This window comes from Marinobacter sp. EVN1, assembly GCF_000475375.1.
Lineage (GTDB): Bacteria > Pseudomonadota > Gammaproteobacteria > Pseudomonadales > Oleiphilaceae > Marinobacter > Marinobacter nauticus.
On the sequence record NZ_AXCB01000013.1, the window covers coordinates 1 to 115,343 of the forward strand.

The following is a 115,343-nucleotide window of genomic DNA, read 5'->3' on the forward strand; positions in this document are numbered from 1 at the left end:
CTGCTTCCACGGAATCAGCTTGTCCATCCGTTCCAGAAAGATCTCGCGGCGGGTTTTGCGCTTTTTGGTCTGGTACTCGGCTTCGGAGAAGGTGATCTGATCCATGGTGGCAACGATCCTATGCGGTTGACGACGGCCGTATTATCGCTGATTTTGGGGACTTATTCAGAGTCTCCCTAAGTGACCCAAATCATTTCTTTCATCATATGTTCGAGAATTCCCAAACTTGAGGCCTACGCCAGCAGATATTTTTCACCGATCAAAAGGTTGCTGAATGCAGCCAGCAAACGTTATTTAAAAACCTCTAACCGTTTAGTTGAGTAATAGATTGCCATCAGCACTGGTACGTCCTTGCTATAAAAAACTGTTTCATTAGCGCCATACCTTTGATTCAATTGGTCAAGTGTCCTGATATCAATACCGGATGTCAGAACCCGCCTCCCATTTACATCTCCAACAAGCCTGAATCTCACTCTGTTTGATTTACAGACTGCCTGCAGTTTGAACTCTGAGTAGCCCGTTCTTGGATGCCACTTTCCAACGGCTTCAACAGTGACACTTCCAAGAGAAGAGGCCGAAAACATTAAGTGCTTGGTGTGATTTAACCAAGATTCAGTGATATACACCTCAACCCATAGCGGTCGCGCAAAGTCACAATCTTTTATTGTTAAGAGGATCAAGTTCATATTTATTGGCTCACTCCGGTGACTGGCTGCTTCGGTTGCCACGCAACATATTGCCTTCAACTCTGGAGCCTTCCGTTCACCAAAGATTTCAGTTCAGTATCCGGATCCTCTATTAGTTCCGGGTTGATCGTTCTGCGTTGTTGAACGAGTGTCTTGCCTACCAAAAAAGCAAGGGGCAGGTTGACCGCGTCAACAGCAATAACACAGCCTTCGCGGAGATAGAACACGGCAAATCCTTTATCCTCGGGGGTGCCTCGAACCACTCGCTGATCATGATTTTGCGACAATCCTACCATCTGCAGACGAACATCGTACTGGTTTGACCAGAACCATGGAACGCTATCATAGGGTTTCTCCTCACCCATCAGGGTTGCCGCGGCTGTACGAGCCTGATCGACAGCATTGGCGACAGACTCGAGTCGTTGCATCTTTTCGAAGAAAAGATTCCGGTGCCGGGTGCAGTCACCGATCGCCAAGATGGCGGGGTCCTCGGTACGGGTAAATTCGTCAACAATAATACCGTTATCACAGGGCAGGCCGGCGTCCTTAGCCAGAGCGGTTTCCGGGATAATGCCGATCGACACAAGGACGATGTCGGCCGGTACGGTGCTTCCGTCCGCCAACGTCACGCCAGCCACATGCCCCTGATCGCCCGCTTCGAAGCCGGTTACCGCTGTGTTCAGACGTACGTCCACGCCGGCGCCACGGTGTTTGTCGTAAAGGAACGCTGATATTTCCGGGCCCGTAACGCGCTGCATAAGACGTTCGGCGGCTTCTAGCACCGTGACATTAACACCTTTTTTGTTGGCACTGGCCGCCACCTCAAGGCCGATGTAACCACCACCCACGACGACCAGGCGCTTTCCAGCAACTAACTGTTCACGCAGTACCTCTGAATCAGCTATGTCGTGCAGGTAATGAATGCCATTTAAGTCAGCCCCGGGCGCGTTCAGGTGTCGAAGGTGTGACCCGGTGGCCAGGACCAGTCGATCGTATTGCAGCCTGCTCTGATCCGACAAGCTGATGGTGCTACTGTCCCGATCAATTTGTTCGACGCGCACACCGAGCCGCAACTGATGGCCTGCGTTCTCGTATACCGAGCGCGGTTTCAGGTACAGCGACTCCTGATCAACGTCTCCTGTCAGGTAATTCTTGGACAGCGGCGGTCGATGGTAGGGCGGATGAGGTTCATTCCCCACCAGAACGACCTCATGTTGATATTTTTTTTGGAGTAAGGCTGTCAGGAGGGCACCTGCTGCGTGCCCACCGCCAACAATGACCGTCCTCTCTTTACGTTTGCTTACCATAGGCTATCTCTTTCGCTGTGCCCTGGGATTGGACTCTCCACACGTTCGGATGCCATCCTGGTCAATCGGTTAATTAACTGTTCGGTGTCAGTTTGACCATCAACCTGGAATAGCCCCGCACGAAGTTGGACTGCACCCGCTCGGGCTCTTCGACGACTTCGATGTTGTCAAAACGCTTGAGTATTTCTTCCCAGAGGATGCGCAGTTGCAGTTCAGCCAGACGGTTGCCCATGCAACGGTGAACCCCATAGCCGAACGACATGTGGTTTCGTGCGTCCTTGCGATCAATGATGAACTGATCGGGGTTGTCAAATTTGCGCTCGTCCCGGTTACCCGACGCGTACCACATGACAACTCGATCACCCTTCTTGATGGTCTGGCCGCCCAGTTCGACATCCTGCTTGGCGATTCGGCGCATATAGGCCAGCGGCGTTTGCCAGCGGATGATTTCCGACACCATGTTCGGAATCAACTCCGGTTTTGCCTTCAATTTTTCAAATTCCCTGGGGAATTCGTTCATGGCCACCAGGCCACCACTCATCGAGTTGCGCGTCGTATCGTTGCCGCCGACTATGAGCAGCGTCAAATTACCGATAAACTCCATCGGCCGATTGATCAGGTCTTTCGTTTCTTTGTTGCTCTGCAACAGGCTGATCAAATCGAAACCGGGCTCCTCGCCTGCTGCGCGGCGCGCCTCCTTGTCCCGCCAAAGCCTGGAGAAAGACCGGGCCATGTCTGCCGCGTCGTCAAACATGGCATTTTCATCGGCAAACTCCCCGCCGGTGGCCGATGCTGCACCTGCCATTCTGTCCGACCACTCAACCAGCTTGTGGCGTTCCTCGTAAGGAAAATCCAGAAGCGTCGCCAGCATGCGGCCTGTGAGTTCCTTGGAAACAGCAGGTACCCAGTTAAAGGGTTTGTCTGTAGGCAGGCTGTCAAGCACATCGCCGGTGCGTGATCGGATCAGCCCCTCCATCTCCTTCAGGTTTTTCGGTGCCACTACTCCCTGCACCGAGCTGCGCTGCACATCGTGTTTCGGCGGATCCATCGCTATGAACATTTCCACCGACAGCCCCTCCGGAGGGTCACCGAGAATGATTTGCGGCTCGGCGGAAAACAGGTCGTGACTCTTATCCACGAACAGGATGTCTTCAAACCGAGTTACCGACCAGAAGGGGCCGAAAGGGCTGTTCTTCTGGTAATGGACCGGCGCCTCATCACGCAACCGTTTGAAATAGGCGCGCCACTGACCCTGCCGGTATAAAAACGGATTGCTGACATCGATGTCCTCAAGGGCCAGCGTGTTAACGTCCGGGATGGGTGTTTCAACGAATTCGGGCATCGGTCGGCGTGGGCCGAAGGTCTTCCTCTTGGCGCTCATTAAGAATTTCAGTCCCTGAATTTGCCTCTGCATCGGCACCACCCTGGAGGTGGCGTTAATCAGTCGGGACTGAATGTCGTCAAATGTTCTGGGCAGTGTTGGCATGCGTCCTCCTGTGTTCACATCTGGAACTCGGGTAAATGCACGGTCATGCCGTCCATTTCATCAGTCAGTACCACCTGGCAGCCCAGGCGCGAAGTGCTCGCCCGCTCCGGTGTCATTGACAGCATTTGTTCTTCCTCATTGCCAGGCGTGCCTGTCTTGCTGAACCATTCGTTCGTGACGATAACGTGGCAGGTACCGCAGGCGCACTCCCCCCCACAATCCCCGTCGATACCGGGAATGGCGCTATCAACAGCGATTTGCATTACCGAGGAACCAGCTTTGAATTCTGCGACATGTTCAGTTTGATCATGTTCGATAAACGTAACTTTGCCCAATGTTGTTCTCCTACCAGCATTGATGATTGACAGATATTGCCTGTCTGCCAGCATATTTTTCAGGTCATTTCTTGACAAGCAGGGGTCATTTGAAGACAAAATGGCGAAACTTTAGGAAGGGGGGTATCAATGATGGCGGCGCGGAAGAAAATGGAGGAGTTGCAAAGTCCCGGTCCGGATATTCCATCGAATTACTCACGGCTAGTTGCACGTGAGCTGAATCTGACAGCCAGACAACTTCCGCGTCTGCTGCGGGGCACTGGACTTGGGGTGACGCAATTTTTGAGCGAGGACGGACTGCTTACTGTGGCTCAGCAGATACAGATCCTGCGTAATGCAATGGATCTGTCCGGCCAGCCAGAATTTGGGTTAAGGCTGGGTAAACGAATGACTCCGGCAACCCACGGAGCAATGGGGTTCGTGGCTTACAGCAGCCCCGACCTCCTCACTGCTCTACACGCGATTCGGACATTCCTGCCCACGCGCGCGAGCTTCATCCAGTTGCACTTGCAGCAAGTCGGTGAGCGTTTGGAATGTATTCTGCAGTACCTGGGGCCATTAGACGATGACATACAGCGTTGCCTGTCGGATGCGATGGTCAAGGCACTTTTCGAATTCGGCGAGTTCATGGTTGGCCGCCCTTTGCGCGAGGCTGAAGTATGCTTTGCCCATCCGAAACCCGAGTATCACGCAACGTATTCGGACTTTTTGTCCGGGCAGATTCACTTTGATTGCAGCCAATTAAAACTCAGCTTGCCGATGGCCTTGTGTCGGGAACCAAACGCCTCTGCCAATCATGAAAACTATCATCTGGCCATGCGACAGTGTGAAGCCATGCTTGCGCAACTTCAGTCCGATAAGCCAAGCTACCAGACCCGGCTGAAGAAGATGATGTTGTCCCGGCCGCCGGGAACGCTCAGTGAAGAGGAAGCGGCTGCTTCTCTGTTCATCAGCAAACGCACCCTGGCGCGTAAACTCAACCATGAAGGCAGCAGTTTTCGAAAAATCCGTGACGAGATTCTGTCTCAGCAGGCAGCGCTATACCTGCGTGACAGCGAACTGTCAATCGAGGCCATTGCCGCGTTGATGAATTATCACGACAGTGCCAATTTCAGACGCGCCTTCAAACGCTGGTTTGGCCAGCCACCTGAGCAATTCAGGCTAAACGTCAGATCACACACCATCTATACACGTGATTAACAAACATAAACCGGCGCTAATTACGCTTGGGGAGCCAGTGCCTATGTTCGTACACTTTTCCTGATTACACCATCCATGATGACGTTCCAGACAAAATCACCAATGCCGTCGAGTGTATAGACACCTTTCGGATCAAACCAGGTTGCGACCCAGTTGAGCGCCCCGAGGCCGATTAGGCGAAGCAGGCGAGCATTGACATCCTTCCGAATCACGCCTTGCTCAATCATCGTTTCGATGATCTCGGCCCAAAGGGATTCATACTGGTCACGCAAAGCGATGATGTCCCCGCGGGCCTCCGCGCTCAGTGAACGCCACTCAAACAAAAGTACGTAAACCGTATCCGAATCAACCAGCAGGGCGTGCAAATGTGCGTTGATACAAAGACGCAATCGTTCCACGGGATCGTCCGAGCTGGCGTACGCGGTTTCAACCTCTGTTGTAACCAGGTCTACTCCCCGACGCATCAGCTCAACGAGCAGCGCTTCCTTGCTGCTGTAACGATAATACAGACTTCCGGGCAGCATATTGCAGGCTTCGGCAATCTCCTTTAGAGACGTCCTTTCAAAACCTTTCTCTCGAAAGAGCCGGGCGGCGTTAGACAAAACGTTACCCTGATCGCCTAATTTGCTTGCAGGGGTAATCTGTCTGTCAACCATGGCTTAAACATCTCCTGAGCAATCCCGTTTATTAATCATCAGAGCAGCCATCATTCGATTCGTTTCACTGATCGCACGCCATTACACCGGTGCCGTGCCATTTGGATTAACAAAGTGTTGACTTTTGGTTGGTTGACCAACCAAACTTTGGAAACAATGCTACTCACAAGAGAACGCCATGGCAATGACCTATGACAATCCACTGGTCCTCTACACTTCCGCCCCTGCGCGAAATGCATGTCAGACTGGGCGGATCTGATGAACGATCTGAACAAACTTCAGCACAGTGACGCTGTGACGACGGCGTGGCAGTTCACCGAACAGGTTCCTCACGGCAGGGATCTGGGCATGCAAGTTGTCTCGGTAGACCAGGGCCAGGTCTGTATGCGGCTAACCCCGCAGTCATGGATGTTCGCCCATAAGGATACAAAAGAAATCTGCACCAGCGTACTTTACTCGCTGGCAGACTCCGCCGGAGGCTTGGCGGTATTCGCGGGTGCCCTGGAGTTGATGCCCATTGCCACTCTGGATCTGCGCATGGATTATTTGCGGCCTGCCATCGGCGACCGGGCCCTGTCAGCGGTGGCCACCTGTCGTCATTTATCGGACGATGTCGCGTTTATTCATTGTGACATCCTTAGCGAGGGAAATCGCGAGTTACTAGCGACGGCAAACGCCACCTTCATGCGTAACACCCAGGGACAGCAATTGCATGCAGGTGGACCAGGAAAGGAGAGCGCATGAGCACGACTGGCGATTCGGCCCCACAAATCTCAGGCACTGCGGAAAGTGCGAAAGAATGTGCTGACTGGCAGGCTCTTCTGGAGCGCATTCCCTATGCACAGCACCTCGGGCTTGAGGTTCAGCGCGGTGATGTAGGCGTATTGGTTCATTTGCCGTGTCGTGAAGCGCTGATTGGCAACTTCATGCTACCAGCCCTCCATGGCGGCGTGCTTGGAGCCCTGATCGAACTCACCGCGCGGGTGGCTGCGCAAAGCCAGGATGCAGAGACACGTTGCCCGCGCATTCTCGACAGCCACATCAATTACCTCCGCTCCGCGAAGGCCCGATCGACGTTCGCCAGGGCCGACATTATTCGGCAAGGCAGGCGCACCAGCCTGGTCCAGGTGACCTGCTGGCAAGGCGATGATAAAAAACCGATCGCCACTGGTCAGGTTCAGTTATTGCTCCCGACAATGGCCGCCCAACAAGAAGACCGTCATGGACATTAAGCACAACACACCTGAACGCGACGAATTCCGGGCGACGGATGGCGCCGATATCGCACTGTGGCGCTGGCCGCAATCCAAAGCGCGACCCACACTGCACTGGGCCCATGCCACGGGTTTCCATGGCCGCCTGTACCATCCACTGCTTGACGAGCTCGCCACGGACGTCAATGTCCTGGCCTGGGACATGCGAGGACACGGGGCCAGCGTTGGTGCAGCCAACCTGTCGACATTCCGGGGCTGGGAAACCTATTATCGCGACCTGATCGCTCTGCTGGAATGCCTGGACGAACCGGTCTGGCTTGCCGGCCATTCCATCGGTGCCACCACCAGCATCATGGCCGCTGCCCGGCGGCCTGACAAAGTGCTGGGTCTGATTCTGGCGGAACCGGTGATCATGGATCCGGTGCAGGGCCTGAAGTTGGGGCTGGCCAAGCTGCTGCGTCAGTCACATCGGTTGTCGCTGGCCGCCGGAGCGGCACGTCGGCGCAGGGTATTTGATTCGCACGCTGCTGCGCTGGACAACTATCGTGGCCGCGGTGGCTTCAAGACCTGGCCCGAAGCATGGCTGAACGCCTACGTCCAACACGCCTTCGTGCCGCAGGGTGACCAAGTTCAATTGGCGTGTGCGCCCGAATGGGAGAGCACCACCTTTGCCCATACCGAACACAACCCCTGGCCCGGTATTCGTCAGTTGCGGTGCCCGGTTATAGCACTGGCCGCGGAACGCGGGTCAACCTTCTCACCAAAGGCACAAAAACGCCTGAAGGCCCTGCTGCCTTCGGCTGACGTCAGGGTTCTTGAGGGCACGACCCATTTTCTGCCTATGGAGCAGAAGGACATCGTTCGCGATGCTATCCTGCAACTAGCTTTATCTGGATGCCGCGAGAACTGATATCCACACCTTAATCTTGCCGATCGAGACATCTGCCATGCGCTTTCTGCTGACCCTGTTTATCTCGCTGCTCATTCTGTCAGGTTGTCAGCAGTCCGCGGAAACGCCTCCAGAGGCCCGCCCCCCTGTTCCCTGGGTAAAAACAGTGGAATTGAAGGAGGCAGGTCCAACATCTCAGAGGTTTTCAGGAACCCTGCGAGGCCGCCACGAAGTTCCCCAGGCCTTTCAGATCGCCGGCCGGATTCAACAACGTTTCATCGATCCCGGTCAGCGCGTGGAAAAAGGCGACTTACTGTTCAAACTCGATTCACGAGACCTTATCGCAACCGCGGAGGGGGCCGCCGCAGATCTGAGGCGTGCAGAAGCGGCCCTGGCCATTGCCACTAATGAGCTCCAGCGACAGCAGGAACTGGTAGGACGTCAGTTTGTCAGCGAACAAACCCTGCAACGCCTTGAACTGGCGGAGCGTGAAGCACGCAGCCAGGTGGAAACGGCTTCTGCACGAAATCAGCAGGCTCAGAATGCTCTGGGATATGCGGAACTAAAAGCCGCCAATGCAGGCGTGATCACCGAGGTCATCGTTGAGCCCGGCCAGGTTGTGGGTGTCGGTCAAACCCTTGCCGTTCTGGCTGAAGATCAATCCCTGGAAGTCGAGGTCTTTTTACCTCAGGGCAGCAACCCGCCCCGGCAAGGTTATGTTCCTTTACCCAATGGCGAACAGCTTGCGGTGAATCTGAGAGAGATTGCCGGGGCTGCCGACGCCAGAAGCCGGAGCTGGCGTGCCCGATACAGCCTGGAGGGGCCCTACCCTTCGTCTTTAACGCTTGGTTCAGTGGTGAGTGTCCGGCTGATGCAGAAACAAACCACGGCCAGCCATCGTGTACCGCTGGGTGCCCTTGATGAGAGAGGAGAAACGCCGCAGGTCTGGTTGGTCTCCGACGGCATGGTGACCCCCCTTGCGGTCGAGGTTATCGATTTGGGTGAGGAGTATGCGCAGATCCGGGCCAACATCAACGCGACTACGCCGATCGTCGCATTAGGGACACACCTGCTCACGCCTGGCATGGCGGTGCGGGAGCTGGCTCAATGAGCCTGCCTAATCTTTCCGCACTGGCAGTGCGCGAGCGTTCGGTCACCCTCTTTTTTCTTTTGATGTCCGTTGTTGCGGGCTTCTACGCGTTCTCATCCCTTGGTCGGGCGGAAGACCCTGCGTTCACTGTCCGGGCAATGGTGGTTTCTGTGGTTTGGCCAGGAGCAACCCCTGAGGTGCTACGGAATCAGGTGGTGGACCGCCTGGAAAAACGAATACAGGAAGTGGCGTATTTCGACACTGTTGAAACCACCATTCGGCCCGGACAGGCCACCATGCTTATCCGGTTCCAGGATTATACGCCTAGTGAAAAAATGCCCGATCTCTTCTATCAAGTTCGCAAGCGCATGTCCGATGAAAGCCCCAATCTCCCCCGTGGTGTCATCGGCCCCATCGTTAACGATGATTTCTCAGACGTGTATTTCTCCCTGATGGCCCTCACAGCACCGGGAATGCCAATGCGTGAACTGACCCGCGAGGCAGAAGCGATACGAGATCGCCTGCAACGGCTACCCGGCTTGCAAAAGGCACAGATCCTGGCCGAGCGTCCTGAGCGGGTGTATCTCGAGTTTGATCAGGACCGGCTCAACAATCTCGGCTTGTCGGCAGAAGAAGTGTTGCAGGCGATAGAGGCCAACAATCGCCTTGAGCCTCTGGGCTTTGTTGATCTTGCCGGCCCGCGGGTTTATGTCCGCAGCAACATTGACCTGTCTGACCTTGAGCGCCTCGCCTCAGTACCTCTGCGTATCGGAGACCAAGTTATCACCGTGTCTGATCTGGCCGAGGTGCGTTTGGGCTATGAAGATCCGTTGAACTACATCGTCCGTTCCAGCGGTGAGGATGCGATCCTCCTGGGCGTCGTCATGGAGGCGGGCGAAAATGGCCTGGAGTTTGGTGAACGGCTCAGTAAGTTTGTCAGCACTGAACAGGCCAGGCTGCCCCTGGGGATGTCAATACAGACCCTGACCAACCAGGCTGAGGCCATCACTCAGGCCGTTGATCTTTTTCAGGTCAAGTTTCTGGTGGCATTGGTCGTCGTAATGGGCGTCAGTATTCTGGCGATCGGCCTGCGTGCGGGTTTAGTGGTGGGCATTGCGATTCCCGTTACTCTCGGGCTGACCTTTTTATTGATGAAAATAGCGGGCATTAACCTGGACCGCATCACCCTGGGCGCGTTGATTATCGCACTGGGCCTGTTAGTGGACGATGCGATCATCGCCATTGAAATGATGATTGTGAAGATGGAGAGTGGCTGGGACCGGGTACGGGCAGCCAGTCATGCCTGGAGCGTCACAGCCGCGCCCATGCTGTCTGGAACGCTAGTAACAGTGGCCGGTTTTGTCCCCATCGGCTTTGCTCAGTCGGGTGTCGGGGAATACACCGGTAACATCTTCTGGGTGCTGGCTTTTGCGTTGCTGATTTCCTGGGGGGTGGCGGTCACCTTTACGCCTTATCTGGGCGTCAAGCTATTGCCCGATTACATCGGGCATACTGGCCAGGACCTTTATCAAAGCGCTTTTTATCAGCGGTTGCGTGGGGTGATTGCAGCGTGTGTAAGGTACCGGAAAACCGTCGTTTTTCTCACAGTGGGTTTACTGGCTCTCAGTGCTTTCGGTATGGCAGCCCAGGTACAGAAGCAGTTTTTTCCCAGTTCTGATCGCCCCGAGGTTCTGATCAGTGTCTATGCTCCGCAGGGGAGCGCTATTGCCACCACGGATCAAAGCGTCAGACGCCTCGAAGCGATATTGATGGACATGCCGGAGGTTAAAAGCCTGTCCGCTTACATCGGTGCCGGTGCACCCAGATTCTTCGTATCGGCAAACCCCGAGCAGCCGGACCCGGCGTTTGCCAAGTTGATTGCCATCGGGCAGGACGTTGAAGGGCGCGATCACATCATCTCGACGCTGGAGGCCAAAATCGCGGCGGGTGAGTTTCCTGAGGCGAGAGTGCGTGTAACGCGTTTGCTGTACGGCCCGCCGGTGGCCTGGCCGGTCAGTTTTCGAGTGTTGGGTCCGGAACCCGATCAACTCAGAGAGATCGCGCACCAGATTCGGACTCTCATGACCGGGCATCCGAACATCGTCATGCCGCACCTCGAATGGGATGAGCGTGTGCCCACGCTCTATCTTGAGTTGGACCCGGAAAACCTGGGCTGGATGGGCCTGACCCCGGCAGAGGTTGCACGGCAACTCCAGTTCCAGCTTCGCGGCGTGGCCGTTACCGAGTTACGCCAGGGCATAAGGAGCGTTCAACTGGTGGCGCGTAATGCCCGCGGTGAAATCATGATGCCCGAAGATCTTGAAATCAAAACCCGCGACGGCCGCAAACTCTCCGTAAAACAACTGGGGCAGTGGCAGGTTCGTTATGAGGAACCGGTTATAAAGCGTTACAACCGCGCCCCCTTCCTGGCCGTTCAGGCGGATGTGGAAGGCGCCCAGCCACCGGATGTCACCAAAGAGATCTGGAGTACGATGGCAGGCCTGCGTGAACGGTTACCGGACGGTTATCGTATTGAAATTGGCGGTACGGTGGAGCAATCCGCCAAAGCCAACGCCTCCATTCAGACTTTACAACCGGTGATGTTGGCGTTGATGCTGATTTTCATCATGCTTCAGATGCGTTCATTTATCGGCACCTTGACCGTTCTGGCCACCGCGCCATTGGGACTCATTGGCGCTGTGCTGGCTTTGCTGTTGTTTAATCAACCTTTTGGCTTTACCGCGTTGTTGGGGCTCATTGGCCTGGGCGGTATCCTGATGCGAAACACCATGATTCTGACGCAGCAGGTGCAGGACAACTTCACAACTGGGATGGCTGCTCGGGAAGCCGTGGTCGAGGCAGCCGTCCAACGCGCTCGCCCCGTGGTACTCACTGCCCTGGCGGCCGTTCTGGCGTTTGTACCTCTGACCTTTGACCTGTTCTGGGGGCCGCTCGCTTATGTACTTATAGGGGGCGTAGCAGTCGGCACTCTGATCACCCTACTGTTTGTTCCGGCGCTTTACGCACTCTGGTTTCGGTTAAAGGAAAAGTGAGCCAGGTGTTTGAGCTCCGAAGTAATCCTTACATAGCCGACGAAGCCAGAACCGGGAGATTCAGGGGTTACTTGCCCATTCCCGTAACAAGAATTGCCCCGGTCCCCGGAGACATTCAGAATCGGTAACTCATAAAAACACCGGTGTAGGCTTGGGTAGCCTCCCCGATATCACTGACAATCGGGCTATCCTCTGCATCGCCGGTTAATTGTGACACCCCGGCGGTCGCGGTGACCGACCATTGCGCAGACAACGAATAGGTCAAACTGCCTGTCAGGCCATACCGGGCATAGCCATCAGGGCTATAAGAGGCCAAGCCGGAGCGGGCACTTTCCGTATCGGAAATACCAAACCTATCGTCTGTCCAGTCATCACTGCTGTAGGTCAGGTTCGGCCCCAGGGAGGCAAACCATTGATCGCTGAACTGGTTCCGCCATCGTGCCTTAAGCACCACCTGATAGCCATCGACATCGCCGGTGAAGGGAGATTGGACGGCTGCGCTGTACAACCATGCGTCGTGATTGTAAGCAACGCGCAAGCCGGCGATCGCGCCGCCATCAATCTTGTCCAGGCGTTCAAGATCCTCATCATTGTCGCGCCCCGGAATGTAACCAATAAAGGGTGACAGCTTCCAGTTGCCGTGGCGAATCAGGTTCCAGCCAAGACCATCGCGAATGTTAAAGTAGAAACGGTCACCATAGCTCACATTGATCGTCGGCCAGACCCTGGTTTCATAATCGTCGCTGCCAAGGTAGTCCGGAGCATAGAGTACACCCGCACCCAGGCTGGCGTCCCACGCGGGCTTTGCCAGGCAGGCGGTTGAAGCAATCGACAACGTAGCTGATGTGGCCATGAGCCACAGACGTTTACCTTTTGAAAGCATAGACGGCTTTTCCCATTGACTGGCTGCGCCGCCGAGGCGCAGCGAAGAGTGTTAAGTGGGTCACTATCGGATTCAGGACTCGGAAGGATTTCGGTACCCGGCCATCATTGCCATCATCCAGCCCGGGTACTCCTCCGGGATACGACTCACCTCGTCCAGAGCTTTACGCTCGTCATCAGACAATCGGATCTGTGCGGCCCGGATATTGGCTTTCAACTGATCTGGTCGCTTGGCACCAACAATAACACTGGATACAGGTTCCTGGTGCAGTAGCCACGCAAGAGCGATCTGGGCCACGGTGACGGGTTCGCCGTCAATCTGCTTTCCGTCAGCCACCTCACGCATGACCTTGATAACCTCTTTGCCCCGCTCGCGGTTAACCGGAGGGAAGTCGAACTTAGTGCGCCGGTTCTCCTCGGATGCGTCCGGACCCTCGTATTTGCCGGACAGGTAACCGCCGGCCAGCGGGCTCCACACCATCAACCCGACCTTTTCCGACGCCAGCATGGGGATCACCTCCCGTTCCAGGTCGCGCCCCACCAGGGTGTAGTACGCCTGCAGAGACGTGACCGGGCACAGGTTGCGGGCCCGGGTGATACCGATGGCCTTCATGACCTGCCAGGCGGCCCAGTTAGACAAGCCCACATAACGCACATGGCCCTGTTGCACCAGGGTATTCAGTGCCTCCAGGGTTTCTTCGATCGGGGTGGCCGGATCAAAGCCATGGATCTGGTACAGATCAATGTAGTCGGTCTGCAATCGCGCCAGGCTCGCCTTGCATTCGCTCATGATGTGGCCACGGGATGCACCACGGGCATTGGGGCCCTCGCCCATGGGGCCGAGCACCTTGGTGGCCAACACGACATCTTCCCGGCGGACACCGAGGTTTTTCAGGGATTGGCCAACGATGCGCTCGCTGGCCCCGAAGCCATAGATGTTGGCGGTATCGATAAAGTTGATTCCCGCCTCCAGAGCGATCTTCACCAGTTCGTCGGCCTGTTCCTGCTGCAACTGGCCGATCAGGCCCCAGATGTCTTCATCACCGCCGAAGGTCATGGTTCCCAGGCAGAGTTCGGAGACGAACAAGCCCGAGTTGCCCAGCGACTTATAACCTGGACGATTGTCATCATTGAACCGCGGTAAACTCTCAGTTGCCATGTTGCACCTCCTCATGCTTTTCGGTTGGTGTTCCAGAATTCACTGTAAATAATGCCGGTTTCGGTTTTTTTGCACTCGCTTGTGTTACTCGGCGAAGATGGCCTTATAGAAACGCATAGCGCCCTCCCAGGAGCGGGCGGCAGCCGCTTCGTCATAACCCACCGGCATGCCGAACTCCTCGGCGATCTTGTCAGCACCCGGGTTAGTAAATGAGTGCAGTACTCCGGGGAAGCTCACCAGTGTCAGATCGACTTCGGCATCCTGCATCTCTTTGACCAGGCTCGCCACCTGATCCGAGGGGACCAGCTTGTCGGCACCGCCTGTGTAAACCTGGATCCTGGCTTTTACGGACCCGGGCTCAGCCTGGAGGGGGCTGCCGAGCGCACCGTGGAAGCTGACAACGCCGTCCAGATCAACACCCATGCGCGCCATGTTGAGAACAACGGCACCGCCAAAGCAGTAACCTTGTGCTGCAATTCGGGACGTATCAACACTTTCGTGGTTCTTCAGGATGTCCATCGCCTTCATGAAGCGTGCCTTAACCTGGTCCATGTCCCTGGTGGCTTCCTGCATGAATTTCTGGGCAGTATCAGGGTGGTCGGCTTGTTTACCCGAGCCATACATATCCAGCGCAAAGGCTGTATAGCCGGCTGAAGCAAGCCGTTCTGCCTGATTTCGCGCAAATTCATTGTGCCCCCACCATTCATGGACAACCAGAACCCCCGGGCGCTTCTGCCCGAATTCATCATCCCAGGCCATGTAGCCGGTGAAGGTCTCGTCGCCGACTTGATACTCAATGGTTCTGGTTTGCGTTTCTGCCAGTACCTGCGTACTTGCAACAGTGAGTGACAGCGTGGCTGCTGCCAGTGCTGTTTTCAGGGTGCTCATCATCTGTTTGCTCCTTTTCGCTCGTTATGAGTCAATTTGCGTAGCGATTATGTACGGGTAGACATCGACCAAAGCTCACAGGAAATGTCGCCGGGTGAGCGAACACGAATTTAATCGCTCGCTCAAAGCGCGATTCCTGTCCTGTCGTTACCGACAGCGGGCGCGCAGCAGTCGCGTTGCGGCATCAAACACGGCGAGGTCTTCTTCGGTGCGCGCGGCGAGGTGAGCGCCTTCCAGCATCGCCAGGGTCGCCTGCGCTTCATCGGCGGGATCCAGGATGGCCGAGACGGTCCCATCCCTGTGTCCCAGCTCAAAGATTGCCATAATCCACTGCAGAACCATTGCACGAACGGCGCCGACTCTGGCAATGACGGTGTCGGACAGGCTTTCGCGGCAGGTCGAAAAGGCAACACACAGACACACGGTCTTGCCATCATGCAACGCTCCGCGGTACAGGGCAATGAGTGCCTTGAGGCGCGCAGCGGCGCTGGCATGAGCTGCCTCGATCTCGGCCAGACCCTGCTGCAGACTGGTCTGGTAGCGTTCGATCAAGGCTTCGGAGAGCTTCGCCTTGGTGGGGAAATGGTAATGGATCGAGGCCTTTCGAATGCCGATGGCCTCAGCCAGATCCGCATAGCTGAACCCGTCAAAGCCCCGTGACCGAACGGTGTGCTCGGCAAGGTCCATCAGGGCTGTTCTGGTATCACGGTTCATGGTTATCCACCTGTCTGCCTTTGCAATCCCGCTATTGCCGGGCTTATACCCTCGGCGCCCCGGCAAATCGCAGGTGCCCCGTTTTCATCCAGATCTTGGCGCCGTCGTCCCCGGCCGTCAGGGACAACCGGTGTCCTTCAGGGAGGCGCAGCCAGTCATGCCTGGCCAGCACCTCGCCATTGCCGGTCACCGAGCCTTCGATTACCAGCAGCTCGATTCCGCCGGGCGCCTCAGATGTCAGTGTCGCTCCTGCTTCGAGCCGGCTGTAGGTCACGATCTCACGATCGTCCTCATGCAGCTTTGCGGTGGAAACGCCGCCGACCGGGGCGCCCAGCTCGGCCTCCATATTCTTGCTGAACTGAGTGCGGTCGGCCAGGTCGAACTGCCACAGTTTCACAAATATCGTGCAGCCCGTTTCAGAGCCCGGACTATGTGACGTGGTTGGGGGGTTGCGCACATAGCTACCCGCGGGGAAGTCGCCGTGCTCATCCTGGAACACACCATCGAGTACGATGAATTCTTCTCCACCGGTATGGGTATGCGCCGAGAAATGGCTCCCCGGCGCATAACGCACGATGGTGGTGGCGCGGGCAACCTCCTCCCCGATCCGGTCCAGCATGCGCCGCTCCACCCCTTTCATGGGCGAGGGCTGCCATTCAATCTGGTCGGAATGCATAACCACCGGTTCGGAGAAATCTGCATTAATCTCCATGTTATTCCTCCCTTTTGTGCGCTTCATGGTTTCAGCGCTTGCATTAAACCCGAAGGTTTCGGGTCATCCGGCGATTGAAGGACGGGCTGCGACTCTTGCGCGCCAGGCCTGTAGATGGGTCAGGGACTCGGGAATGTCAACCTTCGCGAAATCCGCAAACCCCAGGCCGGCAAAGGCGGTGATGTCTGCGACCGAGAAGCTGTCGCCTGCAAGAAACTCGTTGTCCGCCAGAACACTGTCAAGGTAGGCCATGGTTGCGCTGGCCACTTCTTTCTGTTTATTGCCCCACTCAGCGCATTGCCAGGTTTCCAGATCCGGACCGAGCCCCGGGGTCGCGTGGTGAAAATAGGCACCCACGGCGTTCATCAGCCCGTTTTCTGCCCGCAGATTCATCATCGCGATAAGGGCGCGCTCCTTCGGGGTTGTGCCCGTAAGGGACGGACCATCGAAGACGCCGTCGATATATTCGGTAATGGCGTTGCACTGGGCGATGCAGGTGCCATCGTCAAGTTCCAGCATGGGCACGGTGGCATCGGGGTTTTTCGTCTTGAACGCGTCGGAACGGTGTTCGCCGCTCATCACATCTACCGGAACGAATTCCACCTTATTCGTTGCGCCTTTTTCTGCCAGGGCGATGCGAACGCGGAGCGGGTTGGGAAAGCCTTCAGTGTCGTAAATTTTCATTGGTTACCTCTGTTGGTCATTAAGCATACGACGTTTAATTTACCTATCAGTAGATAGGTGCGCAAGAGGCAATTTAATTAGTCTGCTTTGCTTTGAGCCGCTGACCAGACATTCCAGATGGCAAAAACCATTCAGGCCTCCTCGCAGTAACACCAGCCAGGGTTGCTCTGACATAGCCCGCGTTTCCTTCAGGCCCGGATTAAATCCAAGGTTAAACCTTTGATGTTATTATTTTTTATGTCCATGGATTTGAGATTTCAGCTGCTTTAGAAGGTCTTTGGAGCTCTCATAATACAGGGTGTAGAACTGATCCAGATCAGCCAGCTTGGCAAGCGTTTGTTCATTGGTAATGGTTGCCTTGGCTTCGGCGATCACCTCCTTTCTGGCCTCGAGCCGTTTTATCTGCCCTTCCACCAAGGCAGCGTAGGGATGGGGACGAATCGCGAAGAAGTCCTGGCGCTCACCCGGCATTGTTCGACGCTCAACAATGCCGAGTCTTTCAAGAAAGCACGTATTCGTACTGACGCTCGCCTTACTGACACGCAACGTATCCACAAGCTGCGATGAGCTGACGGGACCATCCGACACGATCAGTGTCGCCCAAAGTTGCCCAGCGATGCGGGAAAAGCCTTCAGATTGAGCCTGAAGACCGAGGCGCTCAATAAAACGCCTGTCTGATTCAGTCAGTGTTTTCATAATCAGAAGATTGCAATGAATTCTGCCAACCCCCGCCCAGCGCGCGATACAAATTAACCGTCGACTGCAAGTGATCGCGCCGCGTTTCCACGAGATCAAGTTCGGTTGTAAACAGGCTTCGTTCAGCGTCCAGCACCTCCAGGTAACTGGACGCGCCACCCTCAAAGCGCAATCGCGCAAGTTTAGCCGTGCTTCGCAGTGCTGCTACCTGCCGGGCCTGCGCTTCCAGGCGATCTTCGGTACCACGCACCCCGGCCATCGCGTCGAGCACCTCCCGAAACGCCACCTGAATGGCCTGACGATACGCAATCAGGGCCTGGCGTTGACGCGCCTCCGCCTGATTGACTAGTGCCTCGGAACGCCCGAAGTCCAGCAACGGGCCGACTAACGAGCCGCCCAACTGCCACGTGGATGCCGAACCCTGGAACAAGTCGCCACCGGACGCACTTCGCAGGCCCAGCAGCCCCTCGAATGAAATCCTGGGCAGAAACGCCGCCCGGGCAACACCGATTTCGGCGTTGGCCGCGATCAATTCCTGTTCGGCTGCGGCAATGTCGGGTCGCCGAACCATCAGATCTGCTGGTCGGCCTGCAGGGATACTGGCCGGAACATCCATCTCACCAATGGTATTCGCTACGGAAATATCACTACGTACAATCCGTTGTGGATCTCGCCCCAGAAGCACTGCCAAGGCGTTTCGCTGAAGGGAGCGCTGTTGGCGAAGCCTCGGAAGTTCGGATTCAGCGGCCGCAAGCTCGGATTCTGCCTGCCGCAGGGCCAATTCATTAATCTCGCCTCCTTCAAACCGGGCCCGTTGCAGGGCGACCGATTCGCGGCGGGACGACACGGTGCGTTCCGCGATGTCGATCTGACGATCAAGCGCACGCAAATTGAAGTAACCATTGGCCACCTCACCAATCACGGCCAGTCGCACGGCCTCGCGATTCGCTGCACTGGCCAGAAGCCGTGCCCGGGCTGCTTCGCTGGCATTGGCAAGCCGCCCCCAGAGATCCAGCTCGTACGATAGAACACCGCCAACCTGGATATCATTGAAGGGTTGACCACCAGTACTGTTGACGGACTCCTCACTCGGGCCCTGGCGCACCGCGGAGCCCTCCACCTCCAGAAGTGGGTATCGTTCTGCCTGCTGTCCGGTAAGGAGCGCCCTTGCTTCGGCAACCCGGGCAGCGGCGAGCTGCAGATCGTTGTTGGCATCAAGTGCCTCCTCAACAAGCGTGACAAGTGCCGGATCGCCATAGCCACGCCACCAGTCCAGAGGGAGTTTCTCGTCCGCCGAAAGTCGTGCGGACGTCCAGTTTTCCGGCATCGACGGCTCGGGCTTCTTAACAGTCGGCGCGAGTGAGCAGCCACCAAGTGACAACACCATCAAAGTGGTCAGCAATACCTTAACGGTCATCAGCCACACCTCCATTTGCCCGTCCGGGAGCGGCCGCAGCCGAGTCATCCTGGTCTCTGGAGCCACTCAGAAAATCCGTGATACGGCGGACGACCACATAGAACAGTGGAATAAAGAACGTCGCCAGTATCGTTGCCGAAATCATGCCGCCAAGAACCGCCGTTCCTATCGCAATACGGGTGGTTGCACCGGCACCACTGGCGAAAGCAAGCGGCAACACACCCATGCCGAAAGCAACCGATGTCATCAGAATCGGCCTCAAGCGCACTCGCGCCGCTTCCTTGGTTGCCTCGATCAATTTCATTCCCTGATCCTCTAACGAGCGGGCGAACTCCACCAGAAGTATAGCGTTGCGCGCAGTCACACCAACGGTGGTCAGAATGCCAACCTGGAAGAAGACGTCGTTAGGAAGCCCGCGAACCATCGCTGCAAGTACCGCCCCGAGTACGCCCAAGGGCACCGCCAGCATCACGGAAATGGGTATGGTCCAACTTTCGTAGAGCGCGGCGAGCGCCAGAAACACCACCAGTGCCGACAGCGCGTAAAGCAGGGATGCCTGGGCACCGGCCTGGCGCTCCTGATAGGACAGGCCGCTCCAGGCGCCGGCCACACCGTCCGGGAGTTGAGCGATCAAACGTTCGACCTCCGCCATGGCCTCACCGGTACTGTAGCCCGGTGCCGGCTCACCCTGAATCTGACGGGACGGAACACCGTTGAAACGCTCAAGGCGCGGTGAGCCATACTCCCAGCGTCCGTTCGTCACTTCGCTCAACGGGGTCATCTCTCCGTTAGCGGCTCGCAGATACCACGCCTCAAAATCCTCAGGCAGCATCCGGAAAGGGGCATCACCCTGAACATAGACTCGCTTGACCCGCCCCTCATGGAGAAAATCGTTAACGTATTGCGAGCCCCAGGTCACCGACAGAAGTCGACTGATCTCGGACGGCTCTATGCCAAGGGCCTGCGCCTTTTCGTAATCAATGTCCACTTTGTAGCGGGGATTGTCCGCCAAACCGTTGGGGCGCACACTCGTCAGCACGGGGCTTTCGGCCGCCAACTGCAGCAATTGACCTTGCGCTGCCATGAGCGCTTCGTGCCCGATGGCACCCCGATCCTGTAAACGCAATTCAAAGCCCAGGGCCTGCCCCAATTCCGGTATCGGTGGCAAATTGAAAGCAAAAGCCCGCCCATCACGCACCAGCCCGGCAAGCGCCCGGTTCGCCCGCTGAATGATCGCGTCGGCGCTTTGCGTCTCGGGATCGCGCTCACTCCATGGCTTGAGATTGACGAACGCCAGTCCCGCGTTCTGCGCCCGGCCAGCGAAGCTGAAACCAGCGATTGTGAAGAGGCCCTGCACCTCATCCTGGTCCATAAAGTAATCTTCGATAACCTCAATGGTATCGATTGTGCGCTGCTGCGTTGCACCGGGAGGCAGCTGGTACTGAACCACAACAAAGCCCTGGTCCTCCGCCGGCAGGAACCCTCCGGGCAACCGCAAAAAGAGAACCGCGACCAGTCCGACGATCCCGAAGAACGCAAAGGTGTAAATCCATGCGTGGCGCGCCGTATGGCCAACCAGCCGGACATACCCCCGGGTTAATCGCGCCAGGCCGGTTTCAAACCAGCCGAACAGTTTTTGCAACAGGGTTCTTTCATGCGTGGGCTTGAGTATCCGACCGCACAGCATGGGGCTGAGAATCAGCGCCACGAGCACCGAAAGGACCATGGCACCAGCAATACTCAGGGAAAACTGCCGATAGATTGCACCGGTGGAGCCCGGGAAGAACGCCATCGGTATAAACACAGCAGACAGCACCACACCGATACCAATCAGAGCGCTGGCTATCTGCCCCATGGACTTGCGCGTCGCCTCCATCGGGCCCAGGCCGTCCTCATGCATCACACGCTCGACGTTCTCAACCACCACGATGGCGTCATCCACCAGAAGGCCGATCGCCAATACGAGACCGAAGAGAGTGAGCATGTTGATGGAAAAACCGAAAGCCGCCATGATCGCAAAGGTGCCGAGCAGCACCACCGGGATCGCGATCGCCGGCACCAGGGTGGCTCGCCAGCTCTGCAGAAACAGCAGCATCACCAGCACCACCAGTGCGACTGCCTCGATGATGGTCTGCACCACTGCATCAATGGAGGCCTCCACAAAGGGGGCCGTCTGGTAGGGATACCGAATCTCCACCCCTTCCGGAAAATACGGCTCGAGCTCCTGGAGCCGCGCTTTAACAGCCTCTGTGACCGCAAGCGAGTTGGCACCCGGCGCCAGATTGATGCCAAGGCCGGCTGCCGGCTCGCCATCGTAGAAAGTGTCAATCTGGACTGCACCGCCGCCCAGCTCAACGCGGGCAACATCCCCCAGGCGCACCCGGGACCCGTCGGGCATACTCTTGAGCAGGATGTTGCGGAACTCTTCGGTTGAGGTGAGCAAGGTCTGGGCGGTGACCGTGGCATTGAGCTGCTGACCCTCGACCGCGGGCAGCCCGCCGAGCTGGCCGGCGGTGACCTGGGCGTTTTGCGCCTCGATGGCGGCGCTCACGTCGGCGACGGTCAGGCCGTAATTGGTCAACGCCGAAGGGTCCAGCCAAATCCGCATCGCATATTCAGAGCCGAAAACCTGCACGCTGCCGATACCAGTTACCCGTCCAATGGGTTCGGCTAACTCGGAGCTGATAAAATCGGCGATATCCAGCTTGCTGAGGCGACCGTCGGTAGAGACGAATGCCATTACCATCAGAAAACTGGTGCTGGATTTCTCGACGCTGATCCCCTGCTGGCGCACCACCTCCGGGAGCCGCGGTTCCGCCAGTTTGAGCTTGTTCTGCACCTGGACCTGGGCAATGTCCGGATCGGTGCCCGCCGCAAAGGTGAGAGTAACCGTAGCGTGGCCTGAGGAATCCGCTGTTGACCCCATATAGAGCAAATTGTCGAGGCCGGTCATCTCTTGTTCAATGACCTGAACCACCGTATTGGACACGGTGTCCGCCGAGGCGCCAGGATAATCGGCCTGAATCTCCACCGCCGGCGGCGCCACCGACGGGTATCGCTGGACCGGCAAAACGAAGATCGCCATGATGCCCGCCAACATGGCGACAATGGCCAGAACCCAGGAAAAAACGGGCCTGGAAATGAAGAAATTAATCATTGTGCGGGGCCCTCGTCGTCGGAGGCGCTTTTCTGTGAACTATCCTTGCCACTGGCTTGCTGGTTTTGGGTGGGATGTAATGGAACATCTGCCTCAACCGGCTTCACCTTGGCCCCTGGCCGAACCTTTTGCAGACCGGAGACGATAAGGCGATCCCCCGGCTCTAACCCGTTCTCCACCAGCCAGAAAGCGCCAATGGCCCGCTCTGCCTCTAACTGGCGGGCAACAACTTCTCCCTGCGGGTTGACCAGCAACGCCGTGGCCTCGCCTTGCGGATTACGGCTCACGCCCTGCTGCGGCGCCAGAAGGGCGTTCTCCCGCACCCCCTCGCTCAGGCGAACGCGCACGTACATTCCAGGCAGAAGGTCTTCGTCAGGATTGGGGAAAACCGCCCGCACAGTGACCGAACTGGTGCTTTGGTTGACGGTAACATCCGCAACGTCAACGCGTCCCTTATGCGGATAGAGAGTACCGTCATCGCGCAACAAAACAGTCTCGGCTTCATTTAGGCCGGGCTTAGAAGCCGCGCCCTCATTCAGAGACGACCGAATTCGAGCCAGTTTTTCGACCGGTAGCTGAATATCGACATACATGGGATCAAGCTGAACCACGCGCGCCAGGACCTGGGGCTGATTGGCGGTTACCAGTGCACCCTCCGTGTACAGTGTCGGGCCAATGCGCCCGGCGATGGGAGCCTTGACCTCGGTATACGCCAGCTCGATACCCGCCGTTTCGACCATCGCCTCGGATCGGGAGACATCCGCCCGGGCTGCCTCCAAGGCCGATAGCGCTTCATCACGCTGACGCTTGCTGACCGCATTCTTCTCAAACAAGTCTGACGTACGTGCCCACTCCCGCTGAGCCTGTCGCAATTCGGCCTGTGCGCGCTCCAGTTCTGCCTGGGCCCGTTGATGGGCAGCACGGTATCGGTTGGGGTCGATCTGGTAGAGGACCTCACCTGCTTTGACCTGGGCGCCTTGTTCAAACAAGCGCTCCTGCAAAATGCCCGTGACTTGCGGCCTCACTTCCGAGATACGGTAAGCGGCGGTCCTGCCCGGCAGTTCCATTGAAAGGTTCACACGCTGCGGCTGCATTTCAACAACCCCGACTTCCGGAGGCGGCGGCGCTGACCGTTCAGCCTTTGCCTGACCGGAGGAATTGTCACAACCAGCCAGCAAAAGAACCGCCAACCACATTGGCAACATGCGGACCCCAAATAGCCGCACCATCAAACTCTTCTCTGTCTGCATATAACTAACCTCTGAATGGGCAAAAGACTCAAAAACCGTTCAATTCATGCCTTCACTTATAACCAGGTAGACAGAACGATCGATCCAAACTGATCGACGCCGTCCTTTTCCTCGAATTCTTCGCTGCGCCACAGGTAGGTGTAGGCGATCTGCCAGCGATCCCAGGTCAATGCCGCACCCACCTGAGCATCGCCAACCCACTCACGACTGTCAACGGAGTGGCTGTCCTCGAAACTGTTGCCGTCGAGCAGCAGGTTGTGTGCTGTATAGCGCCCTTCTACGGCAGCGAAGACGTACCAGCTAAAGCCCCGATCCCGCCGAAAAGAAGATTGCCCGCCTTGTGCGGGGGCGACTGACGGAATGCCGAAACTACGATCAAGCCCCTCTCCCAAACGAAACCCAAGGCCGCTGGAAGCGTAGGTATACAGGTTGCCGAGCGCAAACCCGGCAGACGGTCCATATTCCAGGCTTAGCTCAGCGACATCCTGTTGTTTAAGCCAGGCCCGTTCATAACCAAAATTAATCACTGGCTCGTTCTCAAGCTGGTTGTCCCAACCCCTCGGCTTGTCTGCCGCAATAAGATCGTGGAAATTTCGTTGGACTACCTCAGCACCGGAAGCCGGTCCTACGATGCCCACGTCGATATGCAGGCTGTCTGCCAAACGCAAGCCACCGTGCTCCCTTTCGCTCAGTAGCGAAATTCCACCAAACAAAAGGCCGGCATAGGGGCGGTCATCTTTAATAAGCGTTTCGACCTCTATATCTTCGGGCGTATAGATCTGTTGCCCGAGCCGGTACGTTACGCCCGCAAGAGTACTGCCAGACCAGCCCGGAATGACGTCCGCAAGACGGCGGGTCCAATGTCGATCCGGGGGCTCAAAGGCCCAGATCACCTCTACGCCGTTGGTGTATTGACCATCGCCACCGGCGGAAAAGGCATCGTTTTCCACTTTCAGGGACAGCAGGCCGTCGGCGGAAGCTGACGTCACAAGGAAGCCCAGCAACAAACCTGAGCACCAACTCCAATAACACTTTTTGCCACGTCGAGATTTCAATAAAGCGCCCTCTGTCAAGGCGGGTTGAACCGGTTGCAAAAGACCATACTCCCGGATGCTGCCCCACTTTCCCGTGCCAGTTGATTCGGTGTTCCGCCAACAATGATAGGAAGGCTGCTGCAAAACTTGTTCATTTCGTTCAGCATGGACTGAACGTAACACACATAACGACGGACCGCCAGCCGTGATGGAACCGTCCTGTGCCGGCGAAATTTGCGGAACGCTCCAATCCTAATCTTGTCGCTCGCGTCTGAAAAATGTCTCGGGTTCAGTAATATTTGGGGTTGGCGGAATTTTCCATAACCCGTTCAAACACACGCAGAGCGACTTCCAGATCCTGGTCTTCAATGCCTTTCAGCATCTCCTCTCGCAAGAGATTCGCCCGCTCATTCAGTTCGCTCGAAAAGCGCTCACCGGTATTGGTAAGGTACAGCAACCTGACGCGCCGATCATGCTTACAGGGCCGTCGTTCAATCAGCCCCTGCTCTTCAAGGCTGTCAAGCAGACGGACCAATGTCGGATTCTCGATCGTCATCAAATGGGCTAACTCCCGCTGGGTCAATCCTTCACCACCACGCTGCAGGCAGACCATGGTGAACCAACGAGCTTGGGTAACCCCCAGGTCTTTCAGGCGCTCATCCAGTAACTTGCGCCAGCGCCTTGCCACTCGGGCATTGGCGAAGGGAAACTGATCTCGAGGGATTTGCGGGTCCATATCACTGTCCTGATATTGCTGACTCAGTAACAGTAAATCGTAAGCTAATCATTGAGGCAAGTCTGCGTTACGCACTAACCAGGTTTGCGCCAATTCGACCTGCAATTCAAGCAGGTTCTCAGGCCAGCTACTAAGGAACTTCTCCGAAGGGCTCCGTCAATAGCCCGCCAGCGCGTTCGTTTATAGTCAACGAGACACCAGCACAGGGATTGACGCTTGACAGAGTACAGTTCGAGTAGCGCTACCCAGCACCAGTCGGGTGAGCCGCGTATGGCCATAGGCGCCCATCACCAGCATGTCGGCATGGAACGCCCGCGCCTGCTCGAGTAGCACCGGGCCGACCTTACCACCGTCGACTTGTTCCAGTGTTACCTGTACGCCATAACGCGCGAGGTGGCGACACAGGTCCGCGCCGAAATCTTCTCTACACTCCAGCTCGCCATCCGGTTCATCGCAGACACAAACCACCTTCACTGCTTCTGCCTGGGCCAGGAAGGGTAACGCATCGCCGACAGCTCGTGTTGCCTCCCTGCTAGCGTTCCAGCCAACAACGATACGTCGTCCAATCCGTCCGGCCGGCCACTCGTCAGGAATGAGTATAGTCGGGCGTCCAGACCCGAAGATAACATGCTCGGCCATCCTGACCGTCATGGAAGGTTCAGGGGAGCTTTCGAAGGGAGGGACCAACGCCAGCCCTGCATAGCGCGCGTGTAGCATTAATTCCTCCGCCACCTCGCTCTCGGACAAGCGCCACTCTGCGCTAATACCTCTTGCGCGAGCCATTGCCTCAAACCGCTCCCTGACCTGAGTCTCTGCGTCCCGAACACGCACGCGATGCTGTTCGAGCAAGGCGCGCATGGCGGGGCCGGCCACAGCGTACGCATGAGGCATCGCTCTCAGTGGCGTTGCCACAAACACCGCTATCAGGCAGGCATCCCAGCACGCAGCGATGTCAGCGGCGATCGCCAGTCGCCGGTCATAGGGCCGAGCCTCTTCAAGAAAGACAACGATATCCTTAGGTAGCATGCTTCACCTCCTGGTCACGCGCTTTCCATAACCTACTCAAAAACACGCAGGCGGACCAATGTCGGATTCTCGATGACCATCAGGTGGGCTATCTCCCGCTATGTCAGCCCTCCACCATCACGCTGCAGGCAGACCATGGTGAACCAGCGAGCCTGGGTAGCCCCCAGGTCTTTCAGGCGCTCATCCAGCAACTTGCGCCAGCGCCTTGCTAACCGGACACTGGTGAAAGGAAACTGATCCCGAGGGATTTGCGGGTCCATGTCACTGTCCTGATACTTATTAAGCCCTCTCCCCAGTCTAGCGGTTGACCGCTAAGCTGGAAGGCGACCAAACACCACAAGGGAGAAGACTCAATAAACTTTATCGTAGCACCTACCATCATTATTGTGGAATCAATCTGCTGCATGCCTGTACGTCTGTATCATCAACCAGCAGGGGGAGGTGTTGCTACACAAGGAAATCAAAGGACGGCAACTTCCCGCTGGCCTACACCTATCCCAACGAGATGCGGGCCACCCGCGACCTACTGCGACGACGCTTCCGCATCGTCCAGCACGGGGCCATGCTCAAAACCCACGTGGTGAACACCACCAGCCAATACAATCCGCCACCCAATAAGGTAAACCTTAAGAATGTGGGAGTCCGGGAACAGGTTCAGGCGGCCTTTGCCGGACAGAATGTCCAGCACAACATCAATCTCGACCTGGCCATCATCGAGTGCTATCACCGTGAGCTGAGCAAGCTTGAAGAACACCTGGAGCGGCAAGCCAAACAACATAATCCCACTTCTCTGAGTGTGCTGAGGACCATTCCCGGTGTAGGGCGCATCCTAGCGCTGACCATTCTCTACGAAATCGGTGATATCCAGCGCTTTGAGTCAGTTCAGAAGTTCGCTTCCTATGCCAGACTCATCAACTGCAAAGCCGAGTCTGCCGGCAAGGTGGATCCTGGCCACCGCAAGCGACGGGGCCTCGGGCTGTTTGTTCTGTCGGTCAGGATGACACCACTTCGCCAGCATCGCCAGACAGCCGCCAGAACCAGCCGGATCTCATCTTGCCTTTTTGGGGGCCTGACCGGCCCTGGTGGCCGGCCTTGATGAGCGTTTCGTCGATGGCCAGTACCGGCTGCGCGGCACGTTGTCGGTCTGCGCATCCACAATGGGGCGCAGCAGGTCGATGGCTCGCTTGACCAGCTTGGTCAGGGTACTGCGGCTGATGGTGATGCCGGATTGCTGGATGCGCTGGTGCTGACGATACAACGGCAGGGGGACTGAAACTTGTCCACCAGCAGGCTGACATCGGCCAGGCTGTTGTGCAGCACGTTAAATAGAGCCGGTGTTGTCGCAGGCTTCTCGGTGCCCTTTGCGCCGGAACACCGGGCGTTCCACCTTCAGCACCACGTAACTGGAGGCCCGCTGGGCCAGCCGGTAGGAGGTTTTGGTGCCGAGGATGTCGTACTGGTCGGCGTCCGGCCCGATCTGCTCCGATGGCATGTGTTCAATGACTTCCACCGGCACATCGGCACTAAAGCGCAGACCAGTATCGTTCAGGCAGTCGTCATCCCGCTGTTTCTTGCATGAATAGAAACTTTTTCTCTATTGGCCCGGTCGGTTACTACCCATGCTTATAAACTGGGATAAGTGGGAAACTGGGAATTTCTGATCCTTTTCCGATTTACCAACACCTCGCCTCAACCGAAAAAAACCTACTGGCAAGTCTAGCAAGAGCGGCACTCCCGATGCACCACTGCGGATACACCGAAGTTTGTACTGACAGCGCAACACATTGATTTTATTAAATATTATTTTGATTTTCCTCTTGCATATTTGAAACTTCGTGCGAATATTTTAGAAAACGCAGGAGTTCAAAATGACCAAGTTGAAGACCATTTGTTTTGCTGTAACTACAGCCGCGCTCGCGGGTTGCGCTGTCATGCCTCGACACTATGACGACGAATCATCCCGCGCACTGAATCTGGCCCGTGCCGGCGGCGTCTACGATCAGGACCTGCGGGATTCACCAGACGGGACGCGCTCGCATCGAAAGGGTTTGCTGGTAAGCGCCCTCGACCTGGCCAGATTGGCCACCTCATTAGATGCGCCGCTTCGTCATCTTACCGGCACCCAGACGCTGTTCTTCAACGCCACTGACATCATGATGACGCCGGACAACCCTTCGGCGCGACCCAGCCTGATGGGCTGGATGCCGGAATCACTGGCGGCGAACGAGGATGACGCCTATGACCACTATGTTGCCGTTGTAGATGAGGCCATCACCCAGGCCGCCGAGTCGATGGCGATAAATGTAACGAAGCTCACAGACGTGAAGACGCCGGAGATTGATGGGAACCCGCTCATGCTGTGGTCGGTAACAGTCGAGCGATATGGCTGTGCCGATAGCAACTGCATCATCGCCTATAACATCCAACAACCGAATCACTGGAAGACACCAAGCTATGTCATCGGCCGTGAAGCAGCCAGTTACAACATCGCTGCCAACCATCCCGAGAAATATTCCCGACTGGTATTTCGGCAGTCCGGCCATGAACGTACCTTTCCTGTAGATGAATTCTATGGCGCTGTCAGCGCCGGCATGCCTCCCTGGATAGTGATGTACTTTCCACCGAACACCGTGATCCAGGACGGCGAGCCGCTCCCCTATCCGGTGTTGTATGAACAGGGCCAACAGCTGATGTTCAGGGAGCCCGACCATGAGTGACTGGCACGATGAACTTGAGTTGGCACTGCTGCCGCTGGAGGACCTGAGAGTCGATAGCGTCTACATGACTTTTGTGATCAGCAATGCCCTGAGCGAGCGAGGCATTTTCCATCAATGCCGGATCGGATACGCGGAGGACCGACTGAGCCGAATGACCACCGCTCCCCATTGCTGGGTCGAGCTCGAGCAGGACTTGAGGGCGATGACGAACGATGCCTACAGCAAGGTGAAACCGCCGTGGCTGGCCGGGCAAGCCGCAGCGGCCTGACGCCGGGAAAAACTTGCATTTTCTCAGGTTCTGGTAGCTTCGAAGTAAAGCACTATCGGGGACTGAGGCCATGGTAAGAGTGGCAAAAATCGTAACAGTGGGGCTCGCCGGGATCGGCGTTGTGGAGCTCGCCTTTAGGGGTACCGATGCAGCGCTTTACGCATGGTATTTATTGTTCGTGCTCTGGGTGGTCGCACTGTTCATTCGCTTCGCACTGGCCGTAGTCGATGCCTACAAGACGGTTTTCGCCAAGGGACCCGATGGGGAAATGACGTTTCCTGAATTCGAACAAAAGATGGCGTCGTTCAGTCGAGGCAGTGATGAGGAGGCAACCGGCGCGGGCAACAAGGCAACTTCCGGCAATGGGAGCAATGGCGGTACAGAGGGTTTCTTCGATGACGACAGAATCAACCAGATTTATCGAGCGGACGATCCGTTCGGGGAGTTTCTCGACTCTTGAGATGGTTCCTTATGGGCACAGATCAGGAGAACCAGAGGTTCGAACCCGGTAACGGCCACCAGAACCACCTAATCCAGACCAGCCAGAGAGAACCACTTATAACAGACTGAGGAACCGACGATGTTTATTCGAGCCTACCTTCGGGCATCCACGCAGGAACAGAATGCGGAGCGAGCCCGGGACTCACTGGTACAGTTCGCAGCCAACCACGGTCAGCGCATTGCGGCTTTCTATGTGGAGAACGTATCCGGAGCCACCTTGCACCGCCCCGAGCTAATGAAGCTGATTGCGGATTCGGGCGACGGTGACATTGTGCTGGTCGAACAGATCGACCGGCTAGCCCGCCTCAAACAGAGTGACTGGGACTCTCTCAAGCAAAAGCTGGCCGCCAAACGACTGGCCATTGTTTCCCCGGAATTGCCGACCAGTTGGCTCGCCCTGGAGAAGAAAGACAACACCGGCTTCACGGACTCTATTCTTCAGGCAGTCAACGCCATGATGCTCGACATGCTGGCTGCGGTGGCCCGAAAAGACTACGAAGATCGCCGGCGCCGCCAGTTCCAAGGCATCAACAAAGCCAAAACGGAGGGTAAGTATCAAGGGCGGCAGCGAGACCTGAAGCGCAGGCAACACATCGCCAGCCTTCTCAAGAGCGGCCACAGCTACAGCGAAATCCAGGAGATTCTGAGCTGCTCCCGGCACTTGATTGCGTCTGTCGCCAAAGAACAAAGACAGGCCGATGCTGCGGCCTGAAACCAACAAAGTGACCTCAAAGGGCCATCAACCATTGGAGACCTGAATATGCTGAACCTATCTGCCACATTGATTGCATTCCTGAGCTTTGTCGCGGTTGTGCTTTTTATCTGCGTTATCGCCTACCGCAACGCCGAGCGACTGGAAGCGTTTGTGGAGCGAAAGTTTCCAAAAAGCGCTTCCCGACCTAACCGTAGCCACGAATAAATATTGGGCAAACTGTTGTTCGCTGCCGTTTCCATTATCCGCAGTCTTCGCGCTTTGACTCAACCGGACAGGTTCATTCCGGCTGCCAGGAGCAATCTACCCAGTGCTCTTTATAGCGTTTCACAAAGTTTTTCATCTCGCGAATGTTAGCGGCAGGTTCTCGGCAGGCACGGGCACAGGTAGAAACGACATCCTGGTAGAACTTCGGAGCGACAGCCCTAACTCCGTCATAATTCATAAGCAACTCCGGAAGGCGCTCCGTGATTTTGGCTCCACGGGGCGCCATCACGAGGCTTGGGGGCTCTCCATAGGTGTTGATCAACACGTATCGCCAGCTGGGGTCTGCGGCACCTTGGCGTGGGACTATCTCACAGGGGCGTGCATCTCCGCCGCCGGATATGCCTTCATAGACTTCCTTAAGGGCCAGTGGTTTGTGGGCTATCAGGACATAAGGCCCAGCCTCTACATATCTGCCCATTCGTTCGTCGTACTCGATGCCGAGCAATGCTTCCAGGTCAAAACGCGCATGCGGGTCAAGGGACGACTTTCCCGAGGTGAACCATTGAAGTTCCCGCAGGGTGATCCCGGCACGCCTGGCAATCTCTGCAGGTGGATTGGGCCAGCACGCCACGAGGTTCTTGGCAATCTCGGCCGCGTTGTCATAGTCACTGTCGGCCCAGAAATCATCATCCTCGACGATATCCTCCGGTGCCGCCTCACCTGAAAGCAGCCAGGTACTGCCATCAAACCCATCCAGAGCCAAATATCGGGGCTTACAGGGCGGTAGCGAGGTCTCCCAGGATGACAGCCATGGACCGGGTTTCCAGTCGAGCCCACCGGTCGCTGTAGGCACCGGCAATTGCACCGGTAACGCCAGCCACTGCTGGATTCTGTCTTCAACCTCACGGTTATTCACACCTCTGTGACCACCCCTGACACGAAAGTCGTGCTCATCCTGAGCGTACCGGCAAAGAGCCTGGATGGATCCGGCAGGAGACCGGTCTTTTCCGTTGTGCTTCCTCAGCAGCCACCGGCTGGAGTCCTGGGCTGAACGCAGAGACGCTGGGAGGGATTTCTCCTTGGCGTCGGCGACCTCAACCTGGACTCCGATTTTTGCCATGTCCTCTACCAGCCTATGGCTGGCCGTCGCGATGTGGCGGTTGACCCGAAGGGTGTCGGGGCAACCACGCAAGCCTTCCGCGTTACGCCATGCATCCAGGAGAACATCCTGGAAAGCTCTGGGTTGATCGACTGGAGTGAACGTCATCCAGCGAATGGGCAACCCGCTAACAGTAATGCCATAGAGTATGAGGGGGCTGAGCCCGTACCGATTCGCGTCCTTGATCTTGATCGGGTCCCGCACTGACACAATGCCATGCTCCGGATGGTGGAAAAGGAACTTGGCAATCGCTACGTAGAAATGATGTTCTCGTGGTGAAAGCATCGCCTGTCGATTCATTTTCAAGTTAACCTGCCTCTACGGCCCGCTCTGTAGCGCTCAACCCGCCGCATCCCGGCCCCGATATCTGGCTTCTCCCGCCAGTTTGAGGTGTAACCTGGATCTGCGTGCTGATACGCTCCTTCAAGGCAGGCACGTGTGAAATAACGCCGATCAGCTTGCCGTCCTGCTGCAGACCCGAGAGAGTTTCCAAGGCAGTATCAAGGGCTTCATCGTCCAGCGTGCCAAAGCCTTCATCCAGGAACAGCGAGTCCACACGGACATTCTTGCTGGCCATATGGGACAGACCCAGAGCCAGGGAGAGACTGACGATAAAGCTTTCACCACCGGAAAGATTCTTCGTGGGCCGAATCTCCCCAGCCTGGTAGTTGTCAACCACGTTGAGCTCCAGGGGCTGAGCATCATGACGGACCAGCAAGTAGCGGTCGGTCATTTTTTGCAGTTGTCTGTTGGCGTGGCCAATCATCATTTCGAAGGTCAACCCCTGGGCAAAGTTTCTATACTTTTTACCGTCTGCGGATCCGATCAATTCGTGCAGGTTTTCCCACCTGCGACACTCTTTGCCCTGGGCCTCAATAGCCGCTTGTTTCTCTTTTATCCTCTCTTTGGCGGCCGTATTTTCGCTCAGCTTGTGCTTAAGACCGGCAATGATGTCCCGCAACTCCCTCAGAGACTCCTCGTACTCCTTGAATTGGGGTTCGAGCTCTTCAAGAGATTTGTCGGTCACTTTTCGAGCCATCTCTGTGGCCAAGCGCGTCTCCCGATCCTTTTGCCTGGCTTTCAGATCTGTTTGACGCTCATCCAGTTCATTGGCCTTAACCGCCAGCTCACCTCTCCGCTCAGAGGTCAATCTGGCTCCCAGAAACTGTTCTTCATCTGAAAAACCAACTGGCGTAAGTGCTTCGGAGAAATCAGTTTCCATCCTTCCCAGTTCCGGCTCTCGCTGGTCGATCCGCTTTCTCAGGGATTCGACATGGGCCTTTGCGGTATGCCACCTTTGCTGTAGTTGATTATGCTGATCTCTGGCCTGCCTCTCGGCAACTTCGGCGTCAAATACCGCCTTATTCAAACCGCGCTCTTCTTCGTCGGGATTCCTGTCGTCGTAAAGTGCTTTGCGCTCATCATTTCCTGCGGCAAATTCCGTTTTCAGTGTTTCCAGGCGCTCCCGTTTTTCGGCAAGGGAAGTGCTTTGGGTTTCGATAACCGCATCCAGTCTCTTGATCTCACTGTCGAGGTCGGCAACCTGTTTCTCGATGTCTGCCTTCTTCTTGACTTGGGCCTGCCATTCCTTCAGCCGTGCTTTGAGGGTCTCGAGCAGCGATGAAATGTCCGTTTCAGGGATGTTCTCAATACCAAGCGGCAGGAGCCTGGAGGAAACGGCGTGCCTGCGTTCGGCAAAGTCTGCACGGAGCTTTTCCAAGCTGCCCTTTACCTCGGCAAGTGTTCTTTCGGCTGCCTTTTTGTCATTAGCCGCCGCTGACTCCAGCTTTTCAGCCTCCGTCAGGTTTTTACGGGCCAAGCTTTCAGCTACTTCGAGCTTCTTGATGGCGGCTTCCTGATCCTCGGCTTTGTTGATCAGTTTGGTCAGCGCTTCAATCTTCTGTTCGGTTTCATCAGAGGCAGGCACATTCCCTTCCGCGAAGGGATGCTCGGTGGCCCCACAAAGTGGGCAGGGCTTGCCGTCTTCCAGTTTCGCCCGGTGATCTTCAAGCTCCGCTATTTTCGTCAGGAAGGCCATTTCACGCAGCAGAGTTTCCTTCTCCGTGCGATATTCGCGCAGCAAGCGGCCCCCCAGTAGCTGGCTCAAAACATCTTTGCCTTGCTGAAGCTGCTTTGATGCGTCCTCCAGCTCCTGCTTCCGAATGCCGGATTGCTTCTGACAGTCGTCGAGTGACGTTGTCGCCTGTTTCAAAGCGTTCTCGGCCGTTTCTTGATCGCTCTCTTTTTGAAGGGCTTCGCTTTGCCTAAAGAGCAGGCCTCTCAACTGCTCTTCAACACCAGCCAGGCCGCCGATCAGCCATTCATCCCGGGCATGCTCCTTGAGATACCCTTCAACAAGCTCCAATGCCTGTTGGGCCTTAATACGCTTCTCCTGTTCCTTGAGCCGGGTTTGTGTATCTGCGTCAATCTTTGCCGAATCCTTCTTGCAGGCCTCATCACCCGCCGTAACTGCCTTTTCCTGATCGGCAAGCTTCTGATCGAGGGAGCGAACCTTTTGCAATATCGGTGCGGCCGCTTTCAGCTCTTCTTTGGCCCGAGCGGTTTGTTGCTCAGCCGCGCTCATCGTCTCGGCTTGCTCCTTGGCGGAGGATTCCAATCCAGGGAGCGCCTCCTCCTCAGTTTTCAATGCCTCTCTGTCATCTGCCTGCTGTTTGCGGGTGGCCATAAGCGTTGCATATACGCCATCAAGCGAGGAGGCACTCAAAGCCCGGTTGAGCCTTTCACGATCGGGCTTGAACGCCCTAATATCAACATGCAGCTTGCTATCCTCATCGGCAAGATTGACGATTTCCTTCTTTAATCCATCGATGATGGAGAGCCAGGCAATGGCCTTTCCGGCCTCGGCGGACTTGGCGGCGAGGTCTGTTTCCTCCTTCTGCCTTGTCTCGAGTGTCTGCGCAATCTCTTGTTCCTGCTCCGGCTCGAGAATCGCGATGCCTGCTGTTTCAGCCTGCAGTAGGCTCAGCTTTTCTCGCTCTTCTCGCTGTCGCTCATGGACGCGAACGGATATCTGGCTGTAGATCTCTGTGCCCGTGATCTGCTCCAGGATCGGAGCCCGATCATCCGGTGCCGCCTGAAGGAACGCGGCGAAGCCGCCCTGGGCAAGCAACATGGAACGGGTAAAACGATCAAAGTCCATACCGGTAGCCGACTCGATCTGGTCGGCTACACCTCTCATCTTGGATTCGAAGATCTCGCCGGAATCAGCATTGGCAATTTCATGTTTCGGAGCCTGGAGCTCGCCATCCGGCTTCTTGCGTGCCCGATGTTGGCTCCAATGACAGCGGTAACGCCCACTCTGGGTTTCGAAGGTCACCTCGGCAAAACATTCGCCGGTCTGCCGGGACATGATTTCGTTTCCGCTCTTGGTAACCTTGTTCAGGCGAGGCGTCCGCCCATAGAGGGCAAGACAGATAGCATCGAGGATCGTAGTCTTACCCGCGCCGGTCGGGCCGGTAATGGCGAAGATGCCGTCAGACGCGAAGGCTGGGTGCATCAGGTCGATTTCCCACTCGCCTACCAGGGAGTTCAGGTTTTTGAAGCGTACCTGCAGTATTCTCATCGACAGCCCCTCTATCCCGCTTTCACGTCGTCTTCATAGAGAGACGAAACAGTTTCCTGGTAGGCCCGTAGCAGTTCAGGCCGCTGGTCTTCAGGCACTTCATGAACGGCTAGGCAGCGCTCGAACACGTCGTTCACATCCAGGTCGTCGAGTGTCTCCTCTTCATGGATTTGTCCCAGCACGTGGTCGATGATGCGGTTGTTTTTGATCCGGAGGATCTCCACTCCAGTGCCAGAGACGGCGGTCTCCAGACGTTCGCGCAGGTCGCCAATGACCTCCTCACCTTCGTAGATGACTTCGACCCAGCCTTGAAAGTCTGTTGCCGACAGCTCGAGCATACGGCTTGAGATGCTCTCCCAGTCTCCCTTAACGCGCTCCAGCTTTTGAAACACTGGCACGTCGATCAGTTGCACGGATGGCGGCTTGCCCTGGCCCTCTTCATGATTAAAAACAACCAGGCAAACGCTCTTTTGCTGTTTTGCCTCCCCGAACCCCATGGGCAGAGGGGAGCCACTGTACCTGATGGTCTCTAGGCCATTCACCTTCTGAGGGACGTGGAGGTGTCCAAGCGCCAGATAGTCAAAGCTCGCTGGAAAAATCCCGGCCGTCACATGAGCCAGGGAGCCAACGTAGAGTTCGCGTACACCATCACCATCGATGGTTTGTCCGCCGGCAGTAAACAGGTGCCCCATGGCCACAATGGGAATATCCACTCCGAGTTCCTCACGTTTCTGCTCAGCGAAGGCGGCGACTTCGGCGTAATGAGACCGGATCCCCGCAAGTAGTTTCCGCTCCTTGTCCTCGACACTCTCACCCGCCTCCGCCACCCGGATATCCCTGTCCCGGAGGTAGGGCACGGCGCAAACAATCAGCTCCGGAGCGTTCAGCTCACTGCGGAGCACCAGCACTTCGTCTTCCAGGGACTCAGAGCTACTGCCGACCACGTGGACATTCAGCGCTTTGAGCAGCTCCCTGGGGGCATTGAGGAAGGAAGGCGAATCGTGGTTGCCCGCGATGACGACAACATGCCGGCAGGATGAGGCAGCCACCCGGCACAGGAACCGATAATAGAGCTCCTGGGCACGATTGCTCGGAGCGCTGGTGTCAAAGACATCACCTGCCACGAGCAGTGCATCGATTTCGTTTTTCTGAATCGACTCAGCCAGCCAGGTAAGAAAATTCTCGAACTCCTCATACCGCTTTCTGCCGTAAAGGGTGCGGCCGATGTGCCAGTCGGATGTGTGGAGGATTTTCATTGAGCCTCCACCGCTGTCTGTGGTTCCTCAATAGGCTCTTCAGTCACGCCGATACTTTGAAGTAACGCGGCATACTGATCAGGGTCCTTTTCCTTAATCTTCCGCAAGATGAAATTTGCTGTGGTCTTCATCTCAGGAACATCGATAGGTAAAACACTTCGTTCAAATACACCCGCCAAATGGGAAAACTCATTATTGATACGATCCGTAAGTGATGCGGCCAAGGCATCATCTCCAAAAAACCGCGTTAACTTGTCATCTTTCTCTACGGCATTTGGATATTTGTAGTACAAGAATGCCTCAAGAAACTTACGGGCATTGTTCCCAAAGTTGTAGTAGCAATCATGATTTTCATCACTCTCGATCTGTGCGTGGGCACATTTATAAATTTGATGAAACAAGAAATTGAACTCAGTAACATAGTCCTTAAGGTATCGAGGCATCAACGTGATGTTGCTGGTCTGATTCGTTCGCGTAATGATGAGAAATTGAGATTTATTTTTGTTCATCGCACCAGGAAGCCGCTTAAGATACTTCAGAAAATCCAGGTTGTGAGTCGATATAAATAACTGCTTAAAGCGGTCGCGTTCTTTTTCCTCCTCGCCATCTTCATATTTCTCCGGGGTTACAATCTCTGCATTAATAAGGCTGTAGACAAAAAATATATGGTTTGCATCAAGACTGGATATGGGATCATCAATCCAGATGATAGGCTGATTACCTTTAGTCTCGATATCATCAAGCTTTGCCATGAAGTAACAAAAAGCTATCAGGCTACATTCACCCTCACTTAGGTGGAATGCCTGCTTGCCGTTGCGTGTTACTTCAAACCGGTATCCCGATGAAGTATCTCCGGGATTTTCTTCAATGGCTCTGAGTGAAAGGGACTGGTGGCCGAAGAAGTTATTCAAATAGTCGTTAACCCGGTCAGCACCCTTGCTTTCATCTTTCAGTTGGGCCTTCAGTTCACTGATCTTTGCTCGTTTTGTATCAAGCTTTTCCTTTACAGAGTTCTTAGCTTCCTCCGCTTTTTCCATTGCCTTATTCAGCACGTCAATGGCTGTGCATTCTTCTTCATATTTTATGTCGTTAACGAATGTATGAACTTCATGAAGGCGGAGTGAAGCGCGCGCTTCCGATTGATCCTCGCTCAGCGAAGCAGTGAACTCATTTGATTTTTTCCTGAGCTGTTCAAATGAATCTCTAACCGAATTCAAAGAATCCTCAACGGACTCAGGTTCATCAAATGTTAGAGGAGTGAAGATTTCATTTTTCCGTTTTTCGGCCTGTTCTTTAATAGAATCCAAGCTTTCACAATAAGCAGCGGATTTAGCTGACAACTGTTCTGAAAGCGAATCCAAATCCATGGTGAAGTTAGAATAGAAATCCGAATTCTTGATTTTCAGTAGACTGGGAAGTCGTGACCTCTCACGTTCAATCGATCCAAGCAGGTTATCCAGCGCTTGCCGAAGCTCTTCAGACTCCTGATTGAAATGCTTGTCCAGTTTTTCCCATAAATCTTTCGGTAGGTCGCTACCACAAAATGCGCACTTGTCTCTTTTCCCTTGATGATGCTCGCGACCAGTCCTCACCCATGTCGCCAATGCAGCATCGTTTAGTAATTCCTGAATCGGGTCAGATGCCTGAATCTTTTTTTCAATTAAATCTTTAGCCTTTGATACTATCGCGGAATATTGAAGGTTAAAGGATGATGATTCTGGGATTTCCGGCTTGGGTTCTTCTCTGAGAAGGTCATGAAATTGGTCTACCTGTTCATCAGTAAGCGGGGAATAAGTATCTCTGGTAACAGTAGCGATATCTGCTTTAATTTTGGGAACATTGTAGTTGGCATCGCCAAACGATTTGTTGTGCTTAATTCCCGAGCCTGCCTTATTGGCTTTATCCCGTAACTTTGTCTCCAATTCTGTCGACTTATCGCCATGGGATTTTTTGGCTTTTTTGAACTCATCCTCAGCACCAAGGAGGTCACCAAGCAGACCTGATTTATCCTCTTCGCTTCCGAGTTCAGCTTCATGCTTTTCTATCTCTTCCTCAAGCTTGGCATTATCTTCTCCCAATATGGCGAACGAGTTTATGGCCTGCTCGTCATCAACGATGAAATGCAGATTATCTCTGACAAAATCTTCATTAAAAACCCGAACCACTTGGCCATGGCTATTCAATGAGTTTTGCGTGGCATTGGTGCCGCCATTGAAAGATAGCTGAAATTCAGGCGAGCTATATTTTTCGGAGACTGAACCGGTTTCGAGAGCCCTAAAAATCCGTGATAAAGTTGTTTTTCCGGAGTAGTTTCGGCCATATAAAATGTTGATCTTTCTAAATTCAGCAACATTATTGCCTTCATCCCTTACAGATGAAGCCCATCGAAAGTCCTGAAAGACCGCCATGTCTTTGATCGATTCTATTCTCTTTACCTCGCCGCTCATCTCGTCCCCCCTAATTTTTTTGTTCTTGCCTGATAAACGTCACCTCAAAGGCCTTGCTAGACCGAAACTGCTGCAACCGGTTGGCAAACGCGAAGACTTCATTCATCTCATAGTGCTGAAAGATGTCCAGCCCTCGATCCAGTGAAATCTTCCAGCCGTGATCTGTAACGATATGACGGGCGTGAATGGTGCCGCTTTCATCAAACTCCCAGGTGAAGTCGATGCCCACGGTGCGAGCGGATTCCTGGATCTTTTCAAAACTCTCGTCTTGTAGGTCACCCTTGAACTCGTCCCGGACGGTGACGAGGTGAACCGCCACTTCATCTTCCTCGGCCTTGTTCTTCACGATGGCTTCGAGAAACTCCATGAAATTTCGGACCTGGTAGAAAAGCCGGATGTAGGGGTCTGTGACGGTGATCTTGCTGGCGCCTTTCAGGTATGCGCCAAACAAGCCGTCGAATGAGATGCCTTTTTGGTTCTCCTGGAAGGTCAGGTGTTTTTCCTCCAGCGCAGGCTCAGGGGCGCGGGGCTCTTTGGGCTCGCCACCTTTAACGTCTGCTGCTGGCTCGGGCTCTAATCCCCCGTCATCAGGAGTAGACACTGTCTGATGGTAGTAACCCGGGTACTCTTCTTCCTCAAGTGTCGTGACCAGTATTTCCTGGCCTTCCTGGTCCTGATAGGAAAATCGGACTTCGCCGTAAGTAGTATCAATCCGCTGTAACTGGTCCTTGACCCGCTTGCGCCCCTCGATGGCAAAACGCAGCACTTCTTCAACCTCATCCCTGGTTGCTCCGCCCTGGGGAAACAGGATCTTCATCAAGCCGGAAAAGGTCTTGTTGATACCGTCCCGGTCACGGGTCGAGATATCAGAAGAAAGGGTAAAGTGCTCCCGGTACTGATCGGAATAATCGTAGTTCCGCATCGAGCGCAGGATTTCTGCAAGGTAGTCCACCACGAAGCCATAGCCGTCGGAGAACATCTCGCCCCGGATGATATCGACCTCCCACCCGGGGATGTAGAAGTGGATTCGGTCCAGAAAGGCAGAATCGTAGAACTTGTCCGGCAGCTCATCGAACAGGTCCGAATGCTTCAGCATGTAAGGCACGGTATGCCGGGTGTTCCCCACGAACACCATGGACGCCTCGGCGCCCAGGGTTTCCACGCCACGGGAGAAGGACTTGTTGGCCATGTAGTTCTTCATGATGTCGACGAGGGCCTTGTCGACTCTTTTCTGCTTGCCGGCGAACTCGTCGAAGGCCACGCAATCCCAGTAGCCCACCAGGCCGATCTTGCCGCTGGAGTTATTCACAAACAGCTTGGGTACGGTGACTTCACCACCGGACACCAGAATCCCGTGGGGCGAGAATTCGGAGTAAACGTGGGATTTACCCGTCCCCTTGGGGCCAAGTTCGATTAGGTTGTAGTTCCGCTCGCAAAACGGAATCAAGCGGAGCAGCTGGGTTAGCTTGCTGCGCCGACCGAACATCTCCGGGTTAAAGCCGATACTCTGGATCAGCAGGTCAATCCACTCATCGGTGCTGAACTGCTGCCGCGCGGCAACGTAGGCGTCGTAGTCGAAGTGAGATAGCTGAATCGGCTTGAGGGTGGACAGAATCCAGGGGCTGACGTTCTGGTCTTCAGAAAATACGTATTCGATGTCCGCAATGCACCAGACGCCGCTTACCAGCAGTTTGGGGTGGGCCTTCACGGTCCCAGAATCCACCAATACCTTCTTGATTCCCAGGTTGGAAAACTGCGCCTCGTAGGCATCCGTCTTCTCATTCAGGGCCACGCTGATCTTGTCGATGACCTTGTAGCGCCCCTTTTCCTTGATATTCGAGCGCACCAGTCCGGCCTCGTTCCGGTGGACATAGTGCTTGGCCAGAATCTCCTTGACCGTCTCGATACCTGTCTGAATCGTAGCCTCGTCGTTAGTGGCGCAGTATTGGCCGAGCAGATACTCCAGCACGTATGAGGGAACGATGGCGTTGCCCTTGACCGTTTTCACCAGGTCTTTGCGCACCACCAGCCCTGGGAAGTGTTCGTTGATCTTTTGGTCAAGCGTGCTCATTAGCTATAACCCTCAGAAATCAAAATCGCTGGTAAAGGACCGCCGCATCAAATACCTGAGCGACTTGTATTCCTTGTAGTGGGAGGTGCCGGCGTGCTGTTCTTCCAGCTTCAAGAAGACCTCCTGGCCGTTGGCCTCATCCGCCTTGCGGCTGAGCACAAAGCGCACCTGAAGCTCCCGCTCGCGGGGGTTCTCCGAGGTCAGGTCGAACGACAACTCGTGATTGTCCGAAATCAACTCCCCTGACTGGGTGTAAATTCCGGCCCGCAGGTGGCGAGGCTGTACTTTCTCGGTAACCGGTCCGGACTGATACAAGGTGACGGCCAGTTGGCCGGAAGTGATCACCGAGCTGGCCCCACGCAGGATGTCCACCTCAACGGCGCTGACATCACTCTGGCGCTTCTTGTTAACCTTCAGGACTGGAATCACAACCTCCTGAAGGGATGCGCCGCCATGCACAAAGCGGCTGCCAGAGCCTTTAAGACGCAGCCGGTTGATGGACTTGGGAATCTGCACTTCCATATCGCCATCCAGCCCAAGCTGCTCAGACGAGAAGTGATGGAAGGCCGGAGAGGCGGACAGCCCCTTACCCAGCACGAACCGACGGTCCCGGTAGCGAATATCATCGCCAGAAACGGCATCGCCCAGGAAATCACTCTCATCCAGCTCACGGTTCTGGTAAATAAAGCCATGGTCAGCGGTGATCAGCAGGTTATTGGCGTTGGCCGCCGTGAGCTTCTTGATCAGTCGAATCAGGTCATCCAGGGTTTGTTCTGCGGCTTCAAAGGCCTGCCCCTCTGAATGCATCTTGTCGCCGGTGTGATCGATGCGGTTGTGGTAGATGTACAGCACATCATTACCCTTGAGCAGCTCACGGCTGTCTTCCCGGTTGAGCTGCATAAAATCCTCCGCCTTGACGGCCTGGCCCCGACCATCCAAGGCGGCCTGCAGGATTTTGGTACGGTTGACCGTGCCCTGTGAGCTTTGGCCATCCACCAGTACCGTACCGGTATCGTTGTCGGCGATTGCCAGGGACTTGTTGGGCAGTAGCGCCGCCATACCGAGCTGGGTATAGCTGGGAAGGGTCGAGAGTGCCGGTTCAAGCTCCGCGCTGTAGCGATCTTCCTGCCGGATAAGGCCCAGCAGCTCATCACCAATCTCATAGCGCATGGCGTCGGAAATGATCACGCAGATCCGTTTGTCCTTGCACAGGTACGGGCGAACCCAGTGCTCGAAAAAGGCTGTTTGCTGAACGACCGGATAGGCCTCCCAGCGCGGCGCGGCATCCACGTGAACCTGGAAGCCGTCGCCCAGCTTGAGCAGGTAGTTGTTGGAATACAAATTCTCCACCTGCTCACTGAGATCGCCCATTAACGATGCCTGGCCGGACATGCGCACATGGTAGGTAAATTTGCGGTAGAGCTGATCCAACTGGAACCAGGAACGGCTGTATCGCTGAACGCCGTCGGAGAGGCTGTCCATGGTGAGACGAGCCTCACCGAGCATCTGGACAAAACGGGCCGCAAACTCAATGGCTTCATACAGGTGGCGGAACTCCCCGTACCAGTGGCCCTGGCGCCGCTGCCGTACCCACAATGCCACATCGCCACTAGTGACCGTGCGGCCTACCACCGCCCGCACCAGGTCACTGATAATCTTCTGGTCGATTAGCCGGAAGTAATCCAGCTCAACCAGGTCCCGGAAGTCCCGCTTACCCAGATCCTGCTCAATGCCCAGCACCTCGGCACACTCGGCAGACAGGGTTTCAAACCCCTGCTCGAACTGCCGGCTGTCTTTCCAGCGCTTGAGGAACACCAGGGCGTCGCCGGTCAGTTTGACATCGCCATCGGTACCCATGGCGTAGCAGGACTTGAACAGCTCGATCACGAAATCGCGCAGGCTGGGTTCACTGGCCTCGTAGCCGTAGAAACGGGTCAGTTGCTCCCACAGGAAGCTGCCCAGACCACAGCGCTCAATCAGCCGGATGCCATCATCACGGTCTTCAGCCAGTTGCTGCAGCAGGGTTTCCACCACCGAGTCCATACGGGGCTCGCTACCGGCACACACGGCCAGCATCTTCAGGCGCAGCTGGCCGGCGGTATCGTCCGGCTTCAGCAACTTCTTCAGTGCCTCCTTGCGCTTGATCGCCTGAAAGAACTCCGTATGGGCCTGAGCTATCTCGGCGAACTCCAGGCCCAACTCCAACTCGGACAGCCAGATGGCCACCTGGTCGGTCCGGAACTCGCCGTGGGCCAGCTGTACGTCCAGCAACCAGTTGTCCAGATCCTCCGGTTGTGGCCCTTCTTTGTACAGCAAGAATTTCTGTTCCGGTGCCTCCCGCAGGATGCGATGTTTCAGGCCGTACTCGTTGTTGGCGATCTCCAGCTTCTCCACGTCCGGAATGGAAACCGCCTCGAAGTCACTGCGCAGCTCTTGCTTGGTGTCGTACCAGAACACAACCCGGTGCTTATCGAAAAGCCTGCCCAGCGCATAATTGATTTGCTGGCTCATTCTTTGCCCCCGAGCTTCTCCAAGCGCGACACCCACTCATCAAAGTGTTTGCATGAGGCCCGCAGAGCACCGAGGCCGATGTGAGCCGCAACCGATACCCCTGATGTCACCTTGTCGTACTCCGGTATCTCTTTGAGAATTCGTTTTGATGGCGCTGTTTCTCGACCGTCATTGATGAGCTCCGGATTTTGGGAGCCGACCATCTTCACTAGATTTCCAATTGGCTGGTCGTGCTCCAGGTACTCCCAATCCAGCTTGGCCGGGTCAGCCAGAATCAGGCTTTCAAATTCATGCAACTGGATATAGGGAATAAAGTTTGGCTTGTTCATTTCATTGCCAAAAGCAGCTTCGAGCCGTTCGATCCTTTGATAAGGCTCCAGCCGTTCCGCCTCGTCAAATCCTGGGAAATCGTCTGGCAAGGCATATAAATCGAACATGCTGGTAAACCAGCATTCCTGGTTGGCGTCTTCCTTCATCCAGGTTTCGATGTCTGCTTTTGCCTTCTGGTAACTGATCAAGCCACCCCGGTATTCTTTGGCTGCCCGTTTGTCCTTGCTCGTTAACACACAGCGCGCGTCGGTGTAGACATCAAAGTGCGCCAGATGGGGTGTCAAAACCTGGTCGACGAAGGCTTTCTCGGTCTGGCCCTCTGCGGTTATGTGCAGTCGAATCACGGCTGCCCTCCCAACACATTTTTCTCCCAAAGCTCCGAGAGGCTGTACCGTTGCAACCATTCACCCAGCGCCTCCGCTTCCAGACGGTGGAACGAGCTGGCGCCGGTCTTTGAATCGCGCTCCACAATCACAATCTGCTCCGGCAGGAATTCATCCACCAGCCGTGTGGACTGGGTGGCCAGGACCACCTGCGTTTTCTGGGATGCACGTTTGATCATACCGGCAAGCTCAAGCGTGGCAGCCGGATGCAGACCCAACTCCGGCTCATCCAGAACGATCACTTTTGGAAGCAACGCCGGTGGCTGCAACAGTAGTGTGGTCAGCGCCATGAAGCGAAGAGACCCGTCGGAAATCTGATCCGGACCAAAAAGATAATCCTGGCGGTAGGTATCAGACCAGTTCAGTCGCACGAAACGGTCATTGCCAGGAAGGGTATCCAGTACGAAGTCGTTGAACTGCGGCATAATCTTGCGAATATGCCGGACAATTCGTTCGTAGTAAGGACGATAGCTGTCCGACTCCTTCAACATCTTGAGGAAGGCCGCGAGGTTGCCCCCATCGCTGCGCAGGTAGGACACATCATCAACGTACACCCGGTCCTTGATTCGGGCGGTGTCGGATGTGTCGTGAAACTGGAAGGTTTGTATGCCTCTGAGCAGACCGGTAAGCACTTTACTGGTGGGCCGATCATCCTGCCCCAGATCCGCTTCGGGGCCACCACTGGACAGAAAGTATTCCTGCGGTCTGGGGTGACCGGCCTTGTGATAGCTTACCTGTTCACCGCTGACGAACAGCCGGTCCGGCAACCCATACGATAGCTTTACATCGTAGGAGTCCGTGGTGCTGTCATCTTCCAGTTTCACGCTGAAACTCAGCGATTCGGTCACCTTTGGGCCATAAAACAGAAGCTGGCTGACGCCCTGCCTGCCAACGTACTGCTGCAGAGCACCAGTGGTCATAAATCCCAACAGCCGGAACAGTGAAATCAGGTTACTTTTCCCGGAGCCATTCGCCCCCAACAGCACCGTGACATCGTTAAAGGCAATACGCTCGTAGTCGTGATTGCTGATGGATTTAAAGCCTTTAACGGCAATTTCTTTCAATTTCATAGGTAGCCCTCCTTCATGAGCGACCTGGGATATTCATGAGAGGCCTGGGAAATTCGATTACTCATGCGGCGGCATAGTCCCCAAACAGGTATTTGATGGTGGTCCAGAACTCACCGAAACGGCCGTCTGCTCCCATGGTTAAGTAGCCCGACACGAACTGACCCAGCTCATCATGGCTCAAGCTATCATCCAGGAAAGGCTCAATTGCTCCAGCTCTCAACTCATTCAACTTGGGCAGGTCGAGGCCCAGTCGGGTAATGGTTTCACAGGCCGCCCGGTCGTTATTGTCAGCAGGTTTAATCCAACCATCACCTTCAAAACCAAACCGGGGCTCACAATTCGCATCCAGCGGAGATATCAACAGCTCGGGGTCAAACCAGTCGCCTTTCAGGTTACCGCAGTGACGGGGCTCACCCTTTCTGATCTGATTCTGGCAGGAGCACAAAAGATTGCCGTAATCCAGCGGATCCACAGTCGGGTCACTCTGAGGCTGAAAGTGTTCTATGTGGGAATCGCCCTCGGTTAACCGGCGTTCACAATAGCAGCAGATGTAACCCTGCTCCCGCATCAATGATCTCTTTACCGAGGCTTTGGGCTCACCCCTCAGGTCGCCATAGGTAGGCTGCCAGTCTTCATTGACATTGGCCAGAGCCTTCCATTGCGTAAAAACTTCAGGTTCGTGGCGCTTCTCCACATACTTCATCGGCCAATCAGCTCCTTGCGTTTGATCAGCACCTTGGCTTTTACCAGTTCCGGATCTTCGCCAATGTCTCGTTCCAATTCAGCAATGCCTTTTCTGGCAGTATCAAGCTCGCCATCATTGATTTGCCCGTAAATAGCTCGAAGAGCATCTTCCACTTGGTCAGGGCGTGTGGTCTCAAGGCCCATCAGATCTTCAAGTACCCTGTCCACCGTCTTCCCGTAGGACTCATTCGGGCGAACAATCTCCAATTCCCCGGCATCTGTCATGTTCATAAGGAACAGATTCTCCGGTTTCACATGGGTAATTACATGCGGTGAATGAGTGGAGATAAAAAACTGACAGTTCGGGAAAACCGCCCTCAAACTGGGCACCACCAGGCGCTGCCATTTCGGATGCAGGTGCAGATCAATTTCATCGATCATCACAATGCCATCTCCCAGCAGCGGATCTTCTCGCTCCGGGTTGGCTATGGCCATGCGCCTGGCAAGGTCACCAACCATCGCCATCAAACACTTTTCGCCATCAGAAAGCTGGTTTACCGTCAGCCGCTGGCCTTTCTTCGTTACCTCCATCCGCAGCGGTTGCCGCCTTACGGTCAGGTTTTGGAAATCCGGCATGAAAATCTCAAGGGCCCGCCGAACCGCCGTTAGCTGAGGATCCGGGAACTGGAAATCGTCCGGCTTAATCAAATCGTCTTTGTACTTGCGGTTCTCGTTCTCAAGATCTTCACGCTCCCGGAACCATTCAAAGAAAGTACGGAAGTTGGCCCCACTGGTTAGCGACTCCTCATAAGCAGAAAGAAGCCCAAACTGATGCTTTTCCCGGATACGCAGTGGAATATCCAACACAGCGCGATTCACCGGGTAGTAAGCAAACAAGGGGATGTTTACCTTCCCATTGTGCTCGGTGATGCCCGCTTGAATACCCTTGGCCGTTTCGGATGCAGAAATCAGAACAGAGGCCAGGTCCTTTTTGCTGTACCCCTTACGCACCTTCGCCAAGTTCCAGCCGAAGTAAGTACCCTCATCACATAGCTGAATGGCCAGATTGGCAGAAGATTCACCATTTCTGATATCGGATTCTGCAATCGGACGCCCAGATGCACCCGCATGCTTAATCCGGTTCGCCAGCCAGGACAGCATGATGGCCGAAGCATCCAGAATGCTGGATTTGCCCGCGCCATTCATACCGACAAACACATTGAGCTTGTCGTCCAGATCCAGCGGTAGATCTTGAGCGCCACGAAAGCGCTGCAAGGTTAGTTTGCTGATATGCATGCCTGTGCTCCTAGCCAGAGAGGCCGGTAATCTTCTTCAAGGCGCTGCCAAACTTCGGGTAGTTGGCTTTTACCCCGTCATCGAGATCGATTTCTACCTGTTCGGTAGCCAGAGGGTAGAGCACATCCCGCTCGTAGTCATCCAGCTCGGCGAGGGTTTTGTTGATCTTCTCGATCTCTTTCAGGGCCTTGGTCTTCTCACCCTGGGAGGCCCCGGCGCTGATACTCAGGGCCTCCAGATGGTTTTTCCGGGCTTTTAGCTTCTCGTCTTTGAAATCCCGAAGATACTCCAGCACCGTGCCCACGGTGTGAGGCTGGTAGCGGTGCATGTAGATCAACGCATTGAATGAGCCCTTGGGTGAGGAGAACAACCAGTAGATGGGCCGCTTCTTGTAACGGCGCACGTGGTCGTTATAGAAGTCCTTCAGGAAGTACTTGCGAATATCTTTGCCCAGTGCCTGCTCGACAAAGCGGAGGTTTTTCTCATAGTGCTCTTCGCCAAAGGCGATGCGCAGGAATTCACGGAAGCGTTCGGTGATGTCGTCGGTGAACCAGTCGCCATCGAGCATGGGGATGACATTATCCTCATCCGCCGGGAAGCTCGGCTCTGGGATCTGCTGAAGGTAGTCCTCGATGGTCTCTCCCTGGTTGGCCAGGATCAGCCCCGGTTTGTCCAGCGCGTAGCGGCCGAACACGCAACCCACTGCGTAGGAGATAAGTTCAGCCATAGTGTCCGCGAGCAGGCGGGTTTCGCGTTCTTCCTCAGACCCTTTCACCCCATAGCGATAGGCCGGGTTGCAGGTGAGTGTAATCTCTTCAATCGGAACCTCGGGGGACAGCTCATCTTGCAGACCATAGGCTTCGATGAAGATGCGGTTGTTCTCTTGTTCAAGTCGCTGCATCTCATTCGTCATACCCTGCCAATGGGCGCGGACAGCGGCATAGGTGGCCTCCAGAGTCTCGGCCCGTTGATCAGGTGAGAGCAGCGGGAGCGCGGTGAAATCCCACGAGGTTTCGTAAGCGTCCCAGTCGGATTTCGCAATTTGGATAATCTGTCCGACGGAAGACTTTATTGCGCGATGTGATGCCTCGGGGAGCTTTAGCGGCAGCCTCCCCAACCCAGTAAGGCGAAAGTCGATTGTCTGACTGAGCATTCCGAGTAGAAAACGTGAAATGGGGCCGTTTAGGAAAGCTTCAGCAACAAGTAATTCATCTGAACTTCCAAAAATGGAAGGAGCCGTCGAGTCAAACGTCTCGCCTGGGGGCGAGTGTCGGATAGCAAAGTCCCCTGAGCTTACACGTGTCCACGATGCGGCTTCTTTTAGAAAGAACTGCTTCCCACGCATTGGGGCGCCCCGATACTCAAGTGGAAGGCCGTGATAAGAGTGTATTTCTTGACCTACCTCACCCCAGTTAAGCGCATACTCACCGTTTCCATACCATTTTCTGAAAGGGCCACCTTTACGATGTTTTTTCCATTTTAAGGCAGTCGGCTTTTCTGATACGTTCCTATCAAATGAGGCATCGCCGACTTCATGCCAAAGCCTTAAAAATCTTTCGTTATCGCCAGTATTAATGCCTTCTCTCAGGTTTAACTTCTGACCAAGATAAGCACTCTCATCGTCGAAGAGATCAACGATATTGTCTGTTGCCCAATAAGCAATCGGATTACCCGGGATCTTTCGGAGTTGATTCTGAGGAATTGAATACTTCCCGAGCTCTTGATTCAAGAAGAGGTTTTCGATCTGTTCGGGAGAGCGAACCTGAACATGACGATCGAAAAGACGTCTGTAAGTTCCGGTCGTTCTGACGTCAGGTTTCTTGTTATGTATTACGAAGCTGACAGTCCCAAAGTCGGAGCCGAAGATACCACGTCCGAGATGGACCAGAGACTGAATAGTATAATTTTCAAGAAGCTTAATTCGCAGCTTTTCAAACGACGATATGAACATCCATGAGGGGAGGTTTATCATTCCCCAAAGTCCATTTGGCCGGGCGAGGTGGCCCGCTCTCTCCATGAAGCAGGTCATAAGGTCAGCTTTACTATCTGGGTAATTCGCCTTTACAAATCTGACAAGTTTGGGGTTCAGGCCTGTTGCGTTCGCATAGGGAGGGTTAGCCACTACCACGTGGTATGTTGGGCTCAGATATTTAGCCTGTCTCAGTGCCTGCAACACCTTCTGGTGTGTCTGACTCAGGAACAACTGTCCCGCCACGTCCTTGGCTGCCAGTATGGCCAACATGTCTTCCACATCCGTCAGGCCAGGGCGAATGAGGGAGCCGAAGTTATCGGACTCTTCAAACTGACGAAGGGTAGTTTGCAGCGGCGCGGTAAAGAGGTCGCACCCGACAAACTCCATGTATTCCTTCAGCTCGCCTTCGTCGAAACGTATATTTTCCAGCACACAAATATTGGGCTGAACTGGCTTACGAAAGAACCGACGCTGCTTGGCACGTGCCTTCATGGTTAGAGCAAAAGCGGCCAACTCACCGGCACGCTCATCGATTTCAATGCCATACAGGTTATGAGTCAGGATCTTGGCCGAAATATCGGCAGGTTCGTAGCCTTCCTCCTCGTAAATGGCATAAAGAAGATCGAATGCATACGTCAGCATATGGCCCGAGCCGCAGGCTGGATCGCAGATCTGGATTTCCTCCGGGCTGCTGATGCGTAGGAAATCCGTCTCGGGCTCTTCCGGCTTGATGTAGTAATCCATCTGCTCGATCAAGCCAGAATCAGGGCGGTTGAGCATCCAGAGGCGCCCCAGAGAGTTCTCCACCAGATACCGAACAATCCAGTGCGGCGTGAACAGCTGAGTCGCCGCCGGGATATTCTCGGGAGTAACCTTCTTGTTCTTCTTGAGATCAGCAAATACCTGGTCTTTCTTCTCGGAGATATAGAACTGATACAGCCAACCGATTACCTCAACATCTTTACAGACATCCGGCGTCATGGCTTCGCGGGTATAGGCCAGAATCGAGTTACCCGATAGAAGATCATCCGGCATCAAAAGCTCGGTGTAATCGTCAATGCGCTCGAACAGGAAGGGCATGGCGCTGTACCAATAGTTACAGGCGGCTACGACCAGCAGGCGATAGGCTTCCCCCTGCGGATCCTGACTGGGTGTTTTGCCATCCAGCAGGGCGAAGATCTTTTGACGGGTTGGCTCCGACACGATCTCTTCATCGATATGGCCCATCTTGGCATCCGCCAGGATCTCGGGCTGAAACTGCCCCTCGGCGGGCGAGACCACGCCGATGCGGTTATATCGGTTCACGTCCATAAACCGCAGGGCTACGAGCCGGTTGAACCAGATATACGCCACCCGCTCGACAACCTGCTCTTTACCCTGCTCGGCTATCGCCTCTTCCAGCTTTTTGATGGCCAATGGGCTTTCCCGCCGGGCGGGGCTTTCTTCGGCCAAAACCAGTTTTAGCTTGGCGCCGACCTGTTCAATCAGGCTGCGGCGGGCGAACTGGGCGAATTTTCTGAGTTTTGCGGTTTCCATCGATTCATGCCTTGGTTTTGATCGTGACCGAGCGATATACGCTGACGCATAAATGAGCGTATATATTTACGCTGAGCGCATAAATTAACGCACGCGCTTGTAAATAGCCCCTTTACGCTCGCCTATTTGCTCGATTTCTCCCCTTTTCTTCAATCTGGCCAACAACTTGTAGGCTTGATCCGGGCTGATATGGCACAGCTCAACCACGTCAGCACGTTTGATGCTGCCGTGCATATCAATAAAGCTCATGACCATCTGCTCTTGCTGGATAGGATCAAACCCTGCCTGGCGCACATAGGCGGCCTTTTGCCCCGCCCCTTGATATACCTTGGCGCTCAAGGTGTAGGTGCGGCCCTTGCCGGTTCCGTGGGCTTCCACCATGCCGGCTTCTGCTAGTTTTTCCAGGGAGCCCCGGACCACGGTTTCGGGCTTTTGCACGGATCTAGCCAGGTCTGCAGTTCTTAAGCGCCGTTCATTGCGCAGCCGGGACAGAATGATCAGGCTATCGATGGGCATTTCAGTGCCAGTCTGTTCCTCGCGCTCGACGATCATGAGCAGGAATTCGGCGTCCGCATCCGCTGCGCTCATGCGCACAGATACGGTGTGAGCGGATGACATGGAGTAGTCCGGTGCAGTACGCCCGTAGCGGAGCATGCCCTCGAAGATCCGGTCGATACCCCGGCCCGTGCGTTCGGCCAGGCCGATGCGCTTGATGATGTCGGCCAGCAATGGGTTACGGGAGCGGGGATCGGCCACCAGCAGGTTGTCCAGATTCACACCTTCTACAAACCCACCCGGGTTACTGATGCTCAAACCGTCATCGTCCAGTTTGACGTGTACAGCGCCCAAAGCACTGTAGTCGCGGTGAACCAGGGCGTTTACGAAGGCTTCCCGGAAGGCCCGGCGGTCGAAGTTGGGGATGGGCACGCGAAACAGTCCGACCTGAATCTCCTCTTCTTCCACCCGGGCGCGGAACAGTACCTCGACCTCCTCGAAGGTCTCCAGCAGCGGTTTGCGGTAGAACTCATTGACCAGCACATCGGTACCGCGCAGCACCTGGAATGCTACCTCGTGGGAGGGCAGGTGTTGTCGGAGCTGCATGTCGCTCCCCAGCAGCAGCAGCCCTGCCACGGTGGGGTGACGCTGGCCTCCCACGTTCACGGTCAGCCCCAGGGCGCCGTCCAGCTCATCATCCGCCAGGGGCGTCAGGCTCTGGTCGCCGCCGTATTTCTTGATGGCGTTGCGGATGCGGATCCGCTGAATCGGGTCCAGATCCTCAACCGCCAGGTTTTCCACCGGCAAGGCCGAGGGGTCCGTTACTCCCAGGCTGGACTGGCGCTGAACAAACTCATGGGGGTAGAAGGGCACGGCCTCCGGAGTGCCGTCCATTCTCAGGCGCCGACGTTGCAGCAGGCCATCCGAGGTGGACACCAACTGCCGGGACTTGGGCACCTGGATCCTGGCAATAGGTTGCCCTTCCAGCTCCAGGGCCTCAACGCGCACAGCCAACGAGGGAATGGTTTTGTTGGCAATCAGTGCGGGCAGGCCAGCGAGGTTGTGGTGGTTGGCATGCAACCCTGTCGGGGTGCCATCGTCTTCAACGCCCAGGAACAGGTCGCCGCCCTCGGTGTTAGCAAGGGCCACCACCGCGGCCACCAGATCCCGGTCTGGCAGGCTTTTGACGTCGCTCTTGAACTCGACGGCGAGGCTTTCGCCGCCTCGAATGAGCGCCTGGATTTCCTGTTCGGCTTCGTGCATGGCTATCCCCAACATCGACCGGTTAGACGGTTCGGCACGCTTAGATCTGGACCTTGCGGCCTTGCTGGATTTCAACCAGCAGGGCCTCGCGCAGGGCATTCAGGTACCGGTCCACATCACCCTCGTTGGCCAGCCAGGCCTTGTCGAACGCGACACGGAGGTTGCGGGTGTGAACGTAGTCGGCTGCCGATTCCTTGACCTCGGGAGTCCCCCCGTCACTCTGGTCTTCACTCTGGCTACCTGGGTGCTGATCGGGGTCGTCTGCCGGTGCTGATTTCTGATTGGCCAGCGCCACCATTTTGCCCAGCAGCTTCTGGTAGCCCTCTTCTTCAAAGTACCGGGTACGGTCCTTGATCACGGCAATCAGGCGCTCCTGCCCGATGTAGTCGACCAGATCCCGGAACGGTTTGTTGAGCTCATCCTGGCGTGGTTCCGGCAGGGACTGATATTCGTCCATACTTTGCATGCGTTCCTGCATGGTCTTCAGGGAGGTTTCTGCCTGAGCTCGGGTTTGCTGCACTTTCTCGTCGATGCGCTCCTGCAGGCTATCCAGTTGGCCCTTGAGCTGCTGAATGCGATTCCCTTTGTAGCAGTTGGGGTCGTTCAGGATGGTGCGGATCTGCTCGATCTCGTCCCCGGACACATAGATGAAGTTGGGCTCCTGGCTCTGCAGGAAGGACCGAGCCTGGTTGTAGATGTCTTTTTGTGAACCGCCCATAAACTTGCGGATGGGGTCGATGACATCCTCTTTCAGGTCCAGCAGCTGGTCTTCCTGCTTGCCCAATTCCGTCAGGTGCCAGGTGTAGGGCTTTCCGGCGACCTCTTTCAGCGTCACCAGGGCAGGTTTCAAGGCATTGAGAAACGGGTACTGATCGACCTGCGCTATCCGCCGATCCAGGTCGTGGTACATGTCCTGGAAGGCGTCGCCGGCCTCTTTACCCAGGGCCTTGGCTTCGCTGCTGCGGGGCGGGCTGTCGAAGAAGTCCTCGTAGAACGACTTGAGGGCTCGGACCTGAGAGGCGGTGAACTCAATCTGTGGTTCCAGCACCACGTTGCCGTGGCCGTGAGTGTTACGCAGGGCGCGCTCCAACTCGCTGTCCTCCAGGATGTTACCGTCGAGACGAACCTCCACCTTGCCACGGGCACAAAGGTTGGCCAGCGTGCAGAGAATCGCGGCGTAATACCAGCCGTAGGGTTTGCGTTCGAACTTTTCCAGCAGGCTCTTGAGGGTGGTGCGGACACCGCCCCGATTGTTGCTCTGAATGAATGCCAGCACCTCTTGCTCGGATTCCGCCAGGGCCGTGGCGTCATTACCGAAAAGGCCATCGTCTGTGCGGTTGAGGCAATTGCTGATGTCGTTTTCCGTGTAGGAAACGCCGCGCAACATGCGGAGGTTGGGGTAAGCCCGTGAAATCAGCTCATGGAAGCCCCGAATAATGCGGGTCTGGGGGTCCTCATTCGCCACTTCCACATCGGCGCCGCCAATGAGCAACTTGGACTTGCCAATGAGGGTCTGAACCTGCTGCCGGAGCCTGGCCTCGCGCTCACGGTTCTGAAAGCCCTTGTCATTCAGGATCCGCTTAACGGCTTCCTGCTGGGTAACGGAAATGTTCTGCTTGATGTACTTCTCGGTGCGCTTGAACATGAGCAGATCGCGCACCAGGCGCTCGTCCGACGGCATGAGCACGAACAGCTCGTCCGCCTTGTAGGTCGAGGCTGTGCGTAGCATCTGCTCGTTGTCAGTATGCTCGTGGAACGGGCTGATGACATTGATCGAGAGCTCGTATTCACGCCCATGCAGACGATCATCCAGTTTGCGCGAATAGGAGTAGTCCTGCCCCTGGTTTTGGGAGGAGCCGGCGTCATAGCGGATTTTGCGCTGTTTTATAACAAAGTCGAAAACGATCTTTTCCAGCTCGTCCGCAACGTCCGATGACTCAACCTCTGTGTTCTTGATCTCCTGCTCGACGTCCTTTTCCTCGTCCGTCAGGTACTCGTACTGGTCGCCGTTGCGCTGTATGTAGGTCTGTTGCTCCAGAAGGCTCAGGGCTTCTTCGACCTTGGTGCGAAGTGCCGGCAGATCCTGATCGAAGGCATCCAGCATCAGCACGCAAAGGTTGCGCACCGTGGGCTTGAATTCCTTGACATATTTGACCAGGAACAGGGCCTTCAGCAGCCGGATGGCGAAGGCATTATCGAGGTGGTTCTCGGCCTGAATAATCGCCCGCTGTATTTGTGATTTCAGTGCAGAGCGGATGCCTTCAAACATCAGGTCAAAGGTGGCCAGCTGGCCCACCTCATGGTTGCCGATGTGGATGGCCACCTGCTGGAAAACACCCAGCATGGAGCGCTCACCGACGGAACTGTGTTTACCCTCGAAGGCGTTGTGCTGCGACAGGTTCTGGATCGCCGATTGAAACAGCGCGAACTGGTAGGGGACGAAGGGGTAGCTGTGGATGAAGTGGTCCCTGTCCCGGAAGTTCCGGTAGGTGGCCGATCCATCCGCGAAGTCAAACAGGGTTTTGAAGTTGTTCGCCTGTGCGTGATAGACGTCCGACAGCTGATTGACGCCTTCTTCGGTCTTGGTTAGCAGGCGCTTCTGGATGACCTCCGCCACGTCCGCACTGGACAGCTTCATACGGTTATTGAACCGTGCCTGAATTTTCGAGAAGTCGTGGCCCTGCTGCTTGCCCATTTCGCCAACCACGTTTTTCATTTCTTCCTGGGCGGTGACGATAATCCAGGCCCGCCCCCGGCACTTGGTGGCGAGGCTCTCGGCAATGGTTTGCAGGTTGGTCATCAGCTTGGTGTTGTCGGCAATGTACTGGCCAACCTCGTCCACAAAGAAGTTCAGGCGGAACTCTTTGTGGCCACCCTCTTTTGCCTGCTTCTCGATATAGGTGTTCACATTGTCCGCGAAGTCTTCAATTGAAACGCGGTATTCGCTGCGGTACTTGTCCAGAATGCCCGCTGCCGACTGCGGGTCGCCACCGGTCACAGCGGCGTAGGCTTTGGCAATATTCGGGCCTTCCAGAAGGGCTTGCTCCCGGCCTTTCTGCCAGGGGCGACCGGCGATGGCCTCGTACTCGGCTTTGAACTGTTCGTACAGGCCACGGCCGTCCAGATCGCGCTCAAACTGGGCAATGTGCCCTTGTTTGCCGTAGTAGCCGCACATTTCGTCGAAGACTTTAACGAACACGGCCAGAAGCGCATCGATTTGGGTTTTGCTGATGACATCGGCTTTCTGGTCGATGTTGAACAGAATGCTCTTCGCCGGAATTGAGACAGCTCGTTTCAGGTCGCCCCGGAGAATTTCATTCTCACTGCACTTGGGAAGGAACAGGTCCAGGGTAGTAGCACCGTCCATCTCCCGGTTTTCAAGCAGAAGGGCCAGCATCTTGAGGAGGTGCGACTTACCTGAGCCGAAGAAGCCGGATACCCAGACCCCGTTCGCCCCTTCGTAGTTATTGTAGGCGTCCAGGAACTCTTCGAGGCGTTTCTCGACTTCGTTGGTCAGTACGTATTCTTCAATTTCGAGGCGAAGACTGGCTTCATCGTCGGCTTTGATAACGCCTTCAATGGGGCGGTCAACGGGCTTTAGAAAAATATTCTTCAATGTCATTGTACTTTCCCTTAATGATTACGCCTCGAATCGTATCGTCCGCTCAGGCTTCGTAATGAAAGATGTTGAACGCACGGTAGTACTTGTCGTCATGCAGCCTGCCGAACAGATCCAGAGATGCACCGGTTTCCAGCGAGTGGGTATAGGAGCCCGGGAAGAACATCACCGTTGGCTGGTCTTTGGCGGTGCTCTGCAAGTTGTTGAGCACGTTGTGGGAGCGTATGTAGGGGAAGACCTCGCCCACCCCTGAGAGAAACAGCACGTCAAACTCAACGGACTGGAGTTTTGCCGCAATAGCGGGCACCAAATGGGCTTCCGGGTCCAGCACTCCCTGTAGCAGTTCTTTCAGTTGATCCTTTGAGACCGTGGGCTCGAGCTCCAACACCTGCTCCCAGATGTCTCTTTCTTTCAAGATATCGACGGCCAGGTCGTACAGATTGATACTCAGGATCCGGATGCCCGCCTGCTCTAGCCGGTTAACCAACTGCCGCTGAAGACGCTCCATCTCGACCGCCTCTTCAGGCCGGTAGGGGCAGATGAAGAAAGGCACTTCATTACCCAGTCCCTGTTTGTTCAGGAACCGCTGGCCGGAAACCACGCTGAACAGGTGCTGTAGTCGCTCCTGCATCGGCATTTTGGCAATGTCCTTTCTCAAGCTGACATCCCCCTGATATCGGATTCATAGACTGGGAAGTAGAAAAACTCGTCAGGATTGTTCTGACGCAGCAACTCAACCAGCCTGGGGCTTAGCAGAACTGCGTTTATGGTTTTGTCCTTAGCTAACAACCCTGCCTCCCGCAGCATTCTGAACAGGACCTGCCGCAATTTATCGCGCGTTGAGGCGCTGGCATTATCCAGTTCGTCATGCCATTCCGATTTACGGTTATAGAAGGCATCGAAATCCTCAAAACTGAGATCCAGCTTCATCGCGACAAACCGTTCGTGTAGCACTTCCACCGCAAAGTCCGCGATAAAGCGGTACAGGCGGCACACCGCAACCCACAGAAGGTGAGCCTGGTCCTGGTGGTTTGCCTCGGCCAGGAAAGTCAGTTCGCTTTCAGTCAACGTCTTCAGGCGTGCAATCGCCTCTCTACAGGTACGCTTTGCCGTGCTTTCCGTTCTGGCCTGTAGCAGGTTGTCATGCAGAACGTGAGTCCGTACCTCTCCCCAGTCACGTAGCGACAGGTACAGATCGGCCAGCTTCACCGATTCTCGGTGATACAGGCTGCCGGACGTGAAAGAGATGCGATACCTGCCTCGGGTCATTCGGAACGCTCACCCTTGCTCGTCTCAGCGGCTCCACCGCCCTTGACCCACTCATCCACTTCGACTTTTTTGAACTTCCAAAATCGCCCCATACGGTGGGCGGGCATTGCGTGCTTGTCGATCCAGCGGTACACGGTGTCATTGCTGACACCGAGGTGCTTGCCTATTTCGTCTACGGATAACCAGCGATCTTCCATCTCGGCCATGTTTTCGCTTCCTATGGGCGATGGTGTTGCCACCTTATCTCAGGCGGCACGGTCTCATGGGCTGAGCAGCCCTACACTACATTGACTGATCAATATATAGAGGTACCACGCTGCATTCAACCGATTTGACCCGGATAGACCAGCAAAGAACGGCATATATAGCCACCTGAAATCTGGGCGATCCCATCAATAGCCCCACGCAATCAACACCTGCGGTGTGAGCGGCATGCCTTTTACCGCCAAACAGCCCTCATCCCTCCTCGCTTGAGGGGCTTGCACTCCCGCTGGCAGCCTCCTTCAGTCCACCGAGGTGCTCCTCCAGATCTTTCAGGAGGCGTTCGCTTTTCCGCACGATTCGACAAAGCTCCGCCTGGTTGGCATTGAGCCTTCGCAACATTTCAAAACCATCCTCAGTTTCCATGATGAGCGGTTTCTCCCAATCCTGTGCCCGCGTGAAGGCTGGTTTGTGATAGCGGAACCGACCTTCTTTGCGGATGTACTCACTGAACACTGATCGTCCCTCGCCGCTCTTCTTCTGGACGAAGCGATTGTAGTACCAGGACAACTCCAGCTTTCTTCTCCGGAGTCGGACGCGGCAGCCGAAGTGCCCGGGATAGCCGGGTGTCTGGTCGGTACGATGCGCGACGTTGTGGGACCAGAAGTGATCACAGAGCCGCTGCGCCAGATAGCGGTACCTCGCTTGCTCCACGTCCGCTTGCTGGTGAATCGCCGTCAGAAACTGACGGCATTGCGTTATGGCGGCTTTGATACCACGTTGGTGGTTCACATTTTGGGCTCGGCTGACCGCCTCCCACTCTTCGCAGATTTCCTGGTGGGTCATTCGTTTGCTCATGGCTGGCTCCTCGCTATGGATTTGCCAACAATCGTAATCCGTCGAGTGCTTTGAGCTGCCATGTGCTTTTGTCCTTTTTGGACACAAAGGCGGGGGCGGAGGCAGATTCCTTCCTCCAAGCCATGGGACCTTTCCAATTCCTGTCCACGTGACTACCTGATTTGGGACTTTGCCGCTGCGCTCCCACGCGCCATGAAATAGCTCGCATGGGCTGAAGGATCCGCGCTCCATTATTTATTTGGGACCCTGGCCTCCCACCTCAGTGAAAACACCGGTATCCGGTGGCTTGATGGAACCGGACTGACTGTCGTCGCTACGACAATTCCCGCTACTTCCTCGGGGCACTTACAAAGGGCTTGGAAGAGACCTTTTGGAGCCCCGTTGTGATATGGACATGCCCCGTAAAATAACAGGGCCTCGAAAAGGCTCTTTAAGAGGCTGTTTTGATCACGTCCAGCATTGACTTTCACATGTGAAAGTCAATGCGCATTACCGCTTCACAAAATGATGCCGTGATGGTGGCGGGTAACAGCGATTGCTTACATTTCGCCAGATTTTGCTCGTAAACCGATGAGGCTCCCATGAAAATCGCCTTAATGACAGAAGTTAACCTTTAATTTCATCTAGTTATAATTTTTTTCTCTTTGCGCCCAAAATGGCCAATTTCACGGTTCTGGTCCTGACTCCTGATTACTAATAATCACTCCTGCCGTTAATCAACGAACCAGGAGTAGATAATGAAACACATGTTTTCTAGCGAGACCAACGAGCGCTTGCTCACATACGAAGAAGTGTGCGCCGTCACTCAGCTATCGCAAGCCACGCTACGTCGATACGTCCGATCAGGTCGCTTCCCCGCCCCCATCAAGCCAAACCCGCAAGGTCGAGCCGTCAGGTTTCGGATCCAGGATGTTAGAAACTGGCTGGATCGGTTGTGACGGAGGGGCAAATGAAATTTCAATTGAGAGACTCTGGCCTGTACTGCTTCAGCTCTGATGAATGGCAAAGAGTTGGTGGATGGATTGAGGTTATTGCCAGAACCCGACTCTCCAACAAGAAGCACGGTCACGGTGCGCTGCTGCAGTGGAAAAATATGGACAACGTCCTGCTCCGCGAGGTGGTGTATGCGCGCAACCTGAACGGCGATAACGCCCGACAGATACGGGAGCTGCTCGTGGACAGCGGCTATCCGCTGGAGCCTGGCAATATCAGTTGGGCACGACTACAACGCTACCTGCTTGAGGAAATGGCAAAGGCGCCGCCGGCCACAACCGTCGACCGTACAGGTTGGCACGGCCCCATCTTCGCGACGAGTAGCTGGACGGCAGGTCAGGCGGATGAGCAGCACTACTTCGTCGGGCAGCTATCAACCTCCCCTCTACTTCAGGAAAACGGTTCTCTCCAGGATTGGCAAGCTCAAGTGGGGAAGCTGTGTGAGGGCAACCCGCTGGCGATGTTCAGCATTGGGGTAGCCCTTGCGGCACCACTGCTGAAGCATGCGGAGATTGAAAATGGGGCTTTTCACTTCGGCGGCAATAGCTCCAGCGGTAAAACGACACTACTGCAGGCGGCCGCGAGCGTGTGTGGTGCACCAACGTTTGTGCGGAACTGGGTATCGACTGCCAATGGCTTGGCAGCCGTGGCTGCTGAGCACAATGACATGTTGCTGGCATTGGATGAAATTGGCCTGGCGCGCCCGGAAGATGTCGATGTAGCGACGTATCATATAATGACCGGTGCCAGTAAGTTGCGTGCGAATATATCAGGGGACCTTACTGCACAAACGCACTGGCGAACTCTGGCTTTAAGTACCGGTGAGGTATGGCTATCGGAAGTATTTCAGGAAATAGGCAAGTCGGTTAAAGCCGGCCAAGAAACCCGACTTGTCGAGATTCCGATTTTTGGGAGGTTTGGAGCCTTTGACAAGTTGCATGGATTCAACAGTGCCCAAGAGTTCGTGGACACGTTGAAAAGCCGTACCGGGCACTACCACGGCACACTGTTCCGGCACTGGCTCGAGCGTCTTACAGAAGATGTGAATGACCTACCCAGCTACATCCAGAATGAGGTTGCCCGGTTGACGGAGCAATGGAAGACCCCTCATATGGCTTCGCAAGTCGTCCGAGTGATCAGGCGGTTCGCACTGATCACCGCTGCACTATGCCTGGCATGTCGGAACTATCTCCTCCCCTGGACGGAAGCGGAGTCGGTTCGAGCAGTACACCAAGTCGTTGGAGCCTGGCTTCGGAGCCGGGGTCACATCTTCAATTCGGAGGAGTACCGCCTGTTGGCCCGCCTTCGCGATGCTATTTACAAATGGAATCACCGTCTCGTTGACATAGAGCGGGGGGATTACGGAAGAGCAATTGGTCTGCGACGCAAAGTGGCCGGTGAGACGCAGTGGCTGATACCCAAAAATACTCTTATCAAGGAGCTTGGCCTTCGAAGTCGATACACCCGGGAAATTGAGCCGCTGATCCAGAGAGATTTCCTGGAAACCAATGAACAGAGCCGTGGCACCATGAAAATCAAGCTACGGGATCGATCGGAGCGTTTTTTCGCCCTGTGGCCTGATCGCATCAAGGCGTATTGGGAAGCGCTACCGGATGGAGATGGACTTTCCCAGTTTCCCACTTATCCCAGTGTTGATTCGGAGGTAACGGAGAATGAGTAACAAGACCTTCAGTCCGCCTTCGGAGGAGGTGCGCGCCAAGCTGCTGGCTCGTTCTGGACAGTGTGAGCGGCTGGTTCGGGAGTCGGACCGTCGAGCGATTACAGCCGTCAGCCGGACGCAGTGGTGGACCTTGGAACGAAAGCGAGTGGCTCCGGCACGACTCAAGCTGGGATGCAACTCAGTGGCCTGGCGCCTGTCGGATCTGTTGGCCTGGATTGAGCAACAAGGGGCCTGATCTGGCCCCTTTACCCTCCAGAGCTGACTTCACCTCTCACGATGGGCGCCAGCCACTCGCAGAGCGCCTCGTGAGCCGCTCTTCGCTCTTCAAAGTACGCATGCTTGTTATAAACCCGGTCCGTCCGGTTGCCGGGCAGTTGATTCAGGCAGCGCTGAGCCAGATTGTCATCAAAACCAAGCTTGCCCAGCTTCGTCCTGGCCGTGCCACGCAGATCGTGGACGCGGCGCTTGTCGAACGAAAAGAACTTTTTCTCAAAGAGTTTCTTGAGCGCATGGTTCAGCGTGTTTTCACACACAAACGGCGTCCGTGCTTTTTTACTGATCCTGCGAGCTGGAAATACCCACTCACTACCGCAGGAACGTACCTTCAGCTCATTCAGCCATTCCACGGCGGGCTCCGCCAACGGGATATCGATGGCCCTTCTCTTTTTGGTCCTTTCCTCGGGCAGGTACCAGATACGGTTCTCCAGATCGAATTCCGACCAAGGCGCTGCCAGCAGCTCCATTTTTCTCGTACAGGTCGCAATCAACAAAGCACAGGCCAGGTAGTTTTCACGGCTGAACTGCGCCGGAATCACCCGGAGTTTGGTGAAGAACTCGGTGACTTCGTCTTCATTCATTGGGTAGTTGGCGGCCTTCTCCTCCCCGCCGGCGTCCCTGGGACGGAATGGCGAGGCTGGATTGAACCTGGTGACGTCCAGTTTGATGCCATGATCAAACAGGTTCCTCAGCAGGCGCATCAAATCATTTGATAGGGTTGGGCGGGGCTTATTGTCGTCATAGCCAGTGGCCACGTCCCGCAGGATTTCACTGATATCCACTGGTCGGATCTTTTCAAGTTCCACCTTTCCGATGCGCCAGGCGACCTCACGCTCGTACAGGCTCTTCTCTTTATGGTGGGACGCGATTTCTCGTTTGCGAAGCTCGTAGTAGTCCGCGTACAGGTCATTGAGCGTTTTGAAGGGGTTTTGGTTGACCTTCTGCCGCTCCTGAACCGGGTCAGCACCCTCACGCTTGATCGCCAACCTCAGCTTCGCCGCCTCATCACGGGCGTCGGCCAATGACCAGTCGTCCACCTTGCCGATGGTGTATTCGCGCCGGAGCTTGGTAGCTGGGGTGGTATAGCGCAGCATCCAGTAGGCATCGCCGCGCTTCGGGGTCATGAGGTAGAGACCATTGCCATCGGCATGCCGCACGGATGGCTTCTCTTTGATCAGTTTCTTGACGGTCTTGTCGTGTAGCTTGCCCACTTTCCTGCCTTAAAAAAATTGGGGAGTACAATCTCGCCGATACAATATAGCGAGAAAATACTCCCCAATCTACTACCCATCACTACCCAAACTTGGCAGAACTTACACGAACATTATGAGCGTCAAAATTACATAACTATTTGATTTATAATGCCATCAAGAACAACGTCGAACCCCCAAGAACATCACTCAATATTCTGCACCTGTTCCCGCATCTGCTCGATCAACACCTTGAGATCCACCGCAATACGGGTAACCGCCGCATCGATGCTTTTGCTGCTGAGGGTGTTGGCTTCGCGGTTCAGCTCCTGCATCAGAAAATCCAGGCGCCGACCGATAGCATCGTCGTTCTTCAGGGTGTCGGTAACCTCACTGATGTGGGCATCCAGCCGGTCCAGCTCCTCCGCCACATCACTTTTCTGGGCCAGCATGACCATTTCCTGGGCCACACGCTCCGGATCCAGCTCCACTTTCGCCTTCTCGAACCGGTCTTTCAGATTCCGCTCCTGGGCGGCCAGCAGTTGCGGCATTTTCTCACGCACCTCAGCCACCAGCTTACCCATGGTGGCCAGACGATCCTCGAACAACGGCCTCAGGCGCTCGCCTTCCCGTTCGCGCACACTCGTCAACTCAGCCACGGTATCGGCAAACAGATCTGCCGCTGCCTCCTTCGCCGCGCTGTAGTCCTTTTCGGGCAGAGACATCACCCCCGGCCAGCGCAGAATATCGAGCGCATTGATGTGGGCCGGGTTATCCAGCATACGGTTGATATGATTGGCCGCCTCGTTCACAGCTCGGGCCATCTCATCACTGATTTCAAAGCCCTGGACATCACTCTCGGCCGACTGCAGGCGCATGGAGACATCGACCTTGCCCCGCTTCAAGCCCTGCTTGCGCAATTCCTCCCGAAACCGGTTCTCAAGCTCACGAAAAGCCTCCGGCAATCGGAACGAAGGTTCCAGATAGCGGTGATTCACGGTACGAATCTCACAAGTAAGAGTACCCCAGTCACCCTGGGCGTCCTTGCGGGCAAAAGCAGTCATGCTGCGGATCATAGTGACTCCAGTGTTCGTCAAAGGAACATCGAGTTTAACAGGCAAACACCCGGAGCGGCGAACCCGACCAAAGGGGCACGCAGCCTCCCCCGCCGGGCGCTTGCTACGTGCTATACTCGTTGCCCTTTCAAAACGCCCGACCGGCACCAGCCGGACATTCATATTCAAAAACAGGACACACTATGCGACCAAGCGGCAGAACGCCTGAGCAACCCAGAGACGTCCGCATCACCCGGAACTACACGCGCCACGCCGAAGGCTCGGTATTGGTGGAATTCGGCGATACCAAGGTGATCTGTACTGCCTCTGTCGAAAACAAAGTGCCACCGTTCCTGCGCGGCGAAGGCAAAGGCTGGATCACCGCCGAGTACGGCATGCTGCCCCGCTCCACCGGCAGCCGCATGGGCCGGGAAGCTGCCCGTGGAAAACAGGGTGGCCGCACCGTGGAAATCCAGCGCCTGATCGGCCGCAGCCTGCGCGCCGCAGTGGACCTCGAAGCGCTGGGCGAACACACCATCACCATCGACTGTGACGTGATCCAGGCCGACGGCGGCACCCGCACTGCTGCGATCACCGGTGGCTGCGTGGCCCTGGTAGACGCGCTGAATCACCTGGTAAAAGAGAAACGCCTGAAGAAATCACCTCTCAAACAGATGGTGGCGGCGGTATCTGTCGGTGTCTACAGGGGCACCCCGGTAGCCGATCTGGACTACCCGGAAGACTCCGAAGCTGAAACTGACATGAACGTGATCATGACCGATCAGGGCGGCTTCATTGAAATCCAGGGAACTGCGGAAAGTGCGCCGTTCGAGCAGGCAGAACTGGACGCCATGCTGGCGCTGGCAAGGAAAGCGATTGATCAGTTGTTTGAACTGCAGAAAGAAGCTTTGAGCGCATAGGCCTGACGGCCTACTGAAAGCTAGCGGGTTCGGAGGGGGAAGCCTTTCCGGGACCGTCTCCGGCCAGGGATGGCCGGAGTCGAGCGCACAGGGATGTGCTTGTAGCGTGTTCCGGAAAGGCTTCCCCCTCCGGACACGCGACCGACTATCCCAAAGCTCAGAAGCCGATCTCGATATCATAATCCATAATCACCGGGGCATGATCAGAAAACCGGGTCTCGTCATCAATCCAGCCATCACGAATGGCCTTGCGAATACCCGGCGTCAGCAGGTGATAATCCACCCGGATACCCGCTTTCTTACGGGAACCCTCAGTCTGCTCCGGCCACCAGGTGAACTGATTGCTCTGCTTGTTGATCTCGCGGAACGCATCAATACAGCCCATTTCATCAAACAAACGATCCAGCCATGCGCGCTCATGGGGCAGGAAACCGGAGAAATCGGTCTTGTGATAAAGCGGGCTGGCGTCGGTTACATGGTGAGCGGTCTGCAGATTCGCGCATAGAATAAACTGACGACGTTTGCGCAGGGTTTTCTGCATGTGGATGCCAAAGGCTTCCATGAACTCGTCTTTGTGATCGAGCACCGTCAGGTCGTCTTCACCGATCAGTTCTTCCTCGCGGCCGAGGGCACAGGGCGCGAGCACGCAGGCAACGGAAACCTTGTCGAAGTCGGCCTGGATAAAGCGGCCTTCCCGGTCTGCCTGCTCATTGGCAAAGCCATACATGATGGCCTTCGGGAAATGACGGGTGTAGATGCCGACACCACCGTGTTCATTCAGTTCACCATCAATGAAGTAGGCCTCGTAGCCTTCCGGAATCAGGTTCCTGTCTTCAATTTCGTAGGCGCGCATGCGGTGGTCCTGCACACAGACCACATCAGCGTCCTGTTCGGCAAGCCAGTCAAAAAAACCCTTTTCAACAGCCTGCTCAAGACCATTGACGCTGATTGATACTACCCGCATACGTGTTCCCTGATTCGGTTTGTGTGTATGATACCGTTTTTACGCTTTAATTAAAGATCAAACCCCGCCAGAAGCCTTGCCATGCATGACTATCAGCAAAAATTCATTGAGTTTGCCATCCAGCGGAATGTGCTGCGTTTTGGAGAATTCACACTCAAATCCGGGCGCACCAGCCCCTACTTCTTCAATGCCGGACTGTTCAACACCGGAAACGACCTGCTTGAGTTAAGCAAGGCCTATGCCGCTGCGATAGCACGCAGCGGGCTGGATTATGACATCATTTTCGGGCCTGCCTATAAGGGCATTCCGTTGGCCACGGTAACCGCCATGGCACTTGCAGCAGACGGGAACAGCAAACCTTTTGCCTTTAACCGCAAAGAAAAGAAAGATCATGGTGAGGGTGGCAATATTGTTGGCGCCCCACTACAAGGTAAGGTACTGATTGTTGACGACGTGATTACCGCAGGCACGGCCATCCGGGAATCTATCGACATCATCCGGGCCGCCGGAGCCGAACCGGCGGGCGTGCTGATTGCCCTGGACCGACAGGAAAAGGGCAACGGTGAACTGTCCGCCATCCAGGAAGTCGAGAAAGAGTTCGGCATCCCCGTTGTCAGCATCATTCGTCTTGAACAGGTACTGGACTACCTGAAGTCCAATCCGGAATTTGCCGGCCATGCGGAGAACGTGGCCAGCTACCGGGACCGCTACGGAGTCTGATGAATGCGTCACCATCTGACCGTTTCTCCTGTTGTTGCCGGCGTTGCGGCCTTCGGACTGCTGTTTGCGGCCGGCGCCCAGGCAACCATGTACCGTTACACGGATGAAAACGGACGGCTGGTTATCAGCAACACCATTCCCCAGGAAGCGACCAAACGTGGTTACGATATCCTGAGCAACAACGGCCGGGTGGTCGAAACCGTTGCCCCCGCCCCTACCGCCGAAGAAATCGCCGCCAGGGAAGCGGAGAAAGAGCGCCAGAAGCAACTGGAAATCCAGCAGGAGCAGGATCGTCTGCTCCTGAAACGCTTCAGCCATCCGGATCAGGCTGTGCGCGCCATGCATCGCAAGATCCGCGAACTGGAAGGCATTATCCAGCTGAAGCGCGGGAACATTTCAGTAATTTCCAGCCAGCTCGACAGCGAGCAGAGCCGCGCGGCGGATATGGAGCGCGCTGGCCGGGACATCCCGGAAACGACGCTGGAGAAAATCCGCAGGCTCGAAGCCCAGATTCGAGACATCGAGCGGGAGATTTCCGCTCAGCGGCAGGATATCGGCGAAATGAAAAAGGCCTACGAATCAGACATCAAGCGCCTGGAAGAAATCACCGGGGAGACACGAACACTCCCCCTGGAGCCGGAAGAAAACTAAGCTCCACTAATGACAAAGGGCGCTCAACCGAGCGCCCTTTGCGTATGACTCACCAACTCGCCGAATCACGCAGTGGCGGCAGTGGTTTTCTTGGCCGCAGGCTTGCGGGCAGTGGTCTTGCGCGCAGCCGGCTTCTTGGCCGTTACGGACTTCTTGGCATCCTGAGCGGCTTCTGAAACATCGTCGGCTGCTTCAGAAACGGCGTCCGCACCTTCGGCAGCTTCTTTTTCCAGCTTCGCAACCAGCTCAGCGGCGAAATTGCCAAAGCGGGAGTTCAGCGAACGCAGCTGCTCGAACAGGTTCTCGGAGTAGCCGTTGTAACGCTTGCGCAGGGTCTTTACGCTGTACTCACGCGCTTCCGCTTCCAGCTTTTCTGCATAATCAAACGGCTTGGACGCCAGCTTCTTCTGCTGCTCTTCAGCCGCGTTGATGCCTTTCTCAACGATGTCTTGCAGCTGTTCCTGATAGGATTTCAGTTTACCCATGGTGGTTCTCCCTGTTTTCCGAGTCGTTTCGGCACCGCGTTTTGCAGAGCCTTTGGTAACTTTCACCTATCAAAGTACGGCTAAAAATTAGAATGTTCATACTAAACACAGATAGGGGTTTTTACCGATTATTCACTTGATCACAGAATACTCGCTGGCATAATCGCACACTGTTTTAACGAAGCCCGTCTCCCGGTTGTATTCAGGCTCCATACGAACGAATACCAGAAGGCGCACCTGCAGCGCCCCGTATGCGAGTAGTTATGAAGAGAACGCTTTATCCCAGTCCGCTGTCACGAACCGCGGCCACACTCCTTTGCCTGTTTGCCATAGTTCTGGCCGGCTGCCAGGAAGACACGCGAGCCAGTAAACTGGATTCGAAACGCGCTTCGGAGGTGGCAGACAGCCGCCTCAAACAGGCGCAGGGCGACCTGCTTGCCACGCTCGGCCAAAGCCAGCCGGACGACCAGGAAACGCCACAGCCACCTGGCGCCGACATCCCGAAAACCCTGGTCTGGAATCCACCGCTCACCCGTGAAGACGGCTCAGCACTGACGCCTGGTCAGATTGCCGGTTACCGCATCTATTACCGACTGAAACATCAGGAGAGCTTCAGCGTCATTCCGCTGAACGATGGCAGCAAAAACCGATACACCCTGTCGGAGATGGAGCCCGGCGCCTACGAGTTCTCGATCACAACCATTGATGTGGATGGCCTGGAAAGCAGGCGATCAGATCCGGTTGAGGTCAACCTGATCTGACCGGAAGGACGGGTTACCAGCGGAAGATCACCCAGCTGGGCACAAGCAGGTCGGACTCGGTATCCTGAACCCAGCCACCGCCGTCGGCCGGCACCAGGTAGTATTCCGGGCCAATTTCAGGCACCACTTTGATCTCCATCAGCTGGCCATTCACCCGATACTCATAAAACACTTCTTTCTCGCCGGGGCGAATAACAATCTCCGCACCACCCTCCGGCGGCTGGTAATCGGAAATAACCACAGGTTCCTGAGGGGTAACCACCGGGGTGGCATCCAGAGCCCCTTCATCCTGGGCCAGCAACGGCGCGGAGAAGCAGCCCCACAGCAGGGCGGAACAGGCGAATCGTTTCATTTTCGTGGTACCCTTTGGTTCATCTTTCTGGCTAGAGTTGCACAAGCTAATCCACGCTTCAATCAGAATCCGGACCTGTTTTGATATGACTGAACAAACCAACCCTCCCGTGGTTCTGGTGGACGGATCGTCTTACCTGTTCCGTGCCTACCATGCCCTGCCGCCACTGACTACCAGCAAGAATCACCCGACTGGCGCCATCAAAGGCGTAATCAGCATGTTGCGGCGGATTGAACAGGACTTTCCGGGCTCAAAAACCGTGGTGGTATTTGATGCCAAGGGTAAGACTTTCCGGCACGACATGTATGAGGAATACAAAGCCAATCGCCCCCCCATGCCGGATGATCTGGCGGTACAAATTGAACCCATTCACGAGATTGTCAGGGCGATGGGCTTACCACTGTTGATCGTGCCCGGCGTCGAGGCCGACGATGTCATCGGCACCCTGGCCCATGAAGCCACCAGCAAGGGCATCGATGTGGTCGTGTCTACCGGCGATAAAGACATGGCTCAACTGGTCAGCGACCACGTTACCCTCATCAACACCATGACCGAAACCGCCATGGACCGGGACGGGGTCGTTGAAAAGTTTGGTGTTACCCCGGAGCAGATCATCGATTACCTCGCCCTGGTGGGTGACAAAGTCGACAACATTCCCGGTGTAAACAAATGCGGCCCGAAAACCGCCGTCAAATGGCTACAGAGCTACGACAACCTCGACAACCTCATTGAGCATGCCGACGAGATCAAAGGCAAAATTGGCGAATACCTGAGGGAAGCAACCGACACCCTGCCCCTGAGCCGGGAGCTGGCCACCATCCGGACCGACGTGGAACTCGAATTCGGGCTGGAGGATCTTCAGGAACGCCAGCAGGACGACGCCAGTCTGTTAGAGCTCTTCAAAGAGTACGAATTCCGCACCTGGATCGCGGAACTGGAAAACGGCTCCTCATCAGACGACGGCTCCCAGAGCAGCCAACCACAGCCGAAACCTTCGGTGGAAAAGCAGTATCAGGTCATTACCGAGCAGGCGGACCTGGACCAGTGGCTGAAGAAACTCAAAGATTCCGATCTGTTCGCCTTCGACACCGAAACCACCAGCCTCCGCTACATGGATGCCGAAATTGTCGGCGTTTCGTTTGCTGTTGAGCCGGGAAAGGCCGCTTACGTGCCACTGGGCCATGATTATATGGGCGCGCCGGAGCAACTGGACCGCGACTCTGTGCTGGAACAGCTGAAGCCGTTGCTTGAAGACCCGAAACACAAAAAGGTCGGGCAGAACCTCAAGTACGACAAAAACGTGCTGGCCAACCATGATATACAGCTGGAGGGCATCGCCGAGGACACCATGGTGGAGTCCTACGTACTGAATTCGGTCGGCACCCGCCACGACATGGACAGCCTGGCCCGAACCTATCTTGATGAAGAAACCATCACCTACGAATCGATTGCGGGCAAAGGCGCCAAGCAACTGACGTTCAACCAAATCGATCTGGAAAGCGCGGGGCCCTATGCCGCCGAAGACGCTGACATCACCCTGCGCCTGCACCAGACTCTCGCCCCGAGGCTGAAAGACACCGGCAAGCTGGAATCCGTCTACCGGGAAATCGACCTGCCGCTGGTGCCGGTGCTGTCCCGGATGGAACAGCGGGGCACCCTGATCAGTGCCAGCACGCTACGCCAGCACAGCCAGGAACTTGCAGAGCGCATGGCTGAACTGGAGAAGGAAGCCCACGAGGTTGCCGGCGAAGCTTTCAACCTGGGCTCCACCAAACAATTGCAGGCCATCCTTTACGACAAACTTGGCCTGCGGGTCATCAAGAAGACACCAAAGGGCGCGCCATCGACGGCCGAGCCGGTTCTGCAGGAGCTGGCCCACGAGCACGAACTGCCCCGGCTGATTGTCGAGCACCGCAGCCTGAGCAAGCTGAAGTCCACTTATACTGACACCCTGCCCGAGCTTATCCACCACCGCACCGGGCGAGTGCACACTTCCTATCATCAGGCGGTGACAGCGACAGGACGTTTGTCTTCATCGGAACCCAACCTGCAGAACATTCCGATTCGGACCCGGGAAGGCCGACGCATACGCCAGGCATTTATTGCCCCGAAAGGCTACAAGTTGCTGGCCGCTGACTACTCCCAGATTGAGCTTCGCATCATGGCTCACCTGTCTGGCGATAGAGGTCTACTGACCGCGTTCGAACACGGCGAAGACATTCACAAGGCCACCGCAGCCGAAGTCTTCGGCGTGACAGTGGATGAGGTAACCGGCGACCAGCGTCGGAGTGCCAAGGCGATCAACTTCGGGCTGATCTACGGCATGTCGGCATTCGGACTTTCGCGCCAGCTGGAGGTGGACCGAAAAACCGCCCAGGAATACATCGACCGGTATTTCGAGCGTTACCCCGGCGTACTCAAATACATGGACAACATCCGCAAACAGGCCCATGACGACGGCTACGTGGAAACGCTCTACGGCCGCCGCCTGTACCTGCCGGAGATCAACGCACGTAACAAGCAGCTGCAGCAGGCCGCCGAGCGCACCGCCATCAATGCGCCCATGCAGGGCACGGCCGCCGATATCATCAAGCGGGCCATGATCGAGGTAGACAACTGGCTACGCAGCGAACACGCGAGCGATGCCTGCATGACCATGCAGGTCCACGACGAACTGATCATCGAAGTTCGCGAAGAAGCCGTAGACAAAGTCAAAGAAGGCCTGGTCAAGCGCATGTCCGCCGCCGCCAGCCTGGATGTGCCACTGCTGGTGGAAGCCGGTGTGGGTGACAACTGGGACCAGGCTCACTAAACACTCCGCAACTTCGGATAACGCCCTGTTTCTGAACAACATCCCGCCTCCGGGCACAGAAACAGGGCAGACTCTCCGCTCACACTCTCGCAGACACCAGCAAAGACGGCTATCGGCACAGAGGCACGAATTCTGCATTGTCCTCCGATGTCTCGGGGCCCTTCGCCCCATGCAGTGACACCAATGCGAGGTCCAAGCGATGAATTCCGCAACCAGCGAACGCAACTGGCTGTTCGACCCCAGTCTTCTGAAACTCGTGCATCAGTGCCGCCGGCTAATCCAGTCTGAATTCGGCGTAAAACTGCACCTTAACGAAGATGGCCTGGAGCAACACCTGGCCGAGTACGCCCGTAAAACCCGTTCAAAGCATCTGGTTCATACCTGGGAAGCGCTTAAGCAGAGAGTGCCGGAGCTGAATACCGCCAATATCGAAGAGGAAATTGCGCCACGGATGTACCGCGGACAACCCATAGCGGAGGAAGGTGCCAAAAAAGCTGCGGCGGAAATGTCGGGAACTGACTGCCCCCGGCAGAAAAAGGTGATCTACCGGGGCCGGGTGGTGGGCTGATTCCGGAAGGAATCAGCCTCAGAGGGCTATTCGAGAATCAGAAGGCTTTGCTGACTTCGAATGCGGCGCTCCAGGCGCTGAGTTCATACTTGGCCTTGTAATAGCTCGGGTCTTCGATATTGGTTCCCGGCAGATTCGCTACCTGATCCGGGTTTGCGTGCTGGTAGTTGCGCTCGGTGAACGAAGGATCGTCCGTGAACAGCAAGGTACCTACTGCAACATCCACAGTCCACCCGCTCTGGACATCCTTCCACTGCGCACCCAGGGTCAACCAGTGACGATCACTGGATGGAATCCTGGCGGTCAGGTAATCATCCACCGGAGACTCATCCCAGGCATAGCCAGCTTTCAGCGCCCATTCCGGGGTTGCCTGCCAGATGCCACCCACATTGAACTGCCAGGTGTTCTTCCACTCTTCGGTGATGTGGCTGAGGATAGCTCCTTCCTGGGGTGCATTGGTTACCGCACCACCGGATTCACGGCTGACGATGTCAAGCTCCTCGAAGCGACTCCACCGTGCATAAGTGGCACCAGCCAGCAGCGTAATGTCATCGGTCAGACGATGGCGAGCACCAACCGTAATGGCCTCCGGAATCGCCAGCGGTACCTCTACCTTTTCGCTCAGCGTTGTCGTCACACCGGGCTGCCCGGGAACCGGCACACCGCTGATTTCCGCGTCGCCTTTGAGTTCGAGCTCTGTGCCTGTCTGGGCACTCAGACCAAACTGTGTTCTGTCATCGAGTTCGTAGAGAAAACCCACACGGAAGGTAACACCAATATCGTCCCCTTCAATGTCCGCGTATGGATCGTCCATCCCTGCCACGGTCTGGCGGGCGAACTGGTCAGCCTGAGCCATCGGTAGGCCCTGACCCAGCGCCGCTTGCAGAGCTTGCGGATACACTTGCCCGGCGAGGTCCTGAGAACGAGTCAGACGTCCTTCGGCATAAATAACGTTGAGGCCAATGCCCATTGAAAGGCCTTTGCCGTTGTTCACCGAGAGCGACGGAGTGAAAGCAATCGCCGTCAGCTCGGTCTTGTCAGCAAAAAACCGTCCGACGAAATCATCCTCATAGTCTGCCGCCAGGCCATAAGGAGCATGAATACCAAAGCCCACGTCGATGCTGTCGTTAACCTCATGGGTCATGTAAAAGTTTGGAAGGACAGCAGGATCCGCAATATCGCCGCCGAGCTCGCCGTCGGCCATAACCTCAACACCGGGGACATTGCGACGCGCTTCAGCGCGCTTTGCCTCAGCATCAATATCCAACACCGCCGCACCAAACGAAATATTGGTGCCGGAAAGCTGGCTCATACCGGCCGGGTTGAACAGAACCGTGGTGGCGTTCTCGGGGTTGGCGGCAGCGCCGGCATTGGCCACGCCCATCTGGCTGGCGCTCTGCTCGTTCAGGGAAAAACCGCCGGCCAGAACACTGGCTGGTGCTGCTATGACTGCCAGCGTCGCCAAACGGATCGCTTTTACGAGTGCGTTGGTATTTTTGTGCATGGTGTCTCCTTTTTTAGAATCGCGCGGAGTATACGCAGCACATGGCAACTGCCTCAAATGCCAAAGCTACTGGTTCGCGCCGCTAACCAATTACAACTTTGGTATTAGATGCCGCCCCCGGTGAACGGGGGCGGAAGACGAGGACGTCAGTCGTCCTGAATGGTGAGTTTGTCGACGGAGGAAGACAGCTTGTCTGCACCCTGGGCGTCAGCACCCAGCTTGATCATCAGGCGCAGATCGTTGGCGGAATCTGCGTGCGCGAGGGCATCTTCGTAGGTGATGGAGCCCTCGGCATACAGCTTGTACAGAGCCTGATCGAAGGTCTGCATGCCAGACTCGTTCGATTTTGCCATCAGCTCTTTGAGTTTGTGCACTTCGCCCTTGCGGATCAGGTCTGCCACCAGCGGGGTGTTGATCAATACCTCGATAACCGCCTTACGCCCCTTGCCGTCCGGCGTGGGAACCAGTTGCTGGGCGACGATGGCCTTCAGGTTCAGAGACAGATCCATCCAGATCTGGTTGTGCTGCTCCGGCGGAAAGAACTGGATAATCCGGTCCAGCGCCTGGTTGGCGTTGTTGGCGTGCAGGGTGGCCAGACACAGGTGGCCGGTTTCGGCGAACTGAACCGAGTATTCCATGGTCTGGCGTGTCCGCACCTCACCAATCAGAATGACATCCGGCGCCTGCCGCAGAGTGTTCTTCAGAGCCACCTCAAAGCTTTCGGTATCAATACCCACTTCCCGCTGGGTCACGATACAGCCCTGGTGTTGATGCACGAATTCGATCGGGTCTTCGATGGAGATGATATGGCCGCGACTGTTACGGTTGCGATGGCCAAGCATGGCCGCCAGCGAGGTGGACTTACCGGTACCGGTTGCACCCACAAACATGATCAGGCCACGCTTGGTCATGGCCAGATCCTTGATGATCTCCGGCAGCGACAGATCGTCAATCTGGGGGATTTTCACCTCAATCCGGCGAAGCACCATGCCGCAAAGGTTGCGCTGGAAGAAGGCCGACACCCGGAAGCGGCCAATGCCCCGGGCACTGATGGCAAAGTTGCATTCGTGGGTTTCTTCTAACTCGGCGCGCTGTTTGTCATTCATGGCGCCGTAGACAAACTCCCGCGTCTGTTCTGGCGTCAGGGCCCTCTTGGTAACGGGCAACACCTTACCGTTCACCTTCATGCTGGGAGGCACCCCTGCTGTGATAAACAGGTCTGAACCACCCTTTTCTACCATGAGCCGTAACAGTTTCTCGAATTCCATTTTTCTACCCAGTTTTCAGTATCAGAAGTTATCCGGCATCTTCGCCTTGGCCCGAGCAGCCTCGCGGGAGATCAGACCTTTCTGCAACAGGCGCTCCAGGCACTGGTCCAGCGTCTGCATACCCAGGGAACCACCGGTCTGAATGGCCGAGTACATCTGGGCGATCTTGTCTTCCCGGATCAGGTTCCGGATGGCGGCGGTGCCGATCATGATTTCATGGGCGGCAATACGGCCACCCCCCATTTTCTTCATCAGAGTCTGGGAGATAACCGCTTGCAGTGATTCCGACAGCATGGAGCGAACCATGGACTTTTCTTCCGCAGGAAATACATCCACTACCCGGTCGATGGTTTTCGCGGCGGAGGTGGTGTGCAGGGTGCCGAATACCAGGTGGCCGGTTTCAGCAGCGGTCAGTGCCAGACGAATGGTTTCCAGGTCCCGGAGCTCACCTACCAGAATGATGTCCGGGTCTTCCCGCAGGGCCGAACGCAAGGCTTCGTTAAAACCCAGGGTATCCCGATGCACTTCCCGCTGGTTCACCAGACACTTTTTGGATTCGTGCACGAATTCGATCGGATCCTCAATGGTGAGGATGTGCTCGTAGCGGGTATCGTTGATGTAATCCATCATCGCCGCCAGGGTGGTGGACTTACCGGAACCGGTAGGCCCGGTTACCAGTACCAGACCACGAGGCACAGAAGAAATATCCTTGAAAACCTGGCCCATGCCCAGATCTTCCATGGTCAGAACCTTCGAGGGGATCGTACGGAATACCGCGCCAGCACCGCGGTTCTGGTTAAAGGCGTTAACCCGGAAGCGGGCCACGCCGGGGACTTCGAACGAGAAGTCGGTTTCCAGGAACTCTTCGTAGTCCTTACGCTGCTTGTCGTTCATGATGTCGTAGATCAACCCGTGCACTTCTTTGTGCTCCATGGGGGGCAGGTTGATCCGGCGCACATCGCCGTCGACACGAATCATTGGGGGCAAACCGGCAGACAGGTGCAAATCCGACGCACCCTGTTTGGCCGAAAAGGCAAGCAGTTCAGTAATATCCATAGGATTCCTCGGAGGGCTTTTTCTTTTAGTCCAGAAGCGGCAAACTCACATTATGAGCAGCATAGCAGACAACATCGGGAGCGTAACCCGACGCATACAAAAAGCAACATTGCAGGCAGGACGGGAGCCCGGCAGCGTGCGCCTTCTCGCGGTGAGCAAGACCCGACCGGCGGAGGATCTGAAGGCCGCTTTCGAAGCCGGCCAGATCGCCTTTGGCGAGAACTACCTGCAGGAAGCCCTGGACAAAATGCAGGCGCTCTCCGACATAGAGGGTATAGAGTGGCATTTCATTGGGCCGATCCAGTCCAACAAAACCCGCCAGATTGCCGAAGCCTTTGCCTGGGTTCACAGTGTGGACCGATTGAAGATCGCTCGCAGGCTCAGCGAACAACGACCAGAGACCCTGCCGCCGCTCAATATCTGTCTGCAGGTGAACATCAACAATGAGGACAGCAAGTCCGGCTGCACGCTGGACGAGCTTGATGAGCTGCTCGAGGCCATTGGCGAACTGCCCAATCTGCGCCTGAGGGGATTAATGGCGATTCCGGACCCGGACCAACCCGAGGCCGAGTTGCGGCTGAGTTTCCGGAAGCTGGCCTCCACCCTGACAAAGCTGCGGCAGGACCATCCTGAAGCCGGCCCACTGGACACCCTCTCCATGGGCATGTCAGATGATCTGGAAATGGCTATTGCCGAAGGTGCCACCTGGGTTCGTGTCGGTACGGCCCTGTTCGGCGCCCGCCCGGCCAAACACAGCCAGAGCTGAACGCTGCGGTTCCTGCTATCATCCGAACCAACGATTCAAACGATCAAGACCGGGAGTGAACCTTGAGCAGATCACCCACCATCTCTTTCATCGGCGCCGGCAACATGGCCAGCGCCATCATCGGCGGTATGCTGGATAGCGGATTTCAGGCCGGCGACATCTGGGTGAGCGCCCCGGATGACGGCCATCTTCAGTCAATTCGCAAACGTTTCGGCGTCAGCGTCACAACCGACAACCGCTATTGCGCCCAACAGGCGGACATTGTGGTGCTCGCGGTCAAACCCCAGGTGATGGGCGACGTCTGCCGGGACATTGCCCCGGTAGTTCAGAACACCCGCCCGCTGATGGTTTCCATTGCGGCCGGGCTGACCGCCGGCACACTAGATACCTGGCTTGGTGGCGGGCTGCCACTGGTTCGGGTGATGCCCAACACTCCGTCTCTGGTGGGCAAAGGTGCCGCCGGTCTGTTCGCCAACAGCCAGGTGAAAGACGATCAAAGAAAGGCGGTACAGAAAGTGTTCGAGAGCATCGGCTCGGCACTGTGGGTTGACGACGAAAACCTTCTGCACAGTGTCACCGCCCTTTCCGGCAGCGGCCCCGCTTATTTCTTCCTGATGCTGGAAGCACTTGAGTCCGCCGCAACCGAAGCCGGCATTGAGTCCGAAACGGCTCGCGCCCTCGCCATTCAGACCATGGCCGGGGCCGCCGAGATGGCCGCGCGCAGCGAGGATGACCCCGGCCAGCTCAAACGCAACGTGATGTCCCCTGGCGGCACCACTGAACGCGCCATCAACACCTTCGAGGAAGGCGGCCTGCGCGATCTGGTGAAAAAAGCCTACAGCGCTGCCTTCGAGCGCTCACGCGAGATGTCCAGAGAACTGGCCGATAAACAGTAACCGATAACGGAGACTCAGCTTCATGCTGGCAGATATTGTTATTACGATCCTGCTGATTGCGTCCACTTTCTATATGACCATCGTTTTGCTGCGGTTTCTGTTGCAGCTGGCGCGGGCGGATTTCTACAATCCCATTTCACAATTTGTAGTCAAGGCCACCAACCCGCCACTGCGTCCCCTGCGGCGTTTCATTCCGGGCTGGGGCGGCATTGACGGCGCATCCCTGGTATTGGCGGTTTTAATCCAGGCCATTACCTTCTTCCTCATTCTGGTCGCACTGAACGGCGGCATTCCCGCCATCAATCCGGTTACTCTGCTGGTTTGGGCCGTACTGAACGTGCTCAGCCTGATCGTGAAGATCTACTTCTGGTCGGTCATTGCCGTGGTAGTGGTCAGCTGGATCGCCCCCCAGAGTGGCCACCCTGCCATTCAACTGGTGGCCCAGATCACCGAACCGGTGATGCGACCCGTGCGTAATATCATGCCCTCCATGGGCGGTCTGGATCTTTCGCCAATCATCGTGTTCCTGATTCTGAACGTGATTACCGTGGTCATTGATCACATGAAAGTGGCGGCCGGACTGGGCTCAATCGGGCTCGGAATGTAACACGCGTCTCGAATATACATTTCGTTACACAATACACTGATTTGTTACTATCGATGGCCAGCAATTCAACCCACTGAATTGCTGGCCTTTTTGATAGCAAACTCAGGCCCTTTCCCGGAAATGCCGACTCGCGCACCCTCAAACATTAACAAAACAGGTTATTATTAAACGCATTTAATCTGGGCGAGCGATTGGCGACACGTGTTCACCATCACCGACTCACCCAGGACATACCCGGAAGTCGCGCAGAAGGATTATCCGATGAACCCGCAGGGAACTCTGTCGCAGCAGGTTGAGGCGTATCACAACTGGAAAAAGGAACTGATCCGGCAGATTGGCCGCTATCGGCTGTGGCTGCAGGATAACAACCTGTTTTCAGAAGACGTCAGCACCCGTATTCGTCACGGGCTGGAGCTGCTCATTGAAGATGAGCTGACCATTGCTTTTGTTGGTGAATACTCCCGTGGCAAGACGGAGCTGATCAACGCCCTGTTTTTCTCGGAATACGGCCAGCGCATGCTGCCATCCCAGGCCGGGCGCACCACCATGTGTCCGACCGAGCTGTTTTTTGATCGCAGCGCCAACCAGAACTATCTGCTTCTGCTCCCGATCGAAACCCGCACGGGTGAGCTGTCTCTGCAGCAGCTGCGCAAGAAGCCGGAACAGTGGATTCGGCATGAGCTCGACGAGCGCAATCCGGACGTCATGCGCGAAGTGCTGGCGGAAGTTGCCCGGATCAAGAGCGTGAGCCCGGAAGAGGCCCGGGAGCTGGGCTTCGACGAGGCCATGCTGGAACACGATCGCAATAATCCCGGTAATGTGCTGGTACCGGCCTGGCGTAATGCCCAGATCAGCATTCGCCACCCCCTGTTCGAGCGCGGCCTGCGCATTCTTGATACTCCGGGCCTGAACGCCCTTGGCTCGGAACCCGAACTGACCATCAGCATGCTGCCCCGGGCCCATGCCGTTATCTTTGTGCTCAGCGCGGATACTGGCGTCACAGCCAGTGACATGACTATCTGGAAAGAGCATATCGATACCGAGCACGCCGACCACCGGGCCGGCCGGTTTGCAGTTCTCAACAAGATCGACGTTCTATGGGACGACCTTCAGGGCGAGAAGCACACCCAGGAATCCATTGACCGTGTTCGCAACTACACCGCGGACCATCTGGGCATCCGCCAGCAGGACGTTATTCCTCTCTCTGCAAAACAGGGATTGCTGGCACGGGTTCGCAAAGACAACAACCTGTTCGACCGCTCCAACATCGGTAGGCTGGAGCAGCTGATCATTCAGCGCATCCTGATGCATAAGGAGCAGCTGATTACCCAGAACCTGATCAACGACTTGCTGGGAATGCTACAGAACAGCCAGGCGGCCATGCAGTACCGCCTGGATGCCCTGGAAGAAGAACGCCAGGCCTGCGCCGGCGCCACCCTCGACAAGGCCGCGCTGTCCCGGCTCGCGGAACGGGCCCAGAAGGATTATGACTTCTACTACAAGAAGCTGATCACTCTGCGTTCATCGCGTCGACTGATGGAATCCCAGGGTGACATGCTCACCAAGCTGGTCAGCGAAGATCGCTTTGAGCAGCACGCCAGCCAGGTACGGAAAATGATGTCGAAAAGCTGGACCACGGCCGGCATGAACCGGGCCATGGAACACTTTTTCGAACTCCTGGAGAGCGACCTCACTAACCTGCTGAGCGAAGGGCGGCTCGCGGAGAAAATGGTAGGCGCCATCTATCGCAGATACAACGAAGACACCCGCGCCCGGCACCTGGAGCCCATTCCGCTACGGGCCGGCCGGCATGTGATTGCCATTCGTGAATTGCGCAAGAAAGCCCGACGGTTCCGCAATAACCCGAAGAATCTGCTGTCGGAACAGTCAACGGTGGTCCGCCGCTTCTTCAATGTGATGGTGAGCGAGGCCCGTACGCTGCATGGCCGGGTGCGCAAAGATGTAGAGCGCTGGCCACACGAAGCCCTGCTGCCAATCATGCAGTTCTCCATGGAACAGAAACAGCTGCTTGAGCACCAGATCCGCCGCCTGCGCGACATGGTTCGCACCGATCGGGACAGCCGGGCCGAACGCCAGCGTCTGGATCATGCCACGGCAGACCTTCGCAAGCAGCTGGAACTGGCCGACGCCATGATGCGCCAGATTCGCAAGCCGGCGCCCACGATGATCCAGCAAAAAGTCGTCAATATTTCCGGCGCCATGTAACCAGGCACTGGCGAGCCGCACTACTTTGGTGCGACTCGCCAGACAGGCACCCTAAACGCCGGTTGCAGCAACCTCCCCCCGCCTTTAAACTGCAGTGCTGGCGCCAGTTCCGGTGCCAACCAAGGCCTGTGGCCAGACACCAGTGGACCGAACCAGGAACTCATCACACCCATGCCTGATTCCCTGCCCTCGGATTCCGTGGGCCTTGTAAGCCCGAAGACCATCCACTTCGACAAGCCGTTGGAGCTGGCCTGCGGCCAGTCGCTGGAAAGCTACGATCTGGTGGTGGAAACCTATGGCAAACTCAACGCCGATGCCAGCAATGCGGTACTGATCTGCCACGCACTCAGCGGCCATCACCATGCCGCTGGCTACCACTCGCTGGACGACCGCAAGCCGGGCTGGTGGGACAGCTGTATCGGCCCCGGCAAGCCCATTGATACCAATCGGTTTTTCGTGGTCAGCCTGAACAATCTCGGTGGCTGCCACGGCAGCACCGGCCCCAACTCGAACAACCCGGAAACCGGGAAACCCTATGGTCCGGATTTCCCGGTCGTTACCGTGGCTGACTGGGTCGCCAGCCAGGCCCGACTGGCGGATCATCTGGGCATTCAGCAATGGGCCGCTGTGGTTGGCGGCTCCCTCGGAGGCATGCAGGCCCTGCAGTGGAGCCTGGACTACCCGGACCGGCTAAGGCATTCCGTGGTCATCGCCTCGACTCCACGTCTGACCGCACAGAACATCGCCTTCAACGAAGTCGCACGGCAAGCCATCACTTCGGACCGGGAATTTTTCGAAGGCCGCTATTACGACGAGAATCTGGTGCCGAAGCGCGGCCTGATGCTGGCCCGGATGGTTGGCCACATCACCTATCTTTCAGACGCCTCCATGGGCGAAAAATTTGGCCGTGAACTGCGTGAGGAAGCCTACAAGTTCGGTTTCGACGCCGAGTTCCAGGTGGAAAGCTACCTGCGTTACCAGGGCGAGCGCTTTTCCGAAACCTTCGACGCCAACACCTATCTGTTGATGACCCGGGCACTGGACTACTTTGACCCCGCCTACGACTTCGGCGGCGATCTGTCCAAGGCCCTGGCACCGGCACAATGTGAATACCTGGTACTGTCCTTCAGCACCGACTGGCGATTCTCGCCGGCGCGCTCCGAGGAAATGGTCAATGCCATGATTTCCGCCAGAAAGCGCGTAAGCTATGCCGAAATTGATGCACCCTGGGGCCATGATGCCTTCCTGATCCCAACCCCCAGATACACCGACATCTTTACTGCGTATATGGACCGGGTAGCACGGGAGGTCGGCGCATGAGAGCAGATCTTGAAATTATTCAACAGTGGGTGCGCCCGGGCCACCACATTCTGGACCTGGGTTGCGGCGACGGCACCCTGCTGGATTTCCTGCAACGGGAGCGCAATGCCACCGGATTTGGCCTTGAGATCAACCCGGACCACATCACCACCTGTATGGGCCGCGGCGTACGGGTGATCGAGCAGAACCTGGATACCCAGGGCCTCGACAACTTCGATGATGGCATGTTCGATATTGTCCTGATGACCCAGGCCCTGCAGGCGGTACGCCGCCCGGACAAGGTCATTGATGAAATGCTGAGGGTGGGTCGCGAAGGCATCGTCACCTTCCCCAACTTTGCCCACTGGCGACTGCGTTGGGGCCTGGCGCTGAGCGGCCGAATGCCCGAATCCGATGCACTGCCGTATAAATGGTATAACACCCCCAATATCCGCCTTTGCACTTTCAAGGATTTTGAAGCGCTGTGCCGGCAGAAAGGCATCAAGATCAAAAGCCGCCGGGTAGTGGACGGGCAGCATCAGAACAGCTGGCTGGCGCGGCTCTGGCCCAATCTGTTGGGGGAAATCGCCATATACCGCATCACACGGGAGAGCACATGATGAACCTTCTGACTGCAAGCAAGACACTGTTTCTGGCATTCGGGCTCATGCTGGTATCGATCACCAGCCAGGCCGGACAAAAGGATTTCGGAGAATATCAGGTGCACTGGAGCGTGCTCCCCAGCACCTTCCTGGCGCCGGAAGTGGCACAGGCCAACAATCTGCAACGCAGCCGGGGCATCGGCATCGTTAACATCTCGATCATGACCGAAGACGAGCACGGCCAGATCCAGCCCGTCAGTGGGCAGGTGGAAGGCCAGGTCTCCAACGATATCCAGCAGGTGAACTTTCTGGCGTTCCGGCGCATTCAGGAAGGTGATGCCGTGTACTTCATTGCCCAGTACCAGTATCAATCCGGAGATCTGATGACGTTCAACGTCACGGCGCGCCCCAGCGGCCACCAGGAAGATCTTCCGATCCGTTTTTCCCATACCCTGTTCAACGACTGATACCATGGCCCGCAAACTCGTCATCGCCAGCAACAACAAGGGCAAGATCGCCGAACTGACTGATCTGCTCGCGCCACTTGGCTTGCAGCCGGTCGCCCAGGGTGAGCTTGGGGTATCAGAGGCCGAAGAACCGGCCGTTACCTTCGTTGAGAATGCCATTATCAAAGCCCGCCATGCGGCGAAAGCCACCGGCCTGCCTGCGCTGGCCGACGACAGTGGCCTGGCCGTGGATGCCCTGGACGGCCGCCCGGGCGTTCGCTCCGCCCGCTTTGCCGGCGAAGAGGCAACCGACAATGATAATGTCGAGGCGTTGCTGGCAGCGTTGAAAGACACGCCTGAAGCAGAGCGCAGCGCTCAGTTTCACTGCGTTCTGGTTTATCTCCGCCATGCTGACGATCCCACGCCGATCATCTGCCATGGTCGCTGGCCAGGCCGCATTCTTGCCGAGCCGCGCGGGCAAGGCGGCTTCGGTTACGACCCGGTCTTTCTGGTACCGGAGCATGGATGCAGCGCTGCCGAGCTGACACGGGAGCAGAAAGGCAGGATCAGCCATCGGGGACGGGCTCTGGCCAGCCTTCTGGATCAACTCAGGGCGGAGCTTTAATACTGTGACCGCCACCCTGCCCGTGGCGGTCTGCCCGCCCTTGAGTCTGTACATTCACGTGCCCTGGTGCGTGCGCAAATGCCCGTACTGCGACTTCAACTCCCACGCTGTCAAGGGAGAGATTCCCGAACACGCCTACCTGAACGCCCTTCTGGAAGACCTGGATCAGGATCTGGGCCTGGTACGGGAACGCCCCATTGAAACCGTATTCATCGGTGGCGGAACCCCGTCCCTGATGAGCGGCGCGTTCTACCACCGCCTGTTCGAGCGGCTCCGGGAACGGCTAACATTCAGCCCCGAGGCCGAAATCACCCTGGAGGCCAATCCCGGCACGCTGGAGACTGGTCGATTCGAGAGCTTCCGGGAGGCTGGCATCAATCGGCTGTCCATCGGTGTTCAAAGCTTTGATCCGGCGCAACTGAAAACCCTGGGCCGGATTCACGACAGAGCTTCGGCCCACAGCGCCATTGAAGCCGCCCGCAAGGCCGGTTTTGATAACTTCAATGTCGACTTGATGCATGGCCTGCCCGACCAGACACCGAGTCAGGCTCTGGATGATTTACAGGCAGCGTTGAGCTACCAGCCCCGGCACCTGTCCTGGTATCAGCTCACCATCGAGCCCAACACCGAGTTTTTCTCCCGACCACCCGCCCTGCCGGACGATGACCGGCTCTGGGAGATTTACCAGCTCGGGGGAGATCTGCTGCGCCAGGCGGGGATGGACGATTATGAAGTCTCCGCCTGGAGCCTGCCGGGCGCTCAGAGCCGGCATAACCTGAATTACTGGACCTTCGGGGATTATCTGGCCCTTGGGGCAGGCGGCCATGGCAAGGTGAGCCTTGCCGACGGACGCATCCTGCGATACTGGAAGACCAGGCAGCCCGACGCATATCTCAACCGGATCGGCTCCCGCACCGCTGGCAGTGAAGCCATAGAGCCGGAAGACCGGCCCCTGGAATTCATGATGAATGCGTTGAGACTAAAAAGCGGCACCGACGAAAGACTGTACGGTGAGCATACAGGTTTACCACTGTCGTCCATTGCGGTAAAACTTGAGCAGTTACGAAATGAAAACCTGATCGTCCCCGACCGTCTGCAGGCGACGGCAAAGGGGCAAAGATACCTGAACAGCCTGCTGGAGCACTTTCTCTGATGGACTCAGCCCAGCGCCCACCGCTTATTCCCATGCGCCCGATGAAGCTGCCCATGAAGGTTTCCCTGGTGGCTGCACTGGCACTGTGGCTGGTTCTGGTGGCGTTGAACCAGCCACTGCATACGTCCGCCGCGCCTCAGGGGATTGTCAGTTTACAGCTGGCCGGTACCGCCGAGCAGACTCACGCCATTCTGCGCAGCTGGCGGGACGGCAATCTCGCCATGGCACGGCTATCACTGTGGCTCGACTTTGTGTTCATCGTGGTCTATCTGGCCGCGCTGCTTCAATTAACCCGCCACTTCACCCGGGACAGACCGGGTATCCGGGAACGGATGGTCGCCCGCTGGGTGCGCGCCCTTTTTGTCATCGCAGGCATCAGCGATGTAGCGGAAAACATTGTTCTGCTTAATAACTTCAATCCGCCTTCAGACTCCCTGAGCCTGACCGCCACCATTCTGGCGCTGGTGAAATTCACCGGCCTGATACTTGGCATGGCGGGCCTGGTGGTCATCCGTGCTTCCCGCCGCAGGCCCCTGACTCACTCCCACTGAACTCAGTTGGTGCGATAAAACAACAAATCCCATACTCCGTGGCCAAGATTTTCGCCACGCTTCTCGAACTTGGTGATCGGGCGGTCATCAGGCTTGGGCGAATAACCACCTTGCTCCTGAGTATTGGCAAAGCCTTCTGACGCACTCATCACTTCCAGCATGTGCTCAGCGTAGTTCTCCCAGTCTGTGGCCAGGTGCAGAATACCGCCCACCCGCAGCTTATGGCGGATGCGCTGAACAAATTCCGGCTGGATCAAGCGGCGCTTGTGATGCTTTTTCTTGTGCCACGGGTCCGGGAAGAACACCATCACCCGATCCAGACAGGCATCCGGCAGACACAGGTCAATCACATCATTGGCATCAATGCTGTATACCCGCACATTCTCAAGACCACGCGATTCCACTTCTTTCAACAAGGCGCCGACGCCAGGCAGGTGCACTTCCACGCCGATAAAATCCTGCTCGGGTGCAGCTTCGGCCATATCGGCAAGGGATTTGCCCATCCCGAAACCGATCTCCAGGTTGAGCATGTTATCGCGGCCAAACACCTCACGGGGGTCGATCATGCCATTGTCACGGCTCAGTCCGTACTTGGCCCAGTTGCGATCGAAGGCCTTCTTCTGACCTTCGGTCATCCGCCCCTGGCGCAGTACAAAGCTGCGAACACCGCGGCGTGTGGTGACCGGATTCGTATCCTGAGTCTCGTTCTGGTCAGTCATTCTGTGTCCTCAAGCTTCAAAGCGGATCTCATGGAATAAACCTGGCACACAGTTTACCAGAGTCAGCAGCTTCAGGCGGAGACAACCGACCCCTGGCCAGCCTGACGGTCGAGTTGACGGTAACCCAGCGCCTCCATCAGGTGCGACTGGCTCAGGTGTTCAGCACCCTCCAGATCCGCCAGGGTGCGGGCCAGTCGTAATATTCGATGGAGCGCCCGGGCCGACAACCCCAGTCGCTCCATGGCCCGGGTCAACAACCGCTCACTGGCGGCATCCAGCCGGCAAGCCTGATCCAGCAACGCTCCCGAGAGGGCCGAGTTGAGCATCCCACGAGCCTCCTGCCGGGCCCTGGCAGCCAGAACCCTGGCCCTGACACTGGCGCTACTCTCACCGGACACCCCGGAACCGAGCAAGACCTCTCCGGACTGCACCGGAACTTCCACATGCAGATCGAACCGATCCAGTAACGGCCCCGAGATCTTTGCCCGATAACGCATCACCTGTGCCGGCGTGCACTGGCACTCGATATTGGGGTGACCACTGTAACCACACGGGCATGGGTTCATGGCGGCCACAACCTGAAATCGCGCTGGGAAAGTGACCTGCCGCGCCGCCCGGCTGATGGAGATTTCGCCTGTTTCCATAGGCTCCCGCAGCACTTCCAGGACCCGCCGTTCAAACTCCGGCAGTTCATCGAGAAACAACACCCCCCGGTGCGCCAGAGAGATCTCGCCCGGGCGAGGACTGCTGCCACCGCCCACCAGCGCCACCGCAGACGCCGTGTGATGAGGCGCCCTGAATGGTGGCTGACGCCAGCCACCTGGCTTTAGCGGCTGGCCCGCAACGGAATGCACGCTGGCCACCTCCATGGCTGCCTCATCTGGCAAACCTGGCAGAATGCCCGGTAACCGGCTCGCCAGCATACTTTTACCGGTTCCGGGAGGGCCGAAAAACAACAGATTGTGACCGCCAGCTGCGGCCACCTCCAGCGCCCGACGGGGCACTTGCTGGCCTCGCACCTCTGAGAGATCGGCCACAGACACCGCTGCGGCACCGTCTCCCGGCGTTTCAGATCGAGGAACAGGAACCAGCCGGGCACGACCCGCCAGATGCTCACAGACCGTCAGCAGATGGCTGGCGGCAAGCACATCATCACGGCTGGCCAGGGCGGCCTCCTCGGCGTTGTCCTGCGGTAGCAACAGCGAACGACCCGCCTCGCGAGCCGCCAGTACCGCGGGCAATATCCCCTTGAGGGGCCGAAGCGCACCATCCAGGGACAGCTCTCCGAGAAACTCGTGGCTTTCGAGGCTTTCGGGGGGAATCTGGCCGGAGGCTGCCAGGATGCCCAGGGCAATGGGCAAATCAAAACGGCCACCTTCTTTGGGCAGGTCAGCAGGCGCGAGATTGATGGTGATTCTACGGGCGGGGAATTCGAAACCGGCATTCAGCAGTGCACTGCGAACCCGATCCTTGCTTTCCCTCACTCCGGTTTCCGGCAACCCGACGATGGATAATGCCGGCAGGCCACCAGACAGGTGCACCTCAACGGTAACTGGGGGAGCAGACACGCCAATGCTGGCGCGCGAATGGACAATAGCGAGCATGACAACCTTCCATGGCACAGAACAATCAGTCGTTGCGGGCAGCGACCCTGCCGCCCGGGCAAACCATCAGGAACTCTGGCGTTGTTCCAGTTCGGCAACACGTTTTTCCAGGGCCTCAACCTTTTCACGGGTTTTCATCAGGACCGCCTGCTGGGCATCAAATTCTTCCCGGGTCACCAGCTCCAGCCGGGACAGAACCGACATCACCGTGGCCCGGGCCTGGGTTTCAAAATCTTCCCGTGCTGCCCGCGCCATATCGGGAACAAACTGGCCAAACTGACCCTGCAACTGAGAAAAAATTTCCTGGGGCCCTTTCATCAATCACCTCTCGAATCGGTTTTTCGGCGATATCAGACTATTTTCCGTGTCGCCGGGGTGTTTGCGGGAGTGTATCACACCCTACCCCCTGCCATACTGTACCCGGTCGGCATTATAATGGCCGCGGCCGATGGCCCGACTGCGCTGTTTTGAGACAATCGCAGGCACAATGCACCACAACGGTGCATCAAGCTGCGCCATTTCGGCACAGACAATAATTAAGAGTTTGTTTTAAAAGCTATTTTTTGCGTTGGCATACCCGATGCTAAAGCCCTCGTACGCAATCCGCACAATTGATGTGCGAGGTGGCAGCATCCCGAACTCAACAACCGGCCGACGGGCCCTCACTGTTGGGACGGCTTTACCAAGGAGAAAGCAATGAAACTTGTGACAGCGATCATCAAGCCTTTCAAATTGGATGATGTCCGTGAGGCACTATCCGAGATTGGCGTACAAGGCGTAACCGTCACTGAAGTCAAAGGCTTCGGTCGGCAGAAAGGCCACACAGAGCTCTATCGTGGCGCGGAATACGTGGTGGATTTCCTGCCCAAGGTCAAAGTGGAGATCGCCATTGGCGACAACCTGCTGGACCAGGTCATCGAAGCCATCACCAAGGCAGCCAATACCGGCAAGATCGGCGACGGCAAAATATTCGTGACTGAACTGGAACAGGCTATCCGGATCCGGACAGGCGAAACCGGCGAAGAAGCGGTCTGATCCAGAACTGACACCCAGCCAACGCAAAAAACTTATAACCTGAAGAGCCTTGTGCGGAGGGCTTCCTATGGAAAGCAATCTCTTTCACCTGCAGTATGCAATAGATACCTTTTATTTTCTCGTGTGTGGCGCATTAGTCATGTGGATGGCCGCAGGCTTTGCCATGCTCGAGTCCGGCCTGGTGCGTGCTAAAAACACCACCGAAATCCTGACCAAGAACGTCGCGCTCTTTGCCGTGGCCTGCACCATGTACCTGGTGTGCGGTTACGCCATCATGTACGGCGGTAACGTCTTCCTCTCCGGCATCGCCGATGTGGACGTGGACGGCGTACTGGGTGACTTCGCCACCCGTGAAGACGGCTTCACCGGCGGCTCCATCTACTCGGCGGCCTCTGACTTCTTCTTCCAGGTCGTGTTCGTGGCCACCGCCATGTCCATCGTGTCCGGCGCGGTTGCCGAGCGCATGAAGCTGTGGGCGTTCCTGGTATTCGCGGTCTTCATGACTGGCTTTATCTACCCGCTGGAAGGCGCGTGGACCTGGGGTGGCGCCGATGTGTTCGGTATGTACAACCTCGGTGATCTTGGCTTCAGTGACTTCGCCGGCTCCGGCATCGTACACATGGCAGGTGCCGCTGCGGCCCTGGCTGGTGTACTGCTGCTTGGCCCGCGTAAAGGCAAATACGGCCCCAACGGTGAAATCCGTGCCTTCCCGGGCGCCAACATGCCACTGGCCGCTCTGGGTACCTTCATCCTGTGGATGGGCTGGTTCGGTTTCAACGGTGGTTCTGTACTGAAACTCGGCGACGTCGCCAGTGCCAACTCCGTGGCCATGGTGTTCCTGAACACCAACGCAGCCGCTGCCGGTGGCGCTATTGCCGCCCTGATCACCGCTCGCCTGATGTTTGGCAAGGCTGATCTGACCATGCTGCTGAACGGTGCGATCGCCGGTCTGGTGGTAATCACCGCCGAGCCATCCACCCCGAGCGCGCTGACAGCCACTATCTGGGGCGCCCTGGGCGGCATCCTGGTGGTACTGAGCATCGTCACTCTGGACAAGCTGCGCATCGACGATCCGGTCGGCGCCATCTCTGCCCACGGTGTCTGTGGTCTGCTGGGCCTGCTGCTGGTACCGGTTACCAACGGCGATGTCAGCTTCAGCGGCCAAATCATCGGCGCCCTGACCATCTTCATCTGGGTATTCGTAGCCAGTCTGGTCGTCTGGGGTATCCTGAAGGCTGTCATGGGCATCCGTGTGACCGAAGAGGAAGAGTACGAAGGTGTCGACCTCTCCGAATGCGGTATGGAAGCCTATCCGGAGTTTGTCAGCGGCAAGCAGTAACACCGCTACCTATCGGAACGAAAAAGGGCGCCCTTGTGGCGCCCTTTTTCTTTAAGCTCTGGTTCAACCCTCTTCCGGGCGAACCTCATCTTCCAGCGCATCCACCATAAACTGCGGCATGGCCAAGGCACCGTGGTGCACCCCGGCATTGTAGTAACGGGTGACAAAGGGGCGGTTGTTGGCATCTTCCTCGCGGAAATACTTCAGCGGGTTTTCCTTGCTGCCCATGGTGCAGCTCCACCAGCCCGTGGGGTATACCGGCTGGGGGAATGGCAATGTCTGCACATGGCCAAAACCGGCTTTGTGCATGTCATCGTGAATGTCCTTGATGATGGTATTGGTGTGCAGCAGGGGGGATTCGCTCTGCTGAACGATGATACCGCCCTCCCTCAGGGCCAACATGGCATCGCGATAGAAATCCAGCGCGAACAGGCCTTCCGCAGGACCCACCGGGTCGGTACTGTCGATAATCAGCACATCAATGCTGTTCGGTTCGATATCACGCATCCACTGGATGCCATCACCGAAAAAGAAGTTGGCACGGGGGTCGCCATTAGCTTCGCACAGTTCTGGAAAATACTTCTCAGACATGCGGGTTACCCGCTCATCGATCTCCACCTGCCAGGCTTCCTGCACTCCTGGGTGTTTCAGAACTTCTTTCAGGGTGCCGCAGTCGCCACCACCGACGATGACCACTTTTTTCGGGTCCTTGTGGGTGAACAGCGCAGGATGGGTCATCATTTCGTGGTACAGGAAATTGTCCCTGGTGGTCAGCATCACACAGCCGTCCAGAACCATCAGGTTGCCGAAGGTTTCGGTTTCATAGATTTCGAGTTTCTGAAATGGCGTCTGCTCTTCATGGAGCTTGCGCTTTACCTGCAGGGAAAAAGCGGTGCCCTGGTCCTGAAATACCTCGGTGAACCAGCCTTCGTTCAATGCGGTCATGTCTGTCTCCCACTGTGTGCCGCTGCAATGTGCCGGGGCATCTGAAAGGGGCGTATTGTAGGTGCAGTGGTCAGCTCCTACAATGCAGCCTGTTACCGGCCCGCCGGCCGCCCCGGGTTTCCTGACAGGATAGCAACAATGGCTGAAACCGCTGCATCACCAGCCCACAAGGTCTACAACATCGCTCACTGGAGTGACGGATACATTTCAGTCAACGGTCAGGGCGAGGTTGAAATCTGCCCGGACCGGGGCAGAAGCGACGCCCGCATCAACCTGCCAGCGCTGACTCGTTCGCTGGCCGAAGCCGGTGTTCCCCTGCCGGTTCTGATTCGCTTTACCGATATCCTGCACGACCGGGTCAACAAGCTCTGCAATGCCTTCAACAAAGTCACTCAGGAGCAGGGCTACCGGGGCCGCTATACGGCGGTTTACCCCATCAAGGTAAACCAGCAGCGCCGGGTGGTGGAGGAACTGCTGTCAGCCGAACCGGCCGCCTCGGCCAACCAGGTGGGCCTTGAAGCCGGCAGCAAACCAGAGTTGATGGCCGTACTGGCGCTGGCAAAGCAGGCCGGTTCGGTGATTGTCTGCAACGGCTACAAGGACCGGGAGTACATCCGCCTGGCACTGATCGGCCAGAAACTGGGTCACCGGGTGTTTATCGTGGTGGAAAAGCAGTCGGAACTGCCACTGATTCTGGAAGAAGCAAAGAAGCTGGGCATTTCCCCGCTGATTGGCGTGCGAGCCCGTCTGGCGACTATTGGCAAGGGCAACTGGCAGAATACCGGGGGCGAGAAATCCAAGTTCGGTCTGTCTGCCAGCCAGGTACTGGATGTGGTGGATACCCTGAAACAGGCCGGAGCCCTGGGCACCCTGCAACTGCTGCATTTCCATCTGGGCTCACAGATTGCGAATATCCGGGACATCCAGACCGGCTTGCGTGAGTGCGCTCGCTTCTACACGGAACTGCACGCTATGGGCGCCCCCATCGGTACCGTCGATATAGGCGGCGGCCTGGGTGTCGACTACGAAGGAACCCGTTCCCGCAGTAGCTGCTCCATGAACTACAGCGTATTCGAATACGCCTACAACGTGGTGCACGTGCTGCAGTCCGAGTGTGACCGCCAGGGTATCCCGCACCCGGACCTGATCAGTGAATCCGGCCGGGCGCTCACCGCCCATCATTCGGTACTGGTCACCAATGTGATTGACCGCGAATACCCGGACAACCGCGAGCCTACGGAACCCGCTGCTGAGGCCCCCGCGCCGCTGCAGGATCTCTGGCGAGACCTGGAAAGTCTTCAGGATGAGGACTCGCCCCGCTCACTGGCGGAAATCTATCACGACATCCTGCACGCCATGGCCGATGTCCACGCCCAGTTTGCCCACGGTTTGCTGTCCCTGCAGGAGCGGGCCCAGGCCGAAACCCTGTACGTGCGCTGCTGCCGGATGCTCCGGGCCGAGCTGGACAGCGCCAACCGGGCGCACCGGGAAATCATCGACGAGCTGAACGAGAAGCTTGCTGAGAAACTGTTCGTGAACTTTTCCCTGTTCCAGTCCCTGCCCGATGTCTGGGGCATCGATCAGATCTTTCCGGTGATGCCGATCAACGGGCTTAACCGGTCACTGAACCGGCGGGCCGTGATCCAGGATATCACCTGCGATTCGGACGGCCGGATTGATCAGTACGTGGACGGCCAGGGCATCGAAACCACCTTGCCACTGCCCGAACACGACCCGGAGTCCCCTTTGCTGATGGGCTTCTTCATGACCGGCGCCTATCAGGAAATCCTTGGCGATATGCACAACCTGTTTGGCGATACCCACTCGGTGGACGTGAAACTGGACCAACAGGGGCAATATCAGGTGGGGGAACCCATTACCGGGGACACCGTGGCGAAAGTACTGCGTTATGTGAATTTCGAGCCCGCCAACCTGCTTGAGGCCTACCGGCAGAAGTTCCGGCACAGCGGCCTGTCTGAAGAGCTGCAGCAAACGCTGCTGGCCGAGCTGTCCTCCGGGCTTGAGGGTTATACCTACCTGGAGGAAGGATAAATCGTCAGGACGGACGAAAAGGCGTGATCAGGTCTGATTGTCCCGGCGCCAGGCCGAGGGCGACATTCCTTCCCACTTGCGAAAGGCCCGGCCGAAATTGGACGGGTCGCTGTAACCCAGATGCTCGGCAATCTCGTCAATGCTCATCGCCGAATGGCGCAACAGCAGCTCCCGGGCACGCTGATGTCGCACACTCTCCTGAAGACCATGAAAGCCTCCACCCTCGGCGGAGAGCTGCCGCCGAAGCGTTCGTGGCGACACCCCCATTTGCTGCGCCACATCCTCGAGGCCGGGCAAACGACCATCCCGGGCAGACTCCAGCAAACGCAAGACCCGATCGCTCACCGAGGCAGAAGCTTCCATCTGGCGCATTTCTTCCTCGCACTGGGCTTCTGCCACCCGGCGGGCAACCGGATTGGACAGTGACATCGGTAATCCCAGAAACGACTTGCGAAAACGCAACTGGTTTACTCCCGCCGAGAACGTGACCTTGCCGCCGAACAGATACTGGTAGCGCTCAACATCCTCGGGGCGAGGGTAATCCACCAGGCACCGCCCGCCATCCAGTAACTGAGTGCCGAATAACAGGTAATTCACATCCATCAGGGTGGCCATCACCACTTCGATATTAAACCGATGAAGCTTCTCGGTGTCGTGGTGAATCTCCAGCTGAATCACTGCATCCTCATCCTCGACAAAGAACGCCAGCGACATGTAGGCAAACCGGATCCGGAAATATTTGATCAACACCGCCAGCGCCTGCTCCAGGGTGTCGCAACTGATGGCAGCCTGGGACAGGGCTCCGTGCGCGGTGAACTTCAGGCGTTTGCCGTATTCCAGCCCCAGGCATTCATCACCACAGCGGGTCAGTGCCTGCTGGCATAACGCCGTGAACTGATCAAGTGTAATGAAATTGTCGGGATGACTGAGCTGGCTGTTTCGAATACCAGCCACTGACACGAGATCCGAACGACGCACCCCACGCTCCTCTGCCAACTGGCAGAGAATTTCAGCGTAATGCACCCGCATAACGGGCAAAGAGCCACTGGAGAGCGTTGCGTTCATGGTCTGGAATTTTTGATCGTTGTTTTACCGATCAGACTAGCCCCTGCCGGGGCAACCGGCAATAACCCCGGTGACGCAGTTCTTCCGGCCTTCAGGCCATCCCGACAATTTTTTCGGAATCCATGAATCCGCCCGGTAATCCATTGCGTAAACACTCTCACTGACAAATCTGTGACGAGTGCATAGAATGATGACCATAGCCAGCTCAAATACGATAACTGTCAAGGAGCGCCCGGTGACAACACTGGAGCAGCAACCAACGAAAACCGAAGGGCGCAAAGACCCCTGGGGTGTTTTGTTGGAAAAAGTCGGCAAGCATCAGGATCGGGCGGCTTATCATGCTTTGTTCGAGCACTTTGCCCCGCAGATCAAGTACTACGCAATCTCGAACGGGCTGGCCAGCCACGCGGAAGAGCTGGTGCAGGAAGTCTTCGTCTCTATCTGGCGCCGCTCTTGTCTTTACGACTGGCGCAAAGCGGCCGCATCCACCTGGATTTTCACCATTGCCCGGAACCAGCGCATTGATATGCTGCGCAAAATGCAGCGCACCAGTGCTGAGATGGCGGTGGAAACCGAGGATCTCTGGCAGATCCCGGGTGATAATGAAGACGAGCCGGTCACCTCCCTGCACCGCCTGATGTCCGAGCGGCGCATCCGGGAGTCGCTGAGCCAGCTCCCGGAAGAGCAGATTACCGTAATCGCGAAGGTGTATATGGAGCACAAATCCCACCAGATGGTGGCAGATGAGCTCAACATTCCTCTCGGCACCGTGAAAAGCCGGGTTCGCCTGGCACTGAACAAACTGAAAGTGATTTTGCAGGATCAAAACGTATGACACGGCACCATCCCGACAGCCTGAGTCTGATGGAGTACAGTGCGGGCAACCTGAGCGAGCCCCATGCACTGTGCATCCGCCTGCATCTGGAGCAGTGCCCCCACTGCCGTAGCCGGGTCGATACTCTGAACAGTCTGGGCGCTGTCATGATGGATCACCAGCCAAAGGTGACGGTGACTGATTCGAGCTTTGATCAGTTGATGGCGCGCATTGATAGCTCACCAGAAGCATCATCCCCGGTGGTTACCCGGCCAAAGGTAAGCCCGCTGCAGAAACTGCTCGGGGATGATATCAATGTCCTGCCCTGGAAACGTCAACTGGCGGATGTCAGCGTGCTCGACATTACCGACAAGTTCCCTGGCCAGAGCGAGCGGGTTGTCCTGCAGAAACTGGTAGCGGGCGGCAAGGCGCCGGCCCATACCCACCGTGGCGATGAAACCACGATCGTGCTGCAGGGCGCGTTCGCAGACCAGAAGGGCGTGTTCAATCAGTGGGACTTTGTCGTACTGAACGAACAGGATGAACATCGTCCGGTGGCCGTCGGTTGCGAGGACTGCATTACGTTGTCAGTGCTCAGCGCCCCGCTGAAGTTGACCGGTACCTTCACCCGTCTGCTCAACCCGTTCCTGCGTTAACAGCATGCTGCGGCACCGCCGCAGCATGACTTCGCTACCATGGCAGATCACTGCCATCCCAACTGATAAAACGTCCATTATCCCTGGCATCGAGACTTTCCAGAACCGAAAAAAGATTGCCTGCCGTCTGCTCCGGCTCGTGCACCGTTAACCGCTCCAGCGACTGCTGAAACGGTTGACTCAGCGGCGACAATGTCGTGCCCGGGTGCAGAGAAACGCAGGCCAGTGGCGCATAACGCCGCGACAGTTCAACAGAAAGGTTCCTGACCAGCATATTCAAGGCCGCCTTGGAGGCACGATAGGCGTACCAGCCCCCCAACTGGTTGTCCGAAATGGAACCGACTTTCGCAGACACCGCGGCAATACGCTTGAAGTGCTTTCCCCTCAGCGCCGGAGCGAGCCTCTGCATCAGCAGGGAAAAACCGAGGCAGTTCACCTGGTAGCTCCGCATCATGCTTCGGCCATCGATATCCTCCAACCGTTTCTCCGGAAACATCTGGCCATCGTGCAGCAGGCCTGCGGCATAAATAACGGTTTGAACCGGACCAGAAGCTTCCAGCGCAGCCGTTAACTCGGCGACATCAAGCCGCTGCTCGTCCTCTGCATCCCAGGCCAGCAATCTTACACCGGAGTGATTTTTCAGATCGTCCGGCGCCGTCTCCGGCTTACGGCACAAGCCAACCAGGCTCTGGTCCGGATAGCTCCCCAGATAACGCCGGGCCAATGCCGCACCGATGGAACCGGATACGCCCGCAATAACGGTTGTCATTCGCCACTCTCCCAATGATCAATCAACACCATGCCGTTGATACGAAAAATCAATGCTTTCAGGCCATCCAGAAGCAAACCAAAAATTTCAAACGCCCGTATGAAGAGAGGCTTCCAGATCAAAACGACGACATCCGGCGGTCATTGAGACCGCCAAAGCAAAACAGGAGAGTATCCATGCAATACCAGGCACCAGCGAACGATCTTCGCTTTCTGTTGTTTGATGTGTTGGGTGCAGACAAGCTGCACGAACTGGAAAAGTACGCCGATGCCACACCAGACCTGATCTCAGCGGTCATTGATGAGGCCGGCAAACTGGCGGCCGAAGTGATTCAACCCACCAATCAGGTTGGTGATCGCCAGGGCTGCCACTACGACCCTGAGACCAAGCTGGTTAAAACGCCAGACGGCTTCAAAGAGGCCTATCAGAAATTTGTCGAAGGTGGCTGGACCGCGCTGGACGCGCCACTGGAGTTTGGCGGTCAGGGCCTGCCTCACACGCTGAAATTCGTCGTGGACGAAATGGTATGCTCCACCAACCTGTCGCTGGGCATGTATCCTGGCCTGACACACGGCGCCATCAGCGCGCTCTATGCCCACGGCTCGGATGAGCTGAAACAGACGTATCTGGAAAAACTGATTTCCGGCGAATGGACCGGCACCATGTGCTTGACCGAGCCCCATTGTGGCACCGATCTGGGCCTGATTCGCACCAAAGCCACGCCGAACGACGATGGCAGCTACGCCATTGAGGGCACCAAGATCTGGATTACCGGCGGTGAGCATGATCTGGTGGACAACATTGTCCATCTGGTGCTGGCCAAGTTGCCGGGCGCGCCAGACACCACCAAAGGCATTTCCCTGTTTGTGGTCCCCAAGTTCCTGCCGGACTCCGGTGAGCGCAACCCGGCATTCTGTGGTGGCCTGGAGCACAAGATGGGCATCAAGGGTTCCGCCACCTGCGTGATGAACTTTGAAGGCGCCAAGGGCTGGCTGGTGGGCGAGCCCAACAAGGGCATGAGCGCCATGTTCACCATGATGAACGAAGCCCGCCTGATGGTGGGCATGCAGGGCCTGGGCCTGGCGGAAATGGCCTACCAGGAGAGCCTGGCCTTCGCCAAAGAGCGTCTGCAAAGCCGCTCCCTGAGTGGCCCGAAGAATCCCGACGGCCCGGCCGACCCGATCATTGTGCACCCGGATGTACGCCGTATGCTGATGCGTCAGAAGGTGCTGAACGAAGGCATGCGTGCACTGGCACTGTTTACCGGCCACCAGCTGGATCTCTCCGTGGCACACCCGGACGAAAAGGTGCGTGAAAACGCCGATGATCTGGTGCAACTGCTGACGCCGGTGGTGAAAGCCTTCCTCACCGACGAAGGCTACAACAACGCCAACTGGGGCCAACAGGTACTGGGTGGCTCTGGCTTCACCCAGGACTGGCCACTGGAACAACTGGTGCGCGACGGCCGTATCGCCCGCATCTACGAGGGTACCAACGGCATCCAGGCGATGGATCTGGTGGGCCGCAAACTTTCGCTGAAAGGCGGGCAACTGGTACGCGCCCTGTTTGCCGAGTTGACTGGTTACCTGAAAGACAATCCTGATGCGCCCTACCGGGAAGAACTGAAAGGCGCCATCAAGGGTCTTGAGCAGGCCACTCTGTGGCTGGCCCAGAATGCCCCGAAAGATCCGGAGCAGGCTGGCGCTGCGGCAACACCATATCTGCGTCTGACAGCCCTGACCGTCATCGGCTATCTGTGGTCCCGCATGGCTGCGGTGGCTGGCCAGCAGCTCGAAGCAGGCGCAGGTAACAAGCCACTACTGGAAAGCAAGCAGGTATCCGCCCGTTTCTATTTCGAGAAACTGATGCCCGAGGCGGACTGGCTGCTACGGGATATCCAGTCCGGCAAAGACAGCCTGATGGCCCTGGAAGATGAGCAGTGGATGGCCTAAGCGGCAGAGTTTCCGGTCAGGCCAAAAATTCTGGCCGGAAATGACCGACAAATGGCAATTTGTGACCTTCATCAAGACAGATCAGAAATTGATAATAGTCACGTTGATTAGTGTCTCTGAACTAGTCCAACCCGCCTCCTTGCGAGGCTGGTACCTTCTTGAAGCCGCGCTTTGCGCGGCTTTTTTTATGAATGCTTTTCGCCAGTCCTGCTACACAAGTACAATGCACGCTGCATTTTTAATACTCCAGTAGAGACCGCATGACCACCGATGACTACCATCTCCGCTTTGGCGGCATAGAGCGTCTGTACGGCCGCAAGGCCCTGCATGCTTTCCGCCATGCCCACATCGCCATTGTCGGTCTCGGCGGCGTCGGTTCCTGGGCGGCAGAAGCTCTGGCGCGTAGTGGTATCGGCACCATCACCCTGATTGATATGGACGACATCTGTATCTCCAACACCAACCGGCAGCTGCATGCTCTGCAGGGCCAGTATGGTCGCACCAAAACCGACGCCATGGCGGAGCGGTTGCGGGCCATCAATCCCCAGGCGGACATTCGGGTGCACTTCGGCTTTCTCACGGTGAAGAACGTCGGGGAGCTGATCACAGAAGACATGACCGGCGTGGTGGATGCCATCGACAGCGTGAAGGCAAAAGCCGCGTTGATTGCGCATTGTCAGCGACGCAAGATTCCGATCATCTGTGCCGGTGGTGCCGGGGGCCAGATGGATCCGGCCCAGATCCAGGTTGCAGACCTGGCGAAAACCACACAGGATCCATTATTGGCCAAGGTCCGTAATATGTTGCGCCGGGAATACGGTTTTTCCCGAAACCCGAAACGGCGCTTCGGCGTAGAAGCTGTATACTCTCTGGAACAACTGACCTATCCCGCCCCGGACGGCGAGGTATGTCAACAGAAACCGACAAGCGACGGCCCGGTGCGGCTCGACTGCGCCACCGGTTTTGGTGCTGCCAGTCCGGTGACCGCGAGTTTCGGCTTTTTCGCAGCGTCCCGGCTGCTGAATCGCATCGCCCGCAAGGCCAACGCCTAATTCAACCATCGGGGCCCTTTTATGGCCGTAAGCACCACGTTAATTCTGGCCGGCATCGGCGTTTCTTCCCTGGTTTGCCAGTGGCTGGCATGGCGGGTACGCATGCCGGCTATTCTGTTCCTGCTCGCCGGTGGCATCCTCGCAGGCCCGGTGACCGGGTTCCTGCAACCGGAAGCCATTTTTGACGACCTGCTGTTTCCTGTTATCTCCCTGGCAGTGGCCATCATCCTGTTCGAGGGCAGCCTTACCCTGCGCTACGAGGAAATCAAAGGCCACGGCAAGATGGTGCGCAATCTTATTCCTGTGGGCACCATCGTCACCTGCATTATCGGCACCCTGGCCGCCCGCTGGATTCTCCAGGTATCCTGGGAAGTCGCCCTGTTGTTCGGTGCTATCTCCGTCGTCACCGGGCCTACCGTGATTGCGCCCCTGCTCCGGGCAGTGCGCCCCACCTCCAAGCTGGCGAACATCCTCACCTGGGAAGGCATCATCATTGACCCGGTAGGCGCGCTGCTGGCCGTTCTGGTGTTCGAGGGCATCGTTTCCTGGGGCCAGGGCAATGTTTTCAGCCACTCCCTCTACATTTTCGGCAAGACTCTGCTGGTTGGCTTTGCCATCGGTGCCGCCGCCGGCTACCTGAACGGCCTGGTCCTCAGAAAGCACTGGATTCCCCAGTACCTGCATAACGCCGGCACACTCACCTTCATGCTCGGTGTCTTTGCCATTTCCAATGAACTGGCCCACGAATCGGGGCTGCTCACCGTGACCGTGATGGGCATCTGGATGGCCAACATGAAGCAGGTTCCGGTCGACAGCATTCTGGAATTCAAGGAATCCCTCAGTGTCTTGCTCATTTCGGCCCTGTTTATCATTCTGGCCGCCCGTGTAGAGTTTGCAGCCATCGCCGAACTGGGCTGGGGCCTGGTTGCTGTGCTGGCCATCCTCATGCTGATCGCCCGCCCCGCGAGCATTTTCCTCTCGGCCATTGGCACCACACTGAACTGGCGCGAAAAGCTGTACCTGAGCTGGATTGCTCCACGTGGCATTGTCGCTGCGGCGGTCTCAGCGCTGTTCGCATTCCAGCTTGAGCGAATCGGCTATGAGAGTGCCGGCGTACTGGTACCACTGGTGTTTATGCTCATCATCACCACCGTTACCCTGCAAAGCCTCACTGCCCGACCCGTGGCAAAACTGCTGGGGGTTCAGGAACCGCCCGCGCACGGCTTCCTGATTCTGGGCGCCAACCCGGTGGCCCGGCTGGTGGCCCAGGCCCTGAAAAAGCATGACATTCCCACCATGCTGACCGACACCAACTGGGAGAACGTGCGTCAGGCGCGCATGGAAAACCTGCCGGTGTATTTCGGCAATCCGGTGTCGGAACATGCCGCCACACATATGGACCTGACCGGAATCGGCAACCTCCTGATACTGTCTCCATACAAGCAGATGAACAGTCTGGCCACCTACCATTTTCTGGACTGGTTCGGAGATGATTCGGTATTTGGTCTGGTGGAAGGCGACCAGGATCAGCGGGCGCGGCTTCAGACTGCAGGCAAGGTGCAGCGAACCCGGGGACTGTTCGATGGTGTCAGCTATGCCAAGCTGGCGAGCCTGGTCAGCCAGGGCTACACCGTGAAAACCACGCAGCTAAGCGAAGAGTTCAGCTACCAGCAGTTTCTGAACCAGTATCAGAACCAGGCCCTGGTGTTGTTCGTACGCGACAGTCGGGACCATATTCACCCGGTCAAGGACATGGAAACCCTCGAGCCCGGTGACGACTGGGTACTGATCAGCCTGGTTCCCCCACAACCCCAGAAGGAACGTCGGGACCGGGAAGAACCTGCCGGTGAGAAGGGCGACAAAACGGCAAGCGGTGCCGCTCCAGCCTGACGCTATTCGCCTCCGTCAGCGGCAGTCGAGCACAAGCTTGCCACGGACGTGGCCGCCCTCCAGCAATGCGTGGGCGGCCTGCACCTGATCCAGCGGGAAAGCCTGTTCAATGTGAACCCGCACATCGCCGTCCTCAATCAGCTCGGCGATCTCGTCCAGGTGAAACACATCCGGCCTCACGGTCATACCATGGGCCCGAAGCCCCATGGCCTCGGCGGCGCTGACAATGTCATCGGCGGTCACGGTGGGAATGGTCACCAGCACGCCGGTTTCTGACAGGGTATGCAGGGAGCGTTTGCCGGCTTCCCCTCCCACCAAGTCCAGCACCACATCCAGGCCATAGCACTCCTCAGCCACGTCGGTAGTGTGGTAATCAATCACTTCGTGCACGCCGAGCTCTGCCAGAAAATCCCGATTGGCCGGTGAGGCTGTCGCCACCACATGGGCGCCACGCTCCAGCGCAAACTGAACCGCAAAATGGCCGACACCGCCAGCCCCGGCGTGAATCAGTATCTTCTGACCGGATTCCAGCCTGGCCACCTCAAACAGGGCCTGCCAGGCCGTTAATGCCGCCAGGGGCACCGCGCCGGCAGTCACCAGATCAAGCTCATCAGGGACGATGGCCAACTCGTCAGCACGAGCCAGTGTGTACTCCGCATAAGCACCACCGCCGGCCGGAAAGCCCACCATACCCATCACCCGGTCGCCCGGGGCCAGGGTGGTCACGCCCTCAGCAACAGCGACGACCTCACCGGCAACGTCGTACCCCGGCGTCCAGGGCAGCCGGTTTTCGATCTGTCGGGCGGCGAACCCCAGCCCCTTCCGGGTCTTCCAGTCAATCGGGTTCAAACCGGCGCCATGCACTCGGATGACCACTTCACCTTCCCGGGGCTCAGGCACCGGAGCCTGCGCCACCTGAAGCACCTCCCGCTCACCAAACTCGCGGTAGATCACGTGCTGCATGAGGATTGATTCACTAACGTCGGTAGGTTCCATGGTTGCCTCCGGAGTGCATGGGGTCAGATGTCCCTCGAAGGGCATCAAGGATGAGACTAGCAGATATTTCCGGCGACGGCCCTAGCGCGGCAGGCCCCGGCCGCCGGGCACCAGGGCGCCGGACAGAATATCGACAAAGGCTTTCGGAGCCCGAGCCGGGCGCTGGGATTTCATATCAACGCAGGCGTGAGTGGACATGCCCCGCAACAGGGTTTTGCCATCGGCCCGGCGAATGAGCTGGAACTGTCGGGCCGAGCGGAAACGACCATCCCAGTCCGTCAGCCAGGTGCCCAGCACCAGCTGGTCGCCGGCATTAGCCGACATCAGGTAGTCAACGTCGGTGTGGGTAATGGCCATGGCCTTGCCGGTTTCCTCGTGCAGGGCCCAGGTCATGCCCAGGCTCTCGATGTGGGCCCAGCTCACTTCCTCCAGCCAACGGATGTACACCACGTTATTGGCATGGCCAAGTCGATCGGTATCTTCGGCCTGAACCGTGATTTCCAGGGTGAACGGGCCGGGCAAATCCCAGCTCAGGGCGGGGGCATCAGTCATGGGGTTGCTTCTCCAAGGCCAGGGATGGCCTGCAACGGTAGCCGGCCAATACGGTCGTTGTGAAGTGAACCAAAGTATAGAACACCGTCGTGCGGATTAACTGAGGTAATCTCCTGCAGATGAGTACCGCGAGTGTCGTGCAGGCTGGTCAGCATCTGGCCCTTGCTATCGAAGGCGACGACCAGACCGTAGTTCTGGGGCTTGGGCTTCAGGCTGTCCGGCAACTTGGCAACCAGATCCTTCAGCCAGGGGGACTTGTGCATGGCATCGACCCGGGGATTACGCAAGGTCGGGAAGGCGACCCAGTAACGGCCCCCACCGTCCACCGCCAGGTTGTCCGGAAAGCCCGGCAGGTTGTCGGCAAATACCTCAGCCCGGCCAGCCTTGGGACCGCTGATCCAGTACCGGAGAATGCGGTATTTCCAGGTCTCGTTCACCAGTACATAATCGCCCTGAGGGGATACTGCCACGCCATTGGCAAAATGCAGGTTACCCAGCAACACCTCGGTTTTCCGGGTTTTCGGGTTGTACCGCAACAACCGGCCGTGAGGACGCATCTCCAGCAAGTCGAGTACGTAATCAGGCTGCTGGAAGCGGGAACTGGCGTCGGTGAAATAAATCCGGCCATCGGGGGCGATCACCACATCATCCGTGAACCGGAAGGGGGTGCCCTCGGCCTCCCGGGTAAGCACCGTAATGTCACCCTGAGGGGTAATGGATAACAGGCCTTTCCAGGCGTCGGCGACAATCAGATTGCCGTTGCTGTCAAACACAAGTCCAAGCGGCCTGCCACCGGTTTCCAGCCAGTGTTCCACCGTACCATCAGGGTGAACACGAACAATCCACCCATCCTGGGTACCGCTGTAGAGCACACCATCAGGGCCGATGGTGGTGTCTTCCGGGCCGTATACCTCGCCACGGGCGAGCAGATCGGCCAGTCGCAACCGTTCATTGGGTGCCAGTACGCCAGTCATCGCCGGTGGCGAAGGCGCCTGCCAGGCTTTGCTGTCAATCGGGGACGGGGTCAGCAGAAAGCTGCCAAGCAACAAAAAGACAACCAGCAAGCTAACCAGCAACCATTTCATCATGCGCGCCCGTTCCCTTTTATGATTCTTTGTCCGCAGGCGACCCGGCGGATAACCCCGTGAGCCTAACCTTAGCAGACATCACAGGGTTTCTGACAAGATCAGGCCTGTTCCAGAAAACGCCGGCACAGCATGGCAAAAGCGTCCGGTTTTTCTGCGTGCAGCCAGTGCCCGGTGCCTTCAATGATTTTCAGTTCGGCGCCCGGAAACAGGGTACGAATCGTGTCCCGGTGTTTCTCCTGGATGTAGGCCGAATCCGCTCCCTTGATAAAAAGCACCGGCCCCTCAAACGGTCCCTGCCCTTCCGGCGCCGCCGCCAGCTTGCCATAACAGGCATCAATGACAGGCAGGTTCAGCCGCCAGCGAAATGTCACCTCATCATCGACCTGTTCCTGGGCCGGAATACGCTCCAGGTTTTTCAGAAGGAACTGGCGCACGCCCGCCATTTCAACAAACTCTGCCAGGCGGGCATCCGCCTCGGTGCGGGATTTCACGCCACGAAGGTCCATCTGCTGCATGCCTTCAAGGATGGCGTCGTGGTGGGCCTTGTAGGTAACCGGCGAGATATCCGCCACAATCAGCGACTGCACCCGCTCAGGATGCTTCAGGGCAACCTGCATGGCGACTTTGCCGCCCATGGAGTGGCCCAGCAGACTGGCTTTTTCAATACCCCGAGCATCCAGATAGGCCACAACATCCTCGGCCATAGCCGGGTAGTCCATGTCGTCGGTATGGGGAGAGCTGCCGTGATTGCGTTCATCCAGAGCGTGAATCTGCCAGCCGTCTTCAAGCCTACGGGCAATACCGCCCAGATTTTCCAGGGAACCAAACAGTCCGTGCAGCAGGATCAAGGGTTCGCCCTGGCCGGAAATTCGGTGGTTCAATGCAACACTCATGGTCTGGCAGCCTCCGGTTGTCGGATCAAACCGGATACACTACCACTGCCAGTTTACGGGGCAAGGGGAATTTGGTGCCAACCCGACAGGCAGAAAAAAGCCGGGCATGGCCCGGCTGGAAGGTCACAGACATACGCCTGAAAGATCAGCAATAGAAAATGCTGTCCAGGTATTCAGCGAGTGCCAGAACGTTTTTGCGCTCCATTTCGCTATGGGGTACAAAGATTTCCTGTTCCATACAACATCTCCACTTTGCAACGCATTACTTCAACCTGATAGCCAACATGCTATCGTTGAAGCAGTGGCAACCCGTTGACTTGCTGTCCCAATCATTTGACATTTTGTATCAGTCCACCAGATAACAAACGGGAGCAGAACCCAGGCATGCAGCCCCAGACCGAATATCCGGAATCGCCCCAGGTGGCGGCATCCAGCACACTGGCGCTGGTGCACTATCTGGAAACACGGGGTCTTCTGGATCGTGTCCGGGTGGAACAGGCTACCGGGCTGACACTGGCGACTCTGAAAGATCCGGACCTGCGGGTACCCGCTTCTGCCCATTACCGTTTGTGGGAACTGGCCGAGCAGTTGACCGCCGATCCGGGCGTCGGCCTGCATGCCGGCCAGGTCATCGACCCCGAGCGCATGGGACTGGTCGGCCATGTGTTCTTCAACTGCGACACTCTGGGCGAAGCCGTGGTGCAGTATGTCCGGCTGCACCGACTGATCAACGAATCAGTCACCCTGAGTTTTGAGCAAACCCCGGACCAGGCCATCCTGACCTGGCAGCCGGATCGTCCGGATCATTACTGTCGCCAGGACATGGACCGCACCCTGGCCGCCGCCCTGTGCCGGACCCGGCATTTTATCCATCGCAGTATCGAGGCTGACTGGCTGGAAATTGCCCATCCGGAGCCCGCATATGCCGCTGAATACCGCAAACTGTTCGGTGGCACCGTTCATTTCGGCTGTGGCGTTACCCGCATGGCGTTTGACAGCAAACACCTGGGCCACCCCATCCCGCACCGGAATCCCTATGTTTACTCAGCGGTGCTGAAACAGGTCAATGCGGTCATGGCCCGGCTACAGACCCGCCGCTCGTTCAGCCGAAAGGTGCGTCGCCTGATTTCGCGGCAGATGGCCACCGACCGGATTGACGCCGACACCCTGGCCCGGCAGTGTCATATGAGCCGCCAGACCCTGTACCGAAAACTCAAGAAAGAAGGCATGAGTTTCCACGACCTGGTGGAGCAGGTCCGCAAGGACAAAGCCCTGCGCTATGTCGCCGACGACCAGTACGCACTTGGCGAAATCGCCTTTCTCCTGGGGTTCTCCGAGCTGAGTGCCTTCAGCCGTGCGTTCAAGCGCTGGACCGGTGTCGCCCCGGCCCAGTTCCGGGCCAGTCATCAGGGACACGAGTCATGATCACAGAGAACCTTTCGCTACTGGCCATTCCGCTGGCTGCGCTGTACCTGGCGGCGCTGGCCTGTATTTACCGCATCCTGCTCACCTATCGAACGGCCCAGGGAGCCATAGCCTGGATTCTCGCGCTGGTGGGCCTGCCCTACATTGCCGTGCCCATGTTCCTCCTGTTTGGTCGTTATCGCTTTGGTGGTTACGTCAAGGCTCGCCGCATGGGTAACAAGTCTCTGACCAGCCTGCTCGATAATTTTGAAAGCCAGACCACCTCCATCACCAATCCGGGCCAGGAGCATTTCAGCGACGAGTTGCAGGTGTTATGCAAACTCGGCCGGCAACCGTTCACCGCTGGCAACCACTGCACGCTGCTGCGAGACGGTGAAGCCACCTTTGAAGCCCTGTTCGATGCCATGGAAGACGCCAGCCATTATCTGCTGCTGGAGTTCTACATTGTCCGCTCAGACCGTGTCGGCCAGCGCATCAAGGCCATCCTTGAACGCAAGCTGGCCCAGGGCGTGGAGGTCTGGTTCCTGTATGACGACATTGGCAGCGCGTTTCTGTCCCGCAAATGGCTGAATGAACTGTCTGCTGCCGGCGCCCGCATTGCCTCGTTTGGTGACGGCAACATCCGGCGTCGGCGCTTCCAGATCAACTTCCGTAATCATCGCAAGCTCCTGGTCTGCGATGGCAAGGTGGGATTCGTCGGTGGTATCAACCTGGGCGACGAATACCTGGGCACCGCCATGGACCAGGAACCCTGGCGCGACACCCATTGCCGGATTGAAGGGCCCGCTGTCACCGGCCTCCAGCTGGCCTGGCTGGAGGACTGGAACTGGGCCAGCAATACCCGGCCGGAACTGAACTGGGCGTCCGTGTCTCAGCCTCCGGGCGACCAGGAAGTACTGGTATTGCCCACCGGCCCGGCAGACACCTGGGAAACCTGCACCCTGTTCTTCCTGAACTGCATCAACAACGCGCGCACCAGGATCTGGATTGCCTCGCCCTATTTTGTGCCGGATTTCCAGATCATGAATGCCCTGCAGTTGGCGGCGCTCAGGGGGGTGGATGTTCGCATCCTGATACCGGAGAAAACCGACAGTCCATTGGTCCGGCTGGCCGCCTATTCCTATCTGGTACAGGCCAGTCAGGCCGGTATCGGTATCTATCGTTACCAGCCCGGCTTCATGCACCAGAAAGTGGTTCTGGTGGACAGCCGCTACGCCGCCATCGGCACCGCCAACCTCGACAACCGGTCCATGCGCCTGAACTTCGAGATTACCGCCGTCAACACCAGCCCAACGTTCATCCAGCAGGTGGAAACCATGCTGGAGGAAGATCTGGGCGCCAGCCGGCCCATGACCGAAAACGACTATCGCCAGCGCTCCATCCTGTTCCGGTTGGGCTGCCGGGCGGTACGTCTATTGGCGCCCCTGCTTTGATCTGGCCCCGGGCGGGCGCTTGTGCGAACATGAGCGCTCGACTGATGCTGTAAACGACCATTTCATGAACGCATTCAAACCCAGAGAAACCCTGACCGAACAGGTCGCTCGTCACATTGAAAACCTGATTGCCTTCGAGCAACTCCGTTCCGGCGAGCGCATCTATGAAAGTGCCATGGCCAAGCAGATGGATGTCAGCCACGGCTCCATCCGGGAAGGCCTGCTGCTGCTGGAGAAGCGCCATCTGGTGCGTAACGTACCCCGCAAAGGCGCGTTCGTCACGCCGCTGGATGAACACTTTGTCCGCAGTCTCTATGAGACTCTGGAACTGTACCTGACTCACACCGGACTGAAGCTGGTGCGTCAGTGGCAACCGAATGACATGCAGCGGCTGGAATCCCTGTACGAGCAGATGCGTGACCGTTTTCAGAACAACGATCTGATGGCGTTTCTGGAGCTGGGTATTGAATACACCAAAGCCTCACTGGTGTACGCCGACAATTACTTTATTGTCTCGGCCATCGAGGATCTCTGGCCCTCTGCCAAGCGTTGCGCCTTTGTCGCCCTGCGCCATGGCGGCAAACAGGTTCTGGAAGACAATCTGGTGCACATGGAAGAATCCATCCGGATAATACGGGAACGGGACGAACAGGCCCTGGCCGATATCCTGCACCGCTATGCCGTGCAGCAGTGTGAGCAGGTGCTATCCGCTCTGAACAACTGATACCGCGAAAACTCAGTAGAACAGCTGGGTGAATGAGAAGCCGATATTGAGGTATGCGGTCCATTCGTCTTCGTTGTTATAGGCGGCCGAGAGCTGTACCGGCCCCAGGAAGGTATCCACCCCGGCGAAAACACTCCAGGATCGCACCAGCCCAGACCAGGTGGCATCATCCATCTGCTCCCAGGCATTGCCGGTCTCAAATCCCAGGCCGGTGAACCAGGGCAGCACCGGCCCGCCGAATTCGCGCCTGGCCCAGGCCGCCATTAAAACGGCATCGTTTCCTGTGATCTCGCCCGGGGCGTAGGCTGACAACTGCCGAAAACCACCAAGACGCGCTGCGTTCTCAACGCCCGGTTCACCGCTGATGACCTGCCGGGTATACAGCAAGCCGGTGAGATTGAAACGTTGCCAGGTGCCGGTTCCCAGCAACATGCCGGTGAGGGCATCGAACTCCCGGTCACTGCCGAGCTCTTCCCGCTCTACTCTGGCCCGGATACCGGCAAAAGCACCGGATTTCGGATAGAAGGCATCACTCAGGGAATCATGCACCAGTTGCAGGCTGCCGTAGCCCTGATGCACCTTACCGGAAGGTGCAACCGGAACACCCACTTCGTCATCCACGGTGGCATAGCCACGGACATAACCCAATCGGATCTCGCCATCGCCACCCAGTTCCATGCCAAGGGCCAGATCCACTTCCCGAAAGGTCACATCTATCTCGGAAATACGGTCGCCGTTGTCGTAGACACTGTAATCATCACGGCGATATTCAACCCCAACCACCGCAAACCGGTCATAACCGTAATCCAGAGGCTGGTACCATTGGCTACGCACCCAGGGCTGGGTGCCTAATTGGAGCCCGGTCTGCCATTCCGCGCCAAGGCGATTGAGTTCGGTCATCCGTAACCCGGTGGCCAGATTGAATCGTGTATCGCCGTCGAAGTTGTCCTCATAATTCAGGCCAAACGACAGATAGTTGGGCCCCCAGCTCTTCTCCCTGGCCTGGATAATCAGCACGGGGCCGGCCTCGGAAGGACGCATGGACCAGGACACGGTCTCGTAGTACCCCAGCCCGTAGATGCGTTTGAGATCGGCTTCCAGTTGCTCCACATCGAGCGGCTCACCCTCTTTCTGCCGGATCCGCTCGCGCAGAAAATCACTGGCCAGGCGGTCGCCTTTACGGAATTCGATCCGGACGACCGGCCCCGGTGCCAGTTTCTCGGCCCGGAGCCGTGCACGGTAATCCCGCCACTCCGAGTCAGACACCGCCAGCCGGTTCAGGGCCACAGCATGATCCCTGGCTCCACTGGCCCCCAGCTCAAACAGCACCGGCGCGTCGTAGAAATCGGCAGAGGTGTGGCCTTGCAGATCTGGCTGGATCAGAATGTCGCGATCGGTTAACAGGCCCAGCTGTAATTCGGTGTTGCGCCGGGTCATCAGCGTGGTGAGCTGCCCGACCACTGAAAAAGCTTCGCGCATGTCCTCTGTGGTCATGAGCGGATCGGTGATATCCACGGCAATGACCACATCAGCCCCCATGTCCCGGGCCACGCTGACCGGTAGGTTGTTGGCCACCCCACCATCCACCAGTAATCGCCCGCCTCTTTCCACCGGGGCGTATACGCCGGGAATGCTCATACTGGCACGAATGGCGTCGGCCAGGTTGCCGTCGCCAATCACCACTTCAACACCGGTTTCCAGATCAGTGGCCACAGCCCGAAAGGGGATGGGTAGCTGATCAAAGTCATCCACCAGCGCGGCGTTACGGGTCAGCTCATTGAGAATAAACCCGAGATTCTGGCCGGTAACCAGTCCGCCACCAAACCGAACGCCCTCGGAACCGACGCCAATACCCGGCACCAGAGGCAGGCGCCAATCGTCCTGCTTTCGGCGCACCGGCTTGTAGGCCCGGCCCGGGTCATCGCGAAAGCTGGACAGCCAGTCCAGCCCGATAAAGCGCTTTTCAATTTCTTCCACCGGCATCCCGGTGGCGTAGAGGGCGGCAACGGCCGATCCGGCACTGGTACCGACCACCACATCAACCGGCACCTGCATTTCTTCCAGCACCCGCAATACACCGACATGGGCCATACCTTTGGCGCCACCGCCACTGAGCACCAGGCCAATGGTTGGGCGAGCGCTACTCGCGCCAGCATCGGCGAAAGCAGAAGGGAATACGGGCAGGACAAGCAGAATGCACAGCAACCAGGACGGCCAACGAGTGCTCACAATCCCGTCACGAGCTCTGTTTATTGTCATCGTCGGCCAGTGACAGATGGGAGGTATCCGGCACAACCGGTGGGGGGAGATCCCGTTTTATACCCAGATCACTGCCGGCCGGAGCCAGTGTCCAGTCATCAAGATGCTCAAACATCGGTGCCTCAGCCTCCTGATGCTCAACCAGAGTCACCCCGACCGGGTCCAGGCTCAGGCCGGAACCGGCCAGAATATCATCCACCTTTTCGCCGGCCACTGGCAGGCGATCGCCCGGTTCAACGGCTGGAGTGTTACCGGATTTCGCTTCCGGTTGCGCCGACTTTGGTGCCGGAGACTGTGGCGGGACCGGCTGTGAGGCCAGAGTCTGAGCAGAGGGCGCCGGTGCTGGTCTGGCCGGCTCGGCTCCGGGCATCGGCTGTGCATACGCCACCATTCCGTGTTTTTTCAGCACCGCCAGATACTTCTCGGCCTGAACCTGCTCAAGCTTGTTACGAATGACGACCGGTTGCCCACTGAACATGCGGTCCAGCTGCTCGACGCTGGCCTTGAACAGGGCCCGGGCATTGTTGCGAGCGGTTTCCAGATCGGTGCCTGGTGTGCACTCTCCTTTGAACACGAGCTGGTACATGGCTATCCCTCTGCTTTTACAACAACTGTTGGTCAATGATAGCTGAAATCACAGGCCACAACAGGCATTAACCAACGCCGGGCCTTACCATCCGGAAATCATTTCAGCATTGCAAACAATTGAAAAATCCAGCGTCCACAGGAGGAAAAGTAAGCCACACTCTGCAACAATCAACTGTAACCAAACTTTACACTTGGTTACACTAACAAGAATCGCAGATTACGTTCCGGGAGCCTCACATGCGCACCAACATTACCGCCCTTCTCTCTGGTCTGGTGCTCGGCTTGTCATCGGCGCAGGTATCCGCCGAAAACCTGGATGTATTGATGAGCCAGGTTTTTCAGGCCAATGAAGCCACCTACATAGGCTATGAAAGCATCGAGCGCGAGGACATTCCCGCCCGGGCCAGCGTAGACCGGAAATACCTGATTGTGGATTTCCGCTTTCCGAACCAACAGCCGGCCGCCGAACAACTCCAGGCCAGCGTACACAAAGTGTGCATGACCCTGCTGAAAGATCGTGAACTGATCCGCTCGCTGTCGGATTCCGGCTACGACATGGTGGCCGTGGCCTTTGACCGCCAGTCCCAGTTTGACTGCCTCTAGCCTGTAGCCCAGGCTATTCCTGTCCCAGTAGGCGGGGGAATGCATCCAGGGCGGTATTCACCGCATCCAGATTAAAGGCCTCCACATCCGCCAGCAGCTTCTCACCGTAGCGCGTGACCGACGATGAGCGGTGCCGCTGCCCCCATTCGATAATGCGCACGGCGAAATCCTTCATCTGTTCCGGGTCGCCGCTCTCGCGCACTTCCTGCCATTCATTACCGAAGTCTTCAGCCAGTTTTTCCCGCAGCCAGCCCCGCTCATGCATGCTCATGGTCTGGGCCAGCAGGCGCTCGGATTCCTCCGGCGCGCCATCGTCATCAGCCTGCTCCACCGTCGCTTCTACCCTGGGCAGTACCACCTTGAACGTCGAGCCCACATTGGCCTCACTTTTCACGGTCAGTCTGCCGCCCATCATTTCCACCAGTTTACGGCTGATCGCAAGCCCCAGCCCGGTACCGCCATAACGCCGGGAACTCTGGCCTTCCTGCTGCTCGAAGGCTTCAAAAATGCGCTCCTGCTGGTCCGGGGCTATGCCTATACCGGTGTCAGCTACGGTCACCACCAGCCGGTAGTAACAAACCTCGGAATCGGCATCCGCCGGCTCGCCCAGCGGCTTGGCCACCGCTCGCACGGTAACTCCGCCGTCGTGGGTGAATTTGATGGCATTGCCCACCAGATTAAACAGCACCTGTCGCAAGCGGGTTTCGTCCAGCATCATCGCCGAGGGCATACCCGACCCCACGCTCACTTCCAGGGTAATGCCCTGCTCCGTTGCCCGCAGGTCAAAGATGTGGCGGACATCACTGAGCAGCCGGCGCACGGACACAGGGCCGAAATCCAGGCGCATCTTGCCGGCCTCGATCCGCGACAGGTCCAGAATGTCATTGATCAGCATCAGGAGGCTTCGACTGCCCGCCCGGATGGCATTGAGGTAATTGCGCTGCTGAGGATCTGTGACCGAATTGTAGAGCAGATCGCTGTAGCCAATCACCGCGTTCATAGGCGTTCGGATTTCGTGGGACATGTTGGCCAGGAATTCGCTCTTGGCACGGCTCGCAGCCTCCGCTTCCCGGGCCAGCCGCTCCGCCTCAAGCTTGGCGGCACGGAGTTCATCCTCACTCCGGCGCAGCGCGTTCTCGGACCGGATTCGCTCATCCACTTCCAGTGAAAGTTTGCGGTTCCAGTACAGGAAGATCAGCACCACCACGATGGCTATCAGAATGATCCGCCGAACCACGGTGTAATCGGCTTCCTGTTCGATATCCAGGTGAATCCAGCGATTATAGATGGCTTCGGTTTCGGACGTCGGCAGACTGCCCAGCGCCTTGTTCAGAATGCGGTGGAGCTCAGGCTGGGCCGGGCTGACCGCCAGTCTCAGATCGTACTGGTAAGGGGTAATACTGGTGATCCTCAGGTTCGACAGACCGAGCCGTGCCACCGTGTAGCTTACCGCCGGGATATGCGTCACCATCACATCCAGATCGCCGTTGGAAAGCGCAAGCAGCCCGTCTTCCACGGTCTGCTGGGGATAGAGGTCGAGATTCGGATGATTAATCAGCAGATAGTCATGACTGGCCTGGCGGTTTACCACGCCGACCCGTTCATCCCGAAGTTCACGCAGGTCTCCGATAAAGCGACCGGTGTCGCGGATCGCCAGCGCAATGGGCACGTTGACATAGGCCCGGGTGAACAGGAATTCCTGCTCGGTACGAGGCGTGCGGGACATGCCGGGAAGCACGTCCAGCTCACCGGATTTCAGTTTTTCCTCGGCGCCGGCCCGACTGTCTACCGTCACTCGCTGGAAGCGAATCCCCAGATCCTTCTCCAGCCGGCTGAGCAAGTCGGCGACCAGCCCCGTGGGCCGGCCATCCTGTTCAAACTCGAACGGCGGCCAGTCCGGCCTCAGTCCGACGGTAATCTCCGAGTTACTGGCCAGCCATTCCAGTTCACCGGCGGTCAGGGCCACGTTTCGGGTCTCGACTTCGGGCAGCTCCCCCGCCAACCAGGACTGGCGAATATTGCGATGTTCCTGATGGGTCAGTGACGATACCGTGCGATCAAACACCCGAAACATGCGCTCCTGCTCAATGGGAACCTGCAGCACCACATCCACAGGTCGCCGATCCAGCAACACCGCCAGCCCGACACCATTGATCATCGCCGATTCGAGGTAGTCAGACACCACCGGAACCGGCCCGAGAAAAGCATCTGCCTCGCCCGACATAACCCGGCTGACCGCCTCACCCAGGCTGGAAACCGGTACCGGCGTAAAGCTTTCCACCGGGTCCAGCAGCGGAAACTGATTGGGGTCGTCGCCGACAATGACAACCTTCGCTGCCTCCAGATCAGACAGAGTCCGGATTGCCGGGTCGCCGGCATTTACAAACACCCCGTAGGTGAGTGACATCAAGGGCGCTGTGTGTCGCACGCCGGGAATAACCGGGGCGCCGGGCAGTCGGGTGGTCAGGATCAGGTCCGGCTCTGGCCGCTCAGTGCCCAGCATCTGGTTCATCAGAAAGGGCTCAATGGGCAATCCCAGCTTGGAGGACAGGCGGTTGAGGTAGTCCACCCAGATGCCCGCCATGCGCCCCTCCCCGGTATCGAACACCAGCGGCACCTGGGTATGCCTGACCCCCACATTGAAGCCATCCTGTTCTGCCAGCCAACGCAGATCTTCAACGCCCAGTACGGGCGCCGGCGAATTCTGGGGTGGATCCGCCAACACGGCCCCTTGAAAAAGCAGCAACAGGAGGCAAAACATGAACTGTGAACGAGACTTCACTGGATATCCTCGGCGGGTCCACTACATTTCAGGAAAACCATACCTGCAAACGGGCAGGATTGCATTTTGCCAATGAGCTGATGGAGGTACGTAACCATGGACACCAGCAAACACAGCCTGAGCACCCTGTTCGAACAACTGGGTCTGCCCTCCGGTCAATCGGAAGTCGAGCATTTCATCGCCCGACATTCACCATTACCCAGTGAAGTCGCTATCCAGGATGCGCCCTTCTGGTCAGAGAGCCAATCCCATTTTCTGGAGGAAGGGCTGGAAGATGACAGCGACTGGGCGGAGGTGATTGATGAACTGGATGCCCTGCTAAGGCACTGATTGGCTGGGTCAGAGCACCGACACCCGATTTCGGCCCTCATCCTTGGCCTGATAGAGGGCCCGATCAGCCCGGTCAAACACCGACTCTTCGGTGTCGTCGTCCTGAAAACCGGTCAGCCCCGCTGAAAAGGTAATGCTTACCGGCTCGCCGCTGAAATGGAACGGCAGGCCGGATACATGTTCGCGCAGGGAATCCAATACCTTGCGGGCTTCATCTGTGGGCGTTTCCGGCAGAAGCACCACAAACTCCTCGCCACCGAACCGGGCGATAAAATCCGTCGACCGCAGGCGAGTGCTCATCTCCCGGGCCACCAACTGCAGCACGCGATCCCCCGCCTTATGGCCATAGGAATCGTTGATACGCTTGAACAGATCCACGTCCAACACAGCCACCGTGAGAGGATGCCGGTAGCGCAACCAGCGGTTGTATTCAAACGACAGCCGTTCCTGCCAGGCTTCACGGTTAGGCAGCTGGGTGAGCAGATCGGTCAGGGCCCGCTGACGCTCTTCACGTACCTGGGCCTGCATCTGTTCTGAGTGCGCCTCCATGGCCGCGACTTTTTCCTGCATGGCTTCCAATTGGTTTGCCAGGAGCTTTTCGCGCTCGCTTTCAGACGTCCGGAACCGCTCAAGCGCACTGCCAATAAATTCCAGGCGCTGGCTGACTGACTG

101 protein-coding genes and 2 pseudogenes (1 of these 103 running past the window's edge) are annotated in these 115,343 nt (G+C 56.8%); 44 read left to right on the plus strand and 59 right to left on the minus strand.

What is annotated here, in order from left to right; translation table 11 throughout:
• Positions 1–742: 742 nt before the first annotated feature.
• The 3 genes from Q674_RS26480 to Q674_RS26490 all read right to left on the minus strand — a co-directional run bounded on the left by Q674_RS26480 (position 743) and on the right by Q674_RS26490 (position 3,814).
• The gene (locus tag Q674_RS26480; RefSeq protein ID WP_011784143.1) at positions 743–1,993 is read right to left on the minus strand and encodes an NAD(P)/FAD-dependent oxidoreductase; all 1,251 of its coding nucleotides are present in this window, start codon (positions 1,991–1,993) and stop codon (positions 743–745) included.
• 73 nt (positions 1,994–2,066) lie between these two features.
• A complete protein-coding gene (locus Q674_RS26485) occupies positions 2,067–3,479 on the minus strand; it encodes a cytochrome P450 (protein ID WP_011784142.1) in 1,413 nt (470 codons plus the stop codon).
• 14 nt (positions 3,480–3,493) lie between these two features.
• Entirely contained in the window at positions 3,494–3,814 is a 321-nt protein-coding gene (locus Q674_RS26490) for a 2Fe-2S iron-sulfur cluster-binding protein (protein WP_031209878.1), read from the minus strand.
• A 129-nt stretch (positions 3,815–3,943) separates the two neighbouring features.
• Here Q674_RS26490 and Q674_RS26495 point away from each other — a divergent pair, with 129 nt between their 5' ends.
• Complete coding sequence (locus Q674_RS26495) at positions 3,944–5,014, plus strand: AraC family transcriptional regulator (protein WP_011784140.1); 1,071 nt, start codon at positions 3,944–3,946, stop codon at positions 5,012–5,014.
• 41 nt (positions 5,015–5,055) lie between these two features.
• On the opposite strand, the gene Q674_RS26500 is transcribed toward Q674_RS26495, so the two are convergent.
• A complete protein-coding gene (locus Q674_RS26500; protein ID WP_011784139.1) occupies positions 5,056–5,670 on the minus strand; it encodes a TetR/AcrR family transcriptional regulator in 615 nt (204 codons plus the stop codon).
• 258 nt (positions 5,671–5,928) lie between these two features.
• On the opposite strand from Q674_RS26500, the gene Q674_RS26505 reads away from it, so the two are divergent.
• From Q674_RS26505 to Q674_RS26525, 5 genes are read left to right on the plus strand one after another with little or no spacing between them, the layout of a single operon-like run.
• The gene (locus Q674_RS26505; RefSeq protein WP_031209883.1) at positions 5,929–6,414 is read left to right on the plus strand and encodes a PaaI family thioesterase; all 486 of its coding nucleotides are present in this window, start codon (positions 5,929–5,931) and stop codon (positions 6,412–6,414) included.
• A complete protein-coding gene (locus tag Q674_RS26510; RefSeq protein ID WP_011784137.1) occupies positions 6,411–6,902 on the plus strand; it encodes a PaaI family thioesterase in 492 nt (163 codons plus the stop codon). The genes Q674_RS26505 and Q674_RS26510 overlap by 4 nt, the downstream gene beginning before the upstream one ends.
• On the plus strand, positions 6,892–7,794 hold the full coding sequence (locus Q674_RS26515) for an alpha/beta fold hydrolase (RefSeq protein ID WP_011784136.1): 903 nt from the start codon (positions 6,892–6,894) through the stop codon (positions 7,792–7,794). The genes Q674_RS26510 and Q674_RS26515 overlap by 11 nt, the downstream gene beginning before the upstream one ends.
• A gap of 37 nt (positions 7,795–7,831) precedes the next feature.
• Entirely contained in the window at positions 7,832–8,884 is a 1,053-nt protein-coding gene (locus Q674_RS26520) for an efflux RND transporter periplasmic adaptor subunit (protein WP_011784135.1), read from the plus strand.
• Entirely contained in the window at positions 8,881–11,916 is a 3,036-nt protein-coding gene (locus Q674_RS26525) for an efflux RND transporter permease subunit (RefSeq protein ID WP_011784134.1), read from the plus strand. Before Q674_RS26520 ends, Q674_RS26525 begins: the two co-directional genes overlap by 4 nt.
• A gap of 115 nt (positions 11,917–12,031) precedes the next feature.
• On the opposite strand, the gene Q674_RS26530 is transcribed toward Q674_RS26525, so the two are convergent.
• From Q674_RS26530 to Q674_RS26590, 14 genes and pseudogenes are all read right to left on the minus strand, one after another.
• Positions 12,032–12,799, minus strand: coding sequence for a MipA/OmpV family protein (locus Q674_RS26530; protein ID WP_031209884.1), 768 nt, complete (start codon positions 12,797–12,799; stop codon positions 12,032–12,034).
• Positions 12,800–12,871: 72 nt separating this feature from the next.
• Positions 12,872–13,957 carry an aldo/keto reductase gene (locus tag Q674_RS26535; protein WP_023008333.1) on the minus strand — a complete coding sequence of 362 codons (1,086 nt, stop codon included), beginning with the start codon at positions 13,955–13,957 and terminating at the stop codon, positions 12,872–12,874.
• 84 nt (positions 13,958–14,041) lie between these two features.
• A complete protein-coding gene (locus Q674_RS26540) occupies positions 14,042–14,848 on the minus strand; it encodes a dienelactone hydrolase family protein (protein ID WP_023008334.1) in 807 nt (268 codons plus the stop codon).
• A gap of 144 nt (positions 14,849–14,992) precedes the next feature.
• A complete protein-coding gene (locus Q674_RS26545) occupies positions 14,993–15,559 on the minus strand; it encodes a TetR/AcrR family transcriptional regulator (protein ID WP_023008335.1) in 567 nt (188 codons plus the stop codon).
• 43 nt (positions 15,560–15,602) lie between these two features.
• Positions 15,603–16,271 (minus strand): cupin domain-containing protein, encoded by a 669-nt coding sequence (locus tag Q674_RS26550; protein ID WP_023008336.1) that lies wholly within the window; start codon positions 16,269–16,271, stop codon positions 15,603–15,605.
• Between the two features lie 63 nt (positions 16,272–16,334).
• Positions 16,335–16,955 carry a glutathione S-transferase family protein gene (locus tag Q674_RS26555; RefSeq protein ID WP_023008337.1) on the minus strand — a complete coding sequence of 207 codons (621 nt, stop codon included), beginning with the start codon at positions 16,953–16,955 and terminating at the stop codon, positions 16,335–16,337.
• Between the two features lie 228 nt (positions 16,956–17,183).
• Positions 17,184–17,651 (minus strand): GbsR/MarR family transcriptional regulator, encoded by a 468-nt coding sequence (locus Q674_RS0120610; protein WP_011784128.1) that lies wholly within the window; start codon positions 17,649–17,651, stop codon positions 17,184–17,186.
• On the minus strand, positions 17,635–19,068 hold the full coding sequence (locus tag Q674_RS26560) for an efflux transporter outer membrane subunit (protein ID WP_011784127.1): 1,434 nt from the start codon (positions 19,066–19,068) through the stop codon (positions 17,635–17,637). The genes Q674_RS0120610 and Q674_RS26560 overlap by 17 nt, the downstream gene beginning before the upstream one ends.
• Positions 19,058–22,225, minus strand: a complete 3,168-nt coding sequence (locus tag Q674_RS26565; RefSeq protein WP_023008338.1) for an efflux RND transporter permease subunit — start codon at positions 22,223–22,225, stop codon at positions 19,058–19,060. The genes Q674_RS26560 and Q674_RS26565 overlap by 11 nt, the downstream gene beginning before the upstream one ends.
• Entirely contained in the window at positions 22,222–23,475 is a 1,254-nt protein-coding gene (locus tag Q674_RS26570; RefSeq protein ID WP_011784125.1) for an efflux RND transporter periplasmic adaptor subunit, read from the minus strand. Before Q674_RS26570 ends, Q674_RS26565 begins: the two co-directional genes overlap by 4 nt.
• Before the next feature lie 56 nt (positions 23,476–23,531).
• Complete coding sequence (locus Q674_RS26575) at positions 23,532–24,482, minus strand: lipid A deacylase LpxR family protein (RefSeq protein ID WP_227501191.1); 951 nt, start codon at positions 24,480–24,482, stop codon at positions 23,532–23,534.
• 316 nt (positions 24,483–24,798) lie between these two features.
• The gene (locus tag Q674_RS26580) at positions 24,799–25,245 is read right to left on the minus strand and encodes a MarR family transcriptional regulator (RefSeq protein WP_011784123.1); all 447 of its coding nucleotides are present in this window, start codon (positions 25,243–25,245) and stop codon (positions 24,799–24,801) included.
• 186 nt (positions 25,246–25,431) lie between these two features.
• Entirely contained in the window at positions 25,432–26,271 is an 840-nt protein-coding gene (locus tag Q674_RS26585) for a universal stress protein (protein WP_011784122.1), read from the minus strand.
• Between the two features lie 101 nt (positions 26,272–26,372).
• Positions 26,373–26,531 (minus strand): annotated as a pseudogene (locus Q674_RS26590) (MarR family transcriptional regulator); the annotation flags it as partial.
• A gap of 203 nt (positions 26,532–26,734) precedes the next feature.
• Between Q674_RS26590 and Q674_RS41290 the strand changes: the two are divergent.
• Positions 26,735–27,367, plus strand: a pseudogene (locus tag Q674_RS41290) (transposase); the annotation flags it as partial.
• On the opposite strand, the gene Q674_RS41420 reads toward Q674_RS41290, so the two are convergent.
• Both Q674_RS41420 and Q674_RS41425 read right to left on the minus strand, forming a co-directional pair.
• Positions 27,320–27,529, minus strand: coding sequence for an IS66 family transposase (locus Q674_RS41420; RefSeq protein WP_022988836.1), 210 nt, complete (start codon positions 27,527–27,529; stop codon positions 27,320–27,322). The pseudogene Q674_RS41290 and the gene Q674_RS41420 overlap by 48 nt on opposite strands.
• Positions 27,530–27,592: 63 nt before the next feature.
• Positions 27,593–27,763: a hypothetical protein gene (locus Q674_RS41425; protein WP_220150157.1), complete on the minus strand. Its 171-nt coding sequence runs from the start codon at positions 27,761–27,763 to the stop codon at positions 27,593–27,595.
• Positions 27,764–28,139: 376 nt separating this feature from the next.
• Between Q674_RS41425 and Q674_RS26600 the strand changes: the two genes are divergently transcribed.
• The 5 genes from Q674_RS26600 to Q674_RS41295 all read left to right on the plus strand — a co-directional run bounded on the left by Q674_RS26600 (position 28,140) and on the right by Q674_RS41295 (position 30,676).
• The gene (locus tag Q674_RS26600) at positions 28,140–28,988 is read left to right on the plus strand and encodes a hypothetical protein (protein ID WP_011784118.1); all 849 of its coding nucleotides are present in this window, start codon (positions 28,140–28,142) and stop codon (positions 28,986–28,988) included.
• A complete protein-coding gene (locus Q674_RS26605) occupies positions 28,981–29,256 on the plus strand; it encodes a hypothetical protein (protein WP_011784117.1) in 276 nt (91 codons plus the stop codon). Before Q674_RS26600 ends, Q674_RS26605 begins: the two co-directional genes overlap by 8 nt.
• Positions 29,257–29,326: 70 nt before the next feature.
• Positions 29,327–29,716, plus strand: a complete 390-nt coding sequence (locus tag Q674_RS26610; RefSeq protein WP_011784116.1) for a hypothetical protein — start codon at positions 29,327–29,329, stop codon at positions 29,714–29,716.
• 120 nt (positions 29,717–29,836) lie between these two features.
• On the plus strand, positions 29,837–30,469 hold the full coding sequence (locus tag Q674_RS26615; protein ID WP_023008342.1) for a recombinase family protein: 633 nt from the start codon (positions 29,837–29,839) through the stop codon (positions 30,467–30,469).
• Positions 30,470–30,517: 48 nt separating this feature from the next.
• Positions 30,518–30,676, plus strand: coding sequence for a hypothetical protein (locus Q674_RS41295; RefSeq protein WP_200861845.1), 159 nt, complete (start codon positions 30,518–30,520; stop codon positions 30,674–30,676).
• 73 nt (positions 30,677–30,749) lie between these two features.
• On the opposite strand, the gene Q674_RS26620 is transcribed toward Q674_RS41295, so the two are convergent.
• The 17 genes from Q674_RS26620 to mobI form a co-directional block, all read right to left on the minus strand.
• On the minus strand, positions 30,750–32,135 hold the full coding sequence (locus Q674_RS26620; RefSeq protein ID WP_023008343.1) for a hypothetical protein: 1,386 nt from the start codon (positions 32,133–32,135) through the stop codon (positions 30,750–30,752).
• Between the two features lie 7 nt (positions 32,136–32,142).
• On the minus strand, positions 32,143–35,418 hold the full coding sequence (locus Q674_RS26625) for an AAA family ATPase (RefSeq protein ID WP_023008344.1): 3,276 nt from the start codon (positions 35,416–35,418) through the stop codon (positions 32,143–32,145).
• Positions 35,419–35,429: 11 nt separating this feature from the next.
• Entirely contained in the window at positions 35,430–36,674 is a 1,245-nt protein-coding gene (locus Q674_RS26630) for an exonuclease SbcCD subunit D C-terminal domain-containing protein (RefSeq protein ID WP_023008345.1), read from the minus strand.
• Positions 36,671–39,121, minus strand: a complete 2,451-nt coding sequence (locus tag Q674_RS26635) for an AAA family ATPase (protein ID WP_023008346.1) — start codon at positions 39,119–39,121, stop codon at positions 36,671–36,673. The genes Q674_RS26630 and Q674_RS26635 overlap by 4 nt, the downstream gene beginning before the upstream one ends.
• Positions 39,122–39,131: 10 nt before the next feature.
• On the minus strand, positions 39,132–41,192 hold the full coding sequence (gene brxL, locus Q674_RS26640; RefSeq protein WP_023008347.1) for a BREX system Lon protease-like protein BrxL: 2,061 nt from the start codon (positions 41,190–41,192) through the stop codon (positions 39,132–39,134).
• A gap of 12 nt (positions 41,193–41,204) precedes the next feature.
• Complete coding sequence (pglZ, locus tag Q674_RS26645; RefSeq protein ID WP_023008348.1) at positions 41,205–43,703, minus strand: BREX-1 system phosphatase PglZ type A; 2,499 nt, start codon at positions 43,701–43,703, stop codon at positions 41,205–41,207.
• On the minus strand, positions 43,700–44,377 hold the full coding sequence (locus tag Q674_RS26650) for a DUF4276 family protein (RefSeq protein ID WP_022988842.1): 678 nt from the start codon (positions 44,375–44,377) through the stop codon (positions 43,700–43,702). Before Q674_RS26650 ends, pglZ begins: the two co-directional genes overlap by 4 nt.
• Positions 44,374–45,486, minus strand: coding sequence for an AAA family ATPase (locus Q674_RS26655; RefSeq protein ID WP_022992172.1), 1,113 nt, complete (start codon positions 45,484–45,486; stop codon positions 44,374–44,376). The genes Q674_RS26650 and Q674_RS26655 overlap by 4 nt, the downstream gene beginning before the upstream one ends.
• A 61-nt stretch (positions 45,487–45,547) precedes the next feature.
• Positions 45,548–46,189 carry a retron system putative HNH endonuclease gene (locus tag Q674_RS26660; protein WP_022988844.1) on the minus strand — a complete coding sequence of 214 codons (642 nt, stop codon included), beginning with the start codon at positions 46,187–46,189 and terminating at the stop codon, positions 45,548–45,550.
• Positions 46,186–47,466: an AAA family ATPase gene (locus Q674_RS26665; protein ID WP_023008349.1), complete on the minus strand. Its 1,281-nt coding sequence runs from the start codon at positions 47,464–47,466 to the stop codon at positions 46,186–46,188. The genes Q674_RS26660 and Q674_RS26665 overlap by 4 nt, the downstream gene beginning before the upstream one ends.
• A gap of 10 nt (positions 47,467–47,476) precedes the next feature.
• Complete coding sequence (gene pglX / locus Q674_RS26670) at positions 47,477–50,974, minus strand: BREX-1 system adenine-specific DNA-methyltransferase PglX (RefSeq protein ID WP_023008350.1); 3,498 nt, start codon at positions 50,972–50,974, stop codon at positions 47,477–47,479.
• A gap of 84 nt (positions 50,975–51,058) precedes the next feature.
• The gene (locus Q674_RS26675) at positions 51,059–52,732 is read right to left on the minus strand and encodes an ATP-binding protein (RefSeq protein WP_023008351.1); all 1,674 of its coding nucleotides are present in this window, start codon (positions 52,730–52,732) and stop codon (positions 51,059–51,061) included.
• Between the two features lie 40 nt (positions 52,733–52,772).
• On the minus strand, positions 52,773–56,354 hold the full coding sequence (brxC, locus tag Q674_RS26680; RefSeq protein WP_023008352.1) for a BREX system P-loop protein BrxC: 3,582 nt from the start codon (positions 56,352–56,354) through the stop codon (positions 52,773–52,775).
• 43 nt (positions 56,355–56,397) lie between these two features.
• Positions 56,398–56,988: a DUF1788 domain-containing protein gene (locus Q674_RS26685; protein WP_011784100.1), complete on the minus strand. Its 591-nt coding sequence runs from the start codon at positions 56,986–56,988 to the stop codon at positions 56,398–56,400.
• A gap of 17 nt (positions 56,989–57,005) precedes the next feature.
• Positions 57,006–57,620 (minus strand): DUF1819 family protein, encoded by a 615-nt coding sequence (locus Q674_RS26690; protein ID WP_023008354.1) that lies wholly within the window; start codon positions 57,618–57,620, stop codon positions 57,006–57,008.
• On the minus strand, positions 57,617–57,826 hold the full coding sequence (locus tag Q674_RS26695; RefSeq protein WP_008174223.1) for a helix-turn-helix domain-containing protein: 210 nt from the start codon (positions 57,824–57,826) through the stop codon (positions 57,617–57,619). The genes Q674_RS26690 and Q674_RS26695 overlap by 4 nt, the downstream gene beginning before the upstream one ends.
• 250 nt (positions 57,827–58,076) lie before the next feature.
• Positions 58,077–58,679 (minus strand): conjugative transfer protein MobI(A/C), encoded by a 603-nt coding sequence (gene mobI / locus Q674_RS26700; RefSeq protein WP_023008355.1) that lies wholly within the window; start codon positions 58,677–58,679, stop codon positions 58,077–58,079.
• A gap of 746 nt (positions 58,680–59,425) precedes the next feature.
• Here mobI and Q674_RS26705 point away from each other — a divergent pair.
• The 3 genes from Q674_RS26705 to Q674_RS26715 are packed head-to-tail and all read left to right on the plus strand — an operon-like array spanning position 59,426 to position 61,588.
• Complete coding sequence (locus Q674_RS26705; RefSeq protein ID WP_031209892.1) at positions 59,426–59,617, plus strand: helix-turn-helix transcriptional regulator; 192 nt, start codon at positions 59,426–59,428, stop codon at positions 59,615–59,617.
• A gap of 11 nt (positions 59,618–59,628) precedes the next feature.
• A complete protein-coding gene (locus Q674_RS26710) occupies positions 59,629–61,353 on the plus strand; it encodes a DUF927 domain-containing protein (protein WP_022987608.1) in 1,725 nt (574 codons plus the stop codon).
• On the plus strand, positions 61,346–61,588 hold the full coding sequence (locus Q674_RS26715; RefSeq protein WP_023008356.1) for a helix-turn-helix transcriptional regulator: 243 nt from the start codon (positions 61,346–61,348) through the stop codon (positions 61,586–61,588). The genes Q674_RS26710 and Q674_RS26715 overlap by 8 nt, the downstream gene beginning before the upstream one ends.
• A gap of 10 nt (positions 61,589–61,598) precedes the next feature.
• On the opposite strand, the gene Q674_RS26720 is transcribed toward Q674_RS26715, so the two are convergent.
• Positions 61,599–62,840 carry a tyrosine-type recombinase/integrase gene (locus tag Q674_RS26720; RefSeq protein ID WP_022987607.1) on the minus strand — a complete coding sequence of 414 codons (1,242 nt, stop codon included), beginning with the start codon at positions 62,838–62,840 and terminating at the stop codon, positions 61,599–61,601.
• A gap of 185 nt (positions 62,841–63,025) precedes the next feature.
• On the minus strand, positions 63,026–63,895 hold the full coding sequence (locus Q674_RS26725; RefSeq protein WP_023008357.1) for a YicC/YloC family endoribonuclease: 870 nt from the start codon (positions 63,893–63,895) through the stop codon (positions 63,026–63,028).
• 182 nt (positions 63,896–64,077) lie between these two features.
• Here Q674_RS26725 and rph point away from each other — a divergent pair, with 182 nt between their 5' ends.
• Complete coding sequence (rph, locus tag Q674_RS26730; RefSeq protein ID WP_023008358.1) at positions 64,078–64,794, plus strand: ribonuclease PH; 717 nt, start codon at positions 64,078–64,080, stop codon at positions 64,792–64,794.
• Between the two features lie 157 nt (positions 64,795–64,951).
• On the opposite strand, the gene Q674_RS26735 is transcribed toward rph, so the two are convergent.
• Positions 64,952–65,758 (minus strand): exodeoxyribonuclease III, encoded by an 807-nt coding sequence (locus Q674_RS26735; RefSeq protein ID WP_023008359.1) that lies wholly within the window; start codon positions 65,756–65,758, stop codon positions 64,952–64,954.
• Positions 65,759–65,839: 81 nt separating this feature from the next.
• Here Q674_RS26735 and pyrE point away from each other — a divergent pair, with 81 nt between their 5' ends.
• Positions 65,840–66,478: an orotate phosphoribosyltransferase gene (pyrE, locus tag Q674_RS26740; RefSeq protein WP_023008360.1), complete on the plus strand. Its 639-nt coding sequence runs from the start codon at positions 65,840–65,842 to the stop codon at positions 66,476–66,478.
• A gap of 3 nt (positions 66,479–66,481) precedes the next feature.
• Complete coding sequence (locus tag Q674_RS26745; protein WP_023008361.1) at positions 66,482–67,129, plus strand: DUF4124 domain-containing protein; 648 nt, start codon at positions 66,482–66,484, stop codon at positions 67,127–67,129.
• A 65-nt stretch (positions 67,130–67,194) separates the two neighbouring features.
• Here the strand turns inward: Q674_RS26745 and Q674_RS26750 are convergent, their stop codons facing one another.
• On the minus strand, positions 67,195–67,614 hold the full coding sequence (locus Q674_RS26750; RefSeq protein ID WP_011784089.1) for a hypothetical protein: 420 nt from the start codon (positions 67,612–67,614) through the stop codon (positions 67,195–67,197).
• 263 nt (positions 67,615–67,877) lie between these two features.
• On the opposite strand from Q674_RS26750, the gene Q674_RS26755 reads away from it, so the two are divergent.
• A complete protein-coding gene (locus Q674_RS26755; protein ID WP_023008362.1) occupies positions 67,878–68,375 on the plus strand; it encodes a fibronectin type III domain-containing protein in 498 nt (165 codons plus the stop codon).
• A gap of 13 nt (positions 68,376–68,388) precedes the next feature.
• Here the strand turns inward: Q674_RS26755 and Q674_RS26760 are convergent, their stop codons facing one another.
• Entirely contained in the window at positions 68,389–68,727 is a 339-nt protein-coding gene (locus tag Q674_RS26760; protein ID WP_011784087.1) for a DUF2782 domain-containing protein, read from the minus strand.
• An 85-nt stretch (positions 68,728–68,812) separates the two neighbouring features.
• Here Q674_RS26760 and polA point away from each other — a divergent pair, with 85 nt between their 5' ends.
• Entirely contained in the window at positions 68,813–71,539 is a 2,727-nt protein-coding gene (polA, locus tag Q674_RS26765) for a DNA polymerase I (protein WP_023008363.1), read from the plus strand.
• 199 nt (positions 71,540–71,738) lie between these two features.
• Entirely contained in the window at positions 71,739–72,107 is a 369-nt protein-coding gene (locus Q674_RS26770) for a hypothetical protein (protein WP_023008364.1), read from the plus strand.
• Between the two features lie 37 nt (positions 72,108–72,144).
• Here the strand turns inward: Q674_RS26770 and Q674_RS26775 are convergent, their stop codons facing one another.
• From Q674_RS26775 to Q674_RS26785, 3 genes are all read right to left on the minus strand, one after another.
• Complete coding sequence (locus Q674_RS26775) at positions 72,145–73,611, minus strand: OmpP1/FadL family transporter (protein ID WP_011784084.1); 1,467 nt, start codon at positions 73,609–73,611, stop codon at positions 72,145–72,147.
• A gap of 146 nt (positions 73,612–73,757) precedes the next feature.
• Complete coding sequence (locus Q674_RS26780) at positions 73,758–74,879, minus strand: PilT/PilU family type 4a pilus ATPase (RefSeq protein ID WP_022992154.1); 1,122 nt, start codon at positions 74,877–74,879, stop codon at positions 73,758–73,760.
• Positions 74,880–74,900: 21 nt separating this feature from the next.
• Complete coding sequence (locus Q674_RS26785; RefSeq protein ID WP_011784082.1) at positions 74,901–75,935, minus strand: type IV pilus twitching motility protein PilT; 1,035 nt, start codon at positions 75,933–75,935, stop codon at positions 74,901–74,903.
• A 52-nt stretch (positions 75,936–75,987) separates the two neighbouring features.
• Here Q674_RS26785 and Q674_RS26790 point away from each other — a divergent pair, with 52 nt between their 5' ends.
• The 10 genes from Q674_RS26790 to Q674_RS26835 all read left to right on the plus strand — a co-directional run bounded on the left by Q674_RS26790 (position 75,988) and on the right by Q674_RS26835 (position 85,106).
• A complete protein-coding gene (locus Q674_RS26790) occupies positions 75,988–76,701 on the plus strand; it encodes a YggS family pyridoxal phosphate-dependent enzyme (RefSeq protein WP_011784081.1) in 714 nt (237 codons plus the stop codon).
• Between the two features lie 62 nt (positions 76,702–76,763).
• On the plus strand, positions 76,764–77,597 hold the full coding sequence (gene proC / locus Q674_RS26795; RefSeq protein WP_023008365.1) for a pyrroline-5-carboxylate reductase: 834 nt from the start codon (positions 76,764–76,766) through the stop codon (positions 77,595–77,597).
• Positions 77,598–77,619: 22 nt separating this feature from the next.
• Positions 77,620–78,204 carry a YggT family protein gene (locus tag Q674_RS26800; RefSeq protein ID WP_011784079.1) on the plus strand — a complete coding sequence of 195 codons (585 nt, stop codon included), beginning with the start codon at positions 77,620–77,622 and terminating at the stop codon, positions 78,202–78,204.
• A gap of 261 nt (positions 78,205–78,465) precedes the next feature.
• Complete coding sequence (locus tag Q674_RS26805) at positions 78,466–80,430, plus strand: dynamin family protein (RefSeq protein WP_022992152.1); 1,965 nt, start codon at positions 78,466–78,468, stop codon at positions 80,428–80,430.
• A 171-nt stretch (positions 80,431–80,601) separates the two neighbouring features.
• Positions 80,602–81,750, plus strand: a complete 1,149-nt coding sequence (gene metX / locus Q674_RS26810) for a homoserine O-succinyltransferase MetX (protein ID WP_011784077.1) — start codon at positions 80,602–80,604, stop codon at positions 81,748–81,750.
• Positions 81,747–82,349: a methionine biosynthesis protein MetW gene (gene metW, locus Q674_RS26815; RefSeq protein WP_011784076.1), complete on the plus strand. Its 603-nt coding sequence runs from the start codon at positions 81,747–81,749 to the stop codon at positions 82,347–82,349. The genes metX and metW overlap by 4 nt, the downstream gene beginning before the upstream one ends.
• Positions 82,346–82,798, plus strand: a complete 453-nt coding sequence (locus Q674_RS26820; protein ID WP_011784075.1) for a DUF4426 domain-containing protein — start codon at positions 82,346–82,348, stop codon at positions 82,796–82,798. Before metW ends, Q674_RS26820 begins: the two co-directional genes overlap by 4 nt.
• Positions 82,799–82,802: 4 nt before the next feature.
• Entirely contained in the window at positions 82,803–83,402 is a 600-nt protein-coding gene (gene rdgB, locus Q674_RS26825; protein WP_022992151.1) for an RdgB/HAM1 family non-canonical purine NTP pyrophosphatase, read from the plus strand.
• A 4-nt stretch (positions 83,403–83,406) separates the two neighbouring features.
• Complete coding sequence (gene hemW, locus Q674_RS26830; RefSeq protein WP_011784073.1) at positions 83,407–84,555, plus strand: radical SAM family heme chaperone HemW; 1,149 nt, start codon at positions 83,407–83,409, stop codon at positions 84,553–84,555.
• Positions 84,555–85,106, plus strand: coding sequence for a hypothetical protein (locus Q674_RS26835; protein WP_011784072.1), 552 nt, complete (start codon positions 84,555–84,557; stop codon positions 85,104–85,106). The genes hemW and Q674_RS26835 overlap by 1 nt, the downstream gene beginning before the upstream one ends.
• 2 nt (positions 85,107–85,108) lie before the next feature.
• Here Q674_RS26835 and trmB read toward each other — a convergent pair whose 3' ends face one another.
• The 3 genes from trmB to Q674_RS26850 all read right to left on the minus strand — a co-directional run bounded on the left by trmB (position 85,109) and on the right by Q674_RS26850 (position 87,747).
• Entirely contained in the window at positions 85,109–85,825 is a 717-nt protein-coding gene (trmB, locus tag Q674_RS26840; protein ID WP_014420388.1) for a tRNA (guanosine(46)-N7)-methyltransferase TrmB, read from the minus strand.
• Positions 85,826–85,896: 71 nt separating this feature from the next.
• On the minus strand, positions 85,897–87,429 hold the full coding sequence (locus tag Q674_RS26845) for a YifB family Mg chelatase-like AAA ATPase (protein ID WP_022992150.1): 1,533 nt from the start codon (positions 87,427–87,429) through the stop codon (positions 85,897–85,899).
• Positions 87,430–87,495: 66 nt separating this feature from the next.
• On the minus strand, positions 87,496–87,747 hold the full coding sequence (locus Q674_RS26850; protein ID WP_011784069.1) for an accessory factor UbiK family protein: 252 nt from the start codon (positions 87,745–87,747) through the stop codon (positions 87,496–87,498).
• A gap of 378 nt (positions 87,748–88,125) precedes the next feature.
• On the opposite strand from Q674_RS26850, the gene glnK reads away from it, so the two are divergent.
• Together glnK and Q674_RS26860 are read left to right on the plus strand one after the other, a co-directional pair.
• Complete coding sequence (gene glnK, locus Q674_RS26855) at positions 88,126–88,464, plus strand: P-II family nitrogen regulator (RefSeq protein ID WP_011784068.1); 339 nt, start codon at positions 88,126–88,128, stop codon at positions 88,462–88,464.
• Between the two features lie 67 nt (positions 88,465–88,531).
• Positions 88,532–89,803 (plus strand): ammonium transporter, encoded by a 1,272-nt coding sequence (locus Q674_RS26860; RefSeq protein WP_011784067.1) that lies wholly within the window; start codon positions 88,532–88,534, stop codon positions 89,801–89,803.
• 63 nt (positions 89,804–89,866) lie between these two features.
• On the opposite strand, the gene speE is transcribed toward Q674_RS26860, so the two are convergent.
• Positions 89,867–90,748, minus strand: coding sequence for a polyamine aminopropyltransferase (speE, locus tag Q674_RS26865; RefSeq protein WP_011784066.1), 882 nt, complete (start codon positions 90,746–90,748; stop codon positions 89,867–89,869).
• A 138-nt stretch (positions 90,749–90,886) separates the two neighbouring features.
• Here speE and speA point away from each other — a divergent pair, with 138 nt between their 5' ends.
• Entirely contained in the window at positions 90,887–92,800 is a 1,914-nt protein-coding gene (speA, locus tag Q674_RS26870) for a biosynthetic arginine decarboxylase (RefSeq protein ID WP_011784065.1), read from the plus strand.
• A 27-nt stretch (positions 92,801–92,827) separates the two neighbouring features.
• Here speA and Q674_RS26875 read toward each other — a convergent pair whose 3' ends face one another.
• Complete coding sequence (locus Q674_RS26875; protein ID WP_011784064.1) at positions 92,828–93,865, minus strand: AraC family transcriptional regulator; 1,038 nt, start codon at positions 93,863–93,865, stop codon at positions 92,828–92,830.
• A 235-nt stretch (positions 93,866–94,100) separates the two neighbouring features.
• On the opposite strand from Q674_RS26875, the gene Q674_RS26880 reads away from it, so the two are divergent.
• Together Q674_RS26880 and Q674_RS26885 are read left to right on the plus strand one after the other, a co-directional pair.
• The gene (locus tag Q674_RS26880) at positions 94,101–94,700 is read left to right on the plus strand and encodes a sigma-70 family RNA polymerase sigma factor (RefSeq protein ID WP_014420382.1); all 600 of its coding nucleotides are present in this window, start codon (positions 94,101–94,103) and stop codon (positions 94,698–94,700) included.
• A complete protein-coding gene (locus Q674_RS26885; protein WP_023008366.1) occupies positions 94,697–95,335 on the plus strand; it encodes a ChrR family anti-sigma-E factor in 639 nt (212 codons plus the stop codon). The genes Q674_RS26880 and Q674_RS26885 overlap by 4 nt, the downstream gene beginning before the upstream one ends.
• A 34-nt stretch (positions 95,336–95,369) precedes the next feature.
• Here the strand turns inward: Q674_RS26885 and Q674_RS26890 are convergent, their stop codons facing one another.
• Positions 95,370–96,104 (minus strand): SDR family oxidoreductase, encoded by a 735-nt coding sequence (locus Q674_RS26890; RefSeq protein ID WP_022992147.1) that lies wholly within the window; start codon positions 96,102–96,104, stop codon positions 95,370–95,372.
• A gap of 176 nt (positions 96,105–96,280) precedes the next feature.
• Here Q674_RS26890 and Q674_RS26895 point away from each other — a divergent pair, with 176 nt between their 5' ends.
• The 3 genes from Q674_RS26895 to Q674_RS26910 all read left to right on the plus strand — a co-directional run bounded on the left by Q674_RS26895 (position 96,281) and on the right by Q674_RS26910 (position 100,998).
• A complete protein-coding gene (locus Q674_RS26895; protein WP_022992145.1) occupies positions 96,281–98,056 on the plus strand; it encodes an acyl-CoA dehydrogenase C-terminal domain-containing protein in 1,776 nt (591 codons plus the stop codon).
• A 260-nt stretch (positions 98,057–98,316) separates the two neighbouring features.
• The gene (gene tcdA / locus Q674_RS26905; protein ID WP_022992143.1) at positions 98,317–99,108 is read left to right on the plus strand and encodes a tRNA cyclic N6-threonylcarbamoyladenosine(37) synthase TcdA; all 792 of its coding nucleotides are present in this window, start codon (positions 98,317–98,319) and stop codon (positions 99,106–99,108) included.
• A gap of 21 nt (positions 99,109–99,129) precedes the next feature.
• Positions 99,130–100,998 carry a cation:proton antiporter gene (locus tag Q674_RS26910; RefSeq protein ID WP_011784056.1) on the plus strand — a complete coding sequence of 623 codons (1,869 nt, stop codon included), beginning with the start codon at positions 99,130–99,132 and terminating at the stop codon, positions 100,996–100,998.
• Between the two features lie 15 nt (positions 100,999–101,013).
• Here the strand turns inward: Q674_RS26910 and Q674_RS26915 are convergent, their stop codons facing one another.
• The 4 genes from Q674_RS26915 to Q674_RS26930 form a co-directional block, all read right to left on the minus strand.
• A complete protein-coding gene (locus Q674_RS26915; RefSeq protein ID WP_022992142.1) occupies positions 101,014–101,994 on the minus strand; it encodes an NADP-dependent oxidoreductase in 981 nt (326 codons plus the stop codon).
• Between the two features lie 81 nt (positions 101,995–102,075).
• A complete protein-coding gene (locus Q674_RS26920) occupies positions 102,076–102,546 on the minus strand; it encodes an acyl-CoA thioesterase (RefSeq protein ID WP_022992141.1) in 471 nt (156 codons plus the stop codon).
• On the minus strand, positions 102,543–103,631 hold the full coding sequence (locus tag Q674_RS26925) for an SMP-30/gluconolactonase/LRE family protein (protein ID WP_031209904.1): 1,089 nt from the start codon (positions 103,629–103,631) through the stop codon (positions 102,543–102,545). The genes Q674_RS26920 and Q674_RS26925 overlap by 4 nt, the downstream gene beginning before the upstream one ends.
• Positions 103,632–103,732: 101 nt before the next feature.
• Positions 103,733–104,527, minus strand: coding sequence for an alpha/beta fold hydrolase (locus Q674_RS26930; protein WP_011784052.1), 795 nt, complete (start codon positions 104,525–104,527; stop codon positions 103,733–103,735).
• A 384-nt stretch (positions 104,528–104,911) separates the two neighbouring features.
• Here Q674_RS26930 and Q674_RS26935 point away from each other — a divergent pair, with 384 nt between their 5' ends.
• From Q674_RS26935 to Q674_RS26945, 3 genes are all read left to right on the plus strand, one after another.
• Complete coding sequence (locus tag Q674_RS26935; RefSeq protein ID WP_023008367.1) at positions 104,912–105,952, plus strand: AraC family transcriptional regulator; 1,041 nt, start codon at positions 104,912–104,914, stop codon at positions 105,950–105,952.
• Positions 105,949–107,385 carry a cardiolipin synthase gene (gene cls, locus Q674_RS26940; protein WP_023008368.1) on the plus strand — a complete coding sequence of 479 codons (1,437 nt, stop codon included), beginning with the start codon at positions 105,949–105,951 and terminating at the stop codon, positions 107,383–107,385. The genes Q674_RS26935 and cls overlap by 4 nt, the downstream gene beginning before the upstream one ends.
• Before the next feature lie 64 nt (positions 107,386–107,449).
• Entirely contained in the window at positions 107,450–108,109 is a 660-nt protein-coding gene (locus Q674_RS26945; protein WP_011784049.1) for a GntR family transcriptional regulator, read from the plus strand.
• A 12-nt stretch (positions 108,110–108,121) separates the two neighbouring features.
• On the opposite strand, the gene Q674_RS26950 is transcribed toward Q674_RS26945, so the two are convergent.
• Together Q674_RS26950 and Q674_RS26955 are read right to left on the minus strand one after the other, a co-directional pair.
• Positions 108,122–110,368, minus strand: a complete 2,247-nt coding sequence (locus Q674_RS26950) for a patatin-like phospholipase family protein (protein WP_051993031.1) — start codon at positions 110,366–110,368, stop codon at positions 108,122–108,124.
• Positions 110,346–110,954 carry a hypothetical protein gene (locus Q674_RS26955; RefSeq protein WP_022992135.1) on the minus strand — a complete coding sequence of 203 codons (609 nt, stop codon included), beginning with the start codon at positions 110,952–110,954 and terminating at the stop codon, positions 110,346–110,348. The genes Q674_RS26950 and Q674_RS26955 overlap by 23 nt, the downstream gene beginning before the upstream one ends.
• A gap of 239 nt (positions 110,955–111,193) precedes the next feature.
• Between Q674_RS26955 and Q674_RS26960 the strand changes: the two genes are divergently transcribed.
• Positions 111,194–111,559: a hypothetical protein gene (locus Q674_RS26960; RefSeq protein ID WP_011784046.1), complete on the plus strand. Its 366-nt coding sequence runs from the start codon at positions 111,194–111,196 to the stop codon at positions 111,557–111,559.
• Positions 111,560–111,572: 13 nt separating this feature from the next.
• On the opposite strand, the gene Q674_RS26965 is transcribed toward Q674_RS26960, so the two are convergent.
• Positions 111,573–114,320 carry an ATP-binding protein gene (locus Q674_RS26965; protein WP_023008370.1) on the minus strand — a complete coding sequence of 916 codons (2,748 nt, stop codon included), beginning with the start codon at positions 114,318–114,320 and terminating at the stop codon, positions 111,573–111,575.
• A gap of 117 nt (positions 114,321–114,437) precedes the next feature.
• On the opposite strand from Q674_RS26965, the gene Q674_RS26970 reads away from it, so the two are divergent.
• Positions 114,438–114,671, plus strand: coding sequence for a DUF2789 domain-containing protein (locus Q674_RS26970; protein WP_011784044.1), 234 nt, complete (start codon positions 114,438–114,440; stop codon positions 114,669–114,671).
• 9 nt (positions 114,672–114,680) lie between these two features.
• Here Q674_RS26970 and Q674_RS26975 read toward each other — a convergent pair whose 3' ends face one another.
• Positions 114,681–115,343, minus strand: the 3' end of a protein-coding gene (locus Q674_RS26975; protein ID WP_022992133.1) for a GGDEF domain-containing protein. 723 nt of this gene lie beyond the right edge of the window; the window shows 663 of its 1,386 coding nt (coding positions 724–1,386); the start codon falls outside the window, past its right edge — the gene reads right to left on this strand; its stop codon occupies positions 114,681–114,683.

Coding starts and splice junctions, on each gene's coding strand:
- Q674_RS26480 (WP_011784143.1), bottom strand. CDS start 1,993: ATGGTAAGCAAACGTAAAGAGAGGACGGTCATTGTTGGCGGTGGGCAC.
- Q674_RS26485 (WP_011784142.1), bottom strand. CDS start 3,479: ATGCCAACACTGCCCAGAACATTTGACGACATTCAGTCCCGACTGATT.
- Q674_RS26495 (WP_011784140.1), top strand. CDS start 3,944: ATGATGGCGGCGCGGAAGAAAATGGAGGAGTTGCAAAGTCCCGGTCCG.
- Q674_RS26500 (WP_011784139.1), bottom strand. CDS start 5,670: ATGGTTGACAGACAGATTACCCCTGCAAGCAAATTAGGCGATCAGGGT.
- Q674_RS26505 (WP_031209883.1), top strand. CDS start 5,929: ATGAACGATCTGAACAAACTTCAGCACAGTGACGCTGTGACGACGGCG.
- Q674_RS26510 (WP_011784137.1), top strand. CDS start 6,411: ATGAGCACGACTGGCGATTCGGCCCCACAAATCTCAGGCACTGCGGAA.
- Q674_RS26515 (WP_011784136.1), top strand. CDS start 6,892: ATGGACATTAAGCACAACACACCTGAACGCGACGAATTCCGGGCGACG.
- Q674_RS26520 (WP_011784135.1), top strand. CDS start 7,832: ATGCGCTTTCTGCTGACCCTGTTTATCTCGCTGCTCATTCTGTCAGGT.
- Q674_RS26525 (WP_011784134.1), top strand. CDS start 8,881: ATGAGCCTGCCTAATCTTTCCGCACTGGCAGTGCGCGAGCGTTCGGTC.
- Q674_RS26530 (WP_031209884.1), bottom strand. CDS start 12,799: ATGCTTTCAAAAGGTAAACGTCTGTGGCTCATGGCCACATCAGCTACG.
- Q674_RS26535 (WP_023008333.1), bottom strand. CDS start 13,957: ATGGCAACTGAGAGTTTACCGCGGTTCAATGATGACAATCGTCCAGGT.
- Q674_RS26540 (WP_023008334.1), bottom strand. CDS start 14,848: ATGATGAGCACCCTGAAAACAGCACTGGCAGCAGCCACGCTGTCACTC.
- Q674_RS26545 (WP_023008335.1), bottom strand. CDS start 15,559: ATGAACCGTGATACCAGAACAGCCCTGATGGACCTTGCCGAGCACACC.
- Q674_RS26550 (WP_023008336.1), bottom strand. CDS start 16,271: ATGGAGATTAATGCAGATTTCTCCGAACCGGTGGTTATGCATTCCGAC.
- Q674_RS26555 (WP_023008337.1), bottom strand. CDS start 16,955: ATGAAAATTTACGACACTGAAGGCTTTCCCAACCCGCTCCGCGTTCGC.
- Q674_RS0120610 (WP_011784128.1), bottom strand. CDS start 17,651: ATGAAAACACTGACTGAATCAGACAGGCGTTTTATTGAGCGCCTCGGT.
- Q674_RS26560 (WP_011784127.1), bottom strand. CDS start 19,068: ATGACCGTTAAGGTATTGCTGACCACTTTGATGGTGTTGTCACTTGGT.
- Q674_RS26565 (WP_023008338.1), bottom strand. CDS start 22,225: ATGATTAATTTCTTCATTTCCAGGCCCGTTTTTTCCTGGGTTCTGGCC.
- Q674_RS26570 (WP_011784125.1), bottom strand. CDS start 23,475: ATGCAGACAGAGAAGAGTTTGATGGTGCGGCTATTTGGGGTCCGCATG.
- Q674_RS26580 (WP_011784123.1), bottom strand. CDS start 25,245: ATGGACCCGCAAATCCCTCGAGATCAGTTTCCCTTCGCCAATGCCCGA.
- Q674_RS26585 (WP_011784122.1), bottom strand. CDS start 26,271: ATGCTACCTAAGGATATCGTTGTCTTTCTTGAAGAGGCTCGGCCCTAT.
- Q674_RS41425 (WP_220150157.1), bottom strand. CDS start 27,763: ATGCCATCGGAGCAGATCGGGCCGGACGCCGACCAGTACGACATCCTC.
- Q674_RS26600 (WP_011784118.1), top strand. CDS start 28,140: ATGACCAAGTTGAAGACCATTTGTTTTGCTGTAACTACAGCCGCGCTC.
- Q674_RS26605 (WP_011784117.1), top strand. CDS start 28,981: ATGAGTGACTGGCACGATGAACTTGAGTTGGCACTGCTGCCGCTGGAG.
- Q674_RS26610 (WP_011784116.1), top strand. CDS start 29,327: ATGGTAAGAGTGGCAAAAATCGTAACAGTGGGGCTCGCCGGGATCGGC.
- Q674_RS26615 (WP_023008342.1), top strand. CDS start 29,837: ATGTTTATTCGAGCCTACCTTCGGGCATCCACGCAGGAACAGAATGCG.
- Q674_RS41295 (WP_200861845.1), top strand. CDS start 30,518: ATGCTGAACCTATCTGCCACATTGATTGCATTCCTGAGCTTTGTCGCG.
- Q674_RS26620 (WP_023008343.1), bottom strand. CDS start 32,135: ATGAATCGACAGGCGATGCTTTCACCACGAGAACATCATTTCTACGTA.
- Q674_RS26625 (WP_023008344.1), bottom strand. CDS start 35,418: ATGAGAATACTGCAGGTACGCTTCAAAAACCTGAACTCCCTGGTAGGC.
- Q674_RS26630 (WP_023008345.1), bottom strand. CDS start 36,674: ATGAAAATCCTCCACACATCCGACTGGCACATCGGCCGCACCCTTTAC.
- Q674_RS26635 (WP_023008346.1), bottom strand. CDS start 39,121: ATGAGCGGCGAGGTAAAGAGAATAGAATCGATCAAAGACATGGCGGTC.
- brxL (WP_023008347.1), bottom strand. CDS start 41,192: ATGAGCACGCTTGACCAAAAGATCAACGAACACTTCCCAGGGCTGGTG.
- pglZ (WP_023008348.1), bottom strand. CDS start 43,703: ATGAGCCAGCAAATCAATTATGCGCTGGGCAGGCTTTTCGATAAGCAC.
- Q674_RS26655 (WP_022992172.1), bottom strand. CDS start 45,486: ATGAAATTGAAAGAAATTGCCGTTAAAGGCTTTAAATCCATCAGCAAT.
- Q674_RS26660 (WP_022988844.1), bottom strand. CDS start 46,189: ATGAAGTATGTGGAGAAGCGCCACGAACCTGAAGTTTTTACGCAATGG.
- Q674_RS26665 (WP_023008349.1), bottom strand. CDS start 47,466: ATGCATATCAGCAAACTAACCTTGCAGCGCTTTCGTGGCGCTCAAGAT.
- pglX (WP_023008350.1), bottom strand. CDS start 50,974: ATGGAAACCGCAAAACTCAGAAAATTCGCCCAGTTCGCCCGCCGCAGC.
- Q674_RS26675 (WP_023008351.1), bottom strand. CDS start 52,732: ATGCACGAAGCCGAACAGGAAATCCAGGCGCTCATTCGAGGCGGCGAA.
- brxC (WP_023008352.1), bottom strand. CDS start 56,354: ATGACATTGAAGAATATTTTTCTAAAGCCCGTTGACCGCCCCATTGAA.
- Q674_RS26685 (WP_011784100.1), bottom strand. CDS start 56,988: ATGCCGATGCAGGAGCGACTACAGCACCTGTTCAGCGTGGTTTCCGGC.
- Q674_RS26690 (WP_023008354.1), bottom strand. CDS start 57,620: ATGACCCGAGGCAGGTATCGCATCTCTTTCACGTCCGGCAGCCTGTAT.
- Q674_RS26695 (WP_008174223.1), bottom strand. CDS start 57,826: ATGGCCGAGATGGAAGATCGCTGGTTATCCGTAGACGAAATAGGCAAG.
- mobI (WP_023008355.1), bottom strand. CDS start 58,679: ATGAGCAAACGAATGACCCACCAGGAAATCTGCGAAGAGTGGGAGGCG.
- Q674_RS26705 (WP_031209892.1), top strand. CDS start 59,426: ATGTTTTCTAGCGAGACCAACGAGCGCTTGCTCACATACGAAGAAGTG.
- Q674_RS26710 (WP_022987608.1), top strand. CDS start 59,629: ATGAAATTTCAATTGAGAGACTCTGGCCTGTACTGCTTCAGCTCTGAT.
- Q674_RS26715 (WP_023008356.1), top strand. CDS start 61,346: ATGAGTAACAAGACCTTCAGTCCGCCTTCGGAGGAGGTGCGCGCCAAG.
- Q674_RS26725 (WP_023008357.1), bottom strand. CDS start 63,895: ATGATCCGCAGCATGACTGCTTTTGCCCGCAAGGACGCCCAGGGTGAC.
- rph (WP_023008358.1), top strand. CDS start 64,078: ATGCGACCAAGCGGCAGAACGCCTGAGCAACCCAGAGACGTCCGCATC.
- Q674_RS26735 (WP_023008359.1), bottom strand. CDS start 65,758: ATGCGGGTAGTATCAATCAGCGTCAATGGTCTTGAGCAGGCTGTTGAA.
- pyrE (WP_023008360.1), top strand. CDS start 65,840: ATGCATGACTATCAGCAAAAATTCATTGAGTTTGCCATCCAGCGGAAT.
- Q674_RS26745 (WP_023008361.1), top strand. CDS start 66,482: ATGCGTCACCATCTGACCGTTTCTCCTGTTGTTGCCGGCGTTGCGGCC.
- Q674_RS26750 (WP_011784089.1), bottom strand. CDS start 67,614: ATGGGTAAACTGAAATCCTATCAGGAACAGCTGCAAGACATCGTTGAG.
- Q674_RS26755 (WP_023008362.1), top strand. CDS start 67,878: ATGAAGAGAACGCTTTATCCCAGTCCGCTGTCACGAACCGCGGCCACA.
- Q674_RS26760 (WP_011784087.1), bottom strand. CDS start 68,727: ATGAAACGATTCGCCTGTTCCGCCCTGCTGTGGGGCTGCTTCTCCGCG.
- polA (WP_023008363.1), top strand. CDS start 68,813: ATGACTGAACAAACCAACCCTCCCGTGGTTCTGGTGGACGGATCGTCT.
- Q674_RS26770 (WP_023008364.1), top strand. CDS start 71,739: ATGAATTCCGCAACCAGCGAACGCAACTGGCTGTTCGACCCCAGTCTT.
- Q674_RS26775 (WP_011784084.1), bottom strand. CDS start 73,611: ATGCACAAAAATACCAACGCACTCGTAAAAGCGATCCGTTTGGCGACG.
- Q674_RS26780 (WP_022992154.1), bottom strand. CDS start 74,879: ATGGAATTCGAGAAACTGTTACGGCTCATGGTAGAAAAGGGTGGTTCA.
- Q674_RS26785 (WP_011784082.1), bottom strand. CDS start 75,935: ATGGATATTACTGAACTGCTTGCCTTTTCGGCCAAACAGGGTGCGTCG.
- Q674_RS26790 (WP_011784081.1), top strand. CDS start 75,988: ATGAGCAGCATAGCAGACAACATCGGGAGCGTAACCCGACGCATACAA.
- Q674_RS26800 (WP_011784079.1), top strand. CDS start 77,620: ATGCTGGCAGATATTGTTATTACGATCCTGCTGATTGCGTCCACTTTC.
- Q674_RS26805 (WP_022992152.1), top strand. CDS start 78,466: ATGAACCCGCAGGGAACTCTGTCGCAGCAGGTTGAGGCGTATCACAAC.
- metX (WP_011784077.1), top strand. CDS start 80,602: ATGCCTGATTCCCTGCCCTCGGATTCCGTGGGCCTTGTAAGCCCGAAG.
- metW (WP_011784076.1), top strand. CDS start 81,747: ATGAGAGCAGATCTTGAAATTATTCAACAGTGGGTGCGCCCGGGCCAC.
- Q674_RS26820 (WP_011784075.1), top strand. CDS start 82,346: ATGATGAACCTTCTGACTGCAAGCAAGACACTGTTTCTGGCATTCGGG.
- rdgB (WP_022992151.1), top strand. CDS start 82,803: ATGGCCCGCAAACTCGTCATCGCCAGCAACAACAAGGGCAAGATCGCC.
- Q674_RS26835 (WP_011784072.1), top strand. CDS start 84,555: ATGGACTCAGCCCAGCGCCCACCGCTTATTCCCATGCGCCCGATGAAG.
- trmB (WP_014420388.1), bottom strand. CDS start 85,825: ATGACTGACCAGAACGAGACTCAGGATACGAATCCGGTCACCACACGC.
- Q674_RS26845 (WP_022992150.1), bottom strand. CDS start 87,429: ATGCTCGCTATTGTCCATTCGCGCGCCAGCATTGGCGTGTCTGCTCCC.
- Q674_RS26850 (WP_011784069.1), bottom strand. CDS start 87,747: ATGAAAGGGCCCCAGGAAATTTTTTCTCAGTTGCAGGGTCAGTTTGGC.
- glnK (WP_011784068.1), top strand. CDS start 88,126: ATGAAACTTGTGACAGCGATCATCAAGCCTTTCAAATTGGATGATGTC.
- Q674_RS26860 (WP_011784067.1), top strand. CDS start 88,532: ATGGAAAGCAATCTCTTTCACCTGCAGTATGCAATAGATACCTTTTAT.
- speE (WP_011784066.1), bottom strand. CDS start 90,748: ATGACCGCATTGAACGAAGGCTGGTTCACCGAGGTATTTCAGGACCAG.
- speA (WP_011784065.1), top strand. CDS start 90,887: ATGGCTGAAACCGCTGCATCACCAGCCCACAAGGTCTACAACATCGCT.
- Q674_RS26875 (WP_011784064.1), bottom strand. CDS start 93,865: ATGAACGCAACGCTCTCCAGTGGCTCTTTGCCCGTTATGCGGGTGCAT.
- Q674_RS26885 (WP_023008366.1), top strand. CDS start 94,697: ATGACACGGCACCATCCCGACAGCCTGAGTCTGATGGAGTACAGTGCG.
- Q674_RS26890 (WP_022992147.1), bottom strand. CDS start 96,104: ATGACAACCGTTATTGCGGGCGTATCCGGTTCCATCGGTGCGGCATTG.
- Q674_RS26895 (WP_022992145.1), top strand. CDS start 96,281: ATGCAATACCAGGCACCAGCGAACGATCTTCGCTTTCTGTTGTTTGAT.
- tcdA (WP_022992143.1), top strand. CDS start 98,317: ATGACCACCGATGACTACCATCTCCGCTTTGGCGGCATAGAGCGTCTG.
- Q674_RS26910 (WP_011784056.1), top strand. CDS start 99,130: ATGGCCGTAAGCACCACGTTAATTCTGGCCGGCATCGGCGTTTCTTCC.
- Q674_RS26915 (WP_022992142.1), bottom strand. CDS start 101,994: ATGGAACCTACCGACGTTAGTGAATCAATCCTCATGCAGCACGTGATC.
- Q674_RS26920 (WP_022992141.1), bottom strand. CDS start 102,546: ATGACTGATGCCCCCGCCCTGAGCTGGGATTTGCCCGGCCCGTTCACC.
- Q674_RS26925 (WP_031209904.1), bottom strand. CDS start 103,631: ATGAAATGGTTGCTGGTTAGCTTGCTGGTTGTCTTTTTGTTGCTTGGC.
- Q674_RS26930 (WP_011784052.1), bottom strand. CDS start 104,527: ATGAGTGTTGCATTGAACCACCGAATTTCCGGCCAGGGCGAACCCTTG.
- Q674_RS26935 (WP_023008367.1), top strand. CDS start 104,912: ATGCAGCCCCAGACCGAATATCCGGAATCGCCCCAGGTGGCGGCATCC.
- cls (WP_023008368.1), top strand. CDS start 105,949: ATGATCACAGAGAACCTTTCGCTACTGGCCATTCCGCTGGCTGCGCTG.
- Q674_RS26945 (WP_011784049.1), top strand. CDS start 107,450: ATGAACGCATTCAAACCCAGAGAAACCCTGACCGAACAGGTCGCTCGT.
- Q674_RS26950 (WP_051993031.1), bottom strand. CDS start 110,368: ATGACAATAAACAGAGCTCGTGACGGGATTGTGAGCACTCGTTGGCCG.
- Q674_RS26955 (WP_022992135.1), bottom strand. CDS start 110,954: ATGTACCAGCTCGTGTTCAAAGGAGAGTGCACACCAGGCACCGATCTG.
- Q674_RS26960 (WP_011784046.1), top strand. CDS start 111,194: ATGCGCACCAACATTACCGCCCTTCTCTCTGGTCTGGTGCTCGGCTTG.
- Q674_RS26965 (WP_023008370.1), bottom strand. CDS start 114,320: ATGTTTTGCCTCCTGTTGCTGCTTTTTCAAGGGGCCGTGTTGGCGGAT.
- Q674_RS26970 (WP_011784044.1), top strand. CDS start 114,438: ATGGACACCAGCAAACACAGCCTGAGCACCCTGTTCGAACAACTGGGT.